The sequence below is a fragment of the Bacillus sp. FSL E2-8868 genome (assembly GCF_038005505.1).
GTDB classification, from domain to species: domain Bacteria; phylum Bacillota; class Bacilli; order Bacillales; family Bacillaceae_G; genus Bacillus_A; species Bacillus_A mycoides.
Map to the genome: position 1 here is coordinate 1,384,119 of NZ_JBBOTI010000002.1, position 115,343 is coordinate 1,499,461.

A 115,343-nucleotide genomic window follows, 5' to 3' on the forward strand; every position below is an offset into this window, starting at 1 on the left:
TTCTGGTTTCTGAGGCCAATTTTCTATCATCCTCCGCCAACCTCCTCTCTAATTTTCTCCATCGCTTCGCTATCTTTCATATCTTTTAACGTACGGAATTGATTATCTTCAAGTGATTCATCAAATTGACAAACAGATTTGAAGTTACAGAACGTACATGCCGCTTTATTCCCCTTTTTGTAAGGAGCAATATCGATAACACCTTCTGTAATGTCTTTTCCGATATTTTCAAACGAGTGGTGTACATATTTTTGAAGTACGTTAAACTCTTGTTCACTTGCAATGCTAGAACGCGCACTAAAACTACCATCTTTTTTCAGACCAGCAGAAATAATATCAGAGCTTCCTGTTGAAAGTTTATTATCCATCAAACGCACAACATCAGCATCTCCTAGTACGAGCCCTTTCATTTTAAATTTCTTTAAAATTTCTTTCTCAATTTCTTCTTCAGATGCATCGCCTTTCATCTCAACAATCGGGTTATGAATATGGAAATACAATACACCCGCCGGTGATGCAGTACTACCCTTTTTCATCCACGTATGTGCATTTGAAGTAACAACATCTAAATACGTTAACATTTGAAGTGCGAGTCCGTAATACACTTCTGTTAAATCTAACGCTTTCGAACTTGATTTATAGTCAATAATACGAAGGAACGTACCACTCTCATCTTCCGCCTTATCAACACGGTCAATACGGCCAACTACTTCCATCTTCACGCCATTTGGCAACGCAAATTCCATTGGCGGAAGCGATCCAGTACCACCCATACCGAACGGTACTTCTAAATCAACTGGTACAAAGCCACTCGACTTCGCATGTTCACGAAGAATAAGTGATGTACGGAAAATGATTTGTTGTAGTTTTTGTTTTAAATAGAAATGACGGTTTGAACTTAATAAAATTTGTCTTTGTAATAATGGTGCAATTTCTTCTATTACTAAAGCAGAAAGGTGCTCACACTCTTTTATTGATAAATCCGCCCAAGTACGATTTTCACGTAATAGCTTGTCTGCAATTCTCTTCAGCGCCGCGTGGAATAATTCACCGATATCTGGCGCATCAAGTTTGAAAATATCGCGCTCTCTTAGCGATAAACCGTGCTGAGCGAAATGAGCGTACGCACAGCGATTAAATAGTTCCATACGAGAAACGCTTCCCTTAATTGTATCTCCATATAAATCCCTACTTACATCTGTACTTAGTTTCTGTGCACGATTTCGGTAGAATAAACTCGATAACACACGGCTACTTTTTTGCTTCCATTCATCTGAAGTAACGTAGAAGTTATATACGTCCCACCAAAAGTCTAAATTGCCTTCAAATCCGTATCGCTTCCACGTTTGCAGTTGCTGCATGACGTAAGACAAAGTTACTTCTGGCGTTGCTACATATGAGAGTTGTTCCGAACGCGATAAGTCATTTACATCATTCGTAATAAACGATTCTTTCACATCAGGGAACATTCTTTTTATTTTCTTAATAAAACTAGAAGCAAGTAACGTCTTTCCTTCTTCATCCGCAAGCGGACAGGAAATGTATAACTTCTCAGATGCTCTCGTCACCATTTGATACATAACGAACTGTTCTTCTAATAAAGTTTGTCTCGTCGTTGGTGCTAATTCGATACCTGCAGCGGTGAGAACATTTCTTTCCTCATCAGAAAGCATACCTTCATCCATAGGTGCTGCTGGAATCACGCCTTCATTTACGCCAATAATGAACGTCGCTTTAATATCTGATAATCTAGAATGATCAATATTAGCAACTAACACTTGATCTAGTGACGGCGGAATGTTCGCAAATTGAAGTGCCTCAAGACCTGTCGTCATTACATCAGTAAACATAGACAGGGACATCTTCTCTTCGCCAAGCATCTCAACGAACGTATCAAGAAGACTCATCACTTCTTCCCATACTTGCTCATGGTCTGTCGCAAATAAGAAATCTCCGCTTTCTTCTGCACGAATACGTAATGCCTCTAGTTTTTTCGGAACGTCAAGCTCCTCTAAAAATAAATATACCGCTTCGCACATTTGCATAACTGTTCCAGCACGCTTCAGTCTTTTCTGCATACGAATAACTGGCGTTCTTACAACGTCGCGAAGTCGATTTATTTTCTCTTCCATTTCACGCTCACTGTCTGTTATCATTTCGCTCGCATCATCAAGAGAACGATAACGACGATACATCCACGGATCTTCAGAAGTCCATCTCTTCCCTTGTACACCGTACGCTAAACAGTAGTTTTCGAACTCATCCATCTCTTCGCGCATCGCTTCTTTTCTTACGTCTAGTGGATATAAAAGTTCTGTTTTCACACAGCGGAACACTGCATCATAACGCCAATTTCCGCTAATAATCTCTAAAGCCGAACGAATACATTCTACTAGCGGATGATGTGACATCGGGCGTTTTTCATCGATGAAATGCGGGATATTATAATCCGTAAATAACGTTCGCATTACATCGTAATAACTTTCTCCGTTACGAAGAAGGACTGCGATATCTCGGTAACGATAGTCTTCAGTCGCCACAAGTCTTCGAATTTCACGAGCAACACCTTCTACTTCAGCTCGTAAATTAGCTGCTGTACTAATTGTCACACTCGCTTCGCCGTGAAATTTTTCATTTGGACGCGCTTCGTAATGCATTTCTAAATGTGCTAATGCTTGCGAATGAAAACGCGGCTGTTTCATAAGTGGAATTGTTTTTTCAACCTCTATTTTCTCTTCACGCGCTACTTGTTTTATTCTTTCATACGTTAACGTCGTTTCATAAAATAAATCTAGTTCATTCACTGGCTGCGCTAACGTTTTTTCATCTATCGTTAATGTTATTGTTACTCTAGTTCCTAATCTCATTAGCCCTCTAACGATTTCTAACTCTTGAGGAGAAAATGAATGGAATCCATCTATATAAATTTCCGCGCCTTTTACATACTCAGAGTCTGAAAGCTTCTCAATTAATAATTGTAAGTAGTCTTCTGAATCTAAATACTTTCCGATTAAAGCACGTTCAAAATCATCATATAGTAACTGTAAATCATACACTTTATTCGCTAGTAGCTTTTGCTCTGCACTACTGCTATGCGTGTCTAATTGTTGCCACATTTCATATACGTTAGACGGCGTCACATTGTAACGTTTAAACTCAGCAATCATACTACCAAGATGTTCAAAGAAACCGTTTTGCTCCGCTGCTTTTTGAAACACAGATAGTCCATCTTTACGAGATTCTACAATTTTACGAAGCAACATATGTACACCAGCTTCATCAATATGAAGACGACTCGCTCCGCCAACTTCTTGCAGCACCTTCCACGCTAATCGCGAAAAACTAAAAACTTGTGCCCGAATAGAACCTCTTACATCTTCGCTCCCAATTAACGCCTGCTGCGTTTGGAATGTCATCTGTTCTGGCACAAGATATAATATTGTTTTCCCTCTTGGGCGCTGTTTTAACTCTTCTTGCACTTCGTGTAAACAAAGTGTACTTTTTCCACTTCCAGCTCTACCAATCACAAATCGAAGTGACATGAAACCCCACCTTTCACTTACATAACGAACGTTAGTTTGCTATCACAATTGTATTATAGGACGATAAAAAAGACAAACATACTCGTTTGTCTTTTCCTTATACTTCATTTTATTATATCAGCCTTTTGAAAAATTCGTTTGTACCTCTTGAATCGGCCAATATCGTAAATCAACTTTACCGACAACTGTATCAGCTTTCACAAAACCGAAGTGCCTACTATCCCAGCTACCAAGGCGGTTGTCACCAACTACAAAAATAGAACCGGGTGGTACAAACTTTTCTTTCGTTAACTCTTCTAGTTTAAAATCGCCTGTTAATTGCCGTCCATTTGTCTCTTTCTTATACGTCTCTAAATAAGGTTCATCCACGAATTGTCCGTTTATATATAATTTATCATGCTTATATTCGATATGATCCCCAGGTAAACCGATAATCCGCTTTACATAGTCCTCTTTTTTATTCGCATGAAAAACGACGACATCAAATCGATTCAAGTCCCCTACTTGATAACTCACCTTATTCACAACGAGCATATTTCCATCTTGCAATGTCGGCATCATTGACTTCCCCTCTACAACGTACGTTGAAAAGAAAAACGTTCGAAAAAATACAGCTAATAGTACACCAATTAAAATTGTTCTTACCCACTCTAGCCCTTCTTTTTTCAAAGTTTTCTTCATTCGCTTCTCCCCTCGCCCTTTAATGATGAAGCTTATCTTTACAAAGAAGACTTTTCCTAATGTAGTTCTAACTTTACTTCAATTTTTTTACCGACATACCATAAAATAAAAATAACAACGCCCACAATAACCGATTTCACCGGCTTATGAATAAATGACGCTAAATCATGACCGATATACGTTAAAATAAAGATCATAACAAGCTTTCCAAATGCTAATGCTAGTCCAAACTGTTTTACGCTAATGCGAGACAAACCAGCTACAACATTTATAAGCGCAGATGGTGTGAACGGAAAACAAAATATAACAAAGATTGGCGCGAACCCTTTTCTTTCAATCCATCCCATCGCTTTTCGCACTCTCTCATGCTTATTTACAAAAGAAAAGAAACGACTTCTTCCAAAGCTACGAATAATGAAAAATACAAGCATTGCACCAATTACTGACCCAATCCATGAATAAAGAAAACCGAACCAAAAACCAAATGCAACAGCATTCGCCAACACAAACACAATGAGTGGCAATGCCGGAATAAGCGCCTCTATCATCGGTAAGCCAATACCGAGAAGCGGTCCGAACGCACGATAACTTTCAACAATATGATCCATATTTTCTGGTGAAAAATACTCTTTGATCGTTTGAAAATCCATTCTACACTTTACCCCTTTACTCTAATTACTACCTCTACTGTATCATCGCTTAAATGAAAGAGGAAATGGTAGATACGACATATGGAGATGTATTTATTAAAGTTTCCATATCATTCGCTAGAATTCCTTCATTATTATGCTATGATAATCTTTCAATATTCGACAAGACATGAGAATAATTTAGACACCACGCACAGATTATAACTTAACGGTTACATATTATAAAAAAGAAGAAACTACAGAAAGTGTCAATCTGTAGTTTCAAAAAAACCTTACTACGCGTAAGGTTATTTCTACCTGTATGGAAATGAGTAATGACAAATAATTGTTATACCTTCAAACAATTCTCCTTTTCTAATGACTAGTTCTTACAAGAAACTTTTTTAGTAAGCGTATACTATCAATCACGATAAGTATTAATAAATATAAGAAAGATAGTATTAATACTGTACTTGGAATAGGTAACATTCGAAATTTGTATAAAAACTTATCAATCATATATATATCTTGCTCATTCGTTATAGTAGTAGGAGTGAATATAAGGTGCTCTTGCCAATTATCTATCCAAGTTAAATCAACTGCGGAAAATTGCATTATTCCTAACCACAAGTAAAGAAAAATCGGTATGAGAACCATATATTGTAAACTATGTAATATCTTTTTTTCCTTCTTACATTCAATAATTTGAAAGACAATAAGTGTCAGTACGTACACAATCGATAGAAGAAATACTATGGTGACAACTGGTTGAATTGAAAAAGCAAATAGCAATTTATCAATTTCACTAATTTGACTATATTCTGTTGCATTTTGAGGCGTAAAAATAAAATGTTGTTTATCAGCACCTATCATTAACTGACTGCCAACGAAACCAGTAAACATAAAGGTAAGAAATAATATAGGCAAAACAAGAATATATTGCGCCCAAAATAACATGGTCCTTTTCAACATAACAGCCCCCTTTTTTATATAATAAGGAAAGAACTATCCTGTATACCGCGAATATAAAACGATATATAATCACACTACATTAAGTATATTTAGGAAAATAACCCTTATATTGTAATTATATATATCACCTTAAGTTATTAGAGAACGAAAATTCAGGAAATTAACCTTGTTTTATTTATGAATCTTACCGTGCAAATAGTATATATAACAAAATCAAAAAGGATGAGTCTCCCCATCCTTTTCCTCTCACACTTCGCCTTCCTTCACAAAATACACTTTCTCATATGCTGGTGTTAATTTAGATTCTTCATTTTTATCAATCTCTTTAAAGCAAGGATTTCCTTGTTTTTTCTTACGATCTTCATACTCTGTCCGCAATTTCGCTGTACGATTTTGCTGATTTTCAAAGCTACTTTTTGACATTTCTAGTTTCACAGCGAAACCATTTATAAATCTAATAATAAGATTTCCATCTTTTAATTCTTTATTATCTTCAATATGAAAATGAGATAACCACGCACACTCTTTTCGAGAATAAGAATACGTAGGGAAAAAATAAAGTTGATCTGTCGGGCTAATTGCGATAGGAGCTTTATGTGTAATACGAGTTAACTCCTTCGTTCCTTCTTTTCTTCCAAAGAAACTAGAACCATGCTTCCGGCAACTTCTCTCTATAATATCAAGAGGCTTTTGAAATACGAAAAAAGAATCTTCCATTTCTACAATTCGCGTAACAACTTTCTTTTCTCCTAGAACAACAGGAAGTAAGGCCATTGTATTTTTGCTTACAACATAGTTTTCGACATAACGTTCTACTTTACTTTCCATAGTCTACTGTCTGCTACTACAAATATAGGCAAATGTATATCCTTAGAGTATGTAGTTTTTGCACGCTAAGAATACTTTTATCTATACTCGCTCTTTTGTTAGTAACAGATTTTTCACCTCTCTTTTTTTAATTTTCGATTGCTATTTAATTTCCCTTCTTCATTTCCCTTTTATAGTAGCACCTACGAAAAGGAAATGGTTTACATTATGCGATTCTTTACAAATACTTATAATAAATCAAATATAATACAAATTTGTTAATAATGATATGTGAATATTAAAGGAATAATCTGTATAAAAAAAGGATTCTATATACGAAAAAAGAATTTATATCATTTGTAATATGTTTAACACATTCCCCTTTTCATATAATTACAGCAATTAATTTTGCTATAATTAAAATATAAATCAAATATACGGAGGTCTCTCATGGAAGAAAAGCAAGATCATCCAACAATTCAAATGAAAAATAGTAGCATTGTTATCGTAAAAAATTCAGCGAGTATTATATTCGGTTTATTTTTTATTTTACTGTTCTTCGCGAAGCCTTTTCGTAAATCTAAATGTCCAGAATGCAAGAAACGTGAAAAGAAAAAAGCTGTGAAAGAACACTAAAAGGCCTTCCTTTACGGGAAAGCCTTTTTACATACTGATTACCATTTCCTTCATTCTTCTTCACCCTCAAAAAAACCTACTATTTTTTCTTCCAAGATTCTCTGTATCTCTTTCAACCTGTACTATGATTATATATGGTTCTTGATCTAAATACCGAGAATGAGACTTCCTCAAATCAATTACCGTCACTTTATCATTTTCATAAGTTTTCGAGTACGCCTTTATTTCTTCAATCGTACTTTTTAGGCTGTCTTTATTACTAATATAAATATCGTATATCTCAACAACAAAAAAAAGGATGGCATAAGCCATCCTTTTTTCTATAATAAACTATAAAATTATAGTTTGATTACGTTTTTAGCTTGAGGTCCACGATTGCCATCTTCGATTTCGAAGCTAACTTTTTGGCCTTCTTCTAAAGATTTGAAACCATCAGTTTCGATTGCAGAGAAATGTACGAATACATCGTTTTCGCCTGGAACTTCGATGAAACCGAAGCCTTTTTCGTTGTTAAACCATTTTACTTGTCCTGTAACTGTCATAATTATTTCCTCCTACGAAAATACATTTTATTTAGTCTTCATGTATAAAAAAAGAATCCACACATTATCAAATTCGAAACATAAACTAGTTCTCACATACTTTTTCCCGTTTGTTTTCGGCATTTGATAATATATGGATTGCTTAATTTAATTATTCAACTGGTATTATCATAACACACTTAAAATAGAATGTACAATCTTTTTAAAAATAAAATTTCTAAATTTTAGTATTTCTTATAAAATATAACCACACCTATTCTAATAAGGAGGCGTATATGGCAGAAATAATCCCTGAAAAAACATTAAAGAGAATTGAAAAAGATATTGAAAATAACAACCTTGGAAAAGCAAGAGATAGATTACACGGATTAATCACTACTTATCCGAATGAATTAGTACTTAGGAAAAAACTCGGTGACATTTACTTTACATTACAATACCCAGAAATGGCTGGACGGTATTGGTATCTTGAAAAAGAGAAAACAGATGTTATGCACGCGGCATGTCTACAATTTGAAAAATCGATGGGAAACGACTCTTATCATATTGTACGTGCTTTAAAATTCAAAGGAGATTATAACATTATTACAGGACTACAAACCGAACGTCCCTTACAGCCATTGCAGAAAAAAGTGATAGAGGAACTAATTGATGATTATGAAGAAACATGGAAAGACAAACTATTTACATGGGGCTGTCTATCATTATTCGCATTCCTTCTTTTTACTGCTATCGTTGGTATATTCACTATATTGGATTGGATATTTTAAATAGAAGTGAACGTCCCACAATACGACGACAAATAAAATCACATCAACTTTCCGACAAAGTTTAACAATGTCAGCGACGTAATAATAAATAAGAAAAGTGCCCCAAAATTTTTTTTGGGGCACCTACTTATACCTTTATTTCGTAAACTGTTCTTCTTCTGTGGATCCTTTTAGAGCAGTCGTTGATGAAGTACCGCCTGTAATTACTTGTGCTACTTCATCAAAGTATCCTGTTCCTACTTCGCGTTGATGGCGCGTTGCAGAGTAACCGTATTTCTCTGCTGCGAACTCTGCTTGTTGTAATTCAGAGTACGCTGCCATGCCACGCTCTTTATAACCACGCGCTAATTCAAACATGCCGTAATTTAATGAATGGAATCCAGCAAGCGTTACGAACTGGAATTTATAACCGTACGATGCAATTTCTTTTTGGAAGCTTGCAATCGTTTTTTCATCTAATTTTTGTTTCCAGTTAAAAGAAGGGGAACAGTTGTAAGCAAGTAGCTTCCCTGGATATTTCTTATGAATTGCGTCCGCAAAGCGTTTTGCATCTTCTAAATTTGGCTCCGACGTTTCACACCAAACGAGATCTGCATACGGCGCATACGCTAAACCACGTGCAATTGCTTGATCAAGACCTGCTTTCGTATGATAAAACCCTTCTGGCGTTCTTTCACCTGTAATAAACTCTTGATCAACTGGATCGATATCGCTCGTAATTAAATCTGCCGCATCTGCATCTGTTCTTGCGACGATAATTGTTGGTACACCCATTACATCCGCAGCAAGACGTGCCGAAATTAAATTACGCACCGCTGTTTGCGTCGGTAATAATACTTTTCCGCCTAAATGCCCGCATTTTTTCTCTGAAGATAATTGGTCTTCAAAGTGCACGCCAGATGCACCCGCTTCAATCATCCCTTTCATTAATTCAAATACGTTTAACTGTCCACCAAACCCAGCTTCAGCATCCGCCACAATTGGGACGAAATAATCCGTATCACCGTTACCTTCCATATGCTGAATTTGATCAGCACGTTGAAGTGTTTGGTTAATTCGTTTTACAACAGCTGGCACACTGTTCGCTGGGTATAAGCTTTGGTCAGGATACATATGTCCAGAAAGGTTCGCATCTGCCGCTACTTGCCAACCGCTTAAATAAATTGCTTTTAATCCAGCCTTCACTTGTTGCATCGCTTGGTTTCCTGTTAATGCCCCAAGTGCATTAATATAATCTTCTGTATGAAGTGATTTCCAAAGCTTCTCTGCACCGCAGCGCGCTAACGTATGTTCAATATCAATCGATCCGCGCAGACGAATTACATCTTCAGCTGTATATGGACGTGTTATCCCTTTCCAGCGCGTATCTAATTCCCAGCTTTCCTGCAATTTATCAATTCTTTCGTTTTTCATATGTTCCATCCCCTTTTCTTGTTTCTTATAAAATTTCATAACCCGGTAATGTTAAAAACGGCATGAACTCGTTATTACGAACAAGGTTTGTAAACAGTTTTGTAGCTTCTTCAAATCTCCCCTTATTAAATGCTTCCTTACCAATCTCTCTTTCTATTTTTGCTAGTTCTTCTTCTTTCAATTCTTCCATTAATTTAAAAGTGATATTACGGCCATCACTTAGCTTTCCACCCTCATGACGAATCCACTGCCATACTTGTGCTCTTGATATTTCTGCTGTTGCTGCATCTTCCATTAAGTTATAAATTGGAGCTGCTCCCCGCCCGCTTAACCAAGATGCAATATATTGAATACCGACGTTAATATTCGTGCGAAGACCACCTTCTGTAATCGTTCCCATCGGTACTTCTAATAAATCCTTTTCTGTTACACGTATTCCTTCACGCTTTCTAAAAATTTGATTTGGCGTTTTCATTATGTGATTAAATACTTCCATTGCAACCGGTACAAGTCCCGGGTGGGCAACCCAAGTCCCATCATGACCGTCTAAAGCTTCGCGCTCCTTATCAGCACGCACTTTCTCGAAAGCTGCCTCATTTGCTTCTGGATCATTTTTAATTGGGATTTGCGCCGCCATCCCTCCGATTGCTGGCGCATTACGACGATGACACGTTTGAATAACTTTCAAAGAATACGCGCGCATAAACGGCGCTGTCATCGTGACTTGCGCTCTATCCGGAAGTAAAAATTCATTATGATTACGGAAGCTCTTTAAGAAACTAAATATATAATCCCATCGTCCGCAGTTTAAACCAGCAGAATGATCTCTTAGTTCATACAAAATTTCATCCATTTCAAATGAAGCGTGAATCGTTTCTATTAACACAGTCGCTTTAATCGTTCCGTTCGGAATACCGATATACTTTTGAGCGAATACGAAAACGTCATTCCATAATCTTGCCTCTAAGTAACTTTCCATTTTCGGTAAGTAAAAGTATGGGCCACTTCCTTTTGCTAAAAGCGTCTTCGCATTATGGAAAAAGTACAAACCAAAATCTACTAAACTGCCAGACATGTTCTTGCCGTCAACTTGCATATGTTTTTCTTCTAAATGCCACCCTCTCGGACGCACAATTAATACAGCTGTTTTACTATTTAAACGATATTCTTTTCCGTGTTCATTTTTATGTGAAATCGTTCCCTTATTCGCATCTCGTAAGTTAATTTGACCTTCGACAGCATTTCTCCAAGTTGGTGCATTCGAATCTTCAAAGTCTGCCATAAAAAGATGTGCTCCTGAATTTAAAGCGTTAATGACCATCTTTCTATCCACCGGCCCAGTAATCTCCACGCGGCGATCCTCTAAATCTTTCGGAAGCTGGGCAATTGTCCAATCCCCTTCACGTATATGCTTTGTTTCTTCTAAAAACGTAGGAAACTCCCCTGCATCAATTCTTTTTTGTTTCTCCACACGCTTTTTTAAAAGTTCCGTGCGGCGTTCATTGAAATTTTCATGCAGTTCCTTTAAAAAACTAAGCGCCTCAGGTGTCAATATTTCGTTGTACGCTGGTAACATTTCTCCGGCCAGTGTAACCCGTGAAGTTTGCGTCGACATATTAGCATCCCCTTCTTAAACTGTCTTATAACAGATTTGATTTTATGTTTTATATTATATAACAAATCTTCAGAAAAGGAAGTTTTTTTTGAAAATTTAATCACTTTTTTACAAAACTGTATTCTTCCACCGGCATTACACATAAAAAAGAAGCCAGTGTTATACAACACCGGCTCCTTTTTTATTATTTATTCAAACATTGAGTTAAATAAGAACTGTGCATATTGTTCACGTGTTACTTTCATGTTCGGAGCGAAGTTACCCTTTCCATCTCCTACTGAAATACCATTTGAACCTACTGCATTAATCGCATTTTCTGCCCAATGTCCCTTTGGTACATCTTTAAATCCTGCTGGTCCTTGTACCTGTAACCCAAATGCTCTCGTAAGAACTTGCGCCATTTCTGCACGTGTTAACGTAGCTTTTGGTCTGAAGTTTCCATTCTCGTCACCTGTAAAGATACCTAATTCTGTTACTGCTAAAACTTCAAAAGGAAACATCGTTGAGTTGTCATCAACAATATCATTATACGGGCTTTCTAATACCTCATCTTCACCAAATTGTTCATCAAGATCTAGTGCGCGATAAATTAAAGCGGCTACTTGTTCACGATTTACGTTATGTCCAAAACCGAACACACCATTTCCGTAACCAAGCATAATTTCATGTTCTGCTAAAGTTTGAATTGCTTCATAAGACCAATGTCCTGCTGGTACATCTTTAAATGTAACAGGAGCAGCTTGTTGTTTCACAGCTACTTCAGCATTTGCTGTAGTACCTTGTCCGCTTAATCCAATTCCACCCATAATTGTTAAAGCTGTTGCTACTTTTAAAATCTTTTTCTTCACTGTATTCTCTCCCTAAAAAAAACATATTTTTTCTAATATAAAGAATTTATGGAAAAGTAACAATACACTTATCCATATAATGTTTGTCTAATTTGTGAACTGTATTTCACATACTTATCTTTATACTTAATTAACAATAAAGTTACTAAACCGTACTTTTTCCTCATAAAAAGTAACTATAATTAACCTGTTTTTTCCATAAATACTAACCACCGAACTATGAACAGCAGAATAAATATACAGATAAACAATTTAAAATAAGAAAAAAGCGCGTAATTTCCGCGCTTTTTTTTAAAGAAATATGATATATTAATATAATTTTATTTTTCTTGTACTATATTTTTAAAAACTTCCGTTTCATGTTATTCATCTTTCAAATTAAAATTAATAATAGCTTTATTTAAAAATGTTGCATATTGCTCACGTGTTACAACTTTATTTGGTTCAAACTTTCCATTCCCTGTTCCTACTATGACATTATTAGCTTGCAGAGCACTAATTGCATTTTTTGCCCAGTAATTATTTGGTACATCTTTAAATGTATGCTGTTGCTTCGCTTCAAAGGAATATGTCTGTGTAAGAACTTGCGCTACCTCTGCACGTGTTATTGTTTCTCTAGGTCTAAAGTTCCCCTTCTCATCACCTTTAAAAATACCGCGCTCTGTTAATGCTAAAATTTCATTTGGAAACATTGTTGATCTTTCAGAAATATCCTTATAAGGATTTTTTAATGGGCCTTCATGTTTTATATTAAGTGCGCGATACAGTATTGTCGCCACTTGTTCACGGGTTACATTATCACCTACACCAAACTTTCCATTTCCATAACCTAGCATAACTTTATGATACGCCACTTCTATAATATATTCATATGCCCAATGGTCTACTGGAACATCATCAAATACAATCATTTCTGGATATTCTTCTGCTTTTATATTAGGAACATTTGCGCTTACCAATACTCCACCCATAATAGTCGCTGCCGCCATTATACGGAACATTTTTTTCTTCATTGTCCTCTCTCCTTCATTTCCACTTTATTAAAAGTGGAACATAATAGACTAAATTCTTTTCCCATATTACATATGCTGCATTTGCAAACCGTATGTAATATATTGCATTTTTAACATCTATTATTTTGAAGATTACTAGGTGAGCCAATTCGCTCTCAATTCCAATTGGTATTCTGAATCGCATGCAAATCATTTGAAGAAATATTCTTATCTTTGCGCTCTAGTTTCTCTGTTTGATTTTCAAAAAGGATAAACAAAAGCTTTTGCAAAGATGTTATATATACAATATTCTACTATCTACTAATCAAGTCCTTCACTTATAAAAATTTCACTTTATAGACAAAAAAAGCGCAAATATCATATTTGCGCTTTTTTCGAGCTTCATAGATTAATCATTTGCGTAGAATCTATGAAGTGCATTATTTAAGAACTTCGCATACTGTTCAAGGGTTACAAGTTTTTCTGGTTCAAATAAACCATTACCCGTTCCAACTATAGCTTTATTAGACTGTAAGGCGCTAATCAAATCTTTAGCCCAATGATTTTCTGATATGTCATTTCACTTTTCATACAAAAGGTACAAATATGATCTATTTGCACTTTTACTACATAATAATGTAGCTCTTATTTATTCCATTTTCCCTGGCGAATTATCGATTGCCTTTTTTAAGGATTTCGCAAATTGTCCGCGTGTTACAAGCATTTCAGGTTCAAATTTCCCAGCGCCTGTTCCTGCTACAACGTTATTAGATTGCAGCGCACTAATCGCATCTCTTGCCCAATAATCCTCTGATACGTCTGTAAATGTATGATGTCGTTTTGCTTTCAGATTATATGCTTTTACCAAAATTTGCGCTAGTTCCGCACGAGTTAACGTATCTTTTGGACGGAAGTTCTGATTTTCGTCTCCTTTAAAAATACCGATCTTTGTTAAGTGTAAAATTTCATAAGGAAACATTGTTGATTTCCCGTCAATATCTCCATATGGATTTTCAATATGTACATTTCGTTTCAAATCTAGTGCGCGATACAGTACTGCTGCTGCTTGTTCACGGGTTACATTATCTTCTACACCAAATTTCCCATTTCCGTAGCCATACATAATCCGGTAATATACTAAATTCATAATTTCATTATAAGCCCAATGATCATTTGCTAAATCATCAAATTTCAGCATAATATCAGGTGGAGGTGGAGATTGTTGAATTCCATCTGTATTTGCTGAAACAATATTACCGCTAACAAATATCCCCCCTATTAAAGTTAATGATGTCGCTATCTTGAATAACTTTTTCATCTCTCTCATCCGCATCTTCCTTTATTTTCCTACTTTCATATTGTACAAAAAATAAGAAAATTCTCAATACGATAGGAGGTAATTTTTCACACTTCATAATACGTATTTTCTTTTACCACTACTTTTTCATCCCTCGTTTTTCGAAAAGTAAACGCCATTCCTACAAATATAAGAATAATCCCTACAATTTGCATACTAGTCGGTCTAAAACCGGTAAAGATCGTATCTAACAAAATTGCAACAGCAGGATCTAAAAACACTAATACAGAAATAAGTCTCGTCGGTAAATCTCTTAAACTGTCAAAAAATAAGTAATATACAAACCCAGTATGTATAAGTCCTGTCGCAGTAATCATCATCCAGTTCATCTCTGTTAATCCTTGAAAATGTCCGAAATCTACGAATGGTAGCAATAAAAATATGCCTAAAAACGTTTGTAAAAATGTCATCGCATATGCACTCGTATGCTGAATCCCCTTTCCTAGTAACGTGGTAAAAGCATAAAATAAAGCCGCAAGAAGTGCCCATACCATTCCAGATGACATTAATTTCTCAAGCGACATACTACCGTCCACTCCAGCTACTAACACTGTGCCGATAAAACAAATAACAATGGACATAACAGCAAATACTGTTAGCCTCTCTTTAAATACGATACTACCGATCATTAATACGATAATTGGAGCGAGATGATACACTGAAATCGCAATTGTAATCGACATGAGTTCAAACGCTTTAAATAAAAACACCCAGTTAAAAACGAGAAATACGCCACACGCTAATATTTGCACAATTTCTTTTTTATTCCATTTCTCATTTTTATATTGTCCTGTTGCAAACCAACATAGCGTTAAAAATAAAGTCGCACAAATACAACGAATAAATACTAATTCAAAAGATGGTAAACCCGTTTGGACAGAAAAAAATCCAATCGATCCGAAAATAGACATCGAAAGGATCATTTTTATAGCCGGCATTGATTTTGAATGAAACAATTTTCTCCTCCCCCTACAATCATCTCTTTATAAACTAAAAATTCTAAAAACATTACATATCATTATATATCACAATTGAAAAACTGTAAAAAAATAGAATGTAAAAAGTAGAATTCACACCAAATCTTCATAATAAAAAAATCATCCTTTATTTCTTATAAAGGATGATTTTTTTGCTATTTATTCAGAGGAATTTCACTATATATAAACTTAAATATACTATTTTTGAAGAGTAAATTGTGAAACAATCTGCTTTAATCCTCCTGCTACGCTATGCAGATGCTCAATTGAAACTGAGATTTCTTGAACTGATTTTTCTTGCTGTTGAATAGACTCTTTTACCCTATCAGTTCGATCAGATGACCTTTGAGAAATTTGCGCCATGTCTTCTGTAGAAGCAGAAATCTCCTCACTACTCGCTGCAATTTCATCTGTAGACATAGATACCGTTTGAATTTGCTCAGATACTTGCTGCACTTTTTCTGTAATTGTTCCAAATACTTTTTCTGTATGCATTACTACTTGAGTACCTGCCTGCACCTCATTATCTACTTTCCCCATCATATGTACCGTATGGTTCGTTGTTCCCATAACTTGAGTAATAAGCTTCTCAATTTGTTTTGCAGAATCACTAGATTGTTCTGCTAATTTTCGCACTTCATCTGCCACAATTGCAAATCCTCTACCACTTTCTCCAGCACGTGCAGCCTCAATTGCGGCGTTTAATGCTAATAAGTTAATCTGAGAGGTAATACCTTGCATAACATCAATGATTTTAACAATTTCTTCTGATTGTTCTTTCATAGTCTCTACTTGTTTCACACCGCTATGTACTGAATTTTGGATTGTATCCATCTGTTGAATCATTTGTTTCATTAATTTGTTACCACTCTCTGCATCTAATGCTGATTGAGCAGACAATTCATTTACAGAGGATGATGTATTCACTATGCTCTGCATTCCTTGTGTCAACTCTTCCATCGCACCCGCAGTTTGTTCCATTGCTTGCATTTGGCTCTCTGCGCCATTGGCAACTTCTTCAATATCCATAGTGATTTTCTTTGCTGCACCGCTAGATACTTCTGATGCAGATACTACTCCGTCTGCATGTTGGAATAAAAGCTGAATATTATTCTCTACTTCTTGCATATTTGTTCTTAGCCCTACAATCATCTCGTTAAAATCACTTACTAATATACCTAATTCATCTTTAGCATTATAATCACCATGTACAGTTAAATCTCCCTCTTTTGCTCTTTCCATCATACGACTAACCGTTTGTAAAGGAGCAACTATAAGTTTGCTAATAATATAACTTACTATACATATAATGATTGTAGTAATTACTGCAAGAATGATAAAGGTAATAACGGACCGATCTATCATTTTTTGAGAATCTTTAAATACTTGGTCAGCTAAATTTGAAACATACTCTTCTAAATCTACAGCATAACCAGCTAACTCTACTCCCTTCGGTTTTAAGTCCTTTTGAAATTCGTTTACCATTTGAGATTCATTTGTTCCCTTTGCTTTGTCAAACAACTTCTTATATGTCTCCATATAACTTGGCAAAGATTTCTTCATCTTCTGAAACAGCTCATCCTCTTGCTTACTTAAATTAACGCCATCATCATATTCTTTTAATAAAGAATCATATTTTTTAAGATCCTTTTCAACATTACCAATAATCCCTTCTTTATTTGTCCCCTCATTTTGTGACGTTGTAATTAATTCTAGTAAGTTATATTCTAGTGAATTTTGTGTACGAAGCATTCCTTCTAATAAAACTGCAGAATTTTGATAATCATCTACTACAACCTCTGTATCGTGCTTAATCTTATTAATAGAATTAATTGCTACACAACTCATAATTGCCATGCCCAAAACTGCTAATGAGATAAGTAAGAATAATTTATGTTTCACTTTTAAATTTTGTAAAAAATACATATTTCCACCTTTATTCCTTTATATATAGATTTTTAGAATTTTATAGCTTATTATTTACAAAATCACAATAAAAAGCAATGATAAATATTCCCAATACCAAACTTATATTTCTATAAACAAGAAGTAGCATAATCGCTACTTCTTGTTTTTTTGTTTTTCATATTGTTCAAACGTATGAATTCTTTCGAAAATCGGTGGATGTGTATATAAGAAAAACTTCACTAATGCAGGCGGATTCACTTGGTTTAAGCTCGTCTTTGATAAATATTGAAAAGTTTTCACACCTGATTTTCCATCTTTCGTCATATCTAAAGCGTATTGATCTGCCGCTCGTTCCTCTATACGAGAAACGTAGTTTGTTGCTGGTTGTGCTGCAAAAGATAATAAAGAGGAAATTAAGAAAAATAAAGGTAAAATTGAGAAACATGCTAATTTTGGAATTTGCAGTGTATCTCCCCATTTTCGAATACACATATTTATAATACGACTAATTAAATACATACCTATAAACGATAGCAACACATAGCTCGCAACGCCCCAATATATATGTTTCATAACATAATGCCCTATTTCATGGGCCATAATAAATAAAATCTCTTTATCTTTTAATTGCTTAAGTGTTGTATCCCACATTACAATACGGGCGTTAGGGCCAATTCCCGTTACGTACGCATTTAACGAATTCGTTTTTTCCGACATATTTACTTCATATACGTGTTTAGCTGGAATATCAGCTTTATCTGCGATCGCTAAAATTTTCGTTTCTAATTCCTTATTTTTCAGCGTTGAAAAATCATTATAAAGTGGATCAATTACAACAGGTTGCACAAACGTTAAGAAAATCGTAAACGGAACAGAGAGCGCCCATCCTGCTAGCCACCATCTCTTCGGGAATTTACGGATGAGCCATAACAAAACCGTAACAATGAGTAACATAGTCGCATAGTTCACCCAAAAATCGATGACATGATCTTTTATCCAGCTTTGTGTACTTTGCGTAGATATTCCGTAATCAACGGACACTTTACGCCCGATCCATTGCATCGGTAATGCAAGAACTGTTGTTAGTAGTGATAAATAAAAGAAATAAATCGCAACTTGTAAGACATTTATTTTGGTCGTTTCCTTCGACCATTTCTCAAACTTTTTTGAAATACCGAGCACGAGTACAAATAATAAAATAATCCATTCAAGAGGCGTCGCTAAAAAGAACAGTAAATTTTTCACACGCGAATAATCTTGACTTAGCGTAAGCTCCCTCGCATTCATAAAAGTTTCTGGATCTGCACTCGTTCCTTTATACATGTCCGGAATGAGTTCATGATTCCATCCAAATAAATACCAATATATAAGTAACGCAAACCCAACGTACAAAAAAAGCGACCACCCAATAACTTTCCTCACGCTATTCCCTCCTCTATGCTGCCTGTCTATTATTATTGTAAGTTCGTACTTTCAAAATTAGAACAAGCTAATCGTGATAATTGCTCTAGCTCGTTCAATTTACATAAAAAAACTCTTCTATTACAAGAAGAGTTTCACCGGCTCATAATCTGGTATAAGAAATGTACTTACAAACCAGTGCCTTTTACATATCGTATATATTCATAGTCCTTAAAATCCTTCTTAAGGAAGTACATCTATTAACAAACTAAAATCTTGCAAAGAAAAAGAACTATATTTCATAATACCTTGTACAGTTAAAAGTAAAATAAGACCCATCACACACATATAATTAATACTTTCTTCATGCTTTTTCTCAGCAACTACTCCGCCCGTTATGCATAAAATCCCTAATAAATGGAGCGCTAAATACATAAAAAAGTAAGCTTCCTCCCAGCGAAGAACAACATTTACTGTCGTAATCAATACTAAACTCAGTACAATCAAATAAAAAAACTTATTTGACGATATTGTTTCATTCATATAATTTTATACATCCCTTTCAAATTTCGAATTAATAATGATTTAGTTTTCATAAAGTGAAACTTTAATCAGTGGGGTTTTGTTCATCCCCACTGATTATTAGTTGAACCAATCGGGCGTTTACGGACAGTTAATCTCCCACCTAACTTCTTTGCTCCAGTCGAATTTTGAGGTGGGAGTTTTACTACCCGCAAATAGCGGGATAAAATCAAAGTCCCCATCACTTTCTCCAACATTTTATGGGTCCTAACATAATTCGCTTCATTTCTACATATTGTCTGAAGATGCGCTTCATCATTTCTTCTATAATAAAGCTGACTATTATTAATGTCCCTAACACGATAAAAAGAAAAATAATATTTCCTGTATCATTATTGATGGAAAAGTACTTATATCTAATAGAAGTACAATAATCTATCATTTCCTTCAATATTTTCTCAAACGTCTTCTCTACCTTATTTATCTCCTATTATACTTGAAAAGTTCTTCTCCCTCTCCGCATATATAACAGGCACTTCTTTACTCCAATATTTGCGATTCACAAATAAAAAGATGAGCACTAAGTTTAATCCTGTCATAAAAATAATTAATCCTGGAAAGAATGTCGTATAGTTCGAAAAATCGGCAAAACTCATTATCTTTTCTCTACTTACTAAAAAAGAAGAACTAAGCACAAGCGCATTGTTTAACATATGAATAGCAATTGGCATGAGTAAGCTTTTCGTACGAATATATACAATTGATAGTACGATGCTAAACACAACTGCACCAAGGAAATCAACATGTAAGCAAGCAAATAAAAGTGCTACAACGACCATTGCTATACTAGTACCCCATTTTGCCGCAAAACGCTGCAGTAAAAACCCTCGAAAAACAAACTCTCCGACAATAGGCGCGATAAATACAACCCTAATAAATTGAAATACATATCCCCCGGTACTATCTATAATCGGTTCATGCAAGGCATTCATAATAAAATCTGGTGTAATCCATGCAAAGCTGTACATATATAAAATAAGATAGCCGTAACTAAACATACAAAGTATAATCGCGATGTACAAAACTTGCACTAGGTTAAATGTTTCGTTTCTATTAATAAATAATGAAAATGAAACACGATGCTTTCTATATCCGTAAAAAAGCCATATTATTGGAAGGATATAAAATATAAGCATATTTATAAAAGATGAATTCTGTATATGAAATGTATTTTCTAGCACTTCATTACTACTTCGTGCTATTAAAATTAGTAATGCAAATACAATTAAAAAATATCTAGCTCGCATCGTTTGAAACGGATTCACATTCATCTCCTCCCCATGTTACTTTTATCATATCATTTGAATCTTAATTTTTTGTGAAAGAAAACCTTAAAATTCCCTTAAAAATTCCATAAGTTACAAAAAGATGATATGATATTCGAGGAAATTAGGAGGGATTCATATGTATCACGCAAATATTCTACTCATTGATGATGAAACAGCAATTTTACAATTACTAACTACCATTCTTGAAAAAGAAGGTTTTTCTCATATTACAACTGCAACATCTGCGGAAATAGCCTTATCTCTCACCGAGCAAAACAATTACGATTTAATTATTTTAGATGTAATGCTTCCTGGACAATCCGGTTTTGACATTTGTCCAATCCTTCGCCAAAAAACGGATTGCCCTATCTTCTTCCTAACAGCAAAAACATCTGATGTAGATAAAGTTTCCGGATTTTCATACGGTGCGGATGATTACATTACGAAACCATTTAATCCACTAGAAGTAGTCGCTCGTATGAAAGCTCAACTCCGAAGACATATGAAACAAAACATACAAGAACAAAGAATATACTCCTTTTCTTTTGGGAGATTTGAAATTGATCAACATTCTGCGGAACTAACAGTAGATGGAAACGTTGTCGAATGTTCCGCTCAACTCTTTCAACTACTACTATTCTTTTGTGAGAATCCGAACTACGTATTTTCGAAGGAAGAATTATATGAAAAAGTTTGGGGAGCACCTGCCTATAATGGAGATGATAATACTGTTATGGTTCACATTCGAAAACTACGTGAAAAAATTGAACAAGATCCAAGTAAACCAGAATACATAAAAACAGTTCGTGGACTTGGCTATAAGTTCATTACAAAGTAGGTTAAAGATATGAATTTTAATAAACGACTTATAATCCAGTTTATTTTACAACACGTTTTTGTCTTAGTTACGTTACTTATCGCAGTAATTGCTTCTTTTTCTTATTTAATTTTTCTTCTTAATAGTACTTTATATGAACCTAATATTTCTGATTATGATACCTTTACAATCTCCGAATATATTTCTTCTGAAGACAATAACATTACTTTAAAATCTGAGGTAAAAGATTTAATAATAGAAAAGAGTGATTGGCTTCAAATTGTAGATGAAGATGGAAAGGTCCTTTACAACTTTAATACGCCTAACGATGTTCCTACCTCTTACACAAAGACATCCTTACTTACGTATTTACAGAATAGCAGCAATAATATTTATAAATTTAACTATTGGGAAATTAAATTAGAAAAGAAACCAGTGATCGTTATTTACGGTGCCAAACTAAAAAGTAATGCATTACTAAAAATGATACAACAAGGACACCCTTCTTTATCATTAAATGAATTTGCATTAACTGAACAAGAAAAACAATTACTTTCTAAAGAAAAAGCAACACTGCAAATATTTAATAACAATGGCGAAGAAGTTTTTTCCTATCCAACTGGGAAGAAAAAAACATTTTCGGCTATAAAAACGGCTCTTAATGAAAAAGAACCGTGGAATTATAAAGAAAATACATCTAGTTTTTACGATTCAAATAGCGGTCATCTCGTCGTTGTATCCGCCCCAAACGCTCATTATTATCCAGATGATGAATTAGATGATATATTTACCAAGAAACTTCTAATCGGATGCAGCTTAATCCTCCTTATTGTGTTTGCTTATTTAGTCATTCTTTCAATTTGGTATGGAAATAAGTTTGGAAAGCCTTTATTACACACGATGCGCTGGCTTAAAAACATAGCCGGAGGAAAATATGAAGAACCTGTTAGTAAAAAAGGCAAACCTGTTCGGTTTCGGCGCTCTGGTAAAGAAAAATGGTCATTCCGCATATTTAAAGATGTTACAAACTCACTAGAGCACCTTTCTATTACTTTGAAAAAGAACGATGCAATGAGAAAAGTACTGCAACAAACACGTGAAGAGTGGATTACCGGCCTGACGCATGATCTAAAAACACCGCTTAGCTCTATATACGGCTATGCATTATTACTAGAATCGAAGCAATATAATTGGACGGATCAAGACATTCAACAATTTGGCCATGTAATGAAAGAAAAATCTCAATATATGACTACATTAATTGACGACTTAAGCTTAACATATCAATTAAAAAATGATACTCTTCCTGCGCAACACGTAAATGTTGAAATTAATCAGTTCGTCCGAAAAGTACTATTACAATTTATTAATAACCCGACACTACAAAATCAAAACATTGAATTCGTGCCAAGTTCAAGCAAAATCCAATATTTTATTGAAGAAAAATGGTTCCAACGTATTATCGAAAACCTACTCGCAAACGCTGTAAAACATAATAATGAAACGACAAACGTAATCGTAAAACTTTCGCAAAATGCAAATTCATTTACACTATCTATTTCAGATAATGGAAAAGGTATGGATGATAAAACGAAAGAACTTCTATTCGAGCGATATTACAGAGGAACGAATACAGAAGAAAGCAACATCGGAACTGGACTTGGTCTCGCCATTACAAAACAGCTCGTTCATGCCCATAACGGAACGATTTTCATTGATAGTGAAGTTGGAAAAGGAACGACGATTATACTTGTGTTTCCATTTAGTTCGTAGGAAAAGGTGCTTTTATAAAGCACCTTTCTCTTTTCGGAGCAGCGCGCTAGTAAATGAAATTATATCGACTTAACTATAAAATACAACAATAGTAGCAACCTATTAATAAAAGAAGACCGTCCAAAAATACCTTTTGAACGGTCTTTCTTTCTATTATTTCTTCTTCACCGGTATCCAAAGTTCAATTTGAGCGAACTCACTTTTGTCTGCATGGGAACGTTCATCGTATAGCTCAAACTCATTAACGCCGCAATGTTCGTATCCTGAATGCGGGAACCATTCTGAGAATACTGCATTCCACGTTTGGTGAATAGACGATACCATTTCTTCATGAGGAACTTTCGGCGTTGTAAATACTGCATATGTCGCCGCTGGGAATGTACGCTTTGCAACTGCATTTGGTACATTTTCAAAGTCTGTAACTTCCATTCCGATAATATAAGTGAAGTCCCCTGTTTCTAAATTAAAATCAGTACATAATCCAAGTTCTACCCATTGGCTCGTATCTTTACGATTCGGAATCGTCGTTCCAAGATCTTTTTGTAAATATTCTTGCCAAAATGCTGGAATGTCTTGATGGTTTTTTCCTTCTTTACTTGTAGTCTTCAGCTCATAACCCGCCATTAAAAATTCTGGTTTATTTACAATACGATATTCCATTTGTATGCCCCCTAAATATGGATTTAATTTTCTTTGTTTTACATTCACTCTATAATACATTGGTGTTTCGATTTCTTGTTTTCGATATTCACTTGGTGTCATTTGAAATAATTTTTTAAAGGCTCTCGTGAACGTTTCGTGAGATTGAAAGCCATGCTCAAATGCGATATCAATAACTTTTTCATCCGTGTGAGAAAGTTGATAAGCTGCCCGGGCTAACCTCCTCTTTCGAACATACTCCATTACTGTATCGCCTACTAACGCCTGGAATACACGATGAAAATGCGACTCAGAAAAACCTGCAACACGTGCTAAATTACGCAGCGTTTGTTTTTCCATTACATCTTCCTCAATATAATCAATTGACCTTTGAATTTGTGTTTCATAGCTTTCCATCTCTGTTCACCCGCCTTATATGTATTATGATAAAAGAGAATCCTATCCAATTCTTGACGTTTTTTACTATAATTCCATAAAAATTGTAACTTTTTTATATGTATTTCGTTGTTATGTATGAAGGGAGGGAAATGTAGTGAAACGCAAACAATCATTAGAAGAAATTTACTCCGAGCATATGCAAGATTTATTTCGCTATCTTCTCTCCCTAACCGGAGATTCTCATAGTGCTGAAGATCTCATGCAAGAAACATTTTACCGAATGCTCGTCCATATTGACTATTATAAAGGAGAAGAAATTAGGCCGTGGTTATTTACAATCGCCTACAACGCCTTTATCGATTGGTACCGAAAAGAAAAGAAGTATAAAACAACGCAAATTGAAGAATTCCATTTACCAAACGTGCCAAGTACAGAACACTCTTATTTCGTAAAACATGAGATTGCTAGTTGGTTACAAAGTATATCCTCTCTTCCGCTCGAAAGACGAAATGTGTTACTACTACGAGATTACTACGGATTCTCTTATAAGGAAATAGCAGAAATGACTGGTCTCTCGTTAGCAAAAGTAAAAATTGAATTACACCGAGGACGAAAAGAAACGAAAAGCATAAAGGAGTGATACAGATGGGTTGTGCAGAGTTTAAAAAACTGTGGACGAAATACGAAAAAGGAACGCTCACACATGACGAACAAGAACAGTTAGAAAGTCATATAGAAACTTGTGCAGAATGTGAAGCTCATTTAGATGAATTGCTTGCGAAGAGTGAACCCGTAAAGAAAAAATTACCGCCAAAAGATCTTAAAGTTCCTTTTTGGAGAATTAAGTGGAAACATCGGTTACAAACGTTTGGTTTTATATTATCCATTTGCATCGTTATATATATAATCGGTGGGGTATTATCAGCCTTTTATTTTCAAGCTAATAATGATAAAAGGCTAGAAGAAATTAGAGAAGTTCCTTCGCTTGCACTTGAAGCAACTATCCCAAATAGCCGTGTTATGGGGGGCGGAACAAGTGTAGAAGCTTTTTTCCGTACGAACAGCAGCTTCGATTTAGTAAGAACCGTCGGTAAAAAAGAAATGCCACTCGGTACAGTAGAAACAAAAAGCTTCTTATCATCTGTAGATGTCACGAAACAAACTTGGATGAATCCGTTCTATCAACCAAAACTCTTCTTTGTTCATCCCAAAACAAAGCAGGGTGATTATTTAAAGGATTCCTCAAAAAAAGTATGGGATACACTTGCAAAAGTACATGATGGAACCGTTGCAGAAGTAGCAATTTCTTTTGATAAAACTTACACTTTAAAAGAATTAGAACCGCTTTTATATAGCATATTCGAAGCACAAGAACTCCCTCCAACTCCTGTATGGTACGCTTTAGATACAGGACAAGAAAGAAAAAATGTAGATGACTATATCTTACATGGCGGAGAAGCTATAGGATTTCCAGAACATTTAAGATTTCTAGATAGTAACGCAGACAAGTACAAAACGCCAGAAGATCAAGTAATCGAAATGATGCGCGTCCTTTCTATCCATAAAAAAACGGTAAGTAAAATAGCAGCACTTCCTGAGAAAGAACTAAACTTAGATAAACGTTATAAATATGTAAAAGATAACGGCGTAAAAGTATACGGCATTGTCATTACTGGGCCGTCGAAAGAATTATTAAAATTACAAAACTCTCCGCACGTACGTTATGCGACTCTTGGAGATATTGAGGTTTGGAATTGGTTTGATTAGTGAAAATGAAAAGGTTGTGTAGAAAATAGCAGCTATTTTCTACACAACCTTTTTAATAATTTAAAACCTATATTTCACTAACAGAATCTGTGAATAAAGCGTGGAATACGTTAACTTCCCCCATACGTAAACATTCCGTTTCTATATCAGGAATTGCAGTTCTAGCAACCTCTCGTTCTACTCTTACAAATCCTTTTGTATTCATTAGTTTATCAAATTCACAAATGGTATCTATTTCTACATCGATTGTTTCAAAAGTCCATTCCCTTACATCTTCATCATATGTTGTTTTTAATACGTAGTAATAATAATATTTATCAAGTAAGCTAACAAAAACCCCTAAATCAAGGCGCTCGCCTCTTGATTTTCGTATCCAATCAATATCATCATTTAACATCGGTTCTTTTCCATTTAGTAACACATTATATTCTAGACAATTATATAGGTTTAAATCTGTATAGTCTGACACGTGATAATCACAAAATGTTGACTCGATTAAAGACAAAATTTCCTTTTGAGAGCTTTCGTTTTTTATAAAACTCTCTTTCAAGTCTACAAACTTTTTATGCTCTTTGGACTCCTCGTACAATCCTTCTTCTTTCACAATATTTTTCGGAAAGAATTTGTAAACTGTTTCTTTTAATTCATTCATCATTTCAGGTTTTGCCGTTTTAACCATTCTGTAAATCCTCCTATGCTAAAAAGAATTCTCACCGCAATAAAGAATCACACCCTAAATATGTTATTAATTAACAAATAAATTATATTAAAATAAGCAATATGATTCAATTCTGTTTTTTAAAAATTTTTCTGTTATAATGGCTGATTCCGAACATTACGTTTATCATAATATGAAAATTACAACAAAAAACGACAAAAACCTTTAAATTACCTTAAAAAAATATAACAATCCATATATAAAGAACGAAAGATTCTAAAGCGATTATTGAAAAATATATTATTTTTGTCACATTAAAAATTAGTACTTTTTTCACAAATTATTTTTGATGGAAAACTTTATAAAATTTATTTTTTACTATAAAAGGTATTTCTCTGGTAAAATATTATAGTCTCGTAAAAATGTAACACATTTCCATACGAACAACCCTTTAAAGCGAAAAGGTGTCATCATAATTGATGACACCTTTTCCTATTACAAATAAACTAATTAGAAATCACTTTCACATACATCCCTCTTATCGCCTTTTCATAAGCGATATCGCTCATCTGTCTTATTTTTTCCGATACAACAGACGATTGAACAACTTCACCTTCACGAAGTAATGGAGGGTCAATAAGACGCACTTTATTTTTCTGATGTAGATCATACTCATTTCTATCTTCTTTTACTTCTATACTTGGATGAACTTTTCTTAATAAAGCATCTACTTCTTGATCTTTACATAGCCACAATTTCGTAATAAGCTCATGATCTTCAAGAAGAAAATCATCTGGATGGATTATCTTTTTATGAAGAGCTAATTTTAACGTTTTGGCTAACATATCGTTTCCATAAATATTCATTGGTTTCATAAAGAAATCAATTACTTCTTTGTAATACGCCTTCGTAAACCATTCTGCAATTTCAATATTTTGAAGAACCATTTTCCCATCTACTTCGATTAAATCCTCTAAAAAACTATGAACTTCTTCTAAAGAAATATATCCATATGTATACATATCTCTCAATGTGTAATCCACTCGGTCTGCACATAATTCTGGCGCAGATTTTTCAAGTAATGTCCACTTCGAATCATCTAACAAAATATCTTCATAGTTATAACCATGTTTTGAAAGAATCGCCGGGATTTCCGAGTTTTTCACGACAGAACTAAATATTTCTTCATGATAACTTTCATTTTCGTTATCAAAAACGTAATCGATCACATGGGAAAAAGCAGTATGCGATACGTCATGCAGTAAGCCAGCAATCTGTTCTTCTACTGAACCACCAAGCTTTTTAATTAACAACATAGCACCAACTGAATGATCAAAACGCGTTACATTCCATTTCTCATTCATTAAGTAACTTGCTCCGGCCTGATGGACCCCTTTCAGCCTTTGCACAGGTTTACTTAAAATTAATTCTTCTAACACTTTATCTACTTTAAACTCACCGTATATGACATCTAATATGATCACTTAAAATCCCCCTTTTCAAGCAGAGTCTTCTTATAGTATCTCTTTTTCCAAGGAGAGTAAATACAGACATTCCGCCTTATATATCTATAATTAAAAATATATTGATTTTAAGTTTATTTATATATATATATTATAAATGTCTGTTATTTGTTTTAATTCATTTATTTTTATTGAGCGCTCCTTATATGGAGCTTTTTTTATTTTAAAAAATAGAGAGCACTCAGCTCTCTATTTCACAATCCTATTCAAATGTAACTTCAACCTGCACAATCTCAGATCTACTTCCCAGTCTAAGCGGTGGTCCCCAGAATCCAAATCCAGAAGAAACAATTGCGTGGAATGCACCTTTTTGTGCGTATCCCCAGTCTAGTTCGTACATTCTTCTCGTCACAATATGGTTCGGCGCCATTTGTCCGCGATGCGTGTGACCGGATAATAATAAATCAACGCCGGCGTCCGCTGCTTGTTTTAATTCAAATGGTTGGTGATCCATTGCGATAACAGGAAGCGATTTATCTACCGTACTCATTAGATTTTCAAAACTTTGACGATCTCGCTCTGTTTTATCCCTTCTTCCAACGAGATAAAAATCATCTTCAATTGTAATGACTTCATCTAAAAGAATACGAATATCAATCTTATCCATCTCTTGTAAAAACTCAGGAACAGCTCGGCCGTAATATTCATGGTTTCCTAACACACCATATACGCCTAATGGAGCTTTCATCTGTTTCATGATTGGTCCCATATTTTTCTGAATGAACACACCTGGATGATCGTCGATAATATCACCAGGCAGTAAAATAATATCGGGCTCCATTTCATTTACATGACGAACGAGTCTCTTTAAATGAGCAACTCCAGACAGTTTACCGAAATGCATATCAGAGGCCATCGCAATGCGTAAACTTTTACGCCCTTCTACTTTTTTCGGTATATGTACATCATACTTTCTTACAACCGGGCTATACGCATTAAATACCCCGTATGCGAAGATAAAGAAAAATACGAGTAAAGTGACTGCCCCTGTCCAAATAATTGCCGTCTCTTTCTCCACTGAAAACTGTAATAATAAGACGGCAATATCGGCTAACGGCAATAACATAAGCGCGTATTGTATAACCGCAAACCAAATTGAACCGACCGTTCGCAGGAAAGGAAGGAATTTAAACACTTGTACGAGAATATACGCATATGAAATGAAGCCAACTACGAAAGCGTAATATCCCCAATATTCCCAGCCGAACACCGCATGAAGCCAAACCCATCCGTTCCAGCCGATGTAAAACATGAGTAGTGTGTATACAATTAAAATAGTGAATATATTGAAATAACGAAATTTTTTCACTGCTAACCTCCTTATTGATTTCTTCTATTATATCTTGTTATGCACGTTTAACGTAAATATTAAGCACATCAATCTTCACAATAAAAACATTGATAAGCACATCGTTTTAAAATTTTTAGGAACTGCTGTAATAGGTATTTTAGAATCTTACATATTAGACGAAATTGATAATGATGTTGAATATGTTGCGACGCAGGTTGGGGAATTGATGAGGCGGAATATATAAAAATCAGACATTCACGTAAACAAAGAAAAGCCGCACCTATAAATACTCATATAGGTGTGGCTTTTCACTATTAAATCACAAAATCCTCTGGAATAAACACCTTCACTTCTCTCGGATGTACGTATACAAACTCACCTGTTTGAATGCCTAGCTGTCTAAACTGTTCTTTACTAATTTCTGCTTCTAGATACTCATCTGTTCCGTCGCGCTTCAATTCTACATATACGACAGGGCCAACTGCATGTGAGTATGTTACTTTCGCCGGGATGGCATCTATACTTTGTTTCGTACGATCGATTGATAAGTGATGTGGTCTTACGTATCCCACTCCGTCTACGTTTGAAACGTGCTTATGCTCTGGTGCTTCTAGTTCCACCGATCCTACATTTAGTTTACCTTTATGAACGCGGCCGTGAAATAAATTCACGTTTCCTAAAAAGTCATATACGAACGGACTTGCCGGTTTTTCATATACTTCTTCCGGCGTTCCCATTTGTTCAATGCGTCCTTCATTCATTACAACGATGCGGTCCGCAACGTCTAACGCTTCTTCTTGGTCATGCGTTACGAATACGCTCGTAATTTGAAATTCGTCATGTAGTTTCCGGAGCCATCTTCGCAATTCTTTCCGTACTTTTGCATCAAGTGCACCGAACGGTTCATCTAACAATAAAATTTTCGGTTCGACTGCAAGCGCCCGGGCTAGTGCGATACGTTGGCGTTGTCCGCCAGATAATTGCGCTGGATAACGTTTTGCGAAACCATCCATTTTTACTAGTTTCAATAGTTCTGTTACTTTTTCTTTTATTACTTCAGCTGAAGGTCGTAAGTTTTTCTTTCTTACTTTTAAACCGAAAGCGACATTTTCAAATACATTCATATGTTTAAAAAGTGCATAGTGCTGGAAGACGAAACCGACTTGCCTGTTTTTCACGTGAATATCAGTTAAATCTTCTCCATCAAATGAAATGGAGCCTCCATCCGCTTCTTCTAGTCCTGCAATAATTCGTAATAACGTCGTTTTCCCAGAACCTGATGGGCCTAATAAAGCGACCAGTTCACCTTTTGGAATATCCAAATGAATGTCTGTCAGCGCTTGAAATGTACCATATTGTTTTGATACATTTTGAATTTGAATACTCACCGCACTCACCCCTTATTGTCGTTTTTCCATTCTCCATTCAATCCAGTTTTTTATAACGAGCGTAAAAACTGCGATGAGTGACATTAAAGTCGCCACAGCGAACGCTGCTGAAAATTGATATTCATTGTACAAAATTTCAATATGAAGCGGCATTGTATTTGTCATGCCGCGCACGTGACCAGACACAACGGAAACTGCTCCGAATTCACCAATGGCCCGGGCGTTACATAAAATCATTCCGTATAATAGACCCCATTTTATATTTGGCAATGTGACGCGCCAAAACATTTTCCATCCGCTTGCGCCAAGTGATAGAGCCGCTTCTTCTTCACTCTTTCCTTGCGCCTGCATAACCGGGATTAATTCACGCGCAACGAACGGAAACGTAACAAATATCGTCGCAATGATAATGCCAGGAACAGAGAAGATGAGCTTTATCCCGTGTTCCATTAACCATCCGCCAAGATTCGCACGAGGTGTGAAAAGTAAAACGAATACTAATCCTGCGATAACTGGTGATACAGCAAACGGCAGTTCAATAAGAGATAATAATACTTGCTTTCCTTTAAACTGAAACTTCGTAATAAGCCAAGCAGCTGCTATTCCGAATACTGTATTCAGCGGCACAACAATTAAAGCAACGAGAAGCGTTAACCTGATTGCCAAAAATGCTTCTTGATCTGTTACAGCGGCAATATATACATCAATTCCTCGTTCGAATGCTTTCATAAAAATTGTCACGAGCGGCAGTAATAGAAAGAGAGATAAAAATAAAATTGTTATCGTAATGAATAAAATTGGTACAAACTTAGAGTCTTTTTTAACTGATACGCTTTTTACTATTTTCTTTTCTAATAATGTTGGTTCCATTTTCTCCCCTCCTATTCGCTTTTCAATTCATGCCTTCTGCTCCAAGTTTGAATCATATTAATAAATAGTAGGAAAAGGAGAGAAATAATAAGCATCACAGCCGCTACAGCTGTTGCGCCTGCATAATCATATTGTTCGAGTTTTGTCATAATCATAAGCGGTGCGATTTCTGTTTTCATCGGCATATTACCTGCAATGAACACGACAGATCCATATTCCCCTAACGCCCGAGCAAAGGCGAGTGAAAAACCAGCAAGTAGAGCAGGGAATATTTCTGGCAAAATGATTTTTACAAATATTTGAAAGCGTGACGCCCCTAAACTAGAAGCTGCTTCTTCTACTTCTTTATCAATACTTTGCAGCACTGGTTGCACCATTCGCACGACAAATGGTAAGCCAATAAACGTAAGCGCCACAATAATGCCGAGCTGGGTAAAAGCTACTTTTATATGAAACACACTAAATATTTTTCCAATAAATCCATTTTCCGCATAAAGCGTCGTAAGTGTAATACCAGCTACAGCAGTCGGAAGAGCGAATGGTAAATCGATTAGTCCGTCTAATAACCGCTTCCCTGGAAATGTGTAGCGAACGAGTACCCAGGCAATTAATAAACCGAAAATGGCATTTACGATTGCCGCTGCAAGTGAAGTTGTGAAACTTACTTGATAGGAATGCAACACGCGCTCACTCGTTATAACCCCAGCAAACTTCTTCCAGCCTAGCTGCGAAGTTTGAATAAATACAATAGAAAGTGGTATAAGTACGAATAAACTCATATATAGCATTGTAAATCCAAGAGATAATCCAAACCCTGGTAAGACGCGCTTCTTCCTCATATAACGTCACCTCATCCCCCCTTATTTTTTATACATTTGATCGAATACGCCGCCATCATTAAAATGCTTTTCTTGTGCTTTTTTCCAGCCTCCAAATAGTTCATCAACTGTAAATAATTGAACTTTCGGAAATTGTGATGCATACTTCTCTGCTACTTTTTCATTACGAGGGCGATAAAAGTTTTTCGCCGCAATTTCTTGCCCCTTTTCTGAATACAAATATTCAAGATATCCTTCTGCTACTTTTTTCGTTCCTTTTTTATCAACGACTTTGTCTACAACTGCTACTGGCGGCTCGGCAAGTATACTAATCGAAGGTGTTACAATTTCGAATTTATCTTTTCCAAGTTCTTTTTGCGATAATAACGCTTCATTTTCCCAAGCGATTAACACATCACCAATTCCTTTTTCAACGAAAGTCGTCGTTGCCCCGCGTGCTCCTGAATCTAGTACTTCCACGTTTTTATAAATTTGACCGACAAATTCTTTCGCCTTATCTTCACTATTGTTATGTTTCTTCAGTGCATATCCCCACGCCCCTAAATAGTTCCACCGTGCTCCCCCAGATGTTTTCGGGTTTGGTGTAATGACAGACACACCTTTTTTCGTTAAATCATCCCAATCTTTAATTCCTTTCGGGTTTCCTTTTCTAACAAGAAATACAATCGTTGATGTATACGGAGTAGAATTATCCGCAAGTCGCTTCTGCCAATCTTCTGCTAGTTGTTTCTTCTTACTAATCGCGTCAATATCATAAGCGAGCGCTAGTGTTACAACATCTGCTTCTAAGCCGTCAATAACGGAGCGTGCCTGACTTCCAGATCCCCCGTGTGATTGCTTTACATTTACTGTTTGACCATGCTTCTCTTTCCAATACTTCGCAAAGTCTTTATTGAAATCTTGATATAACTCACGCGTTGGATCATATGAAACATTTAAAAGTTCGACTGTCTTCTTATCTGCACTTCCTTCAGAATTGTTAGTGGATGTTGCCGAACCACACCCTGACAAAAGGACAAATGCTGATAATAAAACACCTGTACTTTTCATTAATGCTGTCTTACTCCACTGTTTCATATATAAAGCCCCCTTAGTTTGTACAATAGAAAAAGGCACACAATCTATTCACAAAAGTGAACGTTGTGCGCCTTCAGTTTCTCTGATGAGCTTCTATTGTATTCTGTTTGATTTCTTTCCATTTTAATTCCGTAATTCACATGTGTCAACTTGGAATTCGGAATTATTATATAAGAAACTTCATACAAGCTAAAAATCAGCGGGAATAGAATCCCACTGATTTTAGTTTCGATTTATTTCTTTAACTTATCTGTCTTCGCAATAAATTGAGCTGCTTCTGCGCGGCTTACCGATTTATCTGGAGCCCATCCATTATCTGTTCCAACTGAAATATTTTCTTGGATTAAAATGTTCGCATACTTCGTACCCCAATGATCTTTTAAATCAGCAAATTCTTTTGGTAGTTTAATATTTTCATTTCTTTCTAATTTATATGCATTCACAAGCATAGAAGCCATTGATGCACGGTTAATTAGCCCGCTCGGATTAAAGTTACCCTTATCGTCACCTTTTACAATGCCAGCTTTTTCAACTGCTGCGATGTATGGTGTAGCCCAATGATTTTGCGCGTCAGAGAACGATGGCTTCGCATCTTTATTAATTTCTAATCCTAAAACAGTAGCTAATATTTTTGCTGCTGAACCACGATCGATATTTTCAGCTGGTGCAAATGTACCATCTGGCTTACCGTGTACTGCCTCTTTGTCTACTAAATATTGAACTGACTCTTGTGCCCAAGTTGGTACATCTGAGAACTTAGATTTCTTTTCAATTGCACTCGCATCGATTTCAAACTGCACTTGATATTTATGGTCATATTTAATTGCTGGAATTAATATGTGCATTTGCATATTATATTTTTTCGAGAACTCATCGATTTCAAATTGAACAACTTTCGTACCATTATTCGCTTTATCTTCAGAAATTACTTTTACATCATGGAATGTCCCTAATTGATTCTGATCTTCTACTCTAAGATACTGGAAATAGCTACTATCTTGCACTGTTAACGTCACAATTTTTTTATCGCCTTGTATTGTTACTTTTGCATTTTTTAAATATGTTGAAGCAACCGATGTTTCATTCGTTTGATCTTTATACGTTTTTAAAATAACGTCATATGTACCATCTGCAAGTTTACTATTTGCTTTCATTTCTACTGCCGCTTCTGCTTTCGCAATCGGTGCCATAATACCACTGAATGGAACTGCTAAAGTTGCTGCTATAACGAACGCATTAACATATTTTTTCTTAATCATTATCAATACGACATCTCCTTTTATATGAATATACCCAACATAACCATAATATTGATAATGATTATCAATGTCAAATAAAATTAATAATACTATTTCCTACATAAGTACGCCTTCCGCTCATTTTTAAAAAGTAAATAATGCGCCGTGTGAACTTTTCTTTCCAAATAATCAATAGAATACGAGCTTGATGGATCAACTAAATCACCTATCGCCCCTGAAAGGTGATCAATTACCTTTTGCAATGTTTCTAAGTTCTTCTTTTCATTCTCCATATTCATTTCATCCATAATGTCACAAATAAGATATTGTACTTTCCGTAAGCGTAATTCCTTCTGCTCCACGTATATCTCCTCCTTATTAGCAATATTACGTTTTAAATATATGGCCTTATAGCTTAACCAATTCTAAAAAATAACGTGAAACTTTAATGAGTAGGAATTTTGTCCATCCAAACTAATCCAGCTTTTTTGGGACAAAAAGATATCCATCTCTATACATGTAGTCATAGTGATGGATATCTTTATTTTTATACTTGCAATGCCTTCTCTCTCAAAGCTCTTCGTAACAACTTACCAGTTGTATTCTTCGGCAATTCTGTTAAAAACTCAATGCTCTTTGGCACTTTGTATTTCGCTAAATGCAGCGTGCAGTAATGCGTAAGCTCCTCTTCTGTTATGTTCGTTTGCTTCAGAACGACGTAAGCTCGCACTGCTTCTCCTAAGTTTTCATCCGGTACACCAATTACGACAACTTCAGCCACAGATTCGTGAGTATATAATACTTCTTCTACTTCACGAGGGTATACGTTATAACCACCAACTAGGACGATATCTTTTTTGCGATCGACGATATAGAAGTAACCTTCTTCATCCATTTTCGCTAAGTCACCTGTATATAGCCAGCCGTCTTTAAGTGTCGCAGCTGTATCTTCTGGCGCATTATAGTAACCCTTCATAACGTTAGGTCCGCGAACAATTAGCTCCCCAACTGCACCGACAGGTACTTCTTCCCCAAGTTCATTCACAATTTTATTTTCTACGTGCCAAATATTTGTACCAATCGAACCTGGTTTACGAGGACGATCTAACGGATTAAAACAAGTAACTGGTGATGCTTCTGATAAGCCGTATCCTTCTGAAACAATCACATCAAAACGTTTTTCAAAGTTTTGCAGAAGGGCAACAGGCATTGACGCACCACCTGAAATACAGAGACGAAGCGTCTTTACATCTTCTGCGCTTGCTTCTTCAAATAAATATAAGTAATTGTACATCGTCGGCACACCTGCAAAAATCGTTGGTTCATACGTACGACAAATACGGAATACTTCTTTCGGACTAAACCTCGGTACCATTAAAATCGTTGCCCCGTTCACAATCGGCGCATTTACTGCAACTGTTAAACAGAACACATGGAACATCGGCAATGCCGCAACGACGCGATCATCCGCAGTATATTGTAAATATGACGCAACATCGCTTGCGTTACTATATAGGTTTTTATGTGTTAACATAGCGCCTTTTGGCTTTCCAGTTGTACCTGAAGTGTATAAAATAACAGCTACATCTTCTTCATCTAGTTCAGGACCTTCGTAAGTTATATCTCCAGTTCCTATAAAACTAGTAAACGTTTTCATTTTTTCCGTTTCTGTATGAGTAAAATCTGATGAGGTTTCGCATATGATGATATTTTCAAGTGAAGGAAGTCTTGTTGTAAGAGATTGTATAACAGGTAGAAGGACGTCGAGTACAATGATTGTTTTTACATCTCCATTTTGTAATATGTAATGTATTTCGTCTGCTGTATAAATTGGATTAATCGGAATGACAGTTGCTCCGGCTTTCATCGTTCCGTATAAACCTACTAAAAAATGTGGTGAATTGCCTACAGCTAATGCGACATTGTCCCCTTTTCCAACGCCCATTTTTGCTAAATTACTAGAAAACCTAGTGACCACTTTGTTTAATTGGTCATAAGAGACCGACTGATCCATAAATATGTACGCCGGTTTATCCCCCTTCTTTTTTGCCGTTTCAGCCAAAGATTGAACGAGATTCACACAAACCCCACCTTTATAAAATTTAGAATATTTAAAAATTCTAAATTAATTATATTAAAAGAAAATTAAAGTAGCAAGTGATATTCCATTAATCGAATATACATAAACCACTTTCTTCCAGAATACTTTAGTAAGATACGAGAATTATATGTGAAAGAAACAGGTACAAACATATAGTTAAACTGTAGCTAAAATCATTGTAGGATAATATGCACTCATCTTTCCCCTAAGTTTTTCACCTTCCTCTTTATTTAAAGCCGTATACTCTCCATACAAATTGAGAGCGTCCGCTCCATTTTCATGCAAGTAGACTGTAACATATAGTGTCGGTAATCCTTTATTGTCTTCATCTATCGACAAGACAACATCTGGCGTTTTACCAACGCTACTAAACGTTTCATTTCTTTTCCATTTCTTATTTTGAAACATAGTTTGTATATCATTTATTTTTTGTTTGTTATTTGTATGCGTATAATATATGACATTATCCTTCGCTGGCTTTCCAATAGACAAAGTCGTACGGTTTGAAGAAGTTTCATCGTTACAAGCTGTCATTCCAATAACGAAGCTGATCAATAATATAAAGTGTATTATCCTTTTCATTTCGATCATCCTCCTTTAATTATATATACTTCCTTTATAATAAAAGAATGTCCTGCTAGTAGATGTTTTTAGGGACGCTTTTAACGGTAAATGAATTCATAATAAAAAAAGCCATCCCAAAAGGTATTTTGGGATGGCTTCTTCTTTTAGAAGAATAAATGCAAGAAATCTTCTGTTGTAATATTACCGAAATAGCGTACGATATCTACGCCTTCTAAAGCTACAGTGAATGCATCTTTATCAAATTGTACGCCTGTTAGACGCTCTTCAATGTCATGAACATCTAGTGATCCGAAGAAGTCACCGTAAATTTTACATTCTGTTACTGTTCCTTTTTTCACTTCAAGACGAACGTCAACTTGTCCAACTGGGAAGCGGTGTGAATGTTGTAAGTTGAACTTCGGAGATTTTCCGTAGTTCCAATCCCAATTTTGGTAGCGCTCTTCAGAAAGTTTATGGATTTCTTTCCAATCATTTTCTGTTAATTCGTACGTTGGAATTTCTGTCTCACCTTCGAAAATTGTTTCTAGAAGAAGTTGTCTAAACTCTTCTGTCGTCATTTTTTCGTTTAAGAACTCTGTAATGTTCGCAACGCGGCTACGGATTGATTTAATGCCTTTTGATTGAATCTTATCCATTTTCACTTTAAGTGCTGATACGACGTGATCGATTTCAGAGTCAAATAGTAACGTACCATGACTGAACATACGACCTTTCGTTGAGAACTGCGCGTTACCTGAAATTTTTCTACCTTCAGCTAAAATGTCGTTACGACCACTTAGTTCTGCATTTACGCCTAATTTACCAAGCGCTTTCGTTACAGGTTCTGTGAATTTTTTAAAGTTGCTGAAACTATCTCCATCATCTTTCGTAATAAAGCTGAAGTTTAAGTTTCCTAAATCATGATATACTGCGCCTCCGCCTGATAGACGACGAACGACATGAATTCCTTGTTCTTTTACGTAATCTGCATTAATTTCTTCTACTGTGTTTTGGTTTTTACCAATGATAATCGAAGGTTTGTTAATGTAGAACAGTAAATATGTTTCGTTAATATCTAAATTCTTCACACAATATTCTTCAATCGCTAAGTTTATTCTAGGATCTGTAATCCCTTTATTATCAATAAATAACATCGTATCACCTCATGAATTCCATACGTAGCCACTATGCGCTAGCGTAATATGGCCACTGAAAATTTGTTTTGCTTCTGTTACTAAATCAGATGGGTTGCCTGTATGCGGTAAGTGCGTTAATAAAAGTTCTTTTACATTTGCATCTTTCGCAATACTTGCTACTTCTGTACTATTCATATGCCCTGCTTTTGCAGCCTCTTGATGTGCATACATATTACATTCACAAATGAAAAGATCAGCATCTTTTGTGAACGGAATAAATTCAGGAATATAACTTGAATCTGCACTGTATACAACAACATCATCGCCAGCTATAATACGCATCGCAAAGCATGTAACAGGATGAACAGTTTTTAAGAATGAAATGGAGAACGGTCCAATTTGAAGTGTTTCTTCTGGATTGTACGCGATTCCTTTCGTATGCGGTTCATGCGTTAAAGAATGGAATCCATTCTCATCAAACGAATGACCGTATATTGGTAACTCCGGTAGTTGTCCTTTTGTCACACTCGTAATTAATCTTGCATATTGCAATACCCCAATGTCTGCAACATGATCGTGATGATAATGCGACAGTACAACTGCATCTATATGAGATGGTGTTATATATTTTTGAAGCTGTGCTAGTACACCACTGCCACAGTCTACAAGTAAACGAAAACCATCGTGTTCAAACAAATACCCCGACGTTGCTTCTCCCGCTTCTGGAAAGCCGCCCCAAAAGCCGACAACAGTCATCTTCATATGTATCCATCCTTTCTAAAACCGCGTAGGAATGCCGTTTTTTTCCGTACTTGAGAAAGTCTTTTACTTACATCCTACATTGTTAACTATAATCCATTTCCTAAACTTTTTCATTAATTTTCACTTTTGTTATAAAACAGTTGTTGACTTTTATTATTTGTACTAATACAATGATAGTAAGAAATGGAAATGGAGGGATTGACATGATCGATCAACCAATGGAGTTTTTCCGAAATTTACCGACGAAAACTTGTGCTCATTGCGGGAAGGAAATTGATGAGCAGCACGAAGCATACCATAACAAATGTGACGATTGCGTTCACGAAGAATAGTAGTTTGTAAACATAAAAAAACCTAGCAGACATAGTCTACTAGGCTAATAACATCGTATCCTTCATCGTTGAACCTTTCACCAAGAGCTCCAGTTCAAACTCATACAATTCTTTTTGTCGATAATTTTTCGTATGGATTTTATCCATCATTAAGTCGACAACTTTTCGGGCCATCTCGTCGATTGGTTGTTCAATTGTCGTAATACCTGGCTCTGTAATCTGCGCCAAAATTTGATTATCAAAACCGATCACAGCGAGATCTTCTGGAATACTCCAACCATGGCGTTTCGCCTCTGAGATAATTCCAGCTGCAACCTCGTCGCCTCCTGCCAAAATCGCGGTAGGATTTTTTTTGTCCTTTAATACTTCATTGAATATTCGTTTTCCATCATCCCAAGAGAAAGCGTTTTCAAGAAAATCGATCGCTTCCACTTCTCTACTCTTTTCAGTAATAGCGCGTAAAAAGCCCATTTTTCGCTGTTGGCTCACTACTTTCGTTTCGTTGCCACGGCAAAAAATCAGATTACGATATCCTTGTTCTAATACATGATTGGCAGCTATGTATGCACCCTGTGCATGATCGAACTTCACTGTTGGAACATTTGCTTCCTCAATATATTCATTACATAACACGATTGGACCGTGTTGCAAGTATGGCTCCACATTCTCCCACGGATTTTCTAGTGAACATAGAATAATCCCATCTACTTGTTTCGTAGATAATAATTGTAAATACTCCATCTCTTTTTCCGGTAAATATCTTGTTTGACAAATAATCAGTTTATATTTATGTTCAGAAGCAGCAATCTCGATTGCTTCAATAAATCTACTAAAAAAAGGATTTGTAATCCTTGGAACAAGCACCGCAATTGTTTCTGTTTTTTGTTTACGAAGCCTTCTCGCCGCAGAATTAGGAACGAAGCCTAAATGCTTCATTGCTAATTGAACCCTTTTCTTCTTCTCATCTGAAACATATGGATGATTATTGATCACCCTAGAAACCGTTGTCCTTGATAACCCCGCTAATTTCGCCACGTCCTCGATAGTCGACACGAAATTTCCCCCTTTGCATGAAAACGTTTTCTTATCCTGATTATATAGTATATTATTGGAAACTGCAATATAGGTTCTTATGATTTTACTATATTAATATTATACATAGGGAAAAGTCTGTTAATGGCAGGGAATTACACACTACTTTTAGAATTTCACAATATGCATATGAAAAAAGATGTACATACCATAACGCATATACACCTTCTTAATTAATAAGAATTCTATTCAATATAAAAACCCATCAATACGTCGTCTCCATATGATCCATCTTCATATTTAATTTGCTTTCTTTGCCTTCCTTCTTCTACAAAGCCAGTTCGTTTATACACTTTAATTGCCCTATCATTAATAGAAACTACACCTAAGCAAATTTTCTCTAAACCTTTCTGCCCTTTAGCCCAGCTAATAAGAAATTCAATTAGCTTCGTACCAATGCCTTGATTACAGTACGCCTCTCTAATCCCCATTCCCATTGTGCCTGCATGTCGTAACCGTTCTAGTTCATATCGTTTAAAAACCAGAAAGCCAACCACCTTACTATCTACCTCGTAAACTATATAAAGGTTGCCTTTTTCACTACTTGTCTGTATCTTTTCTCTTTCTGAATCAATATCATTTGGTAATTTATTTGGAGATGATATAAAAAACTTTGTAGTAGTTTCTGATAATATAATTTCTTTTCTAATATCCATAATTGATTCCGCATCAACCTCTTTTGCTAATCGTATCACTGAATCACCTCGTACCTTTTTCTTTTAAAAATAATATTGGAACTATCAAACTAAGAATCTCTAAAACGCTCAATATGCAACATTACATATTGAGAATCTTTTCACTTTTGATACAATATCCTTACATCTATATAAAAGGAATGTATACAATGAATCCAATTTTAACAGCCGCAAAACAACTACTACATAAAGAAGAAAAGATTTTATCTACTTTAAAATGTTCACTTACTGACTATATAAATACGCATAAAGTCCCATATCCAGGCATGCTACTTGCTACTAATAGAAGACTTCTCTTTTTTAGCCAATATAAAAATACATTAATTGCCGAATTTGAGTATGAAAAAATTGTATCTATAGAAACGAAGAGAAGAATTTTTGACAAAAAAATAATATTTTATTATGAAGATGAATATATAACGGTGGGATACATTACAAGTTCAAATATTGAAGAGTTCATAGACTTACTACAGAGAAAATGCAAAACTAGCACGGATTCATAATCAGTGGGGATCCCCCCGCTGATTCGTTATTTTAACTCTTCCCACTTCTTCCATACTTCTCTCCCGTTTATTTGGTACATATTATCCTCTCGATCCATAAACCCATGCACGATAAAGTGAAACTTTAATCAGTGGGGATTTTATTCATCCCCCACTGATTATTAGCCCTCACCAATCGGGCTTTTACGGGCAGCCCGACTCCCACCTATCCTTACGGTTTAGCTATTTCCTGCATAAACCCAGCCATGCTCGCTAATAAACTAGTGAAAACGAAAAGTACAATAATAAGAGGGATAAGTTTGTCTTTATTTAAATTCGTTATCGTTTTTAAACCTATTCCTAATAAAACGTAATACCAAATGTTAAATATATCTATTCTTTGAGCAATTGTATGCAAGATCATATTATCTGTCGCTATTGCACCTAAACCTGTATAAGATATCTCATATCCACTTAGAGAAAATGCAATTAATCCGTTTAAAATCATCCCTATCCTTAATACAAACGAAGCATAAATAATTACCGGGAATGTTTCTTTATAGTTAATATCAACTCCAAAAAAAATCATAATGTTCTTATAGAATATAGGTGCAAAAAGTATAGCTACGATTCCACTGACTGCTGAAAATCCAAATGTAGTAAAGAAAGTTATGTATTTCGGAACAGCAAATCCCGTTTTATCATGAAACATACTGAGTGCAGGATTGTTTAAAGCATTCCAAGACATTAAAGCACTTGAAATTATAATAAGTACCATTAAAAGAGCTAATGGAAATAATATATTTCTTTGATTCTTCATCCTTTTGAATTGTAGTGTTGGCGAAGTGAATATCCCAAAAATCGATGGTTTTCCAGAAATCTCTTCATGTATAAGACTACTAACTTGCAAGAAAATCCCCCTTCCTCATTATATTTATAACTCCTCCCACTTCGTCCAAACTTCTCTCCCGTTTATATGGTACATATTATCCTCTCGATCCATAAATCCATGCACAATAAACTCACGTCTAATCGTACAAAAATCATCGTGATATTGTTTTATAAATGTATTAATTTCTTTTTCCGTATATTGATTTTCAGCGTTTAACTTGCTAATTAAATGCTCCAACAATACTAGTTTTTTCTTCTTTTGACCTGGAATCGATTTTAGGTGGTCCTCTTTATCGAAAAAATTACGAATCATCGTATCACGAAATTTCATTTCACTTTCAGTCATTTTGTTGTCCTCCATCAGTTTTTATGTAATAAAACTTTATTGTTTGCCCTTACTATTCTTCTTCATTCTTTTACTTACAACATCCATAAAGTAATACCCACTAATTAGCACATAGTAAACTAAAAGTATTCCTAGTGCATCTTTCATATTTGTATATTTTTCTTTATGAAACAAGATAGGTGAAAGGGCGTAAACAAGAAAGATGATTAGCGGATTTACGATAAAATAATAAGTAAGATTTCCTTTCATCATATCAACTCCTCTATTCTAGTTTTCTCTGTAAATTGTTGTAATTCCTTTTCACTTTTACTCCTCTCATCCACACTTTTTTAATTTATTTATCACCCTTATATTTGTAACTTATTATTCAAATTAACAATTCTATATGGTGAATTATGTTACAATCCATTTATACATACTTTGGAGGGTACATAGTGAAAAAAGCTATTATAGTATTAAGCATCCTATATCTTATTTTAACTGTACATACAGGAGCTGTTCTTTTAGGAAAAAAAGATTATAGAAGTGCTATCAATACATTACAAGAAACGAAAGAAGTCTCTTCTTTTCAATCTGCAAAAGATGGTGTAATTTTATTAAAAGGGACGTTAACTACTGCGCAACCTATTACAGAAGAAAAACTTCAAAATAAAGAATTCGCACTCCTTGAAATTAATACGTATAAACATCGAAAGGCAAATTGGATAAACATTGATACTGAGCAGCATATTGCAAAGCAACTCTTATTAAACAATGAGACTCTTCCTGCATTAAAAGAAATCCGTTTTTCAATGGAGCCAATTACACTGTTAGGAAAAGATATTTCCACCGAAGATTACTCACTAAAAAAGGATGATACTCAATTAACAATTAAAGGTAAGGGATACCGATATACAGGAATAGAAAACAAATCAGATACTCTTATTTTTGGTATAAAAAAAGGAGATACACTTGAAGGGTATAGTGGCTCAGAAATTCTAATAGGAAAAACAAAAGAGGACATTGCCAGTAACATGAAACTATATACTTTTGCTGAAAGATATGGTCCATTTGTTTGGATTGTAGCTACTATTATCCTTATAAGTATTGGTATATACTTGTTCCGTAAAAATAGAAAAACAAATAAAATTTCTCATCCAATAAAACAAGACCAATAAAAAAGGCACCATCTCGGTGCCTTTTTTATATTTCTAATTTACGCTTCAATCGATTGATTTTCAGCAATATTTTTAAATTGTCGTTTGTGCATCCACGTTAATGAAGCAATTGTTCCAAGTGATAATACAACGATAAAGATCATGAGTATCCCAATATTTTGCCACATGAAGTTAAAGTCTCCGCTTGATACGACTGCTTTCAATCCTGATACAGAATATGTCATCGGTAACCAAGCATTAAATGGTTGTAAATACTTCGGAATCAACTCTAGCGGGAATGTTCCAGCACTTGTTGTAAGCTGAATAATTAATGTGATGATTGCGATGAAACGCCCTGCATCACCGAATGCTGTTACTAAACATTGAATTAATGAAATAAACGCTAAGCTCGTAACAATACTAAAGAGTATAAAGTATGGAATACTTTGTACTTCTACACCTAACCAGAACAGTAATATGACATCTGCTACTATTGCTTGAATAATACCGACTGATAGTAAAACACCAAACTTACTAATAAACCAGCTGAATCCTGATTTCGGAACGCCGACTGTATCGCGTAATGGGTATACGATAGATAATAGTAATGCCCCAACGAATAAACCGAGTGATAAGAAATACGGTGTGAATCCTGTTCCGTAGTTTGGAACTTCCGCCATTTTCTCCGTCTTCACTTTTACAGGGCTTGCAAACATATCATACGTTTTATCCGTTCCTTTTACTTCTCCTGTTTTTTCTGCACCTTCACCAAGTTTCTCAGCCAGTGTACCTGATCCATCATTTACCTTTACGAGCCCATCTGTCACTTTTCCAGAGCCGTCTGCTAGTTTATTTACTCCGTCGATTAGCTGGGTTGAGCCAGTTGACATTTTATTTAGTCCACCATTTAGAGTACCTAAGCCAGTTGTTACTTGACCCGATCCATCCGCTAATTGCGTTATTCCGCCTGTCATTTGACTTGCTCCTACCGATAATGTGCCTAAACCGCCTGTTACTTGGTTTGATCCATCTGCCAATTGATTTATTCCGCCTGACATTTGATTTGCTCCTGCAGATAATGTACCTAAACCGCCTGTTACTTGACTTGAACCGTCCACTAATTGGGTTACTCCACCTGACATTTGGTTGGCTCCTACCGATAATTGACCTAATCCTGCTGTCACCTTTCCAGATCCACTTTGTAATTGAGTTACTCCATCAATTAGTTGACCTGATCCGTCTTTTAGTTTATCGGCACCTATTTTCACATTAGCTAAACCTTCACCAAATCCATGAAACTTACTAACAAATTTGGTTTGTTCGTTCGTTAGTTTCTCAATACCCTCCGTTAAATTCTTCACCTCTGCTGGATTTGGTAGTTTATTTTGCAATCCACTTGTTGTTTGATGTATTTCACCTTTTAATTGTTTTACTTCTTCATTTAATTTGTTTGTTCCACCTGCTACTCCGGCAGCTTTCTGCTGAACTGTCGCTGTACTTTTTGCCGCATTTGCTATAAATGGTTGTAACTGCTCTTGATATTCTTTTGGTAAACTTTCAATTTGCTTTTGCAAATTAGCAACATCTTGCGCTGCAGTTGTTGCATCCCCTGCTGTTGATTGAGTAAATTCATTTAACTGATTTACGTTTTCTTCAGCCCCAGTCATTTTCTCATTTACTGTATTTAATATAGAAGGAATATTCGACTGCGCTTTCTCTAGGCCTGCAACAGAATTTTGTACTTTACTATTTAACTCCTGCAAACCTGTTTGAATCTCTTGGGACCCTTTTTCTAATTCACTTTGTCCTCCAACAAGTTGTTCCATACCATTTGATAGTTCAGTTGTTCCTGTTTTTAATTCATCTGATTTACTTACCAATTTGTTCAAACCACCGGTCACGTTCTCCGATCCACCTTGTAATTCATCAATTCCTTTTTGCATTTCACCTGTTTTACTATTTAACGTATTTAAACCTGCTGTCACCTTTCCGGATCCATCTTGTAATTTCCCTATACCAGTCTGCATTTCACCTGTTTTGCTACTTAACGTATTTAAACCATCTGTTACTTTTCCAGACCCATCTTGTAATTTACCTATACCTGTCTGCATTTCACCTGTTTTGCTATTTAACGTATTTAAACCATCTGTTACTTTTCCGGACCCATCTTGTAATTTATTAGATCCATCTGCTAATTTCTGAACCCCATCCTTCATCTCTCCAGATTTCCCTTGCAGTGTGTACAAGCCATCCGTCACTTTTCCGGAACCTTCATGCAACTCACTAGCTCCATCATGTAACTTATTTGCTCCTTCCGCTCCATCTGCTTGCTAATCCTTTTGAGACGTCTTTAATGGAATCAAACATTTTCTCTGCATATGTTTTCGTTAACGTACTTGATACTTCACCTTTAATTTTTTCAATGGCTGTTCCGCCAATTTGTGAAGATAAGAAGTTTAAACTTTCATTTGGAATGTATTCTAAGTTTAATGGTTTCGGATCGTCTTTTAATAACGTTGTAGCGTTACTTGAGAAGTCATCTGGAATACGTACTAACATGTAATACTTTCTGCCTTCCATTCCCTCTTTCGCTTCTTTTTCACTTACAAATTCCCATTTAAAACTTTTATTATCTTTTAAGTTATCAACGAGCCCTTTCCCGACCTCAATTGGTTTCCCATCAAGTTCTGCACCTTTATCTAAATTGACTACCGCAACTGGCAAGTCATCTAGCTGTTCATACGGATCCCAAAAGGCCCATAAAAACATACCCGCATATAAAATCGGTACAAATAAAACCGCAATGATTGGGATTAATATTTTTTTACTTTTTATAATCTCTGCAAATTCTTTACTAAGCAACTTATGCCATTTCATAATTTATCCCCCTTTTAAAAATGACCAAAATGTATTTTTAGTCATTTTTACCCAAATAAAAAGGCTATATCTGTTCATACATATGCCTTATCCCCGAATTTATACTATGCACATTTTCATCTACATGATTATATTTAACCATCCTCCTTATACGATTGACCAATTTGTTCAATTAGTCATTTTTTTATAATATTAAAAGGATTATCTTAATTTGACAATCCTTTTAGTAAATAAAGTTCGAATAATTCTGATATTTTTTCTTTTTCTAACGGTTCATGATTTTTTTCCCAATCAAAAATAAGCGATACGTATAGGCGAAGCATAATAAACGCTGTAATTTCTGGATCACATTTGCTGATTTCACCCTTTTCAATCGCAATTTCTAAATACGATTGAATAACAGAAACGATTTCCACATCTACTTGTTGCATCACTTCTTGTACTTCTTTCGTTCCCATATCACGCTCTTCTTGAATTAGTTTAATCATGAGCTGATGTTCTTTTCTAAATTCTAATATGCTATATAATGCTCTATGTACATTTTCAAAAAATGAAATATCTGAACGAATTGCATTTTCTGCAACTTGCTTCATTTCTGTAATTAAATTAGAAATAATTTCACCAAATAGCTCTTCTTTATTTTTGAAAAAAGTATAAATCGTTCCTTTTCCTACATTCGCTAACTTCGCTACTTGATCCATCGTTGTTGCTTTATAACCGAACGCTGAAAAAGACTTTGTTGCAGCTTCAATAATAGAACGTTTTCGATCTATCGCCACATCTTCACCTCCAAAAATGACCAATTGGATAATATAGTCAATCAGTACATCTTTGATATTACCACACGCTTACATTCTATACAAGTTCTCTTTTTTATTATTTCCAGTATAAAAAAATTCCAGTCAAGTTATATAATACTGTCATAGTGTATCAGAAGAAAAGAGAAAAAGAAAAGGTGTTCTTAAGATATATGATTAAACCTTACTTAACGACAACGAAATTCCCTTTTTTCAAATAATCAAATAAAAAAACAAGAAAATCTTTACATTTAATAGTAATATAGAAAATAGACAAGTTTATCAAAATAGTGGAGGCTTTTTCAGTCATGATGCGTGCGCTTCGTTTAAATATAAGGCAAGCTTTTTGTAATCGTGTTTCTTTAATTATTATGTTTAGTGGATTAGCTCTTATTTCTATTTATCATTATTATTATGTAATTCGTTATTTAGGAGACGCAACGAATGGGGCTATAGCAACTGCTTTTAAATGGATCGGGTTTCGTAATAATGAAATGGAGATTTATTTATTATTAATGCCTGTTATTGCAAGTTTACCATTTAGTACGAGTTATAATTCCGATAAATCCGATGGTTTCAAAACTTTTATAAGTAAGGAAATTTCCCTATTCTCGTATTCCTTTACAAAGTATATCGTTACATTTTTCTGCGGGGGATTTCTTTATACTTTACCGTTCATTCTTTCTTTATTACTTTGCAAATTAACACTTCCAAATGGAGATCCAACCGTCGGTACTAGCATGATAAATGGCAACGGAATGTTCGCAGAGTTATATTTCTCTTCTCCCATCACTTATATTTATCTATATATTGGGATTAATTTTTTATTCGCTGGTTTAATGGCCCTCTTAGGTTTAGCAGCGTCCACATGGTCACAAAAGGATTATATGGCACTTCTATTCCCATTGGCAGTTACTTCCATTCCCTTCGTCCTGCTAAATACAATATTCCCTACAATAGGCGGAGCACCTATTCACTTATATGATCCAAAACAACCATTACACGGGATGTCACCATACATTTTACAATGTACATTTTTCTTCCTTGTCAGCTTATTTATGTACATAAAAGGATTACAACGGGACAAAAAAAGATATATGAGAAGACTTCAAAAACGAGATCGATGTAGAAAGGCTTTTCAGCCATTATAAAGTGAAGGCTAATAATCAGTGGGGGCTTTACGGGCAGTTATCTCCCGCCTAACTTCTTTGCTCCAACTGAATTTTGAGGTGGGAGTTTTACTGCCCGGCGAATAGCGGGATAAAAACCTAATTTCCTCACGTTATCTTGGAAATTAGGTTTTTTTTATTCATTTACGGCGTACCAGCCAATCCCCATAAAATAACAACAGTCGCAAAATAAATTGCTTTAATACCTACAACTGAACATAATAAAATAATTGCATATTTACTTAATTCTCTTCTTGCACCGATTAAAGTAAAAATAACCGCCAAACTAAACGTTATATAGGAAGTTGCGGTATTTATTAAGTAATACATACTATCTAGATTCTGTGTAAGCCCTGTTATATCAGCTACAAACTGAAGCATGACGATCATGCTAAAAAAAATTGCAAGCTGATTCATTAATTTCCCGTTTATTCGGGCTACCATATGTCTACACCTCCTCGTATTAAAGAATGAATATTCAATCTAATTTATCATAAGAATTCCTAATAATGTAAAAGAACGCTTAGTATATTTCTAAGCGTTCTTTCTCGACTATTTAAGAAGCCTTCTTCAAATCAATTTGAACAAGTACTGGATCGTGGTCACTTACACGTCCATGTTCTTTCATAATGTTTGAGTTTAAGTGTACAGGGTCTACAATTGTGTGCGGTGCGATGTTGTTTGTTACTAAAATATGATCTAGCACTTGTGCGTTACCTTCATGAATATACGTGTAGCGGTTCTCTTTCGGCACTGTGTTTAACATATCTTTTAATATCGTTCCCTCTAGTGCTTCTAAAGGTTTAGAGAATTCAAAGTCATTCATATCACCTAATACAACAACTGGTGCATTTGTATTCTTTTCTTGAATACCTTGTACGAAATGATTCACTTCTTGTGCTAATTGAACTCGTTTTTCTTCACTCTTTAATACGAGCGGCTGCACTTTTCCAAATGGCGTTGCATCTCCTAGTTTTGAGTTTAAGTGATTTGAAATGACAACAACGTTTTGTCCTTGGAATGTAAATTCTGCCGCTAACGGTTTACGTGTACTTTCAAATAAAGGATTTTCGTCTCCAATACGAACTACATTTTTATCTAGTAACTTCGGTACTGTCGCTAATTTCACGCGTGATGGGTTATAGAAGAAACCGACGCGAATATTCGCTCCAGGTGCCCCGCCGTCTTGATTGTTGTTCGGCGCAATTTCTACATACTCATACTTCGGTCCACGAATTTCTAATACAGCATCAATGATACGTTTTGCGCTTAAAGATGCATCAGTCGTACCGTCATTGATTGCTCCATTATTATCTTGCATCTCTTGTACACCGATAATATCAGGCATTTTTAAATTATATTTAATAGAATAAGCTAACGCTTTCACTTTTTCATCTGTTGTTTCTTTTTTGTTCGCTGAGAAGTTTTCAATGTTATATGTAGCAACTGTTAACTTATCAAGACGCGGCTGAATATTTGCCCCTACTTGCTTAAATCCGCCGTCCACTACAGATGGTAATTCCGTTACTGGCGAAATGCGGAACGAACCGTAGTCATATCCTACTACGCCTGTTATATCTCCAGTGAACGTATCGCCTACTTTCGCGACATAATCACGAGGTACTTTTACAGAAAGGCGCTCTGGATTTAATTGCTCTTTATCTAATAAAGGTGTACCATACTTCGTTACTACTTTATCTCCGCCATTTTTTACTGTTACATATAAATTACCGTTTTTCTGCGGAGCGATAATTTTTGGTGTTGGCATCGTAACGCGCATACCTTCTACACTTTCATAAAAGTCGATTGCATCTTCATTTGGATCAAATAGACCGAATGCATCATTATCGATAATTTGATCAGGGATTTTCACACCGTTTTCTCCTAATACAATCGGCGCTGGTAAAGGTTGCTCTTTTGCGATTACAGCAACGCGACTCGCCTTAATTTCCGTCGTCGTTAAGTCTGTTTCAAATCGCTCTGCATATCCAGGTCCAACATATTCTTCTACTTCTCCATCAACTTGGACAAGATCTCCTACTGCTACATTCGCATCTTTTTTGTATACGTAAATACCTTCAGAAGTAGCTGGATCATTATCCGGCTGATTATCTTCTACATAAAAACCATTTTTATCAAGTGCTGTGACAACGCCTTCCACATTGTTTACTTTCTTCCCATTGTAAGGAGAAATATGTGACTTCCCTTGAATATCATGAATACGAACTGGTTCATTTGTTACGATAATAAATGAAAATGTCGAAACTGCTGAAGAAGTAAGCCCTTCTTTTTCAGCGATTGCTTTCACTACACTATTTTCATTCACTACAATTCGTCCGTTATAACGAACACTTTTATTTGTAGGATTAGAGCCATCTAACGTATAGTAGATTGTTGCTCCTTCTGTATTCGTTGTTAATGTTACTGCTGTTCCTTTTGCAACTTCCCCACCATTTGGTGATGCCACTACATCGCTAACGCGGTTTTGTTCTTCTCCTTGAAACTTATGAGCTGTTACTGATTTTAAACCTGGGCTACCGAAATATAACTCAAGCGTCCCTGTCAACCTAACTTTCTTCCCGATATTTTCAGGATGGTCTTTCACATTTACTGCCGATCTCACATCGCCTTTTGGCAATTGAACAGGCATGATTTTGTCTGGATTCGTTTCGTTTGGCGAATCGGCAATTGCCACGTTTGTGTCGTCAAACTTAGCCGGATCTTTCGTGTATTTAGAAGGACTTTGCGTATACCCAACGATATATCCTTCCACTATCCCCTTCGTTTTCCCTTGCTGCTTAAATACTTGAATTGCTTTTTCTACTGACATAGAAGTAGTTTCTTCCGCCTGCGCTAAAGTTCCAGTAAATGAAAGCAATAACATCAATGATAAAAAGACACTTAATAATTTCTTCACAGCCATTTCCCTCTCCCTATTTCATATTTTCTCAACATTTCTATCATATCAAATGATTCGTTATAAAGAACTATATTTCGACAAGTTTTACACAAAATTTATTTAATTTACAAGTTTTCAACCTATAATACAAAATAACTTATATAGCTTTATTGACTAAAGGTATTTTATCCAATAAACAAAACGCCTTCAATATAATTGAAGGCGTTTTGTTTGAAATATTTTAATGTGCGACTAATTTAGTCTCCATTACTTTCTCTAAATGAAATAACACACGTTTCGCCGCTAACTCACCTTGCTCAATACAAGCTGGAAGACCAGAACCAGCGTAAGAACTACCTGCCAAATACACACCTGGCAATTCTTCCTCCATAAATGTTGTGAGCTTTTTCATTCGCTCTTTATGGCCTACTGTATATTGAGGCATCGCTTCTTTCCAGCGGCTTACAATTGTAAACTCTGGATCCTCTGTAATATCCATTGTCTTTTGTAAGTCTTCGAGTACGAGCTGTACAATTTCTTCGTCAGTTTGTTCAACAATCGCTTCATCACCTGGGCGTCCGACGTAACAGCGAAGAAGCGTTTTTCCTTCTGGCGTTGTATGTGGCCATTTTTTATGTGTCCACGTACACGCTGTAATTGTATAATCACTATTTCTTGATACGACAAATCCGGTACCATCAATATCACGCTGAATTGCAGACTTTGGGAAAGCAAGTGCCACGTTTGCAACTGATGTAGACGGAATGTTACGGAAGAAACGAAACTGCTTATACTGCGCAAACATAGATGGCAATACTTTATGCGGCGTCGCAACTACAATCGCGTCTACTTCCATTTCTTTTCCGTTACTAAGCGTAATCGTATAACTATCACCAAGTTTTGCAACCTTTTCGATACGAGTTCCCTTCATTACCATATCCTTAGGAATCTTCGCTTCAAGAGATTCTACTATAGATTCTAAACCGGTTTTCACAGTTTTAAATATTCCTTTTTTCAATTCAGCCTTCTCTTGCTTTGGAGCGAGCGTACGCATACCGAGTGAAATACTACGGTGCTCCTGTTCAATTTGATAAATTTGAGGGAATGTTGACATTAAACTCATTTCATCAATATCCCCTGCATAAATACCAGATAATAATGGCTCAATTAAATTTTCAACGACTTCATTTCCAAGGCGATGCCTGAAAAACTGCCCGAGTGATTGATCAGAAACTGGTTTTGATCTAGGCATTAATAAGTCAAAACCAGCTCTTAGTTTACCAATTGGGGAGAACAATCCGGAAAATAGAAACGGCGTAATTTGCGTTGGAATTCCCATCATTGAACCGCTCGGCATTTTATGTAACCGATTGTTTACGAGAACGAACGATTGACCAGCCTTATTATTTACAAGTTCAGCATCAAGTCCTAATTCTTTCACTAATTTAGCTGCGCTCTCTTTTCTTGCTAAGAAAGAATCAGGACCGCGTTCAATTGTAAATCCATCTTTTTGAACGGTTTGAATTTTCCCGCCAAGTTTACCAGACGCTTCTATAAGCAATGCATCTATCGGCAAGTTTTTTTCACGAATTTCTTTTTGTAAGTTATACATTGTTGTCAATCCTGTGATGCCACCGCCGATGATCACAACTTTTTTCCTCAAGTAAGCTCCCCCTTTCTACTTACATTACAGATTCTTTTTTCTTTAATACAACATCTGCTAAACAGTCGATAAATGCGTCCGATGCGTTTGGCATTTCTGGACGATAATATTTCGCGCCAATTTCATCCGTTACCACTTTACACTCAAAGTCATTGTCATATAAAACTTCTAAATGTTCCGCAACAAATCCAACTGGTGCATATACGAATGAATTGTAGCCGTACTTTTCATTTAATTCTCTCGTTAAATCTTGTACATCTGGACCAATCCAAGGATCTGGTGTATTTCCGGCACTTTGCCAGCCAACTGCATAATTTGCTACTTCAGCACCACGTGCAATATAGTCAGCTGTTTCGTTTAATTGATCCGGGTATGGATCGCCGAGTGCGATAATTTTTTCTGGTAAGCTATGTGCAGATACGATTAACACTGCTTTTTCACGTTCTGCTTCTGACATACCGTTATATATACCTTTCACTGCATCGACCCAATACTGAATAAATTTCGGTTCTTTATACCAGCTATCGATGCCGTGAATTGTTAAGTTTCCAAGTTTTCCTGCTTCTTCTTGCGCTCGTCCTACATACGACTTCACGCTAAAAGTAGAATAGTGAGGGGCAAGAACGAGTGCAATTGCATCTTCTATTCCATCTTTATGCATAGCTTGTACTGCATCTTCAATGAACGGTTCAATATGTTTTAAACCAAGATACATGTGGTACTCTACTTCATCTTGCATTTCATTTAAACGCGTTTCTAACTTTTTAGCTTGCTCTAATGTAATAGTAGCTAAAGGAGAAATACCACCAATTGCACGGTAACGCCCTGTTAAATCTTCTAGCATTTCAGGACTTGGCTTTCTTCCTCTGCGAATATGTGTATAGTAACGTTCAATATCTTCTTCTTTATATGGCGTTCCGTATGCCATTACAAGCAAACCAATTTTCTTTTTCATACAGACAATCTCCTTTACTTCGCTAACTGTTCTTTAGAGTACTCATGAATAAATGTAGTTAAGCGTTTTAATGTATCTGGATTTACTTCTGGGAATACGCCGTGACCTAAGTTAAAGATATAACCTGGCTGCTTCATCCCTTGATCTAAAATACCTTTTACATGTTCTTCAATAACAGGCCAAGGTGCTAATAAGAATGAAGGATCCATATTTCCTTGTACCGCCTTGTGAACACCACGTGCGCGTGCTTCTTCAATCGGTAAGCGCCAATCTAAACCTACTACATCAAGCGGTAAGTCGTGCCATTCATTCACTAAATGTGCAGCACCTACGCCGTGCATAATCATTGGAACACCCATCGGGCGAACTTCTGCAAAAATACGCTCCATCGCTGGTTTAATAAATATACGGTAATCCGCTACATTTACTGCTCCAACCCAAGAATCGAAAATTTGAACCGCTTTTACTCCTGCGTTAATTTGCGCTTTTAAATATGTAATAACCATATCTGCAAGCTTATCCATTAAAGCGAACCAAGCTTTCGGCTCTGCATACATAAACGCTTTCGTATTATGATAGTTACGAGAAGGACCGCCTTCAATCATATAGCTCGCTAACGTAAATGGAGCTCCTGAAAAACCGATTAACGGTACATCTAACATTTCTGTCGTTAATAAACGAATTGTATCTAGTATGTAAGGTACGTCATCTTCTGGATTGATTTCCCCTAATTTTTCTACATCTTGTAAAGAACGGATTGGACTATCGATAACTGGACCAATGCCAGATTTAATTTCCACATCAACACCAATTGCAGGTAGTGGTGACATAATATCTTTATAAAGAATTGCTGCGTCTACGTTATATTGATCAACTGGCAACTTTGTAACGTAAGCGCACAACTCTGGATTATGTGTAATTTCAAATAAAGAATATTTCTCTTTTATCTTTCTATATTCCGGCTGTGAACGACCTGCTTGACGCATATACCACGCTGGTACATACTCTGTACGTTCCCCCCTACATGCTTTTAAAAGTGTCTCATTTATAGTTCTTACCAAGACCCTAGCTCCCTTCCTTACCAATGCTTTTTCTTTAAATATGCTCTATTCCGATATTTATCTTTTTTTACTATACAGCTTGTAAAAACAAAATGCATAACATTATGTACGTTGTTCATTAAATTGACACAAACGTTCGTAAAAACGTTTACTATTTTCACAACATTCTTATTATAGCACAGAGAAAAACTACGGTTTAGCTACTTTTGACTTTTCTCCTTCACGGTTCGTTTGTGTGTTATATGGTACAACGTAAAAACTTGGTTTTGAGAATATATTAATAAACTTTTCCTCATATTTCCCTGTTCCTTTTGCCGTTCCAACGTGAGTATGAATTCCTTTTTCAACTTTATAAATCCGGTACATAATTCGCTCATCAGGAAGCGGCGTCCAGCTTAGTTTCATTGCAAATAAACCGAAAGGACTAAATGCTAGTTTTGCTTCCACGTTTTGAATCTTATCTAAACGAATTGGCAGTCCAATTGTTTCAACACCTTTTGGCCTATGAAAACTCGCTTTATCTTGTATATTTGCTTTCGTTAAAATCTTTTTAAATAACATCGTTGCAGATGCATTTCCATCTTGTAATTGATGCTCTTTATCGGTGCGGTCATAGCCAATCCAAACTGCACCTACTAAATTCGGTGTATATCCAACGAACCACATATCACGCGCACCATTGTCATCATTCGGCAGTGAAGTTGTGCCTGTTTTTCCAGCTAAAGCTCCATTATATACGCCAGCTTTCGCCGTACCTTCTTTCACAACTCCTTCAAGCATCTTTGTCATATACCATGCCGTTTGCTTCGAAAAGACTTTCGTTTCAGCTTTTGATGATTCTCCAATGACTGCTCCGTGTCTATTTAATACTTTATCGATAACGTGCGGTTCGATAATATTCCCGTTTGCTAAAAAAGATCGGTACATTTTGACAAGATCAAATGGAGACACACCATTTTTCAGCCCGCCAAGTGCTGTGCTTAAACCTGAGTCCGCAATATGAACATTCCCTTTCTCTAAATATTGCTTTCCCTCATCTACCCCTAATTCATTTAATAAAGATACAGCTGGCACATTTGCCGATTCTAATACCGCATCGTACATCGTCATCTCTTTCGTATACTCATGATTATAATTTCGAGGTTCATAACCTTCAAACGAACTTTTTTCATTCGTTAATAAAGAATATGGATTATATTTCTTCGTCTCAAGTGCAGGTCCATATACGATAAGCGGCTTTAAAACAGAACCAGGCTGCCGCTTTGCAAAAACGCGATTAAGCCCTCTCGGAACATACTCTCTTCCGCCAATCGCGGCTTTAATTCCGCCAGTCTGATTATCCATTAATAAAAATGCACCTTGCGCCCCGTTTTCTTTACCAGGGAAATTTCTCGCATCTTGAAACTGGTTATATGCTACCTTTTGAACTTTTTCATCCATCGGTACGACAAACGTATATCCTCCGCGCAGTACTTCTTGATGCGATAAACCATATAAACGCGCCGCTTCATCTATAACCATATCGATATACGGCATATATGCGAGTTCACGTTCATCTGAATTTTTATAAAGAGCGATTGTTTTCCCTTGGTAACGAACACTATCTTCCGCTGTTAAATAGCCTTGTTTATGCATAAGTGACAAAACAAGATCACGGCGCCCTTTACTCTTTTCTAGGGATAAGTACGGTGAATAGCCATTTGGTGCTTTCGGAAGCCCTGCAAGCATAGCTCCCTCTTCCACTGTTAAATCTTCTACATTTTTATTAAAATACAACTTTGCTGCCGCTTGGATACCATATGCCCCATGACCGAAATAAATATGGTTCATATACATTTCAAGAATTTGCTGCTTCGTATATTTTTGCTCTAATTGAAGAGAAATTGCGACCTCTTTCAATTTACGCGTAAATGTTTTTTCGCGAGTTAAAAAGACATTTTTAGCTAGTTGCTGCGTAATCGTACTACCGCCTTCTACCTTCTCTCCAGCTAACGCGTCTTTATAAAGCGCCCGAAATATAGAAGGGTAATCAATTCCTTGATGCTCATAAAAACGAGCATCTTCCACAGCAATAAATGCTTGCTGCACGTACTTTGGAATTTCTTCAATCGGCACGAGCTCTCTATTTTCTACATATAACTTCGTAATTTCTTTTCCTTTCTGGTCAACGATACGTGATGAAGAGTGGAAAACAAGCTGCTTTTCATCCATCATATAGCCACCAGTTAACACAATAAGTTTATAGAGTACAATCGCTACTACCAACGTTGCTACCCCGCCTAATAAAGTCCACTTTGCTTTCTTCATACATCGGCCTTCTTTCCAAATGATGGTACATTTATTATTTGAAAAAGAAGTATCTTTATGTATATAATCTTCGAAGTTTTTTAAGAGAATTGATATAATAGAGACAAACCATAAAGGGGGCATTAAAATGAAGGCTATTATTTCATACGAAACACCTCTAGAACAAGCACATTTCACTGCAAAAAATAACGAAAAAGATATGTTTTATAAAGAAAACACTGAAGAATCTGTAGAATCGGCACTTCAGTATGACGTATTAGACGCTGTTGGAGAATTTAAAGGACAACCTGGCTACATCGTTTGTAACAACATTTCTGTAACAGACGAAGGTCGCCCAGTATTTGAAAACCGTTTTAAAAACCGTGCTGGTCTAATCGAAAATGAGCCTGGCTTCCAAGCAATCCGTGTTCTTCGCCCATTAAGTAACGATACATATGTCATCTTAACGATGTGGGAAACTGAGCAAAACTTTAAAGACTGGACAGAATCACGTTCATTCGAAAACGCTCATAAAAAACGTCCTGCACAAGCAGAGGGACAAGCTCAGGCTCAGGCGCATCCACATGCAGAACAGCAAAAAAGTATTTTCTCTCGCCCGTCGTTCGTGACTACTTTTGATGTGTTAGTTTAATTTTCGGAGTTCGGAGTCGACGGTATGTGAAATTATATCGGCGATTTTTCGAATATATCGACTTATCGACAAATGACGACACACAAAAAGGAAACACCATTACACGGTGTTTCCTTTTTCTTTATACCAATTATATATGCGAAGCGCGTCTTCTTTTCTCATATGCTTCACTTTATAGCCATGCCCCGCTACTGATACGGCAGCTGTACATAACTCGTCTTTCTTTTGAAAATGCGACTGATTATATCCTACTACTTGAACATGCCTTCTTCGCATGATCCCTGTATATTTCGCGAGACCTCGGTGCACCATTACTAACTGATTGTCTCGTATCATATATCCACCACTTTTATATCTAGCGTATGCAAGTATTGTAAATACAATAAATAGCGGTATAAGAACGAACAACGCAGTATGTTGTTTAAAATATATACTCGCACCAGCGATTGGCACAGCGAGCACAGCACTTGTAATCCAGCCCATTATGACGTAACGGCGTAATGCAACCTTCGGTAAATGAACGATTTCCTCTTCTATTTCATATGGCAACTGTAAATAGGCAAGTAGCTGCTGTACATCTTTTTTCTTCATAAAAGGATGTAACATCACTTCATTCCCTGCCGCTTCTATACTTTGAATGACTTCCACTTCGACAGAGCAATAACCGAAAGGCTGGCGGAGAATTCCTTCTTTTACAGTAATCGCTTGAATGCGGTGTAATTTTAACACAAACTCTTTCTTATCAAATAACCCTTGAACGATACGAATTTCATTTCCGTTTCGCTCAATTTTAAAGTTCGCGTATTTTAATGCATAGCCGGCCGTAGAAATGACCCACGAAATTGCCATTAAAATCGCGGCCATAACGATTAATTCATATACACCGTTATCCATCACATACGCTTCCACTTTATTTATGAGCCATTCTGGAAGAAATTGATTAAACTCTGTGTAAATAAGAAGTAATCCAGAAAACACTAATCCGAATCTACCAGACGTAATGGAAGCTACTAAAATCTCTTTCATCGTTAACTGATAAATCGTCTTACTTTCTTCTGCCATGGGTACTTCTTCACTCGCAGCGCTTCTTTTTTTATTTAATAAGGCAATCAGTTCCTTCGCTTCATCTTCTTTAATACCAGCTAACATCACTTCCGGCTCACTACCGCCGCCCGCTACTTCTATATTTAATTTCGTAAGCCCAAGCATTTGATAAATGACATTAGAAGATGTACTAATGTTTTGCACACGGTCTTTATTTAAATAACTTTCCTTCTTTACAAAAACACCGTGTTTTATATGTAAAATATTATTTTCAACCCAGTACACTTTGAAATACCATTTTATAGCTGAGAAAATTGCCATAATAAATAATACAAACAAAAGAACAAGATGTAAGAAATACCAAGGTTTTACTTCACCATCTGAACGAAATAAAACAAGAAAAATAAAAGGCAACAAAGTCGCAATTCGAATACCTAACAATATCGTGATCGGATGTTGCCTCTTATACACCCTCATCACTCACTTTCGCAAGCTCTCCAATTTGTCTTTTCAGCTGTTCTGCTTCTTCTTTCGTTAAGCCTGGAATACTATGCGAAGTTGCCGCTGTTGAAATATGTAATTCTGCTAAATTATACTTTCTCATAATTGGTCCTTGCTCAATCGTTACGTGCTGCACACGAATCATCGGAATAAGTACGCGCTTCACAACGAACATTCCCTTTTGAATCTCAATCTCTTCTTCATTTAATCTGTAACTATAATATCGTTGACGTAAATTTGGAAAAACAAAATAGTCGAGTGGTACGTATATAACTGCTCCTGTCACTAACAATCCAAACAACCAGCCCCACCAGTTAAAGTTAATCATAAAAAAGAAATACGCAATTACGACTGCTAGTATAACTGCCGCCCCAATTAAAGCATGAATTCTCCACACTTTCAGCATATTAGAATGAATCTCCCTCTCTAACGGCTGCATCTCATCACTCCAATTATATGAATTTATTAATTATATATTAGTTGTTATATACAGTTTTGTAAAATTATAGTTTTTTACATTGTGTCGAGCATTTCTTTAAAATTCCCTTCATTAATCGAATACACATAAAGAAAGAAGAAGCAATAGCATCTCTTCTTTATACAAATCATTTCTTCTATAATAGCTTTATTATTAAATATAAATTTCTTCTTTCCAACTACTAGATTTTGATTTGACCACAATTAAATTTTCACTTTCCCATTTTAATGTGCCTAAAAATCTTGAATACACCATTTCGTTACCTACCTCTTCCACCAATAATTGATCGCGAATCTTTAAACCCTTTTCATCGTACACCTCACATCGTAGTTGGAAACCTTTAACACGATGAATTCCTTTTAATATCGCTATCTTCTTACGGCTTGGGCTTTTTTTAGGTGTCTTCCCTACTAAAAATATCCCTTCATAGTTTTGTTTCACAATTTCTCCCAAAGACTCTTCGACATACTCTCTAACAATAGATGGTGAGAGAGTAGAGTTTTCTTCAAGCCCGGGGATAACATATTGATGTACTAATTTACAAAACTCATTGTATTTCTCTTCAACTGAATCACGTGTTAAAAATCCCATAAAATCGTAAGGAACATATACACAAATTTCACCTAAGGCTCTATTCACTTTATATGAAATATCAGTGTTCTCATTAGCTAAACAATAGACAGTAACTTGCTCAATCTCTCCTAATCCCATTTCAAACTCGTTAATTTTCTTTGAGAAAATTAACTCAAAAATCCTAATTTCATGCACACGCAAATAATGTTTTTTAGGACGTTGTTTTTTCCAATCATAAAATTTTACTTCGAGCACTATAATTCACTCCTTTTAATAAAAAACACTATGAAAACAATGTAATCCTACAACATCATAGCCTCATACATTCATTATATTAAAAATAAAGCTAGTTTTTTATAATTTTTTTGATATAATTACTTACGGGAAAAGGGAAGACATTTATCTTCCCTTGTGTTTTTATTTGCATCTAGTACTTTTGCTAGATGCTTTTTTTTATGCTAAAAAGGTACCCTCAAATACTTTGAGGATACCTTTTTCATCAATTTAGTGCATTTCAACAATTGTACCATCTTCGAACACCTTGAATACTCCAGTAAATCCTGCTCCAGCTGCGCCTTCTATTTTATATGTCGTACGCACTCTAATTTGATAATATTTCTTTCCATTTTCTACTTGCGTATCCTCTAGCGTGTAATTATATTCTTCTTTATATTCATTTTTGATATATTCTTTAGCTTTCTCAAAAGTAAATGCATTTTGATTCTTTCCTGTCTCTACTTTTTGGTTCTTTTCTGTTACTACCTTCTGATTCTTTTCTGTCTCTGTTTTTTCGTTCTTTTCTGTCGCTACCTTTTGATTTTTTTCTATCTCTGTTTTTTGGTTCTTTTCTGTTACTGCCTTTTGATTTTTTTCTGTCTCTGCTTTTTGGTTCTTTTCTGTCGCTACCTTTTGACTCGTTACTGCATCATTTTTTTGTGCCTTCGCTGCTGTCGTTACACTCTTTGCAGTTTTTTCCTCTTCACCAATTTTAGTGATTAATCCTAAAGCCTTTTTATTATATTCTTCAAGGTTCTTGTTATCTTTTGTTTCTGAAACTACCTTATTTAACATCTCTTTCGCTTCTGCATAATTTTTCTTACTTATTAACTCTTCGCTTTTCACCAGTTGCTCTTCATACTTCTTTTTTTGTTCTAAGATCGCTATTAATGCTGTTCGTTCTTCCTTGGCTTGTTTTATAAGCGTATTATTTCCATTCTTCATGTTCTCTACTTTTCCAAATGACTTGATTGATTCTTCTACCTTTGTTTCTTCTTTTAACTTCACTGCTTCAATCATTACTTTCGTTTGTTCTACAAGCACTGTTGCATCTGAATCATCTTTTTTCTCATCTAATGCTCGTTCAAATGATGATAAAGCATTTTTATATTCTTTATTCGTTAACGCGGTCTTCCCTTCATCCATTGCTTTGTCAAAATCCCCATTACTACATCCAGCTAGCATTAAAAACGTAAGTCCAATTACCGTTAATAACTTTCTCATTTTCTCTCCCCCTATATATACCTAAAACAATAACATCATATGTATAAAAGTCTGTGTAGTAATTAGACTGAAAGTAAATATGTACTGTACATTTCATTTACTATCATTACTTAAAACTCCTAAATAGTTGGTAGTTGGTTTTCTTCTTCTTTTAAGACAGAAAGGAATTTTAATAAAGCCCTTACTCAGAATCTTTACTACACACACTCTTATACACATAGAAAAATCATTTTTCGTTTATAGTTTGCTATTTCTTCAGCTTTAAACATTCTCAGCTAATTGGAATACAAACTATAATCTGTAACATACCGAAAAGCAACAGAAAACAAACCGTAACAAAAGTCACGATTCGTAACTATCTTGTAACACAAATGTAACATAAGATTTTTAAACATACAATAGTTTTTTTACATTATTTTCCGACATCTATATTTTAAGCGTCAATAAGATACCAACCCTTAGTGTAAATACGGATTCTCCATAAAAGCATACAGGGGATCTTTCCTCATTGTCATCCAGTTGAAAAGTAAACAGTACTCTGGAACAAGAATTTCATACGCTAATAAAAAAAGCCTACTAATTAAAGTAGACTTAAAATAATGCCACCTTTTCGTGCAATTGGTTATCACGAAAAGATGACATGAAAATCTTTAAAGTTATCAAATTAATAGTTTGTCAGTTCATTTTCAGGAGTTTGAATAATAACAGGGTTTTTCCCTGAATCAATCCATCTTAAAATATCAATAACATTTTGTTTATCTACACCTGTACACCCTTCTGTCCATGAAGTAGAAACATGGAAGAAGATTGCGCTTCCTTTGTATGGTGTACGTGATTCAGTATTATAATTAATTACGAATCCATAATCATATGCTGGAATATACATATTTTCAGCTGATTTCCATCTACCTCTTACAGGCTTTTCCTGTAAAGTATTATAGTATGGAGATGTCGAATCATCTACCCAAACGTGATTTTGCGTTAAATTAATAAAGGGAAGTTTCGTACCAGGATTCCCTTGTCTACCGAAAGCTGCACCAATTGTGTATTTTCCTCTTGGCGAACTCATACCACTTTCACTCATCTCAACTGCAAAACCTTTTTTCCCAATATATCCACTTATATTCTTTCGCTCTCTCCATTTCCCATTTAAATTTTCAAATGTACGAACTTGAGCTTGATCCGTATTATAGCCTTTTGTTGTAACTAAAATAACCTGTTGATTATTTTGGATTGTTTTTAAGTTATCAATAACTGTTCGAGATTCATTCATATTCATCCATTGTAGACCTGAACCAGTTCTTATACGCAACCACGTACCTCTTTCTTCAACTACTGTTACCGTTTGCGATGTATATTTTACAAGTACATTCGCTGAGTCCGCTGGATAATCATATGTGAAAAAGTCTCTATTAATATGAATTCTTTTCTCGTTTAATAAGATCCATTTGAACCCTTGATATGTATGGATTTTAACCCAGCCATCTCCTCTTTCTTCATACACTGTGACAGTTTGCGGGGCACCTTCAAAAGCAATTCCTGAAGATAATGATGCATCGTGATAAGCAAAGAAATCTTTGGACATCTGAATTTGTTTACGCTTGAACTCTTTATCTTTTGAAGTGTCTGTTCGAGCGACTAAACTTACAGTTTCAGCACGAGTAATCGTTTGATCAGGCTTCCAATTATCATTACCATATCCACTTGAAATACCTAATTCAACCAAGATATTTACATATTTCTCGCTCCAATGCTCTTTTAAGTCGTTAAATATTGTTGGAGGATTCCCTGTCACTTTCTCTTGTAATTTGTATGCATTTACTAGCATAGAAGCCATGGCGCCTCGCGTTAACTTTCCAGTAGGGTTAAACTTCCCGTTCCCTTCTCCTTTAATAACACCCACTTTTTCTATAGCCGCAATATACGGAGCTGCCCAATGCTTTTTTGAGTCATCAAAAGTAGGCGCTGCTGATTGATCGACAGGAAGGTTCAATATTTTCGCCATCATTTTTGTGGCTGAGCCTCTATCTATCTCTAAATTTGGTGAAAACGTGCCATCAGGCATACCTGACAATACATTTTTATTTATAAGATAATCTACTGATGGCTTTACCCACCCCGGAACATCAGGGAAACTACTTGGAGCTGCTTGTGCTTCATTCTTAGTTACATTTTCCATTTCAGCTAAAGAACTTGAAGAAATAGAAAGAGATCCTACTGCAATCATACCTATCGTTGCTATTTTTATAAGCTTCATATTTATACATGTTCCCCTTTTCTTAATTAAACTAAATTGTAGTACCACGACCTTTTGTGATTCATTTCACAAAATCTATCGTAATCATAAATCGATAAATGTTAATTATAACCTTTTATCCTAAATATTCCAATAGATGATTTAAAAAGAAAGAATGTACTACCAGTTTACTGTTTACATTAGAAGCGAAAAAATAAAGCTAGTTTTTTATATACTTGATATAATTACATATAGGAAACGGAAGATTTTTATTTGTATTTAGTTCTATTGCTACATGCCATTTTATATTATTTTACATAGTCTCGGGGGATTATATTGAAGAAATTTACTGTTAGCTATATAGCATGTTTACTAGTTTTCTCTACTGCTGTGAATGTCTTACAGTATGCACGCGTTCCAAATTATGCGGATTCATGGGGACCGATTTGGGTATCTATTATTATGTTTTCAATTCTTGGAAGCATTCCTGTTCTTATCGGTTGTTTATTAGGTGAATTTTGTTATAGAAAAATAAAAGGAAGTCACGAATTAAAAATCGGTATTCCTTTATTTATACTGTTAGGTATTTCCTACAATCATTTATTCTTTATGTGGTTTAATGACAGAGATTTTCTATCCTTTTATTTAGAAGCTTTTCTGGATACTGGCCTTCCTATTACTGTATCATCTTTACTGTTTTATCTTATAAGACGGCGTTAATTCTCTCATCATTACATAAAAAAATAACCCTCTATGATAAAACATAGAGGGAAGAATTTCTATATAAAAACCTGTACCTTATCCTGAAGTGAACCCCGAAAACAGAACACATATCAAAACACCTAAACCGTCTGTTCCCTATATTCTTTAGGGGACAAGTGGTTTAGGTGGTTTATTAGAAGGTAGTACCTTCTTTTTTATAATATTCTTTTGAAATCTCTTCATAAAATGCTGCCGATGTCGCGTAGAAATAAGGTGCTAACCATAAGAAACCGATTCCTATAGTAAGAATACTTAAAATGAACCAGCCAAGGAAACTTAAGCATAGTAAAAAGTAATCCATTTTATGTCCGTTCATCATACGGCGACTTTCGGTAATTGCTTGATTCGCTGTGTATTCTGGATGATCATTCAAAATAAAATACGTCATAGAATAAGAAAATGATTTAATAATACCCGGAATAATAAGAAGTAATGTCCATAGCATCAAGTATACATACATTAGTAAATATGTTAAAAATGACTTCATAAGCTTACTTCCATCGCTAAACCATCTAAATAAATCACCAATGCGAGCACTAGTCTCACGGATTACATTTAAAACAAGATAGTAGGCGCCTATTGTTAACGGACCAATAACAAGCATTGCAATAATACTTACTGTAAGCGAATCACTTGCTTCTTCCCAACCCCAAAACATCGAGAAAACACCTGTAATTAGAAGTTCAACAGCTCCAATAAGGATTCCAAGTAATAAGGTTGCCCCTACCGCTAATCCCCATTTTCCTTTTAATGCATCAAGTGCTTCTCTTTTCAACTGACTTATCATATATAACCTCCTAATATTATTTCTATATTAGTATACCATTTATATCAAAAATTTCACGAATTTCCCTGAAATAGAAAGGTACTACCTTTTTTTCTGATACGTATTGAGAAATGTGAGCTGTATTTGTACCCATATATGAATCAAACTACTCATTTCTCCATAACAAAAAAGCCTGCCTTTCATAATAGGCAAGCTTTTTCAAATTAATCCTCACTTATTCTCTTCTTATACCAATCCTGCATTCTCTCCGCATCTTCTACTCTCGTATGCTCTAGTTTATAATTCGATGATGCACTAGAAAACGTATACGTACATAAATCCGCTCGGCGCTGGAAATATGATTGTGTTTTTTCAATTGATTGGACGTGTCTTCTTCTTACAAGCCCTGTATGTTTCCCAATACTACGATGTATAATCGTAATTTGTTCTCCGTTTACACCGTAACCATTTGTTTTAAATGTTGCGTATCCAAGTGTAAAGATAAGGATCGCGAGTGGAATCAACGCCCACATGATGTAATACTTTTCAAAGTATATACTTATTCCAGTAAGCGGGATTGCTAGCATTGCGAAGAATATAAAACTATCAATTAAATAACGACGTAATGCTGCTTTTGGTAATGAAATAATGTTTGTATTCAATTCGTATGGTAATTGTAAATGTGCAAGTAACTGTTGTACGCGATCTTTTCGAATGATAGGATGCAGTGTAACTTTTTCTTTTTCGTCACCCAGTCCTTTACTTTGAATGACTTCTACTTGCACAGCACAATAACCGAATGGCTGACGTAAAATACTTTCTTTTATCGTAATACCTTGAATACGATGTAACTTTAGGACGAGTTCTTTTTTCTCAAGTAATCCTTGCGAAATGCGGACTTCATCATTTCTTCGATTCACTGTGAAATCTCCATGTTTTAACGCATAACCGATTGTGGATATCATCCAAGAAATGACAAGTAAAATAGCTACCATGTAAATCCAGCCGTATATATCATGATCCATTACATATGACTCTACTTTATTTTTTATCCATTTCGGAATGTATTCATCCACTTGGTTATAAACGAAGAATATTAAAGAAAATAGCAATCCAAACTGCCCAGATGTAACAGATGCTAATAAAATTTCTTTCAAAGTTAATTTGTACTCTGTCGCTTGCTTTTCCTCTGTCATAACTTCTTTTTCTACTACTTCTTCTGATGTTTCTTCTGCTTTCACTTCTGGAGTTGGCTCATTTAGTAAGGAAATAAGCTCCTTCGCCTCGTCTTCCGTAATACCAGCTAAGCTAACTTCTGCATCATCGCCTCCGCCAGCTGTTTCGATTTGAATTTTCTTTAAACCGAGCATTTGATATAACACGTTTGAACTTGTATTAATCGTTTGAACACGTTCTTTATTTAAGTAGCTCTCCTTCTTCACAAAGAGCCCTTGTTTCACATGTAATACGTTATTTTCAACCCAGTATGTTGTGTAATACCATTTTTCAAACGCTGAAAAGACGGTGAGTAAACCGAATCCAGCGGGAATTAAATACCAAAATGGAAACTTTCCATTTAAACTAAACATGAAAATAAATAATGGTATAAAGTCTGTTATTTTTAATTCTAATAACATCGTAATGGGATGCTGCCTCTTATACATCCTCATCACTCACTTTCGCTAATTCTGCGATTCTCGTTTTTAACATTTCTGCTTCATACATCGTTAAGCCTGGAATGCTGTGAGAAGTTGCTGCCGTTGCAATATGTAATTCTGCTAATCCATGTTTTCTCATAATTGGCCCTTGTTCAATTGTCACGTGCTGTACACGAATCATCGGTACTAATACGCGCTTTACTACGAAAAGACCGTGCTGAATTTCAAGCTCTTCTTCATTTAATTGATAGCTATAATAACGCTGACGTAGTTTCGGGAATACAAAGTACGAAAATGGTGCTAGCGCAACTGTTAACCCAACCATCACATACAAAATCCACGCCCACCAATCAAACTTTATCATAAGGAACAGGTAAGCTAAAATGACGAGAATACCGATCCCTTCTTCAATTACAGCACGAACTTTCCACACCTTGACCATGTCAGGATGAATTTCATTTTTCAATGGATCCATGTAACCACTCCAAATCTATTAATCTAATATATGAATTGTCTCAATCTATATTTTACATAACTTTACATAAAATTGAAAATTTATTATTTATCCGTTTTTTTCTCAGGAATAAAATATCCGAACCAAAGGAGCCAAACTAAACTAATTAATGCGAGCCAACCTTTATCCGCTTGGAAAGCTTCAATCATACCTGGGATTTTATAAATTCCAATTAACCCCAGAAAACCGAGCCACCAGTTTTTCTCCATTTTCATTTTTATTCCCCCTCCTTCATTACGTTTTTCACATTTCGAATCCAAATTTCTTTATACTTTAAATCGAACCCTATTAATATGTAATTACTCATATTATCAATAACGAGCGCTAACGTATGCGCGTTTTCTTCAGTTGCATGTTGTGACACAACACCAAGTTCCACACCTTTCTTTAATAAATCGTGGAATCCATTTAAGAAATCTTCTTGTATTTCAAATAAGCGTTTCTGGTACTTTTCATTTCGCGTCGCAGTTACGATGAATTCATTTATAACGCGTAATATGCCTTCTTGACCTCTATACTCCGATAACATATGTAAACCATCTGCGATTAACTTTTCTGCAAAGTTTTCTTTCGTATATTGTTCTTTATCGAAGTAACCCACGAAATAATATCCAGAAAAAATCTCTTCAAATAAAAAATCAACTAGCGCTTCTTTAGACGGAAAATGATAATAAATAGCTGGCTTTGATATGCCAACTTCTTTTGCAATCATTGAAAGACTCATCTTCTCAATACCGTGCTCTGCCATTAGTTTAAATGATGCATCTACAATGTGCTGCGATGTTTGTAAATTTTTTGTCATACTGTACCTCTTCTATTTTTACTTACCGGTCGGTAAATAAATTGTAAAATGAAAATGAATGATTTGCAAGTTAATTAGAGTTTTAAAAGGAACTTCTTGATGAACCTAGAAAAATATAAAGTAAAAACAATGTATAACGATAAGGAGGATTTTCATATGGGATCTGGCGGTAAAGGTGGTAGCGGCGGCGGTGAAGATGGCAAAGATGGTAAGAGCGGTAGTAGTGGGCTTTTATTACTCATTCTGCTCTTTATCGTATTCATTATAATTGGAGCTAGTTATAGTGTGTTTAGCTTCTAAGAAAAGACACAATTCAGTTAGTTATAGTAGCGTAGAAAACTTAAACAGAGATTAAAATTTTCCTTCTTAAGGTTTCTTCACCAGTAAGGGCACACAAAATAGAAAGCCCCGGTTATATTTAACAGCCAGCGCTTTCTATTTTCAGTATTCTTATAATGCTTCATCTATATTTCCAACTCGCACACGTAAATCGTTATTGATCATCCACAATAATATACGCTGTTCTAATTGGCCCATGCACACCTACGACAAGGTTCATTTCAATATCCGCGCTATTTGATGGACCCGAAACGAAGTTCACACAAGCCGGCAAGTTTTCTCCCGCTTTATTTTGATTATGGATCAGTTTTGTAGCTTGGGTTAATCTTGGCACAATCGTACTTTTAGGAACGATTGCAATATATGACTCCGGAAGAAGACTCACATGTCTTCCTTTTAACCCGTCATTAAATAGTACAACGGTTCCTGATTCTGCCAAAGTCATATCACTGAACGTAATGCCAAGGTCAGCAGCTTTCGCAAATTTTATGTCCTCTTCTTTATGATCTAATCCCCATGTACGAAAATGTGTTGTTCCTTCATTGCTGAAACATGGTGTAAGACCATACTCATTAAAGCGCTCATCATTCGAACATATAACAGATTTGATATTCCAATCTTTTATAAAAGACCCCAATGTTTCAACAAGATTTTCCTTTGTTGTTCGCTTTACTTCTGTATGAATGACTTCGCAGTGCTCTATTAACTTTAATACAAGTTCGTCTTGCGCCAGTCCGTCAAAAACAGTCCACTGCGGGGAAAAAGACCAGTTCGGTTTTTCCACTGCTTCTGGACATTTCCTACCAAGCTTTTCTGATAACTGGAGTAAAAATTCCTCACGATTTTGGATGGCCATCATTGTTCTCCTTTTCGTGTTTTTCAAACCACTCTCGAAACGGTTGTTTTTTCGGAACTGGAAAATCTCTCGCATCCGTCCAAGCTTTTAACGGCCCAATTCCACGCTCGATCTTATCCCCTTTTGCAAGAGGTTTTAATGCATACGGAGCGCTCTTCGCTGCAAAAGAAAATAGTCTAGGACTCTTAACCGCTTTTTCAAAACCTTTCATAGCCACGTTCCAAGCTACAGGTGATCGTTTTTCTTCTACAATGCGGCTGCGATGTTTAATTAATAAGTCATGTAACGGGATTTTCACTGGACACGCTTCTGTACAAGCACCACAAAGGCTAGATGCGTAAGGTAAATCCTTATATTCATCATATCCCCCTAAAAGCGGTGTCAACACAGCTCCAATTGGTCCTGGATAAATAGAGCCATATGCATGTCCACCAATATGCCTGTATACAGGACACACATTAATACATGCCGCGCAACGAATGCACTGGAGGACACTTTGGAATTCCGTTCCTACAATATCGGAACGACCATTATCAACAATGACTAAATGAAATTCCTCAGGTCCATCTGTTCCGCCAGGCTCAGTTAACCCTGTAATATAACTTGTTAACTTTTGTCCTACAGAACTTCGGCATAGAAGTGTTACTAAAACATCAAGCTCTTCCCATGTTGGAACAATACGTTCCATCCCCATAACTGTAATCAACGTTTTCGGAAGTGTCGTAGTAAGTCTTGCATTTCCTTCGTTTGCTACGATAGAAATTGATCCCGACTCTGCAACAGCAAAGTTACATCCAGTCACCCCTATATCCGCTGCAAAAAAATCATCACGTAAATACGATCTTACAAACCTCGCCATTTCCGTAGGATCAGATGTTCCAGTGTAATTTAACTTTGTTTTAAATATTTCACAAATGTGCTCTTTATCTTTGTGAAGACACGGAACAACAATATGTGATGGAGGATCGTGGTCGTTCACTTGTAGAATAAATTCAGCAAGATCTGTTTCTAACACTTCCGCTCCAGCTTCTTCAATCGCTTCATTTAAACTAATCTCTTCCGTTACCATCGATTTTGATTTCACAATTTTTTTCGCGTTTTTCTTTTTTACAATCTCTTTTACATATTCCCTTGCGTCTTCTGCAGTCTTTGCGAAATAAACGAAACCACCGTTTTTCTCAATATTTTCACTCAGCTCATATAAATAATAATCAAGGTTTTCTAATGTATGCTTTCGAATTTCTTCTCCTAAAGCTCGCCATTCTTCCCAGTTCCCAAGACTCTCAGTAGCTTTTAATTTCTTGACTCTCAGACCATCTTGCGCTTTCCTGACAGCCTGTCGCATAAATTGATCCCCAATACCTGTTGCAGTACGCTTATGAAAGGGATCGTTCCCAATTTTCATTCCCATCTCTATATCCCCCCTTGTTTTCGATCTTCATTTAATACTTGAGCAATATGTTTTACATCAATCGGATAACCATTACGTGTTAAACGTCCTTTTATATTCATTAAGCAGCTACAATCCATCCCAATTAACAATTCCGCACCGGTTTCCATAATATGCTTTACTTTTTCTTCAACCATTTGCTCAGAGATTTCTGGCATTTTCACCGAGAATGTCCCTCCAAATCCGCAACAATCATAATTATGCGGCAATGAAACAACTTCCAGTCCCTTTACACACTTTAATAGTTTTTGCGGTGGTTCCTTAATCCCCATTAATCGGCTCATATGACAAGATGTATGAACCGTTGCTTTTTTATGAAGCTCTGCACCTAAGTCTTCTTTCCCTAATACTTCCACAAGAAATTGTGTGAATTCATATGTTTTATTTCCAAGTTCAGTAGCTTTTTTCTTCCAATCCGCTTCACTTTCAGAAAATAAGCTAGAAAACTCGTGAACCATCATAGCGCAAGACCCCGATGGTGCCACAACATATTCTGAACTAGCAAAGGCTTCAATCATATGTTTTGCAGCTGTTTTTGTTTCTTTCACATACCCGCTATTATAAGCAGGTTGTCCGCAGCAAGTTTGAGTTTTAGGAAAATCAACTTCACACCCTAAACCTTCAAGAATTTCCACAACATCTTTCCCTACTTCTGGATAAAAAACATCTGCAACACAAGTAATAAATATTGATACTTTCATATTTTGCACCCCTAAATACAGTAAAGTAAGCTCAAGTAACTTCATCTGTATATTATTGGTGAAAAAATTAAAAATATGAATAAAAATAACAAAAAGCACCCTAAATTACACATGTAGGGTGCTTTCTTTTTAATTTCTATTCAGCAATCGCATACGATAACAATTCATCGTCACTTCTCCGAGTCTTTGCAGTAATTGATAGTTCGCATATGCGCCGACCGGGGCACCGATAATTGGGACGAGCTGAAGCATTTTCGCTAAATCGATATAGTCTCGGTATTCTGTTTGGAACTTTTCCCAGTCCATATGATTTTCTTCTTCTGTATCCCACGTTTCAATCGCTTTCCATACTTCTTTTCGGTGATCGTCACTTGAAAAAGCAAGTTGGAAAACGTGAAGAATAAAAAGGCGCTCTTCTTTTTTACTCGTATCAAATCCGTACAATGTTGCTGCATCAAATAAAAATTTTATTTTAATAGTAAGTAATAACGGGAAATCGGCAAGGCCAAGGAGAATGCCACCTGCTCCTGTTCCTGCCCCTTCTGCCGCTGCGACTTTTTTGTACTCATCCATTTTTTTACGTACTTCATCATCTCTTCTTTGCAGTGACCAGTTCGTTTCTTTTAGCTTCGGTTTTATGAAGTTTGATCCAGCACTAATTGTTTGCACCATCATCCGAATCGTTTCTGTTAGTACCTTTTGCACTTTCGCGGGCACTAGTTGTTGCACTTTCACCTGCACTTTTTTAGAGAACCGTGTCATCATAGAAGAATCTTTCATGAATGTAGCTTTCCACTGCTCCAATTCTTTTATAACCTTCTCTTCATATGTAATCATAGGTTCATTCCTTTCAGTTTAAACGCTCAATGCGCTTTGCACCGTATTGATAAACGAAACCAATACTAAATAATATGCTTACTACAAATAAAATGCCGGTCATTATGAAATCTTTCGTCGCAAGTGCAAATATAATTGTAAATACAACGCTACCAATGATAAGAATCGCATTTAATAAAGTAAGGAAATCTCTCTTCTTCTCGTCTCCCCCTACCGGATATAAATCAAGCCAAACTTTCATACGGTGATGTTTCCAAAGGGTTAAGAGCTGGTAGCCGATTAAGTATAAGAAAACAAGGCTTACGATAAAACGTCCATATAAAAATGGGATAAAGTAAAGAATAATTCCCCCAAGAACGAGTAAACGCATATATAATCCGAAATAGTTACCCGATCTTAAAAATGTTCTCGTATATAAGTATAAATATGTACGTTTCTCACCAATTATCGAAAGAATGAAATCAAGCCATTTCCTACGTGATACTCTCTCTTTTAACGCTGGTACATCAACGAACATATTCGCAATGCGGTACAGCAGCATCATTTTTTTACCTTCTTCAGAAATTAAATACTCCCAGTTTAGCGGCTTTCCTTTCACCTTTTGATGCATAACAGCAAGGTATAGTGCCATAAGAAAGACAATTACACCGGTAAAAATGACTGAAGTACGTTCTACAAGGACGTACACAAATAAGCCGTTTAAAATAAAGCGAATGAACCAATCTGCTTTTTGAACGCTTTGATCTGTTAAAAATGATTTTTCCCACGCTACGAATAAATTCCACGCTTTTACAATGACAAACGCGATTACAATCCATATGTAATTGGCACCTGTTTGTTTCATTTGCTGGAAATATAACGGGGCAAGCGCAGCTGCTACCATTGCGATTATGTATAACTGAATCATAAACGTAAAAAGAAATGCCTTCGTAAAATAAGGCTTTAACTTTTCTTCAACTGGCAGCAAATACACGAGGTCTGCTTCTTTTAATAACGTTTGGACTGACCCAGCTGTTAATACGAGGCCAAGTAAGACTGCCATAACAATCGCTGTTGGAAACGAAGGTGTTAACGTTTGTAACCATTGCTGGTAATAATACGCTCCTGCGCCGATGATAAATACGAAAATAAATTTCAAATGATCATTAAATACGTATTTACTATATGTACGAACTTCTTTTAGAAAGTGCCGAAATCGTTCTTTCCATAACGCTGTGCTATTCATAATCTTCTTCCTTCGTTAACGCAATATAAATATCATCAAGCGTTGCACCAGGCATATTAAACCCGGATTGAAGTTCTGATAATGTTCCCATCGCTCTCACTTCACCTTGATGCAAAATAATGAATGAATCACAATAGCGCTCTGCTGTCGCTAAAATATGTGTACTCATTAAGATGCCTGCACCACTCTTTTTCATTTGATCCATCATTTGAAGAAGTGATTGAATCGCTAACGGATCAAGCCCCACGAAAGGTTCGTCCACAATGTAAAGTGATGGTTCAACTAAAAATGCACTCATAATCATCACTTTTTGTTTCATCCCTTTTGAGAAATGAGACGGAAACCATTTTAAGCGATTTTTCATGCGAAACTCTTGTAATAGTTGCCCTACGCGTTCTTCATATTGTTTTTCATCTACACCGTACGCCATCGCTGTTAATTTCAAATGCTCTTCTAACGTTAACTCATCATATAATACTGGCGTTTCTGGAATGAAGGAGAAACTAGAACGGTACGCTGTCATATCATCACGAATTGTTTTCCCGTTAATTGTGACAGTTCCTTTTTTCGGCTCCATTAAACCGATGATATGTTTAATTGTCGTACTTTTCCCGGCTCCATTTAAACCGATCAAGCCGACAAGTTCGCCTTTATTAACAGAGAACGAAACATTTTGCAGTACAGGTCGTTTCGTATATCCTCCTGTAACATTTTCTACACGCAATAACTCGCTCATACGACACCACTTTCTTCATTTATATTCATTCACTTTTGTAAGAAATGTATATATTCATCTTACCAAAAATCATGGTGCACTACATAGTATCGATGCCTTCAAAAAAAAATTTAAATTTCTTGGCATATATTTTTACGAAAGCGGACATCATAATTAGTGAAGAAGGAACACATTGAAAAAGCAACCACCAATTGATGAGTACAACAACATAGTGAAGTCATCATGAAATGGGGTGTCCAAGTTGGACAATGAAATTTACACATAACCAGATAATTTGTTTCATTTTCGAAACGGGGTGTCTCCGAAAGAGCATATACTGTTTTAAAAAATAAACAATTTCATTTTAAAAAAAGATTGCAATTCATTTCACTTGAAAATGGGGTGTCTACGGCAGAAACTTTAGCCGATTTACCGTGCATTTCTTAAATAAATGAGGTGTCTGCGAACCGTAAATTATAAAAAATGCTTTTTCAATCCCTCTTCAGAAAACAGGAAGCTGAGTCAGCTTCCTGTTTTTCGTGTTTGTTCTCCTATGTAATTATGGTAAAATACGGCTAAGACTATTTGAAAGGATGAGATCGATGAATCATACAGCGGACAATTGTATTTTTTGTAAAATCATTGACGGGCAAATCCCTTGCTCAAAAGTATACGAAGATGAACATGTACTTGCATTTTTAGATATTAGTCAAGTAACAAAAGGACATACTCTTGTTATTCCGAAAGTTCACAAACAAGACATTTTTGCGTTAACGCCAGAAATCGCATCACATATTTTTGCGGTCGTTCCAAAAATCGCAAATGCAATGAAAGCAGAATTTAATCCAGTTGGTTTCAACCTACTTAACAATAACGGCGAGAAAGCTGGACAAACTGTATTCCACTTCCACCTTCATTTAATTCCACGCTACGGTGAAAACGATGGTTTCGGTGCTGTTTGGAAATCACACCAAAATGAATACACAATGGAAAATTTACAAAACATCGCAAGTACAATTGCAAATAGTGTGAAATAGTGCCACTATAATAAGAAGTAATACATAACAAGCCGATTCCTCTGGCATTTATTGTATGGCTTCTTTCTTCACAAAAAATGCCGGGGGTATGATTTTTTGTGCATAGCATGTACAAGAGAGAAAAGCTCACTTTTCTTCCCCTTGTCTTAAAGATATGCACACTTTTATACATCATGAATACGAACGAAAAATAAGGAGGTTTCCTTTTATGTCAAAAGCTAAATCCTTTATTACAGGTGTACTTTGCGGCGGAGCAGTTGCTGGACTAGCCGTTCTTTTCTCAACTCCTTCTTCTGGTAAAGCTATGCGCGGTAAGCTGAAAGAAAAAGGAACTGATATTAAAAAAACATTAGCTGATATTACAGCTGATACGAAGTTATTAAAGCGTCAAATCGTTGAAACTGCTTCAGAAGGTAAAGAAGTATTCCAAGAACTAAAAGACGATATGCATGACACGCTTTCTAACTGGAAACAAGATATTTCTCAAAACAAACGACATATCGAAAAAGAAATTTTAGACATTCAAAAGTCAATTGAGAAACTACAAGAAGCCGTTCCAGAAAAAGCGTAAACATATTCCTGCTTAGTTTTTTGCATATAACAAATATTTTTCATACGAATTGACCTTAACACGGCATATCACATAGATATGCCGTGTTTTTATGCATTTACAATATATGTTATCCCTTAACATGTAAAGACAACACATGTATTCTCGACTCATAAAACGCTTCCATAGTTATGCATGATTTGTATAGAATGTTATTTTTCCGAAAAATTTTCACAATTCTCACAAAAAGACTTTATTAATTTTTATTTTACTGGCATAATAGATAATAATGAAAAAAGAATGTTAAAGTGGGTGAGTAAATGAAAAGTGGAGAAAAAAATTACTCGGTAAAAGAAGCGATGATTTTCAGCCAACGTATTGCTCAATTATCGAAAGCGTTATGGAAATGCGTAGAGAAAGATTGGCAACAATGGATTAAACCTTACGATTTAAACATTAACGAGCATCATATTTTATCAATCGCTTATCATTTAAAAGGGGCTTCTATTTCTGAGATTGCTAAGTTTGGAGTTATGCACGTATCAACGGCGTTTAACTTCTCTAAAAAGCTAGAAGAACGCGGCTATCTTGTATTCTCTAAAAAAGAAGATGATAAACGAAATACGTACATTGAAATTACAGACAAAGGGGAAGAATTACTACTTCGCTTAATGGAGGAGTATGACCCTGAAAATAATTCTGTTTTTAATGGTGCACTTGAACTTCGTAATTTTTACGGTAAGTTCCCAGAAAATATCGAACTTATTGCGATCCTTCGCAATATTTACGGACAGGACTTCATCGATATTTTTGAGAAATCATTAGAGAATATTGAGGAGAACTTTACGGAGACCGATCAAAAATTAGTTAAGAAATAATCTATTTATCCTTTCGCAATCATGCGTAAGAATTCATTCATAAGTGGCACAAATAAGCCCTGCTTTGCTAGCGCTTCCGCAGTTTCGTATACTTCGAGCTGATGTGGAAGCGCTTTTTCAAATTGATCTAATAGCGCATCAAACAATAGAAGGCCTTCTGCTTTCTCCACTACATATTGTTCGTTCAGCTTTTCACAAAGTTTTAGTATACGTTCAATGTCTTTTTTACGAGCTTTTTTCTTTATGATTAAAGAATAAAATGGACACTTTTCTTCATCAATCATTTTAAATAGTAGGTCTACGTAGTATTCAGCTTGTTCTAGTCTTCTTACAACGTCCATTTTCTCCCTCGCTTCCTAACACAAAGTCTTCTATTTCTGAATTTTGTAACACGAACAAAATATCGTATGATACAATATATAAAGTATATGTATTTTAGCCAAAAGGAGGTCTCGCCTCATGACTCTTATAACCGTTGTTTTTGTTGCATTCGCACTTCTTGTTATATTTTACACGAATTTCATGACACATACACTGTGTGAGCGAAAACAAATATCTGCGAGCCGCCAGCCCGGTGTCTTTCGAGTTATTAATGTATGTATTACCATTCTATTAATTTCTAGTTATGTAGAAATTATATTTCATGGAAAGTGAGGAAGGAAGCCCCTTCCTCATTTTTTTCCTCTATAAGCAAATTATACCTACTATAACTAATAAAATAAACAGTACAAGTAATAAAATAAGTTTTGAATTCATCCCCCATCCCCTCCTCTTTTCTGTATATGCGACATGCGCCCAATATGGTACCCTTTCAAAATCTGACACAAACTGGTTAAAATTTCTTTATCAATAGGAAAACCCGTCGAAATATGATATATTAAATTTTGTACATATTGCTTATACTATGAAATAAACGACACGCATCTAAACTTTATCCTAAAGCCTCGGTAAGTCCTGTTAAGCGTGCTTTTACATATAAAAAAAGCAAAGACATCAGTGAGACTTAATCAGGTTCTTATGAACGAAAATAACCTATCATAAGGCGTTTCTTCATTCGTATGGGATAAATTAAAAATACATAATAGTAGGAGTGTTTATTGAATGAAGAAAGCTATGCTTGCCTTAGCCGCAACAAGTGTAATCGCATTATCAGCATGTGGAACATCATCATCAGACAAAATTGTTACATCTAAAGCTGGTGACATCACTAAAGAAGAGTTCTACAATCAAATGAAGACACAAGCTGGTAAACAAGTACTAAATAACATGGTTATGGAAAAAGTACTTATTAAAAACTACAAAGTCGATGAAAAAGAAGTAGACAAAAAGTTCGATGAAATGAAAAAGCAAGTCGGTGACCAATTCGATACACTAATGAAACAACAAGGACTTAAAGAAGAAACAGTTAAAAATGGCGTTCGCGCTTCATTAGCTCAAGAAAAAGCGATTGAAAAAACAATCACTGATAAAGAGCTAAAAGAAAACTACAAGCCTGAAATTAAAGCAAGCCACATTCTTGTAAAAGATGAAGCTACTGCGAAAAAGGTTAAAGAAGAGCTTGGACAAGGTAAATCTTTCGAAGATTTAGCGAAACAATACTCTGAAGATACTGGTTCAAAAGAAAAAGGCGGAGACCTTGGCTACTTTACTGCTGGTAAAATGGTTAAAGAATTCGAAGATGCAGCTTATAAAATGAAAAAAGATGAAGTAAGCGAACCTGTAAAATCACAATTCGGTTACCACATCATTAAAGTAACAGATATTAAAGAACAAAAACCATTTGATGAAGTAAAAGGCGACATCAAAAAAGACCTTGTTCAAAAGAAAACACAAGATGCTCAATTTATGAATGATCTTATGATGAAAGAAATCAAAAAAGCTGACGTAAAAGTTGACGACAAAGATTTGAAAGATCTTTTCGAAGAGCCAAAAGCTGACGCTAAAAAAGACGAAAAGAAATAATGAAGTGAAAAAAGCTTGGGTAGCCCCAAGCTTTTTTATTTTGTAGTAGTTTTTTTGCCGATAAATCGATATACTCCCTCACCTTACTCCATTCAACACAAAAAAACCTTGGTTTCGTGCAACACGAAACCAAGGTTTATCTTATTATCATTGATTAAATTAAAAAACTATGGTAAATTAGTACAGAAACGCATTCACTAAAAATAAAAGAATGTATTTATCCGTATCTTAATTGTACACCAAAACACATCTACAGTCAACCTCTATTTTTCACTTTTAAAGGAGTGCTTACGTATGAACAAAAAACTTGATCAAGAGCAAAAACGATTGGATAACGTAATAGAAACGATTACGGAGCAAATTGATAAACTGGAAAGCGAAACTGGCAGACGCCGGGCAGAAGTAATCAACATTCGTAAACACTTCTGGGATGATGTTAAAGTTAACACTGATACTTTTGACGATTATCTTGAAACAGTTATCAACTTAAGACAACAAGCTCAGTCACTAGCCGTAACACAAATCACCCATAAGCACACCTTTAATCGACTTGCCGCACTACGCCGTATGCATAAAGCACCTTACTTCGGACGAATTGATTTCAAAGAAGAAGGAGAAATTGGTGCAGAACAAATTTATATCGGCGTTGCTACACTTACCGATGCAAGCGGAGAAAACTTTCTTATATACGATTGGCGCGCACCTATTTCAAGTGTTTACTACGATTATCCGCCAGGACCGGCTGAGTACAGTACACCAGGAGGCGTAATCCGCGGTAATGTGGAGAAAAAATTGCAATATATTATTCAGAATGGCGAGATTGATTCAATGTTCGATACGAGCCTCACAATTGGCGATGAAATTCTGCAACAAGCGCTCGGAAAAGGAACAAACAAACATATGCAAAGTATCGTTGCTACTATCCAGCGCGAGCAAAATGAAATTATCCGTCACGATGAAGGGCGACTACTTATCGTTCAAGGAGCTGCTGGTAGCGGTAAAACGTCAGCTGCCCTGCAGCGAATCGCCTACTTACTATATAAATATCGCGAATGGCTAAAAGCAGATCAAATCATTCTCTTCTCCCCTAACTCCATGTTCAACAGCTACGTATCTAACGTACTGCCAGAACTCGGTGAAGAGAATATGCAGCAAGTTACATTCCAAGAATATTTAAACCATAGACTAAGTAAGTCATTTGATGTTGAGGATCCTTACGAGCAATTAGAATATATGCTAACTGAAACGAATAGCGCAAATTATAAAACTCGAAATGCGAGCATTCGATTTAAAGCATCTACTCAATTTTTCGAGATGATTAGAGCATACAGACAATCTCTTGAATCTTCAGGCATGCTATTTAGAGGAATGAAATTTAGAGGAAAACTGATTGCCTCTGCTAAAGAAATTACAGAGCAATTTTATAATACTGATTCCTCCCTCCGCTTCCATAATAGAATCGAGAAGTTAACGGATTGGCTAAACAAACAAATAGACACAATTGAAAAAACAGAACTGAAAAAGCCTTGGGTAGAAGAAGAAATTGAACTACTTAGTAAAGATGAATATCAAAAAGCTTATAAATACTTACAGAAAAAAGGCGAGTTTGATGACAACTCCTTTAATGATTATGAAAAAGAAACGAAAGTACTCGGTCGTATGATTGTCCGTAAAAAATTAAAACCGTTACGTAAAGGCGTTCAAACGCTACGTTTTATCAATTTTACAGGCATATATAAACAACTCTTCACAGATGCATCATGGGTTACTGGCGAAAAGCCTAAAGAATGGGACGAAATTTGCTCATTAACTGTGAACATGCTTGATGAAGGAAAGCTACATTACGAGGATGCGACTCCATTTTTACTTTTAAAAGAATTAATTGAAGGCTTCCAAACGAACAGATCAATTAAACACGTACTTGTAGACGAAGCACAAGATTATTCTCCGTTTCAGTTCGAGTTTTTAAAACGTCTCTTCCCTGCCGCAAAAATGACTGTACTCGGAGACTTTAACCAAGCGATATTTGCCCATGCGAGTGAAGCAGTGAATTTCAATACGCTTACTAGCTTATACGGACCAGATGAAACGAACGGCATCAACTTAACTCGTAGCTATCGCTCAACAAAACCGATTATTGAATTTACACGTGCTCTCGTACCAGAAGGAGAGAACATTCACGCCTTTGAACGTGACGGCGAGAAACCTACAGTGACTAAAGCTTCTGATTACAGCGAACTGCATGATCGTATCACTTCTAAAGTTGCTGAACTACAAAAACAACAGCACAATACGATCGCAATTATATGTAAATCCGCAGCTGAAAGTGCCGCTGCCTACGAAGCACTCAGTCATATCGAGAATATTAAACTTGTGAAAAGTAACTCAGCCGAGTACGAGCAAGGCATCGTCGTTATCCCTGCTTATTTAGCGAAGGGTATCGAATTTGATGCTGTCATTATTTACGATGCTTCTAAAGATGTGTACAGTGATGAAAGCCTACGTAGATTGTTCTACACTGCTTGTACACGCGCAATGCATGAATTGCAGCTTTATAGCGTTGGTGAGGTTAGTCCTTTTGTAACAGGGGCTGCTTCGGAGAGTTTTGAATGTATAACGAAAACACCTTGATTTTTATCAAGGTGTTTTTTTCATTCTAAATGAAATATCTTTACGCCGATATACACTTAGCACGATCCCCATTAAAAGCGCATGAAATAAAGTTGGTGTTACTCCATAACTAATAAAAGGTAATGATATAGAAGCAATCGGTAATAATCCTACGATCATGCCAACGTTATAAATGAACTGGACTACAAAAAGAGTCATTCCTCCAACGAGAAGCAATTTACCATACCGATCATTTATTTTATAAGATATGATTACTAACCTCGCTACAAAAAGAGAAAGAATTAAAACAAGGACCAAGGCAAGGAAATACCCGTAATAGTAAGTCAAACTTGCAAACACAAAATCAGTATCTGGAGCAGGGATGAACTTTGTATCTCCAGATGTACCAAACCAACCTGCTGACGACATTACCTCTTTTAAACGTACATACATAAAGCCTGCGCCCCCTGCATCACGCTCTGGGTTTAAATATCCTAAAAATCTATCCAAATGATATCCTGTTACTGAAGACCAGGAAAAGGATACCCTTATAATCAATAAACAAATTGGTACAATTGTAATAATCAATGCTTTTTTCTTTCCTAACTTACTCCACCAAAGCATAACAAATATCATCGTGATATAAATAAAAATTGTTGAAAGGGTTGATACAATGAAGAATAAATACAAAGAAAATAAATACAAAACCACGAGATGTATAACCTTTAACCTACCGTTATTGAAAAAAGAAGCCCAAGCTAGAAAAAAGAACGGCACTGCCATTAAGCAGTCAATTGCAATGGGACCAATTTTTATTAACGGTTCGCCAGCCATCGAAGCGTTTGGAAAACAGTATAGCATTAACAGGATAAGTACTCCGATTGTATAAAACAGCCATCCGAGTCTTTCTAACTTCCGATAATCAATCAGCATCATCCCAAGAGCTGCTACAACACCGAGAATAACAAATATCAACTTATTCATTATTACATCATTCGTATATCCAAAAGCTAAAACTGGCAAAAACCCTAACCCCATAGCAGCCACTAACAAAATAATTAAGAACCAATCAACCTTTGGTTTATGAAGTTTGTTAAGTTCCCGGCCAAGTTTAATTGGACTTCCCATTTGTTCAACAGCTTTGTCTTCAGCAACTTCCTTACTTAACCCTTTATCCATCCACATATTTTTCGCTTGCTTCAAGTGAAAATCTAGTTCAGTAGCGACGAAGCTCTTTGCTTCTTTTGATTTAATATGAGTAGTAACTTCTTTTAAAAAACGCTCCCCTTTTTTATTTAATTTCGCATCACTCCTGTACTAATCCTTTTAATATAAATCGCGCCTTCGTAGAATCTTTTTCTGCCTTTCGTAGCATCTTTCTTCCTTTATCATTTAATTGATAATATTTAGCTCCTGAATGATCCCAACTTGATTGGATAAAACGATTCTGTTCTAGACGATGTAATACAGTATATAAAAACCCTTCATTTCCTTCGAATTTTCGAATCCCTCTCCCCCGCAGTAACTGCATCAGTTCATATCCTGTTTTTTCATTACCGAGAAGTTGCAAAACTGCTAAAAGGATATCTTCTTCCTTTTCGTTTGATGCATTGATTTTTTCACGCACCTGCTTTCGATGCTGATCAGAAAAACTCAAATGTTTAAAAGTTGTATTCTCCATTGATTTTCGTAGGCCTTTTAATCGATCTTCCATTTGATTATTCCTCCAATCCTTTCTTCAAAAGCTCCTTAGCTTTTTTCAGTCTCGTTTTTATCGTGTTTTCCTTCACTTCTATTACAGTAGCAATATCTTTAATTGGTAATTCTTCATAATAAAAGAGATAAATGACTTCTCGATATTTTATCGGTAAATTCATTACTGCAGAAGCGAGCTCACGGTCCTCTGCATTTTGAATAACAGTTTGCTCAACACTTTCTTTTTGGCTCCCAATATACGTAAAGTCATCCTCTGTAACAATGACTTTTTTGTTATACCAACTTTTTATATAGTCCTTACAATGATTAATGGCAATTCTCCACAACCATGTTTTTAAGTTCGACTTCCCTTTATATGTATGAAGAGATTTATAGCATTTCACAAATATATCTTGCGTTAAATCCTCCGCAACCTCTTTATTATTCACATATGAATACACAAGTTGTAAGACCTCTTGTCCATACTTGTTCATTATTTCGTCGATAAGGTCCTCCTTATCTTCTATTTCAAACGCTTCTACCGTTAATTCATCCACATCATTTCCTCCTTCCCATATATTAGACGACGCACTGTATGGAAAAGTTTTATAAATTCATAAAAAAATACGGCTGGCAATATCCATACCGTTTTTTGAAACTTTAATTTTTCTTTGCTAAGAGTAAATTTTTTATTTTACTAACGTTCATTTAATAGAAGTTGCTGATTTGAAAAAAATTCTACAAGATGGATTTTTTTACAAATCAGCAACTTTTATTATAATACAACACTCTATCGTTAAAATTTTAGCGCATTCATAATAAAACAAAAACCACCTAAAGGCTCCTCCTTCAGGTGGTTCTCTATTTTACGCTAACGCAGCTGCCTGCTCTTGTTGATCTACAGGAATTACAGCATCTGTTAATGCTTTTTCTAGCTCGGCTGTGTATTTCATTTCGACGCTCTCATCTTCTATAGCACCAATAAAGACGGATTATGCAGCAGTTTCATAACAGTATGAATAAACAACTAACAACATCTATTACGAGTATAAAAAATCGGCTCAATACATAATACCTATGTTTTCAGTGATACTCTATTACCACCGAACTAAATTTATATAATTTTAACTACATGATAGCAAGTTAATTTTCAAATATCTTCTTTCGCATAACCCTAAATTTATTATCCATTTGTATCATGCTTATAAATAAAAGATATCCTATCGATGCACCGATCATATTTATAGCAATCCGCCACACATCAAAAACATCAGATAAAGTTAGTAAATGTAATAACTCCCAAGCAAGAAAGGCCATAACATACCACTTACAAGCTTTCTTATAGTTAGTCACTTTGTTAATCAACACTGGAACGAAAAATCCAAATGGAACTAACAATATTATATGTTGTAAAACGATTAACCAATAAGTTGAGTTTCCCCATAGACCCGGATGCGCAATAAAATCTTTAATTTGCCAAAGTGTTATTCCAAAAAGTTGCAACAGCGTTTCTAAGTCAGATATATGTAAAAATTGCTGCCAAAATTCAATAGGACGATAGACAGTTCCACCTGTCAAACTACGAACAGAGTCAAATGTAGAAGTTGAAATAAATGTTCCTAAAAAGACAATAAAACAAATGATTATATAAGGAATACATAAAATTTTTGATAATACCTTTAATAGCCTAGGAACTTCGTATACCGATTGATTAATCCCTAAGCCAATAACTTTTGATTCTCCAAAACTTTGAATCGCTTTATAAATCGCTTCTTTTTCATTCATACCTTGTTCCATATATTCTTCTTTCAAGCTGTTCAAATGATCATACATTTCTAGAAATAGCTCATCCTGTTCAATATTACTAAGTTCTGAATAAGCTAAAATAGACTTAATATACTCATCAAATTCACTCATAAATAACTCCTTTCTGACAAGCTTGAATTAATAATGTTACACGCTCCCAAGAGTTCACTTTCTTCTGCAATTCTTTTTTCCCTTTACCTGTAATAGTATAAAATTTCCTTTTCATCCCATTCTCAGATTGATTCCAATAAGATTCAAGAAACTCCTTTTTTTCTAATCGCTTTAAAGCTGGATACAAAGTTCCCTGCCCCATACTATACAAATCTTCACTTGCATCCTTTAAACTTTGAGCTATTTCATATCCATATGTATCACGTTTTGCAATGATAGAAAGTAATAAAATATCTATACTTCCCTTCAAGATTTCTTTGTCCAACAATACCACCTCCTTATATACATCGTATAACAACATATGTCGTTATGCAACATAGTTAGAAAAATAACCCATAAAAAAACCACCTAAAGGTGGTTTTCTATTTTATGCTAACGCAGCCGCCTGCTCTTGTTGATCTACAGGAATTACAGCATCGCTTAATGCTTTTTCTAATTCAGCTGTGTATTTCATTTGCTCTTCTTTGCTCCAGCCTAGTTTCGCAGCCATGTAGTTGATCACTGCTTCTTTCCACTCGTATACCCAGTGGATGTTGAAGAATACAGCGCCTCTGCGGCGTACGAAGAAGTCAACTGGTTTCGCTGTCATTTCGTAATCCATTGCGTATACAAGCGGGATTAGAACGTCTAGCGGCATGTTGTATTCTTTCGCTTCGTCTTTATGTTTTTTCGCTAAGTCAAACAGTACGTCAACGTTAGAGCCATAGAATTTCGCGAATTTTTCCGCTTGTGCTGTCGTTAAACCATATTTCGTACCTTCGCCTGCTTTTTTCGCAACAAATGCCGGGAATCCGTGTGAACCACTTACATGACCACCAGAGATTGGCATATGTTTCGTATCGCTCTTCTTATATGCGCTATGGCCTTCTTTTTGTAATAGATTCGTTACGTAGTCTACTACCATTTCAGCCATTTTGCGGTATCCTGTTAATTTACCGCCCGCGATTGTAATTAAACCAGATTCAGAAGTCCAAATTTCATCTTTACGAGAAATTTCAGATGCATTCTTACCTTCTTCATAAATTAGCGGACGTACACCAGCCCAGCTTGATTCCACATCTTTTTCTGTAATTTTCACGCTTGGGAACATGTAATTAATCGCATTAATGATATATGTGCGATCTTCTGTTGTCATGTGCGGTACAGCTGCGTCTTTATCATAGAACGTATCTGTTGTACCTACGTACGTTTTTCCTTCGCGAGGAATCGCGAACACCATACGTTTATCTGGTGTATCAAAGTAAATTGCTTGCCCTAATGGGAAACGTTTTTGGTCAATTACTAAATGCACACCTTTTGATAACTGAAGTACTTTCCCTTTTTTAGAGTTATCTTTTTCACGAAGTGTATCTACCCAAGGACCAGCTGCGTTTACAATTTTCTTACCGTAAACTTCATACACTTCTCCGTCTAGTAAATCGATTACACGTACACCGCATACTTTTCCATCTTTATATAAGAAACTGTCTACTTTTGCGTAGTTAACAGCTTTCGCACCATGTTCAATCGCTTCTTTCATTACTTCAATTGTAAGACGCGCATCGTCTGTACGATATTCTACGTAGTAACCGCCGCCTTTTAATCCTTCTTGTTTTACAAGAGGCTCTTTATTTAGCGTTTCTTCACGGCTAAACATCTTTCTGCGCTCGCTTCGTTTTACACCTGCTAAGAAGTCGTATACACGAAGACCAATTGATGTACTGAATGACCCGAACGTGCCGCCTGTATGGAACGGAAGTAACATCCACTCCGGTGTTGTTACATGGGGACCGTTCTCATATACGATCGCACGCTCTTTCCCCACCTCTGCTACCATTTTCACTTCAAGTTGTTTTAAATAACGTAAACCGCCGTGTACAAGTTTCGTTGAACGACTTGATGTACCTGCTGCAAAGTCCTGCATTTCAAACACAATCGTTGATAAACCGCGTGTTGCCCCATCTAATGCAATACCAGAACCAGTAATACCTCCACCAATTACGATCACATCTAACTCTTGTTTATTTACTCCATTTAATACGTCTTTACGTTGTTTACTTGAAAATTTCATGGTAATTCCTCCCTTTGATAACGAAAAAAGAGACCACAAGCTCCGCTATAGATTTCGCCTCTATAGCGTGTTGTGGTCTCTCCAAATCTCCTACCGAATTATTAACTTGTCATCATTATAACACTGTTTATGATTATTTGAAAGCTTTAGTTGCTTCAATTGCTTTTTTCCATCCAGCATATAGCTCTTCGCTTGTTTCCGCTTCCATCGTTGGTTCAAAGCGTTTGTCCATATGCCACTGTGCTTTAATTTCATCTTGGTTTTTCCAGTATCCAACCGCAAGACCAGCTAAGTATGCTGCACCTAAAGCTGTCGTTTCATTGATCACTGGACGCTCTACAGGAACGTCTAAAATATCACTTTGGAACTTCATTAAGAAGTTATTTTTAACTGCTCCGCCATCAACGCGTAATGTGTTCAGTTCAATACCTGAATCTGCTTCCATTGCGCATAGTACATCTTTCGTTTGGTATGCTAAAGATTCTAGCGTTGCACGAATGAAATGCTCTTTCGTCGTACCGCGTGTTACACCAAACATAGCGCCGCGTACTTCACTATCCCAATACGGTGTACCTAGTCCTACGAATGCCGGTACTATGTATACACCTTCAGTTGATTCAACACGGCTAGCGTACACTTCGCTCTCGCTCGCATCTTTAAACATACGCAGTCCGTCACGTAACCACTGAATTGCAGAACCAGCTACGAAAATACTTCCTTCTAATGCGTAATTCACTTTACCATCTAAACCCCATGCAATTGTTGTTAATAGGCCATGCTCAGAAGCTACTGCTTTTTCGCCTGTGTTCATTAACATGAAACAACCAGTTCCGTAAGTGTTCTTCGCCATACCTTCACCGAAACAAGCTTGTCCAAATAATGCTGCTTGCTGGTCACCAGCTACACCTGCGATCGGTACATTTTGACCGAAGAAGTGATAATCAATTGTTTCTCCATATATTTCAGATGATTGACGTACTTCTGGAAGCATGCTCTTTGGTACTGTTAACATGTCTAGAAGCTCATCATCCCACTGTAAGTCGTGAATGTTAAACATTAATGTGCGTGATGCATTTGAGTAATCTGTTATGTGCGCTTTACCGCCAGACAATTTCCATACAAGCCATGTATCAATTGTTCCGAATAATAACTCGCCGTTTTCTGCTTTTTCTCTTGCACCTTCAACGTTATCTAAAATCCATTTTACTTTCGTACCAGAGAAGTATGCATCAATTAAAAGACCTGTTTTTTCGCGAACCATCTCGCTATAACCTTTTTCTTTTAACTCATCACAAATTTCAACTGTTTGACGAGATTGCCATACGATTGCGTTATAAATTGGTTTTCCAGTCGTTTTATCCCATACAACCGCTGTTTCACGTTGGTTCGTAATACCGATACCAGCGATTTGTTCTGGCTTCACATCTGCTTCACTTAAGCAAGTTGCGATAACTGCTAAAATAGATCCCCAAATTTCTTGTGCATTATGCTCAACCCAGCCTGGCTTTGGAAAATGTTGTGTAAACTCTTTTTGAGCTGAATGAACGATTTTTCCTTCTTTATTGAAAAGAATTGCGCGTGAGCTTGTTGTTCCTTGGTCTAATGAAAGAATATATTTTTTCATATCAGTTTCCCCCTATGCTACTTTTCTACTATTTGTAGTAGCTCCACTTTTTTTACTTGTCATATAAGAGATTGCTAGTACAATCACAGTTGTAATAATCACATAAATAAGTGCTGAATTTTGTTTTCCTTCAAATACAACTTGATGGAATAATCCTGCAAGTGATCCACCTAAAATTGGACCAACTACTGGGATCCATGCATACTTCCAGTTTGAACCGCCCTTTCCTGCAATCGGAAGGAAGAAGTGTGCAATACGCGGACCTAAATCACGAGCCGGGTTGATTGCGTATCCTGTTGTTCCACCTAATGATAAACCAATACTTACAATTAAGAAACCTACGATAAATGGATTTAAACCATCTGCAAATTTATTTGCTCCAATTGCTAATATACCAAATACTAAAACGAATGTTCCAATCATTTCACTTAAAAGGTTTGTAAATGTGTTCGGAATTGCTGGACCTGTTGCAAATACACCTAACTTTGTTCCTGGATCTTCTGTTTCTTTCCAGTGTGGTAAGTAATGTAAATATACAAGAACTGCCCCGATAATTGCCCCAATCATTTGTGCTGCGATATACATAGGTACATCACTCCATGGGAACGCTCCCTTAAAAGCAAGTCCTATCGTTAAAGCCGGATTCAAATGTGCCCCACTAATTGATCCAACTGCATACGCTGCCATAGCAACCGCTAGACCCCAACCCATTGTAATTACAATCCAACCAGAATCTTTCGCAAACGATTTCTTTAAACTTACACCAGCGCAAACACCGCCACCAAGTAAGATTAACAACGCAGTCCCTATTAATTCCCCTAAAAATGCTGACATAAAATCCCTCCACAATCAATTTAAATGCTTTCGAAAAGTGATAGAGGTAAAATGAATGGCCATTCGTTTTTTTCAAAAGAAAAAGATCCACAGCTTACATGCTTCTATATAATATATATAGAAACAATAAAATGTGGATCTCTTCTTTTCTCCGTCACGTTTATTAACTTGTCTATAATGTTAACCCTTAATGAAAGCGGTGTCAACAGAATTTTTTCACATTTTCGTCACTTTTTTTGGTAATGTTTCCATAGTTCTTTTTTCGATGTCGTAATTGCTGTCGCACCAGCATTTAACGCTCTTTCAACGTCTTCTACCGTTCGAATAAAACCACCTGCTAAAATTGGTACACCTGTACGCTCTTTCACCTCAGCAATGACACCCGTTAACGCACCAGGAAGCACCTCTATATAATCCGGCTTCGTCTTTTCTAGCAAATTACAGCTCTTTTCCATTGCGCTAGAATCAATTAAAAAGATGCGTTGAATGGAGACGACACCTTTTTGCTTGGCCTTCATAATTACGCTCGCCTTTGTCGATAATAACCCGTACGGTTTATATTCTTGGCATAAAAACTCCGTCGCATGCCCATCACTTTGTAATCCATGGATCAAATCCACATGTAAAAATACTTTTTTATTATGCTGCTTCGCGAGCGACACAACACTCTTCAATTGACCGACATGAATATCTAAAATAACAATATACTCATACGAACTATGTAATAGCTTCTCCAAATCTTTAATTTGCCTCACTGCCGGCAAAATCTTTTGCTCATGAAATTCCATTCTAAACGTCCCCTTCCTATCTATCCTTTATAGTACACAATTTGGGTGAAAAGAACAGCTAGTGTAGGGGATTTCTTACAAATCTTTCTCTTATCTATATATTTTCTTCAACTTATCAGAAACCGTACCACCTATAATCATTAATAGGAGCGGTAAAAAATTCATTACATATGGTGCATCTGCGACAATTGTAATGCTTGCTCCGGCAAACTTATTTAACGCCCATACAACGATTTTTGTAATAAATAAAAATACGCCCATCATAAATAGACTATCGAAAAACACCTTCCATTTCGGATACGCTAATTGCTTACTATCCTCAATTACTTTTTGCGTCAATTCCTCATCACTCCTTAGCAACTCATCAATCGTAATACCGAACAGATCACTTAAATGAATAATAATTTCAATACTCGGGTAGTTCTTCCCCGTCTCCCATTTCGAAACAGACTGCCTACTTACATGAATTTTTTCAGCCAAATCATTTTGCGACCAATTTCTTTTTTCCCTTTCTTCTTTTAAACGTTCACTAAAAATCATACTGTGTTTATCACCTCTCTATGTCTAGTATGGTCAAATAAATGATGAAGAGTAAAGCTAGTTATCGTTGCGTAACCTGTGCAACTTGTGCGTTACAGCGTAATGCACGCTATGTATCATGTCGATTTCATATGCTTTTCTTCTATAATAATTTCCCGAACAATAAAAAGAAGAGAAATAAAATCCATTTCTCTTCTTCAAACTTTTTCTATTAAAGCAATACCGAATCTTTATCACTATCCTGATTCCGCTTCTCTCGCTCTTCTTCTAAACGCTTCATATATACTTCGCCTTCTTTTTCGATAAAATCATTATCCATCTCTTGCTCTTTTTTCGAAGTATATAAAACCATGTAGCCACTCAATACGATCCCAATGATTACAAGATAAATCCACCATGGTAAAGTTTCCACTTTCGTTCATCCCTTTCCTTAGACAAGCCTTATTAGTTTCACTTTATGAGGAAAGAAGTGGATTTATGCTTAAAATTTTATTGTGGATTCTTCGCGAAGAACGCTTGTACATATTCCATAAACTCTATTGGTTCCTGGCGAAACGGTGCGTGGTATCCTTTTTCAATGATATGGAACGTACTATTTGCAAATAGCTCATGATACAGTTCACCATTTTTCCAAGAAACACTCTTATCGTGTCGTCCCCATATAATTAAAGTCGGTACCTTAATTTTATCTGCTTCCATCGCAATGCGGCGCTCTCTCATTTTCGTAAGCTGATCATAATGCTCTTTATCATCGCGACTATTTTTCACTTCATTTTTATTATAATCCGTAATCTCTGTTACAGTTTGTAAGTCTGTCGATAGTGGCGGCACTTCATAACTTTCTTTTTGCTGGAAAGACTCTATTCCTGTAGAATCCGCTAAAACGAGATGCGTTACTGCATCCGGATATAAATATGCTAAATTTAGAGACATCTCTCCGCCCATCGAATGACCAAGTACTGCGAATTGATCGTATCCGAGTTTCTTCATTAACTTATAATATAAATTCACTTGCGTGGGAAACGAATACTGAAAATCAATTGGTTTAGAAGAACGCCCAAACCCTAAAATATCAACCGCAATAATCGTATGATCCTTTACAAGTTCCGGATAAATATCATTAAACCCATCTGAAGAACCACCGAACCCGTGAAGCATAAGTAAAGGCGGTTTCCCCTCACCAATTTGCTTAAAATAAATCGTCTGCCCATCAATCTGCGCCATACTCTCTTTCGTATTCAGCCTCATCATCACAGTATTTTTCACTTCTTCAACCTTCGCAATCGGCTTATCAACGAAGTTACATACTATTAATAAAACAAGAACAATACCGCTAATCATATAAAACTTAAACCGTTTCAAAATCCCCGTCTCCTTTCTCATGTTGCTATTTAAAGTTTTTACATTATTTGGTTGTTTTATGTTCTTTTTTAATTGTAACCACTTCAGTTACAATTATATTAAAAAAATATAACTCATTTCTATTAATGATGGTTATTTTGTAACTATTATAGTTACACATTTAAAGTAAGTCAATTCTTTTCTCTACGTGGCCTAATAACAAAGAAAAGGACTTCCTGTTGAAGTCCTTTTCTTTGTTATTATAGTTGGCTTACTCCGCCGCCGTCGCCTCTATTATCTGCGGGTGCTCCGCCATCGCCTTTATTGAAGTTGGCTGGCGCTCCTCCACCGTCCCCAATACTTACATAGTCTGGTCTTGCTGGTGCTCCTCCGTCACCAATATTAACTGCTTGCTGTGTAGTAGTAGAAAAATTAAATCCAAATGAAAGAACCCCTGCAAAAATTAACCCTTTTGCTATTACGCCTACTTTTTTCATTATTTCAACGCCCCTTTTTTTAAATGTTTTTTCTGTGCTTGGTTATTTATATAAAAATATTTACTTGCCTTTACATGGTTTTCTTCTTTATAAAATTGCATAGCTAAAATCTCAGTATATTCTTGAATACACTCCAACAAGCCTTCTTTCTCAAAATATGAAATCCCATTTAAAATAGTGGATTCTAATGATACACTAGACGTCTTTTGATTCATTTCCTTTAAAATTACAAAACGGTGCTGAAATTCTTTATTTTGTATCTTATTACATATATCTAATCCTTCTTCAATTAATTCAGCGGCAGTATCGATTTGTCCAATTTTGTAATATTCACGTGCTAATACAAACATTGCTTTGAAATGTTTTGGATTACTTTTTATTACTTCTACTAAATGGCGAATTGCTAAACTCGAAAGGTTTTGATTTGCATATAACCATGCTAAATTATGACGAACCATTGTAATAAATCTTTTATTATCTATCTTTTGAAATACATCTAATGCCAAATCAAACTTCTCTTCGGCTTGCTCATATTGCTTTAAATCAATACAAGCCATTGCAAAAATATTCTCACATAAAGCAATACAAGCTTCATAACCAGGATGTTTTTCATATTCATTTTTTGCTAAACGTATTTGATCAATCGCCATCAATGGTTTATACGTTTGATAAGATAGATATGCAAATCTATAATTAAATTCAGCATGTTCCAACGAAGATGTTATATGTTTAAGTAATTTTCCAGCCTCTTCAAAGTGATTTTGTGACTCAATGTAATTTGATATATACATTGCATGAATGCCTTTGAATAGGTGATAATAATGTGTTAAAAGTGCGTCATCAGGAATTATAAGGGCATCAATTTCATCAAAACTATTCCCTGTAATACTCAAACTATCAATTAGCACATGATAACGGAATTTTAATAATGCGTGATAAAATGCTGCATACTGATCTTCTTTAATATAAATAATCTTGGACTCTATTTCTTCATTTAGTGCTTTTGCTTTAACCACATCTTGTTTTAACATTGAATGATACCAATCACCCAATAAGTGTTTCATTTGCTCCTTCGTTACTACATTTGTTCCCATACCTTCGCATCCCCTTTTCTCCAAACTTACAAAATTAGGATATTTATACAATTATCTAAATTGTATATTATCACCTCTTTTCTATGTATTGAAAAATAATTATCAGAAAATTTATAATTTAAAATAATCATACCAAATATTTCTATTTTAAAAACTTGAGAAACATTTGTCAGAAAATTTTATAGACCAAATAAAAAAGCAAGCAGTTCCAGCGATTCGCTAAAACTACTTGCTCTCCTACCTACTATCTCTATTTTTACTCTTTAATAAATTCCTTCGTACTTCTCACCGTATCAATTGGACGAACTAATTTTTCAATTTCTTCACGTTTTGGCTCTAAGAACGGAGGTAAAGATAATTTTTCACCAAGTGTTTCGTATGGCTCATCTCCCATAAAACCAGGGCCATCTGTTGCAAATTCAAATAAGATTTGTGGTGCAACCCTTGCGTATAATGACTCAAAGAAATGACGATTTACATATCCAGATGAAGGAAGTCCAACTCGACTTAGTCGCTCAATCCACTCTTCTAATACAGCTCGATCCTCTACGCGGAATGCTGCATGATGCACTGTACCAAAACCTTGCTGTGCTTCAGGAAGAACTGTATTATGTTCTACAATGGCAGAAGCACCGTTTCCACCTTCGTTTACTTCAAATAAATAGAATTCGCCTTCTTGAGCAATCTCTTTGAATAATAGAACTTTTTCTAGCACTTCTTTGAAATAGTTAAAGTTTGCGATGCGAATGAATACAGGTCCTAAGCCAGTAATTGCATATTCTAATGGCACTGGCCCGTTTTGCCATGGTGTACCTGATTCTATCCCTTTATCCAATTCATCTGAAATTAATTGATAGTGTTGATCGTCAAAATCAACGAAAGAAAGAGTTTTCTTACCAAATTGCTCTTTAATTCCTGTATGTTCCACTTCAAGACGGTCAAAACGTTTCACCCAATATGCTAATGCTACATCAGTTGGAACGCGGAATGAAGTTTTTGAAATTTCATTTGTACCGTGTACTCCTTTTGGAACACCTGGGAAATCAAAGAATGTCATATCTGTTCCTGCACTACCTTTATCATCTGCGAAGAATAAATGATACGTTTGAATATCATCTTGGTTTACTGTTTTTTTAACTAAACGCATTCCTAAAACGTGAGTGAAAAATTCATAGTTCTTTTCTGCACTACTTGTAATCGCTGTAACGTGGTGTATTCCTTTTAATTGGTTCATTTTATATTCCTCCAATAGTTTTCATTTATATGTTAAAGTTGTATTTTTTCTTCTATTACTTCTCTTCAATCGGAGCTAAATTCGCTTCAATTTCTGCTCGCTGATTTTCTAAGAACGGTGGTAAATCAAGTTTTTCTCCTAAATGTTCCACATCTCCATCAACTGTAAATCCTGGTCCATCTGTCGCAATTTCAAACAGGATTCCATTTGATTCACGGAAATATAAGCTTTTAAAGTAGAAACGGTCGATAATTCCTGAAGAATGGAAACCTCTTTGCTTCACCTGTTCTTCCCAATAGGCAAGCTCTATATCGTTTTTCACACGAATCGCTAAATGGTGAATACTACCGCGGCCCGGCTTTTCAGTAGGACCATCTAAATATTTCACAACGATTTCTCCAAAAGCCTCTCCTTTAATGGACTGAAAAATTGCTTCCTCTTCGCTGCGGCTAACCTCTTTATAACCGAACATCTCTGTAAGTGTACTCGCCATTTTATCAAGTCTACGAACTGTCATTTCCACAGAACCCATTCCTTGAATTTGATGTTCAGCAGGAACTTCTGATTTCTCCCAAGTTTCCCAGTGCTCTACTTTTTCTCCGTTTGAAACGAGTAGTACTAAGCGAAGACCTTCAGCATCCTCAAATTGCAAAGCAGGACGATTTGCATATGTTGTCATTTCACTATGTTTCACACCAAATTGCTCAAATCGTTCTTTCCAGTAATGTAAACTTTCCTCTGAAGGAACGAGTAACCCAATTCGAGTAATGGCATTCGTACCGCGATATGTTTTTCCTACTAAAGGAATTTCAAAAAACGATAGCTCCGTACCTGGACTTCCTGTTTTATCTCCATAAAATAAGTGATACATTGATGGATCATCTTGGTTTACTGTCATTTTCACGCGACGTAAACCAAGTACGCTTTTATAAAAATGGTTATTCTCACTTCCGTTTTTTGTAACCATTGAAATGTGATGATGCCCTTTAATTTCATACATTGATAATTCCTCCGTTTCATTTTACTAGTCAAGTGATACATAAAAAATAATATTTCCAACAAATAATATGGTTATTAACTTTTCAATTTATGCTCATTATGTTTTTATAGCTTAGTCGTATTTTTTTACTGAATAAGCTGCACTGAATCCATTTATAAATTACTTTGTTTTGTATACCGAAAGCAACTGAGTGTATGTTTTTCATATGACTCAATCGCTTTCGTTACTATCACTTTACACCTCAAGTGATTAGAAAGCAAGTGAAAAATCTCGAATTTGAGATATTTTTTAGTTGAACAACATTTTTGGCTAGAGAATGGTTTGGTAAATATAAAAAACATTAGTGGAGAAAAGAACCGTCAATCTTGATTAAAGTTGCAACGTCATCAGCAAAACATCATCAAACCAGGAGCTTTCTCACCTATGAAACATCAGATGGGCAAATTAATGAAATGAAAGGGTACCTTGATCGTAGTGGTTGGTGATATGAGGTTAAGTAAAATACGAGCTGTCATGTTGGACGACTTTTTTTATGTTCGTTTAATTATGCTTCATACGTCATGCTATCTGGAAATTCCTCGTTCTTTCTAAGACATCGTACAATCCTAGTACACGCACAATTAAAATAATGTTCTCTCATATTTAATGAATCCACTGGAGCTTGCTCTATGTCATAAAACATTCGTTCCTTTTTATTATAGTGCATCTTACCTATTTTAGCGGGTGATTCAGAAGGATAGTAATGAAGTCTATGTATTATTAGCCTAGTAACAGTATGAAAAAGAAACCGGCTCTTTATTTGAGCCGGTTTTTTTATATCTTTGTTTGTGATGCTATACTCCGTATGTCATTTCTTCCAAAAATTCTCCGCCATTTCTCAGGCATATTACTATCCTAGAAATCGCACAATTAAAATAATGCTTTCTTGTTCCGATTGATTCTTCTGGAACAGGTTCTAAATCATAAAACATTTCCTCTTTTTTATGAAAATACATTTTCCCAACTTTTTCTGGTGATTCAGATGGATAATATTGATATACAACTATCTCCTCATCTTCAAATTCTTTATTCATTGTTATATGGATTGCCATAGTGTATCTCCTCCATTTTTATTCTGCATCTATATCAGGTATTTTCCAAGGGCGACCGGATCTTAAAGTTGCATCATGTGCTGTTTTATAATCAGTTTTAAAAATCCCTTCAAATCGAGATTCGAATATTTCATGTCTAATTAACTCCATATCATTTGATAAAAACCCTCCACTTTCAAGACGTTTCCATCCTTGTGCTATTGGATAATCCGGATGAAATCTACCGATCCCTAATTCTCGTAAATCATGTTCTTTAAAAAATACATGTTCTTTCGCTCTTCTTATATGTCTTTCATTTATTCCTGTATTTTTAGCTATAGCCTGAACATCTGTAGTGGAATTTCTAATTCCTTCATAGGATTTTATTGCATCCTCTTCTCGTCTAAGCCATTCGTTTAGGGAAATATTACCGTTTCGTCCGCCGGAATTAATGTAAACTGAGCGATCTACTTTTGATGCTTTTTTAGCTGTATCAGCGGCCTCAGCCGCCTTTGCAGTCATTTTAACACCTTTTCCTACTTTGGCAATCTTTCCAACTGGTGTAAGACCAGCTACCGCCATTCCACCAGCAAAGATTCTATCCCAAGTGGAAAGTTTTTCGCCAGTAGATGGATCAATACCATCCCAAGCACGACGAACATCGTATTCACCACTGACTTCACCGGCAATATCTCTAGCTAATTTTTTACCATCAAAGCCTTTCTCTTCAGAAGATGGTTTACCGCACATTGCACCTTCTTCCATTGTAACATCTTGATCATCCGCATTGCGAAATTTTTCAGCGATTCGTTTCAAATCTTCTTCTACTTGTATAATTGAATTGATAGATGTAAAAGCTTTTGGTCTCGCATCATTGAACATTTGAACGAATTGTTGATTAGAGGCACCAATCCATTGAAAACACAAATGATCAATTTCATTACATAAATTATTATGTATAGATTCTAATGCGATTCGGGTATTACTTGCACGATTAGCAACTTCTTCTAGCATTTCAGGTGTCACTTTGATTTGAACCATTTCTTTCCTCCCTTTCCCCAATTAAAATTATGAGATAAAAAGAAAAAAATGTAAATACGAAAATTTTAGATTAGTATAACAATTTTTGTGTGAAATAAAATCTGCTTAATTGCAAATAGAACCTATGTGTATGTGCAATTAAATTAATAAAATAAAAGGGCATCCCCAAACGGAAATGCCCTTTTATTTCAGGTTTAAATTACACCCATTCCTTTTAACATATCAATTAAACTAGTATAGAAGTATTCACATGCTTCTGTCTCAGAATTAAATGTCTTAAGATTACTCTTTGTTCCTCGCTCACTATAATATTTTACATTCTTTTCGAAGATATTTAATGAACTCACACTTGGTAAATTTACAGCTCCTCGAACCATTTTACCTTGTTGCCTTTAGATCTTCGTATTCTCATCAAACTTCTTTACCAGTTAAATTATCAACAAATCTTATTTTTCCCTTTTCAGAAACTAATTGTAAATCACTACCTATTGGTAGTTCGTATATTCCCAGAATGGCCGGTTCAATATTTGCTACAGTATTAAAATCACATACCACTAAATTATCAGGATTATTAATGTAATCATCATCATCAATTTCTGAAAAAAATCTCCAACCATTATCTACTGCATCTATTGATTGCTCTCTCAATATCCATTTCAATTTTCCTGTTTCATTTATTATATTTTTTGAAACAATACAGGCCCCAGCTTTTTCAATAAATTCAATAGGCTCTTTTTGATTCATATTTTTCCATCCTTTCAATTAAACTTGATCTATATGGGAATTTTCTAGCGTATTCAATAGCTGAAAATCCTGTACTATCTTTTTAACTATTTCATTTAATTTTTCATAAAGAAAACAGCCTCACTAAGCTCTTAACACTTAATGAGGCCATTCTATTTACACTTTTAATTATGGAACGTCGGCTTATAGAACGAACGGTTATCAAGCGCAAAGACACGCTCAGTGTATTCACCTGGTTTTGTACGTCCTAATGCGCGGTCCATCATGTTCATTTTTGCATCTAAGTTATCGATGTAGTGCAGAATTTCTGCTTCTTTCACTAATGGTGGTTTTGGGCTACCCCATTCTGCTTTTCCGTGATGGGAAAGGACGATGTGCTGAAGGATTAATACTTCCTCTGCATCGATTTGTAGTTCGTCTGCTGCTTTACCAATTTCGTTCACCATGATAGAAATATGGCCTAGTAAATTTCCTTCTAACGTATACGTCGTAGAAATTGGGCCAGATAGTTCGAATACTTTACCAAGGTCGTGTAAAATAACGCCCGCATATAGTAAGTCTTTATCTAACGATGGGTATAGAGCTGATATAGCTTTCGCTAAATCTAACATCGATACAACGTGATAAGCTAGTCCAGATACAAACTCGTGATGGTTCTTTGTCGCTGCTGGATATTCTAAAAATTCGTTTTGATGCTTATTTAACAAATGTCTTGTTAGACGCTGTATGTTCGGGTTTCTCATTTCAAATATGTATTGCGTAATTTTCTCAACCATATCTTCTTTTTTTATTGGAGCTTTTTCTACAAAGTCTGAGATGTCTGTTACTTCATTCTCATTCGCAACACGAATTTGTTTCACACGTAATTGAATACGTCCTTTATAGTTTAGAATATCTCCAGCTACTTTAACGATTGTTTCCGCTACATATTGTTTCTCAACTTCTGGCGATACGTCCCATAGCTTTGCTTCAATATCTCCACTTGGATCTTGTAAGATTACTGTTAAAAACGGCTTGCCATTGCTTGCGAGACCTTTTGTCGCTGTTTTAATTAACAAGAAAACATCGACTTGTTCACCAACTTCATATTCTACAATTTTCTTTTTCATTCGAATTCCTCCACCAAATCAGTTACTTTTAGTATAGCATACTACAACTCATTTTCTTTACGCTTACGTGTTAATTTTATAATCTCATTTTCTGTAAAATACGTTAATAAATGCGCATGGCATGTAAAGAAGATAACTTGTCTATCTTTCGCAATTTCTTTTATAAGTTCAATCGTTCGATTCGTCCTTACCGCGTCAAAATGTACGAAGCTATCATCAATAATAAATGGATAGTCATGCTCAAACGTTTTCGCTAGCGCGAATCGCAATGATAAATATAACTGCTCCGCTGTCGCTTGGCTTAGTTCATGACTGTAAAAACGCATACCATCGTTACGTTCGACAATGAACGGTTCCGCTTCTGACGGTGAGAATATTTTACTATATCTCCCGCCTGTTAAATACACGAAATACTCTTCGGATTTTTGTAAAATACGCGGAAGATGCACTTCATGATAATACTGCTTCGTTTTCGTTAGCACTGTCTTTGCGGCCGCATATGCAGCCCACTTCTTCACTTGTTCACGCACTTGCGCTTTTTTCATTTCCCACTCATGTAGCAAATCACCATACGTACTGCCTTCTTCTAAATTCGCAATTTCTATTCGATGCTTCGCAATACGCTCTGTCAGTTCTTTCTCTTGCGCCAGACAGCTTTGCGCGGCTGTAATTTCTTGCTTTAATTTTTCATCATAACCGTCAGCCTCATAATGCTCAGCTAATGACAAACTCGTTAAGCGCTGTTCTAACAAATCAATTTGAGGTAATAAACGCCCCACTTGCTTATCCGCGTCTTCACGTTTCTCTGCCAATTTTCCTGCTTCTAAAAACATCTCTTCATCTGTAGATTCTGCGATATGCCATAACCCATCTCGCTCTACTAGTAGTTGTTTTAATTGCTCTTGCATGAACTCATATTCTTCTTGCCATTCCACCAGCTTCTCTTTCAGCTGCTTACAAGTTTGGCGCTTCTCTTTTTCATTTTGCATACGACTTTGCGCCTCATACAAATTACTATACTCTTTACTACCGATAACAGTTTCTAGTTTATGCTCAAAGTGCGAAATCATTTCATACAATGAAGATTTCCGCTTACTTTGCTTCTCTAAATCACGATATAATTGCTGCATTTTTTCAATACGCTCAAACGCTGGCAACATGTGCGCATATGTAAAAAATTCAGGGAACATATAGCGCGTTTTATACGCACCTACTTGTTCTCCTATTTGGAAAGTTTCTCTCTCCCATTCTTCATAAGATGAAACGACTTTATCATAAGCACGTTCCATTTGCTGCAACTTATACGACTCACGCTCAAATAGCTTACGAATCTCTTCATCTTTTTCTAACTGATAACGAACAGACATCGCTTCTTCACTTTGACGCCCGCCAGCACTTTGCTGAAGAGTAAGAAGCTCTTCTTGTAATCCACCCGAAGGATCTTTATATAAAACGAGTGCTAAAACAATCCCTACAAACACAATCACACTAATAAATAACAGCACGCGGTTATCTATAAATAGACTCGTGAATAAAACAAGCGTGTTAATAAGAAGTAACAGAAGACAAATTCTTTGCCACTGTTTTTTCTTTTGCTGAGCTGCCCCTGCTTTTTCCTCATACTTGCGCTTCATTCTCTCTGCGCCCATTCCTAAAAATGCCGCATCCTGAAATGATTTTTCTTTCTCAACTAACGTATTTTTTTCTTCATCAGCTAACATTTGCTGGCTGATTTGTCTTATATTTTCTTCTTGCTCTTCTAATTGCTCCTGAGCCGTTTTAAAACGTTCATCTAGTTGTGCTTTTTGCGATTCTAATTCACGCGCCTTTTGCACAGTTTGCATAATTAATTCTTTCGTCGCTAAACTTATATCAAACGAAAGAACAGTCTCTTGTTCAAAAGTAGCGCCAATTTGTTGCTGTAGTTCTGCGATTTCTTCTTTTATATTCGCAATACTTCCCGTCATATCACGCATTTCTTGGCGTGCATTTTCATAAGACATATGCTGCATACGAAGTTCTTCTACGTAACTTTCTTTTTGTAAAAATGCTTCATCTATTTCTGTGGAATCAATTTCTGATTGCACTGTTTCTATCTTTTTTTGAAGTGAATCTACTTGTACTTGGAGCGGTTCTATCTTTGCCTTTACCGCCTCATAGCGCGCCATTCCGTTTACAGGAAACTGCCCGTTCTCGTTTTCTAACACTTTCTCGTGCGTACTCTTTTCAATAACGAGAGGCTCAAGCGCCGCTAATATTTCATAGTCTTGCTTTCGTCTTTCGGCTGACTCTTTTTCCGCACGAACAGAAGCAAGTTTCTCTTCACTTTCTTTTAACTGCTCGACTTGTTTTTCATACGTGCCAATTTTCCCTTGCCATTCTTTCATCTTTTCCTCAATTTTCTTCATCTCTTGCAGTGACACGTTAATTTCAGGATTACGACCACTCGGCTTAAAGCGCTGATTCATTTCTTTTTCTAATTTTTTATCTAACTGCAATAACGCATCACTTCCGACTGCGCTGGCCGAAAATAAATAATTGCCGATATCCGCTTCGCCGAGCTGATGAATATTTTGAAGACCATGCATATCAAATGAAAAAACAGAATCAAATAAGCTTTCATTCACACCGCTTAATATATCGTTTAAAATATCTTCGCCGCCAGTTTTCCCGCCTTCAAAATAAACGGTCACCGCGCCTACTGCCGTCTTTGGCAATCGTTCAATTTTCAAACGGCCGTACTTCTCTGTTTGAACAGTGACCGCTCCGCCGTACTTCCCGCCTTCTTTCGGCTCATAACGGCGCTGTCCTCTCGTCGGAAAACCGAATAAAATACTTTTCATAAACGAGCGAATTGTCGATTTCCCCGCTTCATTTTCACCGTACAGTACCGTCAGCATTGACAGATCCATTTCCACATTTTCTAGTTTTCCATAGCCATAAATATGGAGTTTTTCAATTCTCATTTTTTATCCCTCTCTTGCTGGAATAATTGCTCTAAAATAATATTTTCCGCTTCCTTTTGAATCTCTTTCTTCTCTTCTTCCGTAAAAGCTTCAATGCTATTACGCGCTACAGGAGATGTCCAAATGGTGCGCAACACTCCGTCCATATTTGTGAAAGCTTCTAACTCTTTCAGCACACTACCGACGAAATGATTTTCTTCTTTCAAACGTTCAATTTCCGCAAAAGAAACCGTCTCGTTTTTCCACTTCATCGCATATACAAAGTCTTTTCGCTCTTCTCCCGCTGCTAAAATATGAAAAATCTCTTCCACGCGCTTGTCTTCACGCAAATAAGGAGCAAGTGGTCCCTGTCCTGTAAATATGACAGTTAAAAGCGTACCTTCCTCTTCTCTTCTGCATTCATTCATCGCACTTGACGCGCTCGTCATAAGATCATCAACAGTTTCAAGTCCATCAATATTCACTTCTATCTCATCCCACACAACATCCGCCGTATGGAAAAATGAACACTGCGATCCTTGTTTCGTGAGTTCAATAAGGTACGCACCCTTCTCGCCCGTCTCCTTACGATGACGCCCTTGTATATTACCTGGATAAATAATGTACGGCTCTTCTGATAAAATTTCACGTTTATGTATATGGCCAAGAGCCCAATAATCAAACTGCTTTTCCTTCAGCTCACGAATTTGAAACGGTGCATAGCGATTATGTTCTGCATCCCCTTCCACACTTCCGTGAAGCATTCCAATATGAAAAGGCGCATCACTCATTTTCGTATACTGCACTGTCATATTATCCGTTACCGCTTGCTGCAAATAACTAAACCCGTAAATAGAAGCTACAAGCTCACCATTTTTATAAAATGACTTCTCTTCCACATAAGGCTCCGTAAACACATGAACATTTTCCGGAAACTCAATTGCTGCCCAGCTTCCCCCTAAATGATCATGGTTACCGTGAATAATAAAAACAGGGATATCATACTGCGACAGTCTCTTCATTTGCTCACGCACAAACACTTGCGCCCTCAAACTTCTCGTCTCCGCATCATACAAATCCCCGGCTAGTAATACGAAATCAACGCGCTCTTGAATCACTTTATCAACAATACGCTCGAACGATTCAAACGTACTCTGCTTCATTCTCTCCCAAACAGACTGTGGTACATTCATTTCCATCCCTTTAAACGGACTATCCAAATGCAAATCAGCCGCATGTATAAACTTCACTTGTTTCACAAATAACGATCCTTTCTATAGTTCAAAAGTTTCATCTTATCCGCATGAACACAAACAATAAATGCTCAATTGGCGAAAACTAGTAATAAGCAGGAAATAAAAAATCCCCCACTGATTAAAGTTTCACCTTACCCCGTATTAACGGGCAGTAGGCAAAGAAGCCAATCTGAAAGTAAACTGCCCATAAATACCCGATTGGTTCAACTAATAACTAGTGGGGATGAAAAGACTCCCCACTAGTTAAAGTTTCACTTTATTGTAACACGCAATGTCATATATTTCTTTGCATATTCTAGTGATTTATGCCAAAATAGTTATAAGATTCTGATTTTTATTATTGGAGGGAATTTTCATGGGAGTATACGTTCTAACAGTCTTTGAAAAAGATGGTTCAAAAGCATTAGACGAATCATTCGAGGCAGCAACTGAAAAAGAAGCGAAAGCAAAAGGTGAATCTATTTTACAAGAAAAAGGATTGCATGAAAAAACACATCGCTGCACATCTTCTGCAGGTAAGCTCGTTTTATTCCAGCGCTAAAAAAAGAAGCGTCATCCGCTTCTTTTTCACTCTACTATATCTTCGTCACACCACGTAAACACCACATCTAGAATGCGATTACCGATACGTACGCGTTTATTCCATTTACCTGTTTGGATCTGATGTTGCAATTCCGCTTTCATCTTTTCCGTCCAGTCGTGAATCGTGTCACTACGGTCGTACGGATATACGCCCGGAAACTCTTCCTGCAGAAGATGCAAGCTCTCTGCATCAAAATGAAAATGGAAGAAGTAGTTTGCTGTAAGCGATGGTTCTTGCAATCGTAAAAAATGATCATCAACTTGCTTTCTATTTCTATAGAAAGTAAAGATATTCACTTTACCGCTCGTAATTTGGTCAATTTGAATTTCGTGCTTCTCTATAATCACGTCTTGCCCACCTCGTTATATACTACCCTTAGTATATATGTCTTTTGCAACAAAGTTAACCATTTTCGCGCGAAATTCATTTCCTTCATTATATTACCCGTACCTCCAAGTACAATCAGGACAAATAAACAAAGTTGAAGGGGAGCGATCACATGTATTTCGGAAGCAAAGGTTGGTATGTAAAAGAACTTAAAAAATTAGGGATTCGTACTTACGAAGGTAAAAAACTAGAATCTTATCGTACACATATTTTATCTAGTTTACTTGAGAGAATGAAGAAAGCTTCGGCTTAATAGATGTAGGAAGCGACTACGGTTGCTTCCTTTTTATTTACTAAATAAAAAGGAAATCATCATACCTTAACTTTACCGTTATACTTCCTTGATAGAAACCGCCCATTATCAACTGAATCTCTATTACCGAATACTCTTCCAGATAATCATTTGTATATATTTTAAATTCTCCATACTTATTAACCGGTCCGCTTCCAACATACATATCGCCACTCGTTATGACAATTGTTGAATGAGGTTCTGCACGGCCCAATACACAATTATCACCATATTCCACAGAATCTATCGTTATTTTTTGATGCATATTATTAACTGAACCTATACAGTTCTTATTACACAAATTAACATCTCTTTCTTCAGCCCTCGATAGCGCTCGATTCCTACTAGTCTTTTCTGAAGAGAAAGCAACATTCCCCAGCCAACTAAACCTATCAAATGTAGTAATAGGTAGAAACATCTATGTTAACTCCCCCATTCTTCCAATACTTCCATCTCATTTTTTATCAACTACGGTCTTTTAATGAACTTACAGCAATACGTTTTATGTTGGGGTAAAAGAAAACAGCTTTGGTTTTCCATTCAATTTCGCACTGTTAATTTGTACAGAACACATAGAATACTGTTTTTCACCCCAGATGTAATGACAACACCACACAAAAGAAACCACGATCCATTAACTGTAAATCCATCTTCAAATATATTAATAATAATTATGTTACCAATTATTAAGAGAATCCATGAAATGAAATACTGTTTTCCATTTGTAATATATAAAATTTCATCCTCATAACAGACTGTAATTCCCCCACCTTGCCAAACACCAATAGCAAAAGAAAAAAGCGTAACTGCCAGTAGCTCTGCTTGTAAATCCCTAGTCATTTGTTGCGGCGCCGTATAAGTAATACTCCCTATCATCATGAGAAAAGTTATAATATCTATCCAGTTTATTTTTCTTTGTTTGCTTTGCAGCCAAATAAAGAAAATTAATACAGGAATTAAAAGCAAAGTTTCCATTTACTTATTCTTCTTCCTTTCCTACATTAGAAACGTCTATAATTGTAATGCAATTAGATTGTTCTTAAATCTTTCATACTTTCTGAAGCATAACATGAGAAAGAAATAAAAAAATCGTACAAAAGGGCAAGCCTATAATGTACGATTGGGCATATATAATGTTTTAAAAATGAATTAACTTCCTTTCAATAGATACAGCTACTGCTTCTGACCGTGAATTAACACCTAATTTATTGTATATATTTGTTAAATATGCTTTTACCGTTCGCTCAGCTATTCCCATATCAAATGCAATTTCTTTATTTTTATATCCGCGCGCAATAGCTTTCAGCACAAACAATTCTTTATCTGTTAAGTTATTTTCTGCAACCTTATCAGCATGTACTTCTTTCCTTTTATACTTCACTATCTTTTCCATAATATTTGGTTGTAGTAAAATCTCACCTCGAATAGCCGCTTCCAATGTTCGAAACAAATTCTCACGATCCGTATCTTTTAGCAAATATCCTTTTGCCCCTAACTCAATTCCCTTTAACATTAATTCATCTTCGTTATAAGTAGTTAATATAATAATCGGCGTATGATTTTGTTTTTTATTTAAAGCCTCAATTGTTTCTAAGCCACTCATTTTAGGCATATTTAAATCCATTAAAATGACATCAGGTTTCTTTTTTTCTATGAAAGAAAGAGCTTCTTCTCCGTTTGCAGCCTCACCTATAATTTGAAATGAATCACTCGTTTCTATTATTAATTTCAGACCTTCTCTCACAACGAAATGATCGTCTACAATTAATACGTTATGCTTCATGGCTATCTCCTTCTTTATTTATAGGCACTTGAATATACACTTTCGTACCCTTCATCTTTTCACTCAATATATGTATTTCTCCCTTAATCAATCGAACACGCTCATTTAAGCCAATTAAACCATAATGTCCAGGATTCTTACCGATATATCCAGTGTCAAAACCAATTCCATTATCTTCAACTTCAATAGTAAGCTTTTCAAGGTCATCGATATATTCAACTTTTAAATTTACATCTGTTGCCTGTGAATGTTTTGCGATATTCGTTAAACATTCACTAATTACATATAAACAGTGCTCCTTTACTAAGCTTGAAATATGCGGGGGGCTTTGAATAGTAAATCTCACATGTATAGAAGTAGCCTCAGAAAAACGTTGAACCTCTTCCTCTACTGCTTCATTAAATGAATTGGTAGTATGACGCAAATCATCAATAACCAACCTTGCATCATGTAAAGTTTGTCTCGCTCTTACCATAGTTTGTTTCATAATCTCTTGAGATCGTCCTGTATTCCCTTTTTGCATATGGGCATCTATTGCTTCCAATTGCATAATTAAGCTCGCTACACCTTGCGCTAACGTATCATGTAAATCTCTTGCCATTCGCTGTCTTTCATTAGCTAATGTCAATTCTTCTACTCTCATATATGCAGATTCTAACTCTTGAATGTAGCTCTGTATACGATTACGTGCATCAAATTGCTGCTTATTAATATAAGAAAAAGGAATAATAATTGCTAATACTAAAAGGAACATAGAAATAAGAATAGCTACTTTATTCACACCATAATTGATACTGATTGCAGTACAAAATATGGCATACATGAGAGTAAAAACTGCCATTACTTTAAATATATTGTTATAAACATATAGACTTTGGGCAATTAAAATAGGGGTTAATCCAACAAAAATAGCTATTGAACCATTTGGTACAATAAATGCAGCGAGAAACACAATGAAGAGTTGTACAAAAAAGAAGTACAATAATTGCCTATTCTTTAATGAACTCGCATACCAATGAAAAATAGTATGAATAACAATGACTATTGTAAAGAAGAAACTATCCATAGAGAAAATATTATTACGAAATTCTAAAAGCATTGAAGCTATATATACGAGGGTAATCCATAAAACAATAAACCTTCTTGGAATAAATACCGCTTCCAATACATTTGTATCCAAATCTATATTTGAATTTATTTTTTTCATATCCGACCTCCACCATTACATTATACTATACAAGATGCGACTTATATTTTGATAGGTTACTGATTCCTCTTTATCCTCATTGCCGAATACAAATATGAAATATTGCATATCGAAATGCATTGATGCATTTGTAAACGCTTACTATAATGATGATATAAAGATTCATTACATCTTACTATTAAAAAAAAGGAGGCAATCATATGGAAATCGCAATGGCAGTTTTAAAATTCGTAGGTGGAGTAATTCCATTGGTTCAAGAACTTTTAAAAGCATTCATGTAAGGTTATCATTCAGCAATTATCTATAAGAATTATCATGCAAATGATCTGTATATCAAAACAAATTGATACACAGATCATTTGTGTGAGTAAACTTTAAACGAGAGCTATGTATCCTAACAGAACAATAATGATACATCTATCTCAAGTCGGAAAAAGGCGCTCACAAGGGCGTCTTTTTATTATATTACTATGTATTCAGGAAATCGATTTTACAATCCATACAATGCTACATAATTCATGTATCTTTTTGAAATTTGCACAATAAAAATCCCCTCAAAGCATAAACTCCAAGGGTCGAGCCTATTTTTCATTAAATTTTTTAAACACAGCAATACCGTTTTCTACGATTTTATCAAATGTATAAACGAAGACTGTCTGTTCCTCTTTATTTAGTGCTAATGAAATAACCAACCAAACCAAAAATGCTATAATTAACCCACTCACACTAAGGGGGACCATTTATTTTGCGCGGAAAATACATTCAATTTCATGAGTTTGGCAATCCGAAAGATGTATTACAGGTTGAATATAAAAATATAGAACCGTTAAAAGATAATGAAGTTTTAGTTCGTATGCTAGTTAGACCGATTAATCCATCTGACTTAATTCCCGTAACCGGAGCATACGCACATAGAATCCCTTTACCTAACATACCTGGTTACGAAGGTGTTGGTATTGTAGAAGATGTAGGCGCGGGCGTTACTAGAGACCTTATCGGTAAACGTGTTTTACCGTTACGCGGGGAAGGTACTTGGCAAGAATATGTGAAGACATCAGCTGACTTTGTAGTCCCTATTCCTGATTCCATCGATGATTTTACAGCGGCACAAATGTATATTAATCCCCTTACGGCATGGGTTACATGTACAGAAACGTTAAACTTAAAACAGAATGATATTTTATTAGTAAATGCTTGCGGATCCGCTATTGGTCATCTTTTTGCTCAGTTATCACAAATTTTAAACTTCCGATTAATTGCAGTTACGAGAAATAATAAGCATACAGAAGAATTACTGCGCCTCGGTGCCGAATATGTAATAGATACTTCCACTGCCCCGCTTTATGAAACAGTTATGGAGTTAACAAACGGGCTTGGTGCAGATGCAGCGATTGATTCTATCGGGGGACCGGATGGAAATGAATTAGCTTTCTCCTTACGTCCAAATGGGCGCTTTTTAACGATCGGCCTTCTATCAGGAATACAAGTTAACTGGGCAGAGATTGTCACGAAAGCAAAGGTGCACGCGAATATATTTCATTTACGACATTGGAATAAAGAAGTATCACCATATAAATGGCAAGAAACGTTTCGTCACTTAATTCGCCTAGTGGAAAATGAGCAATTACGTTTCATGACAGTCCATTCTACATATGACTTAGCAGATGTAAAAAGTGCGGTTGGTGTCATTCAATCTGCTGAAAAAACAAAAGGGAAAGTGTTTTTGACGAGTTATTAAATGCTATTGAAAGATCTATTTTGATTGATTTTTTTATGTCTTATAAACCCTATTTTAGTATCCCCACTTCAACTACCTAAAAAATAACATTGTCAACAGAACTTAAATTGGTTATCATAAAAGCGAATATAACAGGAGATGAGCAGATGAATATGAACGAAAAGAAATCTTTTTCAAAAGTTTCTCGGCGGAAATTAGTCGATGAAGTGCTAGAACGTCTACAAGAGAAAATCTTTTCTGGCGAGTATGAAGTTGGTGATCGCCTCCCTACAGAGCCGCAGTTAATGGAAGAGTTAGGTGTAGGGCGTTCGACGCTGCGAGAAAGCATAAAGATATTAGTACATGCTGGCATATTAGAAGTTCGACAAGGACAAGGTACTCGTATTGTCTCACTAAATACAACACAAGATTCATTTGAAAAACGACTGCAAGCAGCTAATATAAATCATGTGTATGAAGCACGAAATATGCTTGATAAAGAAGTAGCGATGTTAGCGGCACAGCGCCGAAGCGACGAGGATCTTTTATACTTAAAAGGACATTTGAATAAAAGAAAACATGCCCTTCAAGAAGGTAATTATGTAGCATACATAGATGCAGACATTCAGTTTCATCTAGCAGTTGCAAAGGCGAGCAAAAACGAAGTTCTACTTGATTTGTATCAATCTTTCGTACCTGCCCTTCGCCACATTTTAAGTCAGTTCATATTAAATACAGAGAACTATGAAGATAACTCTGACATCCATGAAAAGTTATTCCAAGCTATTTTTAAACAAAATGCCGAAGAGGCACGAACATACGCCATTCAAAATTTGGAGCTGAAATAAGCTCCTTATCTATTACACACAAACATCAGATGATATACTGAATAACGTCTGATGTTTAAGAGAGGAGAAAATGAAATTGAAACATCAAGAACGAACTTATTTGTATATACTAGCACTATTTTTTGTTTCCATTAATTTACGTATCGGGATTACATCTGTTTCACCTTTATTAGAAACAATCCGACAAGACTTAAATATAAGCAATTTTTCCGTTAGTTTTTTAACAGCTATTCCTGTTTTTTGTATGGGGACATTCGCCTTACTGACTGGGAAGGTTATTAAAAAATATGGGGCAGAAAGAGCAATTATGACTTGTCTTATTCTAATTGGCTTCGCAACATGTATGAGGGCTTTTACCTCTTCCATTTCCACATTATTCGCGAGCTCTTTATTTATCGGTATTGGGATCGCACTTGCAGGTCCGTTACTATCAGGTTTTATTAAAGAAAAATTCCCTACGAAAATCGGCTTAATGATTGGCATATATTCAGTAGGTATGGGAACTGGGGCTTCTTTAAGTGCAGGATTAACGATTCCTTTACAACATGTATTAAAAGACGATTGGAATATGGCACTCGCTTTTTGGGGTGTACTTACTATTATCGCTATTATATTTTGGTATCCCGTTATGAAACGAAAAAAGAATACGAGTACACAAAATAAAAAGAATAATAGTTTACCTTTAAGAAATAAAAAAGCATGGTTGTTCACAATCTTTTTCGGGCTACAATCAGGAATCTTTTACTCCATTACAACTTGGCTTGCGCCCGCAAATCAAAATATGGGTGTCAGTAGCGAACAAGCTGGTACTCTCATAACTGTTTTTACAGTTGTTCAAATGATATGCAGCTTTTTAATTCCAACATTAGCGGATATTTATAAAAACCGAGCACTTTGGTTATTAGGGAGTATATGCTTTGTACTCGTAGGTTTATCGCTTATGATTTACCCACTAACTACACCATGGATCCCTTCTATTTTACTAGGTATCGGGCTCGGCGGCGTATTCCCACTCGCTCTCATGCTACCGCTATATGAAACAAAAACCTCAGAAGATGCGAGTGCATGGACTGCTATGATGCAGTCAGGAGGATATATTATGGGCGGATTCATTCCTGTCCTAGCAGGAATCGCTCGTGATTATTTTAATAGCTATACGCAAGTTTTTATTATAATGGCACTTTTAAGCTTCATTTTATTCCTATTAACTTTAGTCATGAATAAAAGGAAAAGAAATGCAGAAGATCTTGTCTCCGCTTAAATTTTAAATGTTAATATATGGTATAATTTAATTAAAAACGAAAGGAGCTTCTAACATGTGGTTCATTTCGGCAATCGCGCCTGTTGTAATAGTTGGTGGAATTGTAGTATTTGTAATTAAAAGATTGGAACATAAATATAAGAACGGAAAATTAGGTAAGAAAAAATCTCAAAAAGCTCAACTGTTATTAGATAGTTTAATACCTATGGGAATGCTTGTTGGCTGTATGATTGGTTTGATTTTCGGTATGTTTTTTCCGGATTCCTCACTACTTTCCATTAGTTTAGGATCTGGAATAGGCTATTTATTTGGTTATTTCGCCTATGAAATTTATAGCAAGACAGGTAATGAGTTTTCATAATCCAAAAGAAATAAGTGAGGACAGTACATAGTAGCCATATACAATATGTACTGTCCTTTATTTTTGCATCAACACTATCACCTTCCCTTCCCTTTCATATCCTATACACCTTTTGTATTGATTTCCCTCTCCTTATCTCAAATAACAATTTTATTATTTATCATAAAGTTAACACTCTCGTTAAACATATATAAAGATTGTTGTATTTCTTACTTTTCTCCTTGAAAACAATATATACTACATTTGAAATAAGCGGGTACGTCTGCTTCTTATCTAAATTCCCGTGCAATACCCCCTCACGAAATGCTAGGAGAAATCCTAGCATTTTTTACAATAACGTTTGACGAAAAAGTTTTGGCACTTTAAACATATGTAAATTATAGTTTCTTTTCAACTTTATCACTTAAACCGTTATATCATTTGAGTGAGCTAGTACATTCGCCCTCATCTTATTTTTTCCACTTATAAAAATCCGTCCACTCTTCTTCATTTTAACTTTAATCATGAAACAAAAAAATCCCCTCAAAGCATAAGCTTCAAGGGGTGAGCCTGTATTTTTACTTACTTATATACGTACAGCTGTACCACTTACAGCAACCATTAACATTCCATCACGAACAACTTCATAATCTACGTCAATACCAACGATAGCGTTCGCACCTTTTTGTTTTGCAAGTTCTTTCATTTCATCCATTGCGATATCACGAGCTTCTTTTAGCTTGCTTTCGTAAGAACCAGCACGACCACCGACAACATCACGAACGGAAGCGAATAAGTCGCGGACAATATTTGCACCCATAATAGCTTCACCATTTACAATATCGATATACTCAATAATTTCTTTACCTTGAATTCCAGACGTTGTTGTTACAATCATGACTGACACTCTCCTAATAAGTTGTAGTTTGAATAAGCTTTCTTATGTCTTTATTATGACATGGAAAAAGTATCTAATC

General features: G+C 35.8%; 117 protein-coding genes and 5 pseudogenes (1 of these 122 only partly in view). 27 read left to right on the forward strand and 95 right to left on the reverse strand.

What is annotated here, in order from left to right:
- The 7 genes and pseudogenes from addA to NSS74_RS27970 form a co-directional block, all read right to left on the reverse strand.
- On the reverse strand, positions 1-30 hold the beginning of the coding sequence (addA, locus tag NSS74_RS18030) for a helicase-exonuclease AddAB subunit AddA (RefSeq protein ID WP_340814036.1). The gene continues 3,696 nt to the left of window position 1, outside the view; the window shows 30 of its 3,726 coding nt (coding positions 1-30); the start codon lies at positions 28-30; its stop codon lies off the left edge, out of view.
- A complete protein-coding gene (gene addB / locus NSS74_RS18035) occupies positions 27-3,542 on the reverse strand; it encodes a helicase-exonuclease AddAB subunit AddB (RefSeq protein WP_002140802.1) in 3,516 nt (1,171 codons plus the stop codon). Before addB ends, addA begins: the two co-directional genes overlap by 4 nt.
- Positions 3,543-3,659: 117 nt before the next feature.
- Positions 3,660-4,223, reverse strand: coding sequence for a signal peptidase I (gene lepB / locus NSS74_RS18040; protein ID WP_002011277.1), 564 nt, complete (start codon positions 4,221-4,223; stop codon positions 3,660-3,662).
- A gap of 56 nt (positions 4,224-4,279) precedes the next feature.
- Positions 4,280-4,873 carry a TVP38/TMEM64 family protein gene (locus tag NSS74_RS18045; protein ID WP_002140801.1) on the reverse strand — a complete coding sequence of 198 codons (594 nt, stop codon included), beginning with the start codon at positions 4,871-4,873 and terminating at the stop codon, positions 4,280-4,282.
- A gap of 354 nt (positions 4,874-5,227) precedes the next feature.
- A complete protein-coding gene (locus NSS74_RS18050) occupies positions 5,228-5,824 on the reverse strand; it encodes a DUF4306 domain-containing protein (protein ID WP_002140800.1) in 597 nt (198 codons plus the stop codon).
- 246 nt (positions 5,825-6,070) lie between these two features.
- Complete coding sequence (locus tag NSS74_RS18055) at positions 6,071-6,652, reverse strand: competence protein ComK (RefSeq protein WP_002011279.1); 582 nt, start codon at positions 6,650-6,652, stop codon at positions 6,071-6,073.
- 49 nt (positions 6,653-6,701) lie between these two features.
- Positions 6,702-6,779, reverse strand: a pseudogene (locus NSS74_RS27970) (RNA-guided endonuclease TnpB family protein); the annotation flags it as partial.
- Positions 6,780-7,081: 302 nt separating this feature from the next.
- Here NSS74_RS27970 and NSS74_RS18060 point away from each other — a divergent pair.
- Positions 7,082-7,267: a hypothetical protein gene (locus NSS74_RS18060; protein WP_002011281.1), complete on the forward strand. Its 186-nt coding sequence runs from the start codon at positions 7,082-7,084 to the stop codon at positions 7,265-7,267.
- Positions 7,268-7,317: 50 nt separating this feature from the next.
- On the opposite strand, the pseudogene NSS74_RS18065 reads toward NSS74_RS18060, so the two are convergent.
- Together NSS74_RS18065 and cspA are read right to left on the reverse strand one after the other, a co-directional pair.
- Positions 7,318-7,579, reverse strand: a pseudogene (locus NSS74_RS18065) (hypothetical protein).
- 26 nt (positions 7,580-7,605) lie between these two features.
- Complete coding sequence (cspA, locus tag NSS74_RS18070) at positions 7,606-7,809, reverse strand: RNA chaperone/antiterminator CspA (protein WP_002011282.1); 204 nt, start codon at positions 7,807-7,809, stop codon at positions 7,606-7,608.
- 275 nt (positions 7,810-8,084) lie between these two features.
- Between cspA and NSS74_RS18075 the strand changes: the two genes are divergently transcribed.
- Positions 8,085-8,579 carry a DUF6584 family protein gene (locus tag NSS74_RS18075; protein ID WP_002140797.1) on the forward strand — a complete coding sequence of 165 codons (495 nt, stop codon included), beginning with the start codon at positions 8,085-8,087 and terminating at the stop codon, positions 8,577-8,579.
- 135 nt (positions 8,580-8,714) lie between these two features.
- Here the strand turns inward: NSS74_RS18075 and aceA are convergent, their stop codons facing one another.
- From aceA to NSS74_RS18135, 12 genes are all read right to left on the reverse strand, one after another.
- Positions 8,715-9,992, reverse strand: a complete 1,278-nt coding sequence (gene aceA / locus NSS74_RS18080) for an isocitrate lyase (protein WP_002140795.1) — start codon at positions 9,990-9,992, stop codon at positions 8,715-8,717.
- 25 nt (positions 9,993-10,017) lie between these two features.
- Entirely contained in the window at positions 10,018-11,607 is a 1,590-nt protein-coding gene (gene aceB / locus NSS74_RS18085) for a malate synthase A (RefSeq protein WP_016101566.1), read from the reverse strand.
- Positions 11,608-11,795: 188 nt separating this feature from the next.
- A complete protein-coding gene (locus tag NSS74_RS18090; protein WP_002030312.1) occupies positions 11,796-12,455 on the reverse strand; it encodes an S-layer homology domain-containing protein in 660 nt (219 codons plus the stop codon).
- A 362-nt stretch (positions 12,456-12,817) separates the two neighbouring features.
- Positions 12,818-13,468: an S-layer homology domain-containing protein gene (locus tag NSS74_RS18095; protein WP_002030314.1), complete on the reverse strand. Its 651-nt coding sequence runs from the start codon at positions 13,466-13,468 to the stop codon at positions 12,818-12,820.
- Positions 13,469-13,856: 388 nt separating this feature from the next.
- The gene (locus tag NSS74_RS18100) at positions 13,857-14,021 is read right to left on the reverse strand and encodes an S-layer homology domain-containing protein (RefSeq protein ID WP_080019752.1); all 165 of its coding nucleotides are present in this window, start codon (positions 14,019-14,021) and stop codon (positions 13,857-13,859) included.
- A 75-nt stretch (positions 14,022-14,096) separates the two neighbouring features.
- Positions 14,097-14,774, reverse strand: a complete 678-nt coding sequence (locus NSS74_RS18105) for an S-layer homology domain-containing protein (RefSeq protein ID WP_033715099.1) — start codon at positions 14,772-14,774, stop codon at positions 14,097-14,099.
- A 77-nt stretch (positions 14,775-14,851) separates the two neighbouring features.
- Complete coding sequence (locus NSS74_RS18110) at positions 14,852-15,760, reverse strand: DMT family transporter (protein WP_002140789.1); 909 nt, start codon at positions 15,758-15,760, stop codon at positions 14,852-14,854.
- Positions 15,761-15,979: 219 nt separating this feature from the next.
- A complete protein-coding gene (locus tag NSS74_RS18115; protein WP_002140788.1) occupies positions 15,980-17,707 on the reverse strand; it encodes a methyl-accepting chemotaxis protein in 1,728 nt (575 codons plus the stop codon).
- A gap of 135 nt (positions 17,708-17,842) precedes the next feature.
- Complete coding sequence (locus NSS74_RS18120; protein ID WP_002140785.1) at positions 17,843-19,111, reverse strand: M48 family metallopeptidase; 1,269 nt, start codon at positions 19,109-19,111, stop codon at positions 17,843-17,845.
- A 222-nt stretch (positions 19,112-19,333) separates the two neighbouring features.
- Positions 19,334-19,633, reverse strand: a complete 300-nt coding sequence (locus NSS74_RS18125; RefSeq protein WP_001006056.1) for a hypothetical protein — start codon at positions 19,631-19,633, stop codon at positions 19,334-19,336.
- 83 nt (positions 19,634-19,716) lie between these two features.
- Entirely contained in the window at positions 19,717-19,854 is a 138-nt protein-coding gene (locus NSS74_RS18130; protein WP_002140784.1) for a hypothetical protein, read from the reverse strand.
- Positions 19,855-20,088: 234 nt separating this feature from the next.
- Positions 20,089-20,937, reverse strand: a complete 849-nt coding sequence (locus tag NSS74_RS18135) for a CPBP family intramembrane glutamic endopeptidase (RefSeq protein ID WP_002140783.1) — start codon at positions 20,935-20,937, stop codon at positions 20,089-20,091.
- Between the two features lie 139 nt (positions 20,938-21,076).
- On the opposite strand from NSS74_RS18135, the gene NSS74_RS18140 reads away from it, so the two are divergent.
- Both NSS74_RS18140 and NSS74_RS18145 read left to right on the forward strand, forming a co-directional pair.
- Entirely contained in the window at positions 21,077-21,778 is a 702-nt protein-coding gene (locus tag NSS74_RS18140; protein WP_002140780.1) for a response regulator transcription factor, read from the forward strand.
- Between the two features lie 9 nt (positions 21,779-21,787).
- Positions 21,788-23,530, forward strand: a complete 1,743-nt coding sequence (locus NSS74_RS18145) for an ATP-binding response regulator (RefSeq protein ID WP_340814040.1) — start codon at positions 21,788-21,790, stop codon at positions 23,528-23,530.
- A gap of 153 nt (positions 23,531-23,683) precedes the next feature.
- On the opposite strand, the gene NSS74_RS18150 is transcribed toward NSS74_RS18145, so the two are convergent.
- Positions 23,684-24,586 (reverse strand): AraC family transcriptional regulator, encoded by a 903-nt coding sequence (locus tag NSS74_RS18150; RefSeq protein WP_002030329.1) that lies wholly within the window; start codon positions 24,584-24,586, stop codon positions 23,684-23,686.
- Between the two features lie 136 nt (positions 24,587-24,722).
- Here NSS74_RS18150 and NSS74_RS18155 point away from each other — a divergent pair, with 136 nt between their 5' ends.
- Together NSS74_RS18155 and NSS74_RS18160 are read left to right on the forward strand one after the other, a co-directional pair.
- Entirely contained in the window at positions 24,723-25,208 is a 486-nt protein-coding gene (locus NSS74_RS18155; RefSeq protein WP_002125854.1) for an RNA polymerase sigma factor, read from the forward strand.
- A 5-nt stretch (positions 25,209-25,213) separates the two neighbouring features.
- Positions 25,214-26,335, forward strand: a complete 1,122-nt coding sequence (locus NSS74_RS18160; RefSeq protein WP_340814041.1) for an anti-sigma factor — start codon at positions 25,214-25,216, stop codon at positions 26,333-26,335.
- A gap of 67 nt (positions 26,336-26,402) precedes the next feature.
- Here NSS74_RS18160 and NSS74_RS18165 read toward each other — a convergent pair whose 3' ends face one another.
- The 3 genes from NSS74_RS18165 to NSS74_RS18175 all read right to left on the reverse strand — a co-directional run bounded on the left by NSS74_RS18165 (position 26,403) and on the right by NSS74_RS18175 (position 29,825).
- Complete coding sequence (locus NSS74_RS18165; RefSeq protein WP_002140775.1) at positions 26,403-27,014, reverse strand: hypothetical protein; 612 nt, start codon at positions 27,012-27,014, stop codon at positions 26,403-26,405.
- 485 nt (positions 27,015-27,499) lie between these two features.
- Complete coding sequence (locus NSS74_RS18170) at positions 27,500-28,477, reverse strand: HD domain-containing protein (RefSeq protein WP_002140774.1); 978 nt, start codon at positions 28,475-28,477, stop codon at positions 27,500-27,502.
- Positions 28,478-28,718: 241 nt separating this feature from the next.
- A complete protein-coding gene (locus NSS74_RS18175) occupies positions 28,719-29,825 on the reverse strand; it encodes a metallophosphoesterase (protein ID WP_002140773.1) in 1,107 nt (368 codons plus the stop codon).
- 34 nt (positions 29,826-29,859) lie between these two features.
- Here NSS74_RS18175 and NSS74_RS18180 point away from each other — a divergent pair, with 34 nt between their 5' ends.
- Complete coding sequence (locus NSS74_RS18180) at positions 29,860-30,051, forward strand: TetR family transcriptional regulator (protein ID WP_080019751.1); 192 nt, start codon at positions 29,860-29,862, stop codon at positions 30,049-30,051.
- Between the two features lie 70 nt (positions 30,052-30,121).
- On the opposite strand, the gene NSS74_RS18185 is transcribed toward NSS74_RS18180, so the two are convergent.
- The 10 genes from NSS74_RS18185 to NSS74_RS18230 all read right to left on the reverse strand — a co-directional run bounded on the left by NSS74_RS18185 (position 30,122) and on the right by NSS74_RS18230 (position 39,782).
- The gene (locus NSS74_RS18185; protein ID WP_002125843.1) at positions 30,122-31,195 is read right to left on the reverse strand and encodes a sulfate/molybdate ABC transporter ATP-binding protein; all 1,074 of its coding nucleotides are present in this window, start codon (positions 31,193-31,195) and stop codon (positions 30,122-30,124) included.
- A 12-nt stretch (positions 31,196-31,207) separates the two neighbouring features.
- The gene (gene cysW / locus NSS74_RS18190; protein WP_002140772.1) at positions 31,208-32,065 is read right to left on the reverse strand and encodes a sulfate ABC transporter permease subunit CysW; all 858 of its coding nucleotides are present in this window, start codon (positions 32,063-32,065) and stop codon (positions 31,208-31,210) included.
- An 11-nt stretch (positions 32,066-32,076) separates the two neighbouring features.
- Positions 32,077-32,904, reverse strand: coding sequence for a sulfate ABC transporter permease subunit CysT (gene cysT, locus NSS74_RS18195; RefSeq protein ID WP_002011198.1), 828 nt, complete (start codon positions 32,902-32,904; stop codon positions 32,077-32,079).
- Positions 32,905-32,925: 21 nt separating this feature from the next.
- On the reverse strand, positions 32,926-33,981 hold the full coding sequence (locus tag NSS74_RS18200) for a sulfate ABC transporter substrate-binding protein (RefSeq protein ID WP_002140770.1): 1,056 nt from the start codon (positions 33,979-33,981) through the stop codon (positions 32,926-32,928).
- 233 nt (positions 33,982-34,214) lie between these two features.
- Positions 34,215-35,240: an S-layer homology domain-containing protein gene (locus NSS74_RS18205; protein WP_033715102.1), complete on the reverse strand. Its 1,026-nt coding sequence runs from the start codon at positions 35,238-35,240 to the stop codon at positions 34,215-34,217.
- 89 nt (positions 35,241-35,329) lie between these two features.
- Entirely contained in the window at positions 35,330-35,581 is a 252-nt protein-coding gene (locus NSS74_RS18210; RefSeq protein ID WP_002140768.1) for a hypothetical protein, read from the reverse strand.
- 185 nt (positions 35,582-35,766) lie between these two features.
- The gene (locus tag NSS74_RS18215; protein WP_002140765.1) at positions 35,767-37,299 is read right to left on the reverse strand and encodes a fatty acid--CoA ligase family protein; all 1,533 of its coding nucleotides are present in this window, start codon (positions 37,297-37,299) and stop codon (positions 35,767-35,769) included.
- A 177-nt stretch (positions 37,300-37,476) separates the two neighbouring features.
- Positions 37,477-37,902, reverse strand: coding sequence for a hypothetical protein (locus NSS74_RS18220; RefSeq protein ID WP_002140761.1), 426 nt, complete (start codon positions 37,900-37,902; stop codon positions 37,477-37,479).
- A 146-nt stretch (positions 37,903-38,048) separates the two neighbouring features.
- Positions 38,049-39,038, reverse strand: a complete 990-nt coding sequence (locus NSS74_RS18225; protein WP_002030357.1) for a lipoate--protein ligase — start codon at positions 39,036-39,038, stop codon at positions 38,049-38,051.
- A gap of 9 nt (positions 39,039-39,047) precedes the next feature.
- Positions 39,048-39,782, reverse strand: a complete 735-nt coding sequence (locus tag NSS74_RS18230) for an MBL fold metallo-hydrolase (protein ID WP_002140760.1) — start codon at positions 39,780-39,782, stop codon at positions 39,048-39,050.
- 203 nt (positions 39,783-39,985) lie between these two features.
- Here NSS74_RS18230 and yhfH point away from each other — a divergent pair, with 203 nt between their 5' ends.
- Entirely contained in the window at positions 39,986-40,114 is a 129-nt protein-coding gene (yhfH, locus tag NSS74_RS18235; protein WP_000567010.1) for a protein YhfH, read from the forward strand.
- A 39-nt stretch (positions 40,115-40,153) separates the two neighbouring features.
- Here the strand turns inward: yhfH and NSS74_RS18240 are convergent, their stop codons facing one another.
- On the reverse strand, positions 40,154-41,167 hold the full coding sequence (locus NSS74_RS18240; RefSeq protein WP_002087115.1) for a LacI family DNA-binding transcriptional regulator: 1,014 nt from the start codon (positions 41,165-41,167) through the stop codon (positions 40,154-40,156).
- A gap of 224 nt (positions 41,168-41,391) precedes the next feature.
- Entirely contained in the window at positions 41,392-41,901 is a 510-nt protein-coding gene (locus NSS74_RS18245; RefSeq protein ID WP_002140756.1) for a GNAT family N-acetyltransferase, read from the reverse strand.
- A 149-nt stretch (positions 41,902-42,050) separates the two neighbouring features.
- Between NSS74_RS18245 and NSS74_RS18250 the strand changes: the two genes are divergently transcribed.
- Positions 42,051-42,404: a PH domain-containing protein gene (locus NSS74_RS18250; protein ID WP_002140755.1), complete on the forward strand. Its 354-nt coding sequence runs from the start codon at positions 42,051-42,053 to the stop codon at positions 42,402-42,404.
- Between the two features lie 26 nt (positions 42,405-42,430).
- Here the strand turns inward: NSS74_RS18250 and NSS74_RS18255 are convergent.
- From NSS74_RS18255 to NSS74_RS18270, 4 genes and pseudogenes are all read right to left on the reverse strand, one after another.
- Positions 42,431-42,532 (reverse strand): annotated as a pseudogene (locus NSS74_RS18255) (DUF2087 domain-containing protein); the annotation flags it as partial.
- 83 nt (positions 42,533-42,615) lie between these two features.
- Positions 42,616-43,293 (reverse strand): Yip1 family protein, encoded by a 678-nt coding sequence (locus NSS74_RS18260; RefSeq protein ID WP_002140754.1) that lies wholly within the window; start codon positions 43,291-43,293, stop codon positions 42,616-42,618.
- 24 nt (positions 43,294-43,317) lie between these two features.
- Positions 43,318-43,620, reverse strand: a complete 303-nt coding sequence (locus tag NSS74_RS18265) for a DUF2087 domain-containing protein (protein WP_002140753.1) — start codon at positions 43,618-43,620, stop codon at positions 43,318-43,320.
- 36 nt (positions 43,621-43,656) lie between these two features.
- Positions 43,657-43,872 carry a hypothetical protein gene (locus NSS74_RS18270; protein ID WP_002140751.1) on the reverse strand — a complete coding sequence of 72 codons (216 nt, stop codon included), beginning with the start codon at positions 43,870-43,872 and terminating at the stop codon, positions 43,657-43,659.
- Between the two features lie 143 nt (positions 43,873-44,015).
- Between NSS74_RS18270 and NSS74_RS18275 the strand changes: the two genes are divergently transcribed.
- Positions 44,016-44,777 (forward strand): hypothetical protein, encoded by a 762-nt coding sequence (locus NSS74_RS18275; RefSeq protein ID WP_033716315.1) that lies wholly within the window; start codon positions 44,016-44,018, stop codon positions 44,775-44,777.
- 38 nt (positions 44,778-44,815) lie between these two features.
- Here the strand turns inward: NSS74_RS18275 and NSS74_RS18280 are convergent.
- Both NSS74_RS18280 and NSS74_RS18285 read right to left on the reverse strand, forming a co-directional pair.
- Positions 44,816-47,633 (reverse strand): annotated as a pseudogene (locus tag NSS74_RS18280) (YhgE/Pip family protein).
- Between the two features lie 206 nt (positions 47,634-47,839).
- Positions 47,840-48,412 (reverse strand): TetR/AcrR family transcriptional regulator, encoded by a 573-nt coding sequence (locus NSS74_RS18285; protein ID WP_000963368.1) that lies wholly within the window; start codon positions 48,410-48,412, stop codon positions 47,840-47,842.
- A gap of 326 nt (positions 48,413-48,738) precedes the next feature.
- Between NSS74_RS18285 and NSS74_RS18290 the strand changes: the two genes are divergently transcribed.
- Positions 48,739-49,581, forward strand: coding sequence for a membrane protein (locus NSS74_RS18290; RefSeq protein ID WP_002140747.1), 843 nt, complete (start codon positions 48,739-48,741; stop codon positions 49,579-49,581).
- A gap of 162 nt (positions 49,582-49,743) precedes the next feature.
- Here NSS74_RS18290 and NSS74_RS18295 read toward each other — a convergent pair whose 3' ends face one another.
- The 6 genes from NSS74_RS18295 to NSS74_RS18320 form a co-directional block, all read right to left on the reverse strand.
- Positions 49,744-50,043: a hypothetical protein gene (locus tag NSS74_RS18295; protein ID WP_002140745.1), complete on the reverse strand. Its 300-nt coding sequence runs from the start codon at positions 50,041-50,043 to the stop codon at positions 49,744-49,746.
- Between the two features lie 112 nt (positions 50,044-50,155).
- Complete coding sequence (locus NSS74_RS18300) at positions 50,156-52,522, reverse strand: DUF6359 domain-containing protein (protein WP_002140743.1); 2,367 nt, start codon at positions 52,520-52,522, stop codon at positions 50,156-50,158.
- Between the two features lie 217 nt (positions 52,523-52,739).
- A complete protein-coding gene (gene hemY, locus NSS74_RS18305) occupies positions 52,740-54,161 on the reverse strand; it encodes a protoporphyrinogen oxidase (protein WP_002140742.1) in 1,422 nt (473 codons plus the stop codon).
- Between the two features lie 19 nt (positions 54,162-54,180).
- On the reverse strand, positions 54,181-55,116 hold the full coding sequence (gene hemH / locus NSS74_RS18310; protein WP_002140741.1) for a ferrochelatase: 936 nt from the start codon (positions 55,114-55,116) through the stop codon (positions 54,181-54,183).
- A 14-nt stretch (positions 55,117-55,130) separates the two neighbouring features.
- Positions 55,131-56,177, reverse strand: a complete 1,047-nt coding sequence (gene hemE, locus NSS74_RS18315) for a uroporphyrinogen decarboxylase (RefSeq protein WP_002140740.1) — start codon at positions 56,175-56,177, stop codon at positions 55,131-55,133.
- Between the two features lie 189 nt (positions 56,178-56,366).
- Positions 56,367-58,484, reverse strand: coding sequence for a transglycosylase domain-containing protein (locus NSS74_RS18320; RefSeq protein ID WP_002140738.1), 2,118 nt, complete (start codon positions 58,482-58,484; stop codon positions 56,367-56,369).
- Positions 58,485-58,611: 127 nt separating this feature from the next.
- Between NSS74_RS18320 and hmoB the strand changes: the two genes are divergently transcribed.
- Complete coding sequence (gene hmoB, locus NSS74_RS18325; protein WP_000644084.1) at positions 58,612-59,115, forward strand: heme-degrading monooxygenase HmoB; 504 nt, start codon at positions 58,612-58,614, stop codon at positions 59,113-59,115.
- A 99-nt stretch (positions 59,116-59,214) separates the two neighbouring features.
- Here hmoB and NSS74_RS18330 read toward each other — a convergent pair whose 3' ends face one another.
- The 5 genes from NSS74_RS18330 to NSS74_RS18350 form a co-directional block, all read right to left on the reverse strand.
- Positions 59,215-60,630: a PH domain-containing protein gene (locus NSS74_RS18330; RefSeq protein ID WP_002140737.1), complete on the reverse strand. Its 1,416-nt coding sequence runs from the start codon at positions 60,628-60,630 to the stop codon at positions 59,215-59,217.
- Complete coding sequence (locus NSS74_RS18335) at positions 60,623-61,099, reverse strand: PH domain-containing protein (RefSeq protein WP_002140736.1); 477 nt, start codon at positions 61,097-61,099, stop codon at positions 60,623-60,625. Before NSS74_RS18335 ends, NSS74_RS18330 begins: the two co-directional genes overlap by 8 nt.
- Before the next feature lie 192 nt (positions 61,100-61,291).
- Positions 61,292-61,966, reverse strand: coding sequence for a hypothetical protein (locus NSS74_RS18340; protein WP_002030261.1), 675 nt, complete (start codon positions 61,964-61,966; stop codon positions 61,292-61,294).
- Positions 61,967-62,215: 249 nt separating this feature from the next.
- Positions 62,216-63,211: a hypothetical protein gene (locus NSS74_RS18345; protein ID WP_002140735.1), complete on the reverse strand. Its 996-nt coding sequence runs from the start codon at positions 63,209-63,211 to the stop codon at positions 62,216-62,218.
- A gap of 664 nt (positions 63,212-63,875) precedes the next feature.
- Positions 63,876-65,468, reverse strand: coding sequence for an S-layer homology domain-containing protein (locus NSS74_RS18350; RefSeq protein WP_002140734.1), 1,593 nt, complete (start codon positions 65,466-65,468; stop codon positions 63,876-63,878).
- Positions 65,469-65,783: 315 nt separating this feature from the next.
- On the opposite strand from NSS74_RS18350, the gene NSS74_RS18355 reads away from it, so the two are divergent.
- Positions 65,784-66,167 carry a hypothetical protein gene (locus NSS74_RS18355; RefSeq protein ID WP_002140733.1) on the forward strand — a complete coding sequence of 128 codons (384 nt, stop codon included), beginning with the start codon at positions 65,784-65,786 and terminating at the stop codon, positions 66,165-66,167.
- Positions 66,168-66,342: 175 nt separating this feature from the next.
- On the opposite strand, the gene NSS74_RS18360 is transcribed toward NSS74_RS18355, so the two are convergent.
- The 5 genes from NSS74_RS18360 to NSS74_RS18380 form a co-directional block, all read right to left on the reverse strand.
- Positions 66,343-66,996: a DUF975 family protein gene (locus tag NSS74_RS18360; protein WP_002140731.1), complete on the reverse strand. Its 654-nt coding sequence runs from the start codon at positions 66,994-66,996 to the stop codon at positions 66,343-66,345.
- 203 nt (positions 66,997-67,199) lie between these two features.
- Positions 67,200-68,639 carry a PH domain-containing protein gene (locus NSS74_RS18365; protein ID WP_002140730.1) on the reverse strand — a complete coding sequence of 480 codons (1,440 nt, stop codon included), beginning with the start codon at positions 68,637-68,639 and terminating at the stop codon, positions 67,200-67,202.
- Positions 68,632-69,108 carry a PH domain-containing protein gene (locus NSS74_RS18370; RefSeq protein ID WP_002030228.1) on the reverse strand — a complete coding sequence of 159 codons (477 nt, stop codon included), beginning with the start codon at positions 69,106-69,108 and terminating at the stop codon, positions 68,632-68,634. Before NSS74_RS18370 ends, NSS74_RS18365 begins: the two co-directional genes overlap by 8 nt.
- An 83-nt stretch (positions 69,109-69,191) precedes the next feature.
- The gene (locus NSS74_RS18375; protein WP_002140729.1) at positions 69,192-69,362 is read right to left on the reverse strand and encodes a hypothetical protein; all 171 of its coding nucleotides are present in this window, start codon (positions 69,360-69,362) and stop codon (positions 69,192-69,194) included.
- Between the two features lie 2 nt (positions 69,363-69,364).
- The gene (locus NSS74_RS18380) at positions 69,365-69,949 is read right to left on the reverse strand and encodes a TetR/AcrR family transcriptional regulator (RefSeq protein WP_002140728.1); all 585 of its coding nucleotides are present in this window, start codon (positions 69,947-69,949) and stop codon (positions 69,365-69,367) included.
- A 156-nt stretch (positions 69,950-70,105) separates the two neighbouring features.
- Here NSS74_RS18380 and NSS74_RS18385 point away from each other — a divergent pair, with 156 nt between their 5' ends.
- Complete coding sequence (locus NSS74_RS18385) at positions 70,106-70,249, forward strand: sporulation protein YjcZ (protein ID WP_100248471.1); 144 nt, start codon at positions 70,106-70,108, stop codon at positions 70,247-70,249.
- A 193-nt stretch (positions 70,250-70,442) separates the two neighbouring features.
- On the opposite strand, the gene NSS74_RS18390 is transcribed toward NSS74_RS18385, so the two are convergent.
- The 6 genes from NSS74_RS18390 to ecsA all read right to left on the reverse strand — a co-directional run bounded on the left by NSS74_RS18390 (position 70,443) and on the right by ecsA (position 76,093).
- Positions 70,443-71,144, reverse strand: a complete 702-nt coding sequence (locus NSS74_RS18390; RefSeq protein WP_016101590.1) for a LutC/YkgG family protein — start codon at positions 71,142-71,144, stop codon at positions 70,443-70,445.
- Entirely contained in the window at positions 71,125-72,555 is a 1,431-nt protein-coding gene (locus tag NSS74_RS18395) for a LutB/LldF family L-lactate oxidation iron-sulfur protein (protein ID WP_002140726.1), read from the reverse strand. The genes NSS74_RS18390 and NSS74_RS18395 overlap by 20 nt, the downstream gene beginning before the upstream one ends.
- Before the next feature lie 2 nt (positions 72,556-72,557).
- The gene (locus NSS74_RS18400) at positions 72,558-73,295 is read right to left on the reverse strand and encodes a (Fe-S)-binding protein (protein ID WP_033715105.1); all 738 of its coding nucleotides are present in this window, start codon (positions 73,293-73,295) and stop codon (positions 72,558-72,560) included.
- Positions 73,296-73,424: 129 nt separating this feature from the next.
- Positions 73,425-74,132, reverse strand: a complete 708-nt coding sequence (ecsC, locus tag NSS74_RS18405) for an ecs operon protein EcsC (protein WP_002030211.1) — start codon at positions 74,130-74,132, stop codon at positions 73,425-73,427.
- A 13-nt stretch (positions 74,133-74,145) separates the two neighbouring features.
- Complete coding sequence (locus tag NSS74_RS18410; RefSeq protein WP_002140723.1) at positions 74,146-75,357, reverse strand: ABC transporter permease; 1,212 nt, start codon at positions 75,355-75,357, stop codon at positions 74,146-74,148.
- Positions 75,350-76,093 carry an ABC transporter ATP-binding protein EcsA gene (gene ecsA / locus NSS74_RS18415; RefSeq protein ID WP_001292616.1) on the reverse strand — a complete coding sequence of 248 codons (744 nt, stop codon included), beginning with the start codon at positions 76,091-76,093 and terminating at the stop codon, positions 75,350-75,352. The genes NSS74_RS18410 and ecsA overlap by 8 nt, the downstream gene beginning before the upstream one ends.
- Positions 76,094-76,674: 581 nt before the next feature.
- Between ecsA and NSS74_RS18420 the strand changes: the two genes are divergently transcribed.
- The 3 genes from NSS74_RS18420 to NSS74_RS18430 all read left to right on the forward strand — a co-directional run bounded on the left by NSS74_RS18420 (position 76,675) and on the right by NSS74_RS18430 (position 78,537).
- Positions 76,675-77,109: an HIT family protein gene (locus NSS74_RS18420; protein WP_001016832.1), complete on the forward strand. Its 435-nt coding sequence runs from the start codon at positions 76,675-76,677 to the stop codon at positions 77,107-77,109.
- A 208-nt stretch (positions 77,110-77,317) separates the two neighbouring features.
- Entirely contained in the window at positions 77,318-77,680 is a 363-nt protein-coding gene (locus NSS74_RS18425) for a YtxH domain-containing protein (protein ID WP_002011120.1), read from the forward strand.
- Positions 77,681-77,979: 299 nt separating this feature from the next.
- Positions 77,980-78,537 carry an HTH-type transcriptional regulator Hpr gene (locus tag NSS74_RS18430; RefSeq protein ID WP_002011118.1) on the forward strand — a complete coding sequence of 186 codons (558 nt, stop codon included), beginning with the start codon at positions 77,980-77,982 and terminating at the stop codon, positions 78,535-78,537.
- A gap of 5 nt (positions 78,538-78,542) precedes the next feature.
- On the opposite strand, the gene NSS74_RS18435 is transcribed toward NSS74_RS18430, so the two are convergent.
- Positions 78,543-78,878 (reverse strand): DUF1878 family protein, encoded by a 336-nt coding sequence (locus NSS74_RS18435; RefSeq protein WP_002140722.1) that lies wholly within the window; start codon positions 78,876-78,878, stop codon positions 78,543-78,545.
- 118 nt (positions 78,879-78,996) lie between these two features.
- On the opposite strand from NSS74_RS18435, the gene NSS74_RS18440 reads away from it, so the two are divergent.
- From NSS74_RS18440 to helD, 3 genes are all read left to right on the forward strand, one after another.
- Positions 78,997-79,191 (forward strand): hypothetical protein, encoded by a 195-nt coding sequence (locus NSS74_RS18440; RefSeq protein WP_000172693.1) that lies wholly within the window; start codon positions 78,997-78,999, stop codon positions 79,189-79,191.
- A 447-nt stretch (positions 79,192-79,638) separates the two neighbouring features.
- Positions 79,639-80,499, forward strand: coding sequence for a peptidylprolyl isomerase PrsA (gene prsA / locus NSS74_RS18445; protein ID WP_002030207.1), 861 nt, complete (start codon positions 79,639-79,641; stop codon positions 80,497-80,499).
- A 294-nt stretch (positions 80,500-80,793) separates the two neighbouring features.
- On the forward strand, positions 80,794-83,130 hold the full coding sequence (gene helD, locus NSS74_RS18450; protein WP_159146325.1) for an RNA polymerase recycling motor HelD: 2,337 nt from the start codon (positions 80,794-80,796) through the stop codon (positions 83,128-83,130).
- A 6-nt stretch (positions 83,131-83,136) separates the two neighbouring features.
- On the opposite strand, the gene NSS74_RS18455 is transcribed toward helD, so the two are convergent.
- From NSS74_RS18455 to NSS74_RS18565, 23 genes are all read right to left on the reverse strand, one after another.
- A complete protein-coding gene (locus tag NSS74_RS18455; protein WP_340814233.1) occupies positions 83,137-84,363 on the reverse strand; it encodes an FtsW/RodA/SpoVE family cell cycle protein in 1,227 nt (408 codons plus the stop codon).
- Positions 84,364-84,415: 52 nt separating this feature from the next.
- A complete protein-coding gene (locus NSS74_RS18460) occupies positions 84,416-84,823 on the reverse strand; it encodes a PadR family transcriptional regulator (RefSeq protein ID WP_002140719.1) in 408 nt (135 codons plus the stop codon).
- 4 nt (positions 84,824-84,827) lie between these two features.
- Complete coding sequence (locus NSS74_RS18465; protein ID WP_002140718.1) at positions 84,828-85,361, reverse strand: sigma-70 family RNA polymerase sigma factor; 534 nt, start codon at positions 85,359-85,361, stop codon at positions 84,828-84,830.
- A 586-nt stretch (positions 85,362-85,947) separates the two neighbouring features.
- Complete coding sequence (locus NSS74_RS18470) at positions 85,948-86,721, reverse strand: VanZ family protein (protein WP_002140717.1); 774 nt, start codon at positions 86,719-86,721, stop codon at positions 85,948-85,950.
- Positions 86,714-87,046 (reverse strand): PadR family transcriptional regulator, encoded by a 333-nt coding sequence (locus NSS74_RS18475; RefSeq protein ID WP_002140716.1) that lies wholly within the window; start codon positions 87,044-87,046, stop codon positions 86,714-86,716. The genes NSS74_RS18470 and NSS74_RS18475 overlap by 8 nt, the downstream gene beginning before the upstream one ends.
- 102 nt (positions 87,047-87,148) lie before the next feature.
- A complete protein-coding gene (gene glpD / locus NSS74_RS18480; RefSeq protein ID WP_002140714.1) occupies positions 87,149-88,831 on the reverse strand; it encodes an aerobic glycerol-3-phosphate dehydrogenase in 1,683 nt (560 codons plus the stop codon).
- A gap of 133 nt (positions 88,832-88,964) precedes the next feature.
- Positions 88,965-90,455, reverse strand: a complete 1,491-nt coding sequence (gene glpK / locus NSS74_RS18485) for a glycerol kinase GlpK (protein ID WP_002011107.1) — start codon at positions 90,453-90,455, stop codon at positions 88,965-88,967.
- A gap of 12 nt (positions 90,456-90,467) precedes the next feature.
- Positions 90,468-91,289, reverse strand: coding sequence for a glycerol uptake facilitator protein GlpF (gene glpF, locus NSS74_RS18490; RefSeq protein ID WP_002030197.1), 822 nt, complete (start codon positions 91,287-91,289; stop codon positions 90,468-90,470).
- A gap of 227 nt (positions 91,290-91,516) precedes the next feature.
- Positions 91,517-92,077 (reverse strand): glycerol uptake operon antiterminator GlpP, encoded by a 561-nt coding sequence (glpP, locus tag NSS74_RS18495; RefSeq protein WP_000394293.1) that lies wholly within the window; start codon positions 92,075-92,077, stop codon positions 91,517-91,519.
- Positions 92,078-92,167: 90 nt separating this feature from the next.
- The gene (locus tag NSS74_RS18500; RefSeq protein ID WP_002087188.1) at positions 92,168-92,617 is read right to left on the reverse strand and encodes a helix-turn-helix domain-containing protein; all 450 of its coding nucleotides are present in this window, start codon (positions 92,615-92,617) and stop codon (positions 92,168-92,170) included.
- Positions 92,618-92,828: 211 nt separating this feature from the next.
- Positions 92,829-93,029 carry a sporulation YhaL family protein gene (locus NSS74_RS18505; RefSeq protein WP_002087191.1) on the reverse strand — a complete coding sequence of 67 codons (201 nt, stop codon included), beginning with the start codon at positions 93,027-93,029 and terminating at the stop codon, positions 92,829-92,831.
- Between the two features lie 77 nt (positions 93,030-93,106).
- The gene (locus tag NSS74_RS18510; RefSeq protein ID WP_002140710.1) at positions 93,107-93,979 is read right to left on the reverse strand and encodes an alpha/beta fold hydrolase; all 873 of its coding nucleotides are present in this window, start codon (positions 93,977-93,979) and stop codon (positions 93,107-93,109) included.
- Between the two features lie 239 nt (positions 93,980-94,218).
- Positions 94,219-94,455, reverse strand: coding sequence for a Phr family secreted Rap phosphatase inhibitor (locus NSS74_RS18515; RefSeq protein WP_002140709.1), 237 nt, complete (start codon positions 94,453-94,455; stop codon positions 94,219-94,221).
- Positions 94,455-95,549, reverse strand: a complete 1,095-nt coding sequence (locus tag NSS74_RS18520) for a response regulator aspartate phosphatase (RefSeq protein ID WP_002140708.1) — start codon at positions 95,547-95,549, stop codon at positions 94,455-94,457. Before NSS74_RS18520 ends, NSS74_RS18515 begins: the two co-directional genes overlap by 1 nt.
- 256 nt (positions 95,550-95,805) lie before the next feature.
- On the reverse strand, positions 95,806-96,783 hold the full coding sequence (locus NSS74_RS18525) for a ring-cleaving dioxygenase (protein ID WP_002140707.1): 978 nt from the start codon (positions 96,781-96,783) through the stop codon (positions 95,806-95,808).
- Positions 96,784-96,838: 55 nt separating this feature from the next.
- Positions 96,839-97,783, reverse strand: coding sequence for a ring-cleaving dioxygenase (locus NSS74_RS18530; protein WP_002140706.1), 945 nt, complete (start codon positions 97,781-97,783; stop codon positions 96,839-96,841).
- 544 nt (positions 97,784-98,327) lie between these two features.
- Positions 98,328-98,582: a hypothetical protein gene (locus NSS74_RS18535; protein WP_080019750.1), complete on the reverse strand. Its 255-nt coding sequence runs from the start codon at positions 98,580-98,582 to the stop codon at positions 98,328-98,330.
- Between the two features lie 34 nt (positions 98,583-98,616).
- A complete protein-coding gene (locus NSS74_RS18540; protein ID WP_000974349.1) occupies positions 98,617-98,874 on the reverse strand; it encodes a hypothetical protein in 258 nt (85 codons plus the stop codon).
- Between the two features lie 18 nt (positions 98,875-98,892).
- A complete protein-coding gene (locus tag NSS74_RS18545; protein WP_002140705.1) occupies positions 98,893-99,894 on the reverse strand; it encodes a WXG100 family type VII secretion target in 1,002 nt (333 codons plus the stop codon).
- Positions 99,895-100,305: 411 nt separating this feature from the next.
- Positions 100,306-100,638 carry a DUF2185 domain-containing protein gene (locus NSS74_RS18550; RefSeq protein ID WP_002140702.1) on the reverse strand — a complete coding sequence of 111 codons (333 nt, stop codon included), beginning with the start codon at positions 100,636-100,638 and terminating at the stop codon, positions 100,306-100,308.
- Between the two features lie 164 nt (positions 100,639-100,802).
- Complete coding sequence (gene yhaM, locus NSS74_RS18555) at positions 100,803-101,747, reverse strand: 3'-5' exoribonuclease YhaM (RefSeq protein WP_002011096.1); 945 nt, start codon at positions 101,745-101,747, stop codon at positions 100,803-100,805.
- A gap of 41 nt (positions 101,748-101,788) precedes the next feature.
- Positions 101,789-104,713, reverse strand: coding sequence for an ATP-binding protein (locus NSS74_RS18560; RefSeq protein ID WP_002140700.1), 2,925 nt, complete (start codon positions 104,711-104,713; stop codon positions 101,789-101,791).
- Positions 104,710-105,951 carry a metallophosphoesterase family protein gene (locus tag NSS74_RS18565; RefSeq protein WP_002140698.1) on the reverse strand — a complete coding sequence of 414 codons (1,242 nt, stop codon included), beginning with the start codon at positions 105,949-105,951 and terminating at the stop codon, positions 104,710-104,712. The genes NSS74_RS18560 and NSS74_RS18565 overlap by 4 nt, the downstream gene beginning before the upstream one ends.
- 352 nt (positions 105,952-106,303) lie before the next feature.
- On the opposite strand from NSS74_RS18565, the gene NSS74_RS18570 reads away from it, so the two are divergent.
- The gene (locus tag NSS74_RS18570) at positions 106,304-106,489 is read left to right on the forward strand and encodes a YhzD family protein (protein ID WP_000539550.1); all 186 of its coding nucleotides are present in this window, start codon (positions 106,304-106,306) and stop codon (positions 106,487-106,489) included.
- Positions 106,490-106,515: 26 nt separating this feature from the next.
- Here NSS74_RS18570 and NSS74_RS18575 read toward each other — a convergent pair whose 3' ends face one another.
- Positions 106,516-106,878, reverse strand: coding sequence for a hypothetical protein (locus NSS74_RS18575; RefSeq protein WP_002064091.1), 363 nt, complete (start codon positions 106,876-106,878; stop codon positions 106,516-106,518).
- A gap of 152 nt (positions 106,879-107,030) precedes the next feature.
- Between NSS74_RS18575 and NSS74_RS18580 the strand changes: the two genes are divergently transcribed.
- The gene (locus NSS74_RS18580; RefSeq protein WP_000273535.1) at positions 107,031-107,171 is read left to right on the forward strand and encodes a YflJ family protein; all 141 of its coding nucleotides are present in this window, start codon (positions 107,031-107,033) and stop codon (positions 107,169-107,171) included.
- A gap of 40 nt (positions 107,172-107,211) precedes the next feature.
- On the opposite strand, the gene NSS74_RS18585 is transcribed toward NSS74_RS18580, so the two are convergent.
- The 4 genes from NSS74_RS18585 to NSS74_RS18600 form a co-directional block, all read right to left on the reverse strand.
- Complete coding sequence (locus tag NSS74_RS18585; RefSeq protein WP_002140696.1) at positions 107,212-107,628, reverse strand: hypothetical protein; 417 nt, start codon at positions 107,626-107,628, stop codon at positions 107,212-107,214.
- Between the two features lie 122 nt (positions 107,629-107,750).
- On the reverse strand, positions 107,751-108,185 hold the full coding sequence (locus tag NSS74_RS18590; RefSeq protein ID WP_002140694.1) for a hypothetical protein: 435 nt from the start codon (positions 108,183-108,185) through the stop codon (positions 107,751-107,753).
- A gap of 163 nt (positions 108,186-108,348) precedes the next feature.
- Entirely contained in the window at positions 108,349-108,993 is a 645-nt protein-coding gene (locus NSS74_RS18595) for a response regulator (RefSeq protein WP_002125739.1), read from the reverse strand.
- The gene (locus NSS74_RS18600; RefSeq protein ID WP_002125734.1) at positions 108,983-110,200 is read right to left on the reverse strand and encodes a sensor histidine kinase; all 1,218 of its coding nucleotides are present in this window, start codon (positions 110,198-110,200) and stop codon (positions 108,983-108,985) included. The genes NSS74_RS18595 and NSS74_RS18600 overlap by 11 nt, the downstream gene beginning before the upstream one ends.
- A gap of 94 nt (positions 110,201-110,294) precedes the next feature.
- On the opposite strand from NSS74_RS18600, the pseudogene NSS74_RS18605 reads away from it, so the two are divergent.
- The 5 genes and pseudogenes from NSS74_RS18605 (at position 110,295) to NSS74_RS18625 (ending at position 114,387) form a co-directional block, all read left to right on the forward strand.
- Positions 110,295-110,481, forward strand: a pseudogene (locus NSS74_RS18605) (hypothetical protein).
- A gap of 464 nt (positions 110,482-110,945) precedes the next feature.
- Positions 110,946-111,938 (forward strand): zinc-dependent alcohol dehydrogenase family protein, encoded by a 993-nt coding sequence (locus tag NSS74_RS18610; RefSeq protein ID WP_012260483.1) that lies wholly within the window; start codon positions 110,946-110,948, stop codon positions 111,936-111,938.
- A 146-nt stretch (positions 111,939-112,084) separates the two neighbouring features.
- Positions 112,085-112,765 carry a FadR/GntR family transcriptional regulator gene (locus NSS74_RS18615; protein WP_002140690.1) on the forward strand — a complete coding sequence of 227 codons (681 nt, stop codon included), beginning with the start codon at positions 112,085-112,087 and terminating at the stop codon, positions 112,763-112,765.
- A 70-nt stretch (positions 112,766-112,835) separates the two neighbouring features.
- Complete coding sequence (locus NSS74_RS18620) at positions 112,836-114,026, forward strand: MFS transporter (RefSeq protein WP_002140689.1); 1,191 nt, start codon at positions 112,836-112,838, stop codon at positions 114,024-114,026.
- A gap of 55 nt (positions 114,027-114,081) precedes the next feature.
- Entirely contained in the window at positions 114,082-114,387 is a 306-nt protein-coding gene (locus tag NSS74_RS18625) for a hypothetical protein (protein ID WP_002140688.1), read from the forward strand.
- A 565-nt stretch (positions 114,388-114,952) separates the two neighbouring features.
- Here NSS74_RS18625 and NSS74_RS18630 read toward each other — a convergent pair.
- Positions 114,953-115,264, reverse strand: coding sequence for a YbjQ family protein (locus tag NSS74_RS18630; protein WP_000637510.1), 312 nt, complete (start codon positions 115,262-115,264; stop codon positions 114,953-114,955).
- Between the last annotated feature and the right edge of the window lie 79 nt (positions 115,265-115,343).

What these genes read in the sequence shown, in the direction of transcription:
- NSS74_RS18600 (WP_002125734.1), bottom strand. Translation starts at nt 110,200, where the DNA reads ATGAAAAAAATAAATTCAAATATAGATTTGGATACAAATGTATTGGAA.
- NSS74_RS18320 (WP_002140738.1), bottom strand. Translation starts at nt 58,484, where the DNA reads ATGAAGAAAGCAAAGTGGACTTTATTAGGCGGGGTAGCAACGTTGGTA.
- NSS74_RS18290 (WP_002140747.1), top strand. Translation starts at nt 48,739, where the DNA reads ATGATGCGTGCGCTTCGTTTAAATATAAGGCAAGCTTTTTGTAATCGT.
- NSS74_RS18125 (WP_001006056.1), bottom strand. Translation starts at nt 19,633, where the DNA reads ATGAATGAAACAATATCGTCAAATAAGTTTTTTTATTTGATTGTACTG.
- NSS74_RS18055 (WP_002011279.1), bottom strand. Translation starts at nt 6,652, where the DNA reads ATGGAAAGTAAAGTAGAACGTTATGTCGAAAACTATGTTGTAAGCAAA.
- NSS74_RS18500 (WP_002087188.1), bottom strand. Translation starts at nt 92,617, where the DNA reads ATGATTTTTAGTGAACGTTTAAAAGAAGAAAGGGAAAAAAGAAATTGG.
- NSS74_RS18335 (WP_002140736.1), bottom strand. Translation starts at nt 61,099, where the DNA reads ATGCAGCCGTTAGAGAGGGAGATTCATTCTAATATGCTGAAAGTGTGG.
- NSS74_RS18400 (WP_033715105.1), bottom strand. Translation starts at nt 73,295, where the DNA reads ATGAAAGTATCAATATTTATTACTTGTGTTGCAGATGTTTTTTATCCA.
- NSS74_RS18460 (WP_002140719.1), bottom strand. Translation starts at nt 84,823, where the DNA reads ATGGAAGATCGATTAAAAGGCCTACGAAAATCAATGGAGAATACAACT.
- hemH (WP_002140741.1), bottom strand. Translation starts at nt 55,116, where the DNA reads ATGAAAAAGAAAATTGGTTTGCTTGTAATGGCATACGGAACGCCATAT.
- lepB (WP_002011277.1), bottom strand. Translation starts at nt 4,223, where the DNA reads ATGAAGAAAACTTTGAAAAAAGAAGGGCTAGAGTGGGTAAGAACAATT.
- NSS74_RS18130 (WP_002140784.1), bottom strand. Translation starts at nt 19,854, where the DNA reads ATGGGGACTTTGATTTTATCCCGCTATTTGCGGGTAGTAAAACTCCCA.
- glpF (WP_002030197.1), bottom strand. Translation starts at nt 91,289, where the DNA reads ATGTCAGCATTTTTAGGGGAATTAATAGGGACTGCGTTGTTAATCTTA.
- NSS74_RS18425 (WP_002011120.1), top strand. Translation starts at nt 77,318, where the DNA reads ATGTCAAAAGCTAAATCCTTTATTACAGGTGTACTTTGCGGCGGAGCA.
- NSS74_RS18350 (WP_002140734.1), bottom strand. Translation starts at nt 65,468, where the DNA reads ATGAAGCTTATAAAAATAGCAACGATAGGTATGATTGCAGTAGGATCT.
- glpD (WP_002140714.1), bottom strand. Translation starts at nt 88,831, where the DNA reads ATGAAATTTTCAAGTAAACAACGTAAAGACGTATTAAATGGAGTAAAT.
- NSS74_RS18625 (WP_002140688.1), top strand. Translation starts at nt 114,082, where the DNA reads ATGTGGTTCATTTCGGCAATCGCGCCTGTTGTAATAGTTGGTGGAATT.
- NSS74_RS18205 (WP_033715102.1), bottom strand. Translation starts at nt 35,240, where the DNA reads ATGATTAAGAAAAAATATGTTAATGCGTTCGTTATAGCAGCAACTTTA.
- NSS74_RS18560 (WP_002140700.1), bottom strand. Translation starts at nt 104,713, where the DNA reads ATGAGAATTGAAAAACTCCATATTTATGGCTATGGAAAACTAGAAAAT.
- NSS74_RS18265 (WP_002140753.1), bottom strand. Translation starts at nt 43,620, where the DNA reads ATGACTGAAAGTGAAATGAAATTTCGTGATACGATGATTCGTAATTTT.
- NSS74_RS18225 (WP_002030357.1), bottom strand. Translation starts at nt 39,038, where the DNA reads ATGTTATTTATTGATAATAAAGGGATTACAGATCCTAGAATAAACTTA.
- yhaM (WP_002011096.1), bottom strand. Translation starts at nt 101,747, where the DNA reads ATGAAAAAGAAAATTGTAGAATATGAAGTTGGTGAACAAGTCGATGTT.
- NSS74_RS18570 (WP_000539550.1), top strand. Translation starts at nt 106,304, where the DNA reads ATGGGAGTATACGTTCTAACAGTCTTTGAAAAAGATGGTTCAAAAGCA.
- glpP (WP_000394293.1), bottom strand. Translation starts at nt 92,077, where the DNA reads ATGGAATTTCATGAGCAAAAGATTTTGCCGGCAGTGAGGCAAATTAAA.
- cysW (WP_002140772.1), bottom strand. Translation starts at nt 32,065, where the DNA reads ATGGAACCAACATTATTAGAAAAGAAAATAGTAAAAAGCGTATCAGTT.
- helD (WP_159146325.1), top strand. Translation starts at nt 80,794, where the DNA reads ATGAACAAAAAACTTGATCAAGAGCAAAAACGATTGGATAACGTAATA.
- NSS74_RS18420 (WP_001016832.1), top strand. Translation starts at nt 76,675, where the DNA reads ATGAATCATACAGCGGACAATTGTATTTTTTGTAAAATCATTGACGGG.
- NSS74_RS18140 (WP_002140780.1), top strand. Translation starts at nt 21,077, where the DNA reads ATGTATCACGCAAATATTCTACTCATTGATGATGAAACAGCAATTTTA.
- NSS74_RS18075 (WP_002140797.1), top strand. Translation starts at nt 8,085, where the DNA reads ATGGCAGAAATAATCCCTGAAAAAACATTAAAGAGAATTGAAAAAGAT.
- NSS74_RS18345 (WP_002140735.1), bottom strand. Translation starts at nt 63,211, where the DNA reads ATGAGAAAGTTATTAACGGTAATTGGACTTACGTTTTTAATGCTAGCT.
- NSS74_RS18615 (WP_002140690.1), top strand. Translation starts at nt 112,085, where the DNA reads ATGAATATGAACGAAAAGAAATCTTTTTCAAAAGTTTCTCGGCGGAAA.
- aceB (WP_016101566.1), bottom strand. Translation starts at nt 11,607, where the DNA reads ATGTCGACGCAAACTTCACGGGTTACACTGGCCGGAGAAATGTTACCA.
- NSS74_RS18115 (WP_002140788.1), bottom strand. Translation starts at nt 17,707, where the DNA reads ATGTATTTTTTACAAAATTTAAAAGTGAAACATAAATTATTCTTACTT.
- NSS74_RS18630 (WP_000637510.1), bottom strand. Translation starts at nt 115,264, where the DNA reads ATGATTGTAACAACAACGTCTGGAATTCAAGGTAAAGAAATTATTGAG.
- NSS74_RS18230 (WP_002140760.1), bottom strand. Translation starts at nt 39,782, where the DNA reads ATGAAGATGACTGTTGTCGGCTTTTGGGGCGGCTTTCCAGAAGCGGGA.
- addB (WP_002140802.1), bottom strand. Translation starts at nt 3,542, where the DNA reads ATGTCACTTCGATTTGTGATTGGTAGAGCTGGAAGTGGAAAAAGTACA.
- ecsC (WP_002030211.1), bottom strand. Translation starts at nt 74,132, where the DNA reads ATGATTACATATGAAGAGAAGGTTATAAAAGAATTGGAGCAGTGGAAA.
- NSS74_RS18160 (WP_340814041.1), top strand. Translation starts at nt 25,214, where the DNA reads ATGGGTTGTGCAGAGTTTAAAAAACTGTGGACGAAATACGAAAAAGGA.
- NSS74_RS18540 (WP_000974349.1), bottom strand. Translation starts at nt 98,874, where the DNA reads ATGGCAATCCATATAACAATGAATAAAGAATTTGAAGATGAGGAGATA.
- NSS74_RS18620 (WP_002140689.1), top strand. Translation starts at nt 112,836, where the DNA reads ATGAAATTGAAACATCAAGAACGAACTTATTTGTATATACTAGCACTA.
- NSS74_RS18360 (WP_002140731.1), bottom strand. Translation starts at nt 66,996, where the DNA reads ATGATAAGTCAGTTGAAAAGAGAAGCACTTGATGCATTAAAAGGAAAA.
- NSS74_RS18365 (WP_002140730.1), bottom strand. Translation starts at nt 68,639, where the DNA reads ATGTATAAGAGGCAGCATCCCATTACGATGTTATTAGAATTAAAAATA.
- NSS74_RS18165 (WP_002140775.1), bottom strand. Translation starts at nt 27,014, where the DNA reads ATGGTTAAAACGGCAAAACCTGAAATGATGAATGAATTAAAAGAAACA.
- NSS74_RS18060 (WP_002011281.1), top strand. Translation starts at nt 7,082, where the DNA reads ATGGAAGAAAAGCAAGATCATCCAACAATTCAAATGAAAAATAGTAGC.
- yhfH (WP_000567010.1), top strand. Translation starts at nt 39,986, where the DNA reads ATGATCGATCAACCAATGGAGTTTTTCCGAAATTTACCGACGAAAACT.
- NSS74_RS18595 (WP_002125739.1), bottom strand. Translation starts at nt 108,993, where the DNA reads ATGAAGCATAACGTATTAATTGTAGACGATCATTTCGTTGTGAGAGAA.
- NSS74_RS18390 (WP_016101590.1), bottom strand. Translation starts at nt 71,144, where the DNA reads ATGGCCATCCAAAATCGTGAGGAATTTTTACTCCAGTTATCAGAAAAG.
- NSS74_RS18220 (WP_002140761.1), bottom strand. Translation starts at nt 37,902, where the DNA reads ATGAAAAGGATAATACACTTTATATTATTGATCAGCTTCGTTATTGGA.
- NSS74_RS18430 (WP_002011118.1), top strand. Translation starts at nt 77,980, where the DNA reads ATGAAAAGTGGAGAAAAAAATTACTCGGTAAAAGAAGCGATGATTTTC.
- NSS74_RS18270 (WP_002140751.1), bottom strand. Translation starts at nt 43,872, where the DNA reads ATGATGAAAGGAAATCTTACTTATTATTTTATCGTAAATCCGCTAATC.
- NSS74_RS18590 (WP_002140694.1), bottom strand. Translation starts at nt 108,185, where the DNA reads ATGGAAACTTTGCTTTTAATTCCTGTATTAATTTTCTTTATTTGGCTG.
- prsA (WP_002030207.1), top strand. Translation starts at nt 79,639, where the DNA reads ATGAAGAAAGCTATGCTTGCCTTAGCCGCAACAAGTGTAATCGCATTA.
- NSS74_RS18250 (WP_002140755.1), top strand. Translation starts at nt 42,051, where the DNA reads ATGAATCCAATTTTAACAGCCGCAAAACAACTACTACATAAAGAAGAA.
- NSS74_RS18370 (WP_002030228.1), bottom strand. Translation starts at nt 69,108, where the DNA reads ATGGATCCATTGAAAAATGAAATTCATCCTGACATGGTCAAGGTGTGG.
- NSS74_RS18580 (WP_000273535.1), top strand. Translation starts at nt 107,031, where the DNA reads ATGTATTTCGGAAGCAAAGGTTGGTATGTAAAAGAACTTAAAAAATTA.
- NSS74_RS18435 (WP_002140722.1), bottom strand. Translation starts at nt 78,878, where the DNA reads ATGGACGTTGTAAGAAGACTAGAACAAGCTGAATACTACGTAGACCTA.
- NSS74_RS18300 (WP_002140743.1), bottom strand. Translation starts at nt 52,522, where the DNA reads ATGGCTGTGAAGAAATTATTAAGTGTCTTTTTATCATTGATGTTATTG.
- NSS74_RS18530 (WP_002140706.1), bottom strand. Translation starts at nt 97,783, where the DNA reads ATGTATGAAATTAAAGGGCATCATCACATTTCAATGGTTACAAAAAAC.
- ecsA (WP_001292616.1), bottom strand. Translation starts at nt 76,093, where the DNA reads ATGAGCGAGTTATTGCGTGTAGAAAATGTTACAGGAGGATATACGAAA.
- NSS74_RS18105 (WP_033715099.1), bottom strand. Translation starts at nt 14,774, where the DNA reads ATGAGAGAGATGAAAAAGTTATTCAAGATAGCGACATCATTAACTTTA.
- NSS74_RS18410 (WP_002140723.1), bottom strand. Translation starts at nt 75,357, where the DNA reads ATGAATAGCACAGCGTTATGGAAAGAACGATTTCGGCACTTTCTAAAA.
- cysT (WP_002011198.1), bottom strand. Translation starts at nt 32,904, where the DNA reads ATGAGGAAGAAGCGCGTCTTACCAGGGTTTGGATTATCTCTTGGATTT.
- NSS74_RS18470 (WP_002140717.1), bottom strand. Translation starts at nt 86,721, where the DNA reads ATGAGTGAATTTGATGAGTATATTAAGTCTATTTTAGCTTATTCAGAA.
- NSS74_RS18520 (WP_002140708.1), bottom strand. Translation starts at nt 95,549, where the DNA reads ATGGGAACAAATGTAGTAACGAAGGAGCAAATGAAACACTTATTGGGT.
- NSS74_RS18145 (WP_340814040.1), top strand. Translation starts at nt 21,788, where the DNA reads ATGAATTTTAATAAACGACTTATAATCCAGTTTATTTTACAACACGTT.
- hmoB (WP_000644084.1), top strand. Translation starts at nt 58,612, where the DNA reads ATGAAGGCTATTATTTCATACGAAACACCTCTAGAACAAGCACATTTC.
- NSS74_RS18585 (WP_002140696.1), bottom strand. Translation starts at nt 107,628, where the DNA reads ATGTTTCTACCTATTACTACATTTGATAGGTTTAGTTGGCTGGGGAAT.
- NSS74_RS18545 (WP_002140705.1), bottom strand. Translation starts at nt 99,894, where the DNA reads ATGGTTCAAATCAAAGTGACACCTGAAATGCTAGAAGAAGTTGCTAAT.
- NSS74_RS18095 (WP_002030314.1), bottom strand. Translation starts at nt 13,468, where the DNA reads ATGAAGAAAAAAATGTTCCGTATAATGGCGGCAGCGACTATTATGGGT.
- NSS74_RS18395 (WP_002140726.1), bottom strand. Translation starts at nt 72,555, where the DNA reads ATGGGAATGAAAATTGGGAACGATCCCTTTCATAAGCGTACTGCAACA.
- NSS74_RS18275 (WP_033716315.1), top strand. Translation starts at nt 44,016, where the DNA reads ATGTTACAATCCATTTATACATACTTTGGAGGGTACATAGTGAAAAAA.
- NSS74_RS18375 (WP_002140729.1), bottom strand. Translation starts at nt 69,362, where the DNA reads ATGAAAATGGAGAAAAACTGGTGGCTCGGTTTTCTGGGGTTAATTGGA.
- NSS74_RS18385 (WP_100248471.1), top strand. Translation starts at nt 70,106, where the DNA reads ATGGGATCTGGCGGTAAAGGTGGTAGCGGCGGCGGTGAAGATGGCAAA.
- cspA (WP_002011282.1), bottom strand. Translation starts at nt 7,809, where the DNA reads ATGACAGTTACAGGACAAGTAAAATGGTTTAACAACGAAAAAGGCTTC.
- NSS74_RS18525 (WP_002140707.1), bottom strand. Translation starts at nt 96,783, where the DNA reads ATGAACCAATTAAAAGGAATACACCACGTTACAGCGATTACAAGTAGT.
- NSS74_RS18200 (WP_002140770.1), bottom strand. Translation starts at nt 33,981, where the DNA reads ATGAAACAGTGGAGTAAGACAGCATTAATGAAAAGTACAGGTGTTTTA.
- NSS74_RS18045 (WP_002140801.1), bottom strand. Translation starts at nt 4,873, where the DNA reads ATGGATTTTCAAACGATCAAAGAGTATTTTTCACCAGAAAATATGGAT.
- NSS74_RS18295 (WP_002140745.1), bottom strand. Translation starts at nt 50,043, where the DNA reads ATGGTAGCCCGAATAAACGGGAAATTAATGAATCAGCTTGCAATTTTT.
- aceA (WP_002140795.1), bottom strand. Translation starts at nt 9,992, where the DNA reads ATGAAAAACGAAAGAATTGATAAATTGCAGGAAAGCTGGGAATTAGAT.
- NSS74_RS18515 (WP_002140709.1), bottom strand. Translation starts at nt 94,455, where the DNA reads ATGAAAAAAGTAGGCGTAATAGCAAAAGGGTTAATTTTTGCAGGGGTT.
- NSS74_RS18050 (WP_002140800.1), bottom strand. Translation starts at nt 5,824, where the DNA reads ATGTTGAAAAGGACCATGTTATTTTGGGCGCAATATATTCTTGTTTTG.
- NSS74_RS18380 (WP_002140728.1), bottom strand. Translation starts at nt 69,949, where the DNA reads ATGACAAAAAATTTACAAACATCGCAGCACATTGTAGATGCATCATTT.
- NSS74_RS18150 (WP_002030329.1), bottom strand. Translation starts at nt 24,586, where the DNA reads ATGGAAAGCTATGAAACACAAATTCAAAGGTCAATTGATTATATTGAG.
- glpK (WP_002011107.1), bottom strand. Translation starts at nt 90,455, where the DNA reads ATGAAAAAATATATTCTTTCATTAGACCAAGGAACAACAAGCTCACGC.
- NSS74_RS18440 (WP_000172693.1), top strand. Translation starts at nt 78,997, where the DNA reads ATGACTCTTATAACCGTTGTTTTTGTTGCATTCGCACTTCTTGTTATA.
- NSS74_RS18550 (WP_002140702.1), bottom strand. Translation starts at nt 100,638, where the DNA reads ATGAATCAAAAAGAGCCTATTGAATTTATTGAAAAAGCTGGGGCCTGT.